The 109849-nt window shown below is 68.4% G+C and carries 109 protein-coding genes, 1 tRNA gene and 2 pseudogenes (1 of these 112 cut by a window edge); 72 read left to right on the forward strand and 40 right to left on the reverse strand.

The annotated features are described in order from the left end of the window. From AC1DYK_RS27595 to AC1DYK_RS27695, 21 genes and pseudogenes are all read left to right on the forward strand, one after another. Positions 1-869, forward strand: a pseudogene (locus AC1DYK_RS27595) (hypothetical protein); the annotation flags it as partial. A gap of 218 nt (positions 870-1087) precedes the next feature. Beyond that, positions 1088-4984 (forward strand): DUF3683 domain-containing protein, encoded by a 3897-nt coding sequence (locus tag AC1DYK_RS27600; protein ID WP_478169200.1) that lies wholly within the window; start codon positions 1088-1090, stop codon positions 4982-4984. Then, complete coding sequence (locus AC1DYK_RS27605) at positions 4981-5427, forward strand: HIT family protein (RefSeq protein ID WP_478169201.1); 447 nt, start codon at positions 4981-4983, stop codon at positions 5425-5427. Before AC1DYK_RS27600 ends, AC1DYK_RS27605 begins: the two co-directional genes overlap by 4 nt. Next, a complete protein-coding gene (locus AC1DYK_RS27610) occupies positions 5427-5858 on the forward strand; it encodes a gamma-butyrobetaine hydroxylase family protein (RefSeq protein WP_478169202.1) in 432 nt (143 codons plus the stop codon). The genes AC1DYK_RS27605 and AC1DYK_RS27610 overlap by 1 nt, the downstream gene beginning before the upstream one ends. A 70-nt stretch (positions 5859-5928) precedes the next feature. After that, positions 5929-6660 (forward strand): bifunctional demethylmenaquinone methyltransferase/2-methoxy-6-polyprenyl-1,4-benzoquinol methylase UbiE, encoded by a 732-nt coding sequence (ubiE, locus tag AC1DYK_RS27615; protein ID WP_478094740.1) that lies wholly within the window; start codon positions 5929-5931, stop codon positions 6658-6660. 28 nt (positions 6661-6688) lie between these two features. Beyond that, the gene (locus AC1DYK_RS27620) at positions 6689-7729 is read left to right on the forward strand and encodes a Tim44 domain-containing protein (protein WP_478169203.1); all 1041 of its coding nucleotides are present in this window, start codon (positions 6689-6691) and stop codon (positions 7727-7729) included. 278 nt (positions 7730-8007) lie between these two features. Continuing rightward, positions 8008-8562 (forward strand): ubiquinone biosynthesis accessory factor UbiJ, encoded by a 555-nt coding sequence (locus AC1DYK_RS27625; protein WP_478169204.1) that lies wholly within the window; start codon positions 8008-8010, stop codon positions 8560-8562. Positions 8563-8623: 61 nt separating this feature from the next. Beyond that, entirely contained in the window at positions 8624-10189 is a 1566-nt protein-coding gene (gene ubiB / locus AC1DYK_RS27630) for a ubiquinone biosynthesis regulatory protein kinase UbiB (RefSeq protein ID WP_478157666.1), read from the forward strand. Positions 10190-10224: 35 nt separating this feature from the next. Further along, positions 10225-11292 (forward strand): polyamine ABC transporter substrate-binding protein, encoded by a 1068-nt coding sequence (locus AC1DYK_RS27635; protein ID WP_478169205.1) that lies wholly within the window; start codon positions 10225-10227, stop codon positions 11290-11292. 13 nt (positions 11293-11305) lie between these two features. Continuing rightward, positions 11306-12406 (forward strand): ABC transporter ATP-binding protein, encoded by a 1101-nt coding sequence (locus AC1DYK_RS27640; protein WP_478169206.1) that lies wholly within the window; start codon positions 11306-11308, stop codon positions 12404-12406. Further along, entirely contained in the window at positions 12406-13353 is a 948-nt protein-coding gene (locus AC1DYK_RS27645; RefSeq protein WP_478169207.1) for an ABC transporter permease, read from the forward strand. Before AC1DYK_RS27640 ends, AC1DYK_RS27645 begins: the two co-directional genes overlap by 1 nt. Continuing rightward, on the forward strand, positions 13350-14207 hold the full coding sequence (locus AC1DYK_RS27650; RefSeq protein ID WP_478169208.1) for an ABC transporter permease subunit: 858 nt from the start codon (positions 13350-13352) through the stop codon (positions 14205-14207). Before AC1DYK_RS27645 ends, AC1DYK_RS27650 begins: the two co-directional genes overlap by 4 nt. A gap of 105 nt (positions 14208-14312) precedes the next feature. Next, positions 14313-14654, forward strand: a complete 342-nt coding sequence (locus AC1DYK_RS27655) for an FmdB family zinc ribbon protein (RefSeq protein ID WP_478169209.1) — start codon at positions 14313-14315, stop codon at positions 14652-14654. Positions 14655-14663: 9 nt separating this feature from the next. Beyond that, positions 14664-15284 carry a DUF502 domain-containing protein gene (locus tag AC1DYK_RS27660; RefSeq protein ID WP_478091583.1) on the forward strand — a complete coding sequence of 207 codons (621 nt, stop codon included), beginning with the start codon at positions 14664-14666 and terminating at the stop codon, positions 15282-15284. A gap of 37 nt (positions 15285-15321) precedes the next feature. Further along, a complete protein-coding gene (gene aspS / locus AC1DYK_RS27665) occupies positions 15322-17127 on the forward strand; it encodes an aspartate--tRNA ligase (RefSeq protein ID WP_478169210.1) in 1806 nt (601 codons plus the stop codon). An 18-nt stretch (positions 17128-17145) separates the two neighbouring features. Beyond that, on the forward strand, positions 17146-17616 hold the full coding sequence (gene nudB / locus AC1DYK_RS27670) for a dihydroneopterin triphosphate diphosphatase (protein WP_478169211.1): 471 nt from the start codon (positions 17146-17148) through the stop codon (positions 17614-17616). Beyond that, the gene (locus tag AC1DYK_RS27675) at positions 17613-18371 is read left to right on the forward strand and encodes an endonuclease/exonuclease/phosphatase family protein (RefSeq protein WP_478169212.1); all 759 of its coding nucleotides are present in this window, start codon (positions 17613-17615) and stop codon (positions 18369-18371) included. Before nudB ends, AC1DYK_RS27675 begins: the two co-directional genes overlap by 4 nt. A 69-nt stretch (positions 18372-18440) precedes the next feature. Then, positions 18441-19172, forward strand: coding sequence for a GTP cyclohydrolase I (gene folE, locus AC1DYK_RS27680; protein WP_442285478.1), 732 nt, complete (start codon positions 18441-18443; stop codon positions 19170-19172). A gap of 10 nt (positions 19173-19182) precedes the next feature. Beyond that, complete coding sequence (locus AC1DYK_RS27685) at positions 19183-19605, forward strand: BLUF domain-containing protein (protein ID WP_478169213.1); 423 nt, start codon at positions 19183-19185, stop codon at positions 19603-19605. Positions 19606-19628: 23 nt separating this feature from the next. Further along, positions 19629-20453, forward strand: coding sequence for a DUF429 domain-containing protein (locus AC1DYK_RS27690; protein WP_478169299.1), 825 nt, complete (start codon positions 19629-19631; stop codon positions 20451-20453). Between the two features lie 150 nt (positions 20454-20603). Then, positions 20604-21028 (forward strand): annotated as a pseudogene (locus AC1DYK_RS27695) (BON domain-containing protein). Positions 21029-21136: 108 nt separating this feature from the next. Here the strand turns inward: AC1DYK_RS27695 and AC1DYK_RS27700 are convergent. The 5 genes from AC1DYK_RS27700 to AC1DYK_RS27720 all read right to left on the reverse strand — a co-directional run bounded on the left by AC1DYK_RS27700 (position 21137) and on the right by AC1DYK_RS27720 (position 24119). Next, positions 21137-21577, reverse strand: coding sequence for a hypothetical protein (locus AC1DYK_RS27700; RefSeq protein WP_478169214.1), 441 nt, complete (start codon positions 21575-21577; stop codon positions 21137-21139). Next, positions 21567-21947, reverse strand: a complete 381-nt coding sequence (locus tag AC1DYK_RS27705; protein ID WP_478169215.1) for a hypothetical protein — start codon at positions 21945-21947, stop codon at positions 21567-21569. Before AC1DYK_RS27705 ends, AC1DYK_RS27700 begins: the two co-directional genes overlap by 11 nt. Positions 21948-22017: 70 nt before the next feature. Further along, positions 22018-22392 (reverse strand): hypothetical protein, encoded by a 375-nt coding sequence (locus AC1DYK_RS27710; protein ID WP_478169216.1) that lies wholly within the window; start codon positions 22390-22392, stop codon positions 22018-22020. Positions 22393-22443: 51 nt separating this feature from the next. Beyond that, positions 22444-22608, reverse strand: a complete 165-nt coding sequence (locus AC1DYK_RS27715) for a DUF1328 domain-containing protein (RefSeq protein WP_478169217.1) — start codon at positions 22606-22608, stop codon at positions 22444-22446. Between the two features lie 170 nt (positions 22609-22778). Beyond that, positions 22779-24119, reverse strand: a complete 1341-nt coding sequence (locus AC1DYK_RS27720; protein WP_478169218.1) for a sensor histidine kinase — start codon at positions 24117-24119, stop codon at positions 22779-22781. Positions 24120-24226: 107 nt separating this feature from the next. On the opposite strand from AC1DYK_RS27720, the gene AC1DYK_RS27725 reads away from it, so the two are divergent. Then, complete coding sequence (locus AC1DYK_RS27725) at positions 24227-24859, forward strand: response regulator (RefSeq protein ID WP_478094704.1); 633 nt, start codon at positions 24227-24229, stop codon at positions 24857-24859. A 271-nt stretch (positions 24860-25130) separates the two neighbouring features. On the opposite strand, the gene AC1DYK_RS27730 is transcribed toward AC1DYK_RS27725, so the two are convergent. Further along, a complete protein-coding gene (locus AC1DYK_RS27730) occupies positions 25131-25520 on the reverse strand; it encodes a response regulator (RefSeq protein WP_478090807.1) in 390 nt (129 codons plus the stop codon). A gap of 291 nt (positions 25521-25811) precedes the next feature. On the opposite strand from AC1DYK_RS27730, the gene AC1DYK_RS27735 reads away from it, so the two are divergent. Both AC1DYK_RS27735 and AC1DYK_RS27740 read left to right on the forward strand, forming a co-directional pair. Next, a complete protein-coding gene (locus AC1DYK_RS27735; RefSeq protein ID WP_478169219.1) occupies positions 25812-26018 on the forward strand; it encodes a hypothetical protein in 207 nt (68 codons plus the stop codon). A gap of 48 nt (positions 26019-26066) precedes the next feature. Then, a complete protein-coding gene (locus AC1DYK_RS27740; RefSeq protein WP_478169300.1) occupies positions 26067-28067 on the forward strand; it encodes an AsmA family protein in 2001 nt (666 codons plus the stop codon). Here the strand turns inward: AC1DYK_RS27740 and AC1DYK_RS27745 are convergent. The 3 genes from AC1DYK_RS27745 to gpmA all read right to left on the reverse strand — a co-directional run bounded on the left by AC1DYK_RS27745 (position 28064) and on the right by gpmA (position 31154). Continuing rightward, the gene (locus tag AC1DYK_RS27745) at positions 28064-28819 is read right to left on the reverse strand and encodes a HesA/MoeB/ThiF family protein (protein WP_478169220.1); all 756 of its coding nucleotides are present in this window, start codon (positions 28817-28819) and stop codon (positions 28064-28066) included. The two genes, AC1DYK_RS27740 and AC1DYK_RS27745, sit on opposite strands and share 4 nt — an antisense overlap. A 49-nt stretch (positions 28820-28868) precedes the next feature. Beyond that, positions 28869-30311 (reverse strand): S41 family peptidase, encoded by a 1443-nt coding sequence (locus AC1DYK_RS27750; protein ID WP_478169221.1) that lies wholly within the window; start codon positions 30309-30311, stop codon positions 28869-28871. Between the two features lie 99 nt (positions 30312-30410). Continuing rightward, entirely contained in the window at positions 30411-31154 is a 744-nt protein-coding gene (gpmA, locus tag AC1DYK_RS27755; protein ID WP_478169222.1) for a 2,3-diphosphoglycerate-dependent phosphoglycerate mutase, read from the reverse strand. Between the two features lie 72 nt (positions 31155-31226). On the opposite strand from gpmA, the gene AC1DYK_RS27760 reads away from it, so the two are divergent. The 4 genes from AC1DYK_RS27760 to AC1DYK_RS27775 all read left to right on the forward strand — a co-directional run bounded on the left by AC1DYK_RS27760 (position 31227) and on the right by AC1DYK_RS27775 (position 33501). Next, positions 31227-31634, forward strand: a complete 408-nt coding sequence (locus AC1DYK_RS27760; RefSeq protein ID WP_478090812.1) for a rhodanese-like domain-containing protein — start codon at positions 31227-31229, stop codon at positions 31632-31634. Positions 31635-31654: 20 nt separating this feature from the next. Continuing rightward, on the forward strand, positions 31655-31915 hold the full coding sequence (gene grxC / locus AC1DYK_RS27765; protein ID WP_478090813.1) for a glutaredoxin 3: 261 nt from the start codon (positions 31655-31657) through the stop codon (positions 31913-31915). Between the two features lie 96 nt (positions 31916-32011). After that, the gene (gene secB / locus AC1DYK_RS27770) at positions 32012-32476 is read left to right on the forward strand and encodes a protein-export chaperone SecB (RefSeq protein WP_478090814.1); all 465 of its coding nucleotides are present in this window, start codon (positions 32012-32014) and stop codon (positions 32474-32476) included. A gap of 23 nt (positions 32477-32499) precedes the next feature. Beyond that, entirely contained in the window at positions 32500-33501 is a 1002-nt protein-coding gene (locus AC1DYK_RS27775; RefSeq protein WP_478169223.1) for an NAD(P)H-dependent glycerol-3-phosphate dehydrogenase, read from the forward strand. Between the two features lie 21 nt (positions 33502-33522). On the opposite strand, the gene AC1DYK_RS27780 is transcribed toward AC1DYK_RS27775, so the two are convergent. Together AC1DYK_RS27780 and AC1DYK_RS27785 are read right to left on the reverse strand one after the other, a co-directional pair. After that, positions 33523-34320, reverse strand: coding sequence for a segregation and condensation protein A (locus tag AC1DYK_RS27780; protein WP_478169301.1), 798 nt, complete (start codon positions 34318-34320; stop codon positions 33523-33525). Positions 34321-34446: 126 nt separating this feature from the next. Continuing rightward, positions 34447-34653, reverse strand: a complete 207-nt coding sequence (locus AC1DYK_RS27785) for a DUF3460 family protein (protein WP_478169224.1) — start codon at positions 34651-34653, stop codon at positions 34447-34449. Positions 34654-34760: 107 nt separating this feature from the next. Here AC1DYK_RS27785 and AC1DYK_RS27790 point away from each other — a divergent pair, with 107 nt between their 5' ends. Together AC1DYK_RS27790 and AC1DYK_RS27795 are read left to right on the forward strand one after the other, a co-directional pair. Beyond that, positions 34761-35432: a hypothetical protein gene (locus AC1DYK_RS27790; protein WP_478169225.1), complete on the forward strand. Its 672-nt coding sequence runs from the start codon at positions 34761-34763 to the stop codon at positions 35430-35432. Between the two features lie 27 nt (positions 35433-35459). Then, positions 35460-35933, forward strand: coding sequence for an outer membrane protein assembly factor BamE (locus AC1DYK_RS27795; RefSeq protein ID WP_478169302.1), 474 nt, complete (start codon positions 35460-35462; stop codon positions 35931-35933). A gap of 4 nt (positions 35934-35937) precedes the next feature. Here the strand turns inward: AC1DYK_RS27795 and AC1DYK_RS27800 are convergent, their stop codons facing one another. Genes AC1DYK_RS27800 through AC1DYK_RS27820 form a run of 5 tightly spaced genes read right to left on the reverse strand, consistent with a single transcriptional unit; the run spans position 35938 to position 40818 of the window. After that, positions 35938-37602, reverse strand: a complete 1665-nt coding sequence (locus tag AC1DYK_RS27800; RefSeq protein ID WP_478169226.1) for a SulP family inorganic anion transporter — start codon at positions 37600-37602, stop codon at positions 35938-35940. Positions 37603-37631: 29 nt separating this feature from the next. Continuing rightward, positions 37632-37853 carry a hypothetical protein gene (locus AC1DYK_RS27805; RefSeq protein WP_478169227.1) on the reverse strand — a complete coding sequence of 74 codons (222 nt, stop codon included), beginning with the start codon at positions 37851-37853 and terminating at the stop codon, positions 37632-37634. A 41-nt stretch (positions 37854-37894) separates the two neighbouring features. Further along, positions 37895-39058: a CaiB/BaiF CoA transferase family protein gene (locus AC1DYK_RS27810; protein WP_478169228.1), complete on the reverse strand. Its 1164-nt coding sequence runs from the start codon at positions 39056-39058 to the stop codon at positions 37895-37897. Then, positions 39055-40032 carry a Bug family tripartite tricarboxylate transporter substrate binding protein gene (locus AC1DYK_RS27815; protein WP_478169229.1) on the reverse strand — a complete coding sequence of 326 codons (978 nt, stop codon included), beginning with the start codon at positions 40030-40032 and terminating at the stop codon, positions 39055-39057. The genes AC1DYK_RS27810 and AC1DYK_RS27815 overlap by 4 nt, the downstream gene beginning before the upstream one ends. A gap of 33 nt (positions 40033-40065) precedes the next feature. Continuing rightward, positions 40066-40818 carry an enoyl-CoA hydratase/isomerase family protein gene (locus AC1DYK_RS27820; protein WP_478169230.1) on the reverse strand — a complete coding sequence of 251 codons (753 nt, stop codon included), beginning with the start codon at positions 40816-40818 and terminating at the stop codon, positions 40066-40068. 58 nt (positions 40819-40876) lie between these two features. On the opposite strand from AC1DYK_RS27820, the gene AC1DYK_RS27825 reads away from it, so the two are divergent. Then, positions 40877-41548 carry a GntR family transcriptional regulator gene (locus tag AC1DYK_RS27825; protein WP_478169231.1) on the forward strand — a complete coding sequence of 224 codons (672 nt, stop codon included), beginning with the start codon at positions 40877-40879 and terminating at the stop codon, positions 41546-41548. On the opposite strand, the gene metG is transcribed toward AC1DYK_RS27825, so the two are convergent. Next, on the reverse strand, positions 41545-43629 hold the full coding sequence (gene metG / locus AC1DYK_RS27830; RefSeq protein WP_478169232.1) for a methionine--tRNA ligase: 2085 nt from the start codon (positions 43627-43629) through the stop codon (positions 41545-41547). The genes AC1DYK_RS27825 and metG overlap by 4 nt on opposite strands. A 125-nt stretch (positions 43630-43754) precedes the next feature. Here metG and AC1DYK_RS27835 point away from each other — a divergent pair, with 125 nt between their 5' ends. Next, positions 43755-44222, forward strand: coding sequence for a GNAT family N-acetyltransferase (locus AC1DYK_RS27835; protein ID WP_478169233.1), 468 nt, complete (start codon positions 43755-43757; stop codon positions 44220-44222). A gap of 52 nt (positions 44223-44274) precedes the next feature. On the opposite strand, the gene AC1DYK_RS27840 is transcribed toward AC1DYK_RS27835, so the two are convergent. Then, the gene (locus AC1DYK_RS27840) at positions 44275-45489 is read right to left on the reverse strand and encodes a patatin-like phospholipase family protein (RefSeq protein WP_478169234.1); all 1215 of its coding nucleotides are present in this window, start codon (positions 45487-45489) and stop codon (positions 44275-44277) included. Between the two features lie 125 nt (positions 45490-45614). Here AC1DYK_RS27840 and apbC point away from each other — a divergent pair, with 125 nt between their 5' ends. The 7 genes from apbC (at position 45615) to AC1DYK_RS27875 (ending at position 55299) form a co-directional block, all read left to right on the forward strand. Continuing rightward, complete coding sequence (apbC, locus tag AC1DYK_RS27845; RefSeq protein ID WP_478169235.1) at positions 45615-46706, forward strand: iron-sulfur cluster carrier protein ApbC; 1092 nt, start codon at positions 45615-45617, stop codon at positions 46704-46706. 16 nt (positions 46707-46722) lie between these two features. After that, complete coding sequence (locus AC1DYK_RS27850; RefSeq protein ID WP_478169236.1) at positions 46723-47667, forward strand: LysR substrate-binding domain-containing protein; 945 nt, start codon at positions 46723-46725, stop codon at positions 47665-47667. A 155-nt stretch (positions 47668-47822) separates the two neighbouring features. Then, positions 47823-49637, forward strand: a complete 1815-nt coding sequence (locus AC1DYK_RS27855) for an NADH-ubiquinone oxidoreductase-F iron-sulfur binding region domain-containing protein (protein WP_478169237.1) — start codon at positions 47823-47825, stop codon at positions 49635-49637. After that, positions 49634-52525: a formate dehydrogenase subunit alpha gene (gene fdhF, locus AC1DYK_RS27860; RefSeq protein WP_478169238.1), complete on the forward strand. Its 2892-nt coding sequence runs from the start codon at positions 49634-49636 to the stop codon at positions 52523-52525. The genes AC1DYK_RS27855 and fdhF overlap by 4 nt, the downstream gene beginning before the upstream one ends. Then, positions 52507-53409: a LysR family transcriptional regulator gene (locus AC1DYK_RS27865; protein WP_478169239.1), complete on the forward strand. Its 903-nt coding sequence runs from the start codon at positions 52507-52509 to the stop codon at positions 53407-53409. The genes fdhF and AC1DYK_RS27865 overlap by 19 nt, the downstream gene beginning before the upstream one ends. A gap of 95 nt (positions 53410-53504) precedes the next feature. Next, positions 53505-54692 (forward strand): YncE family protein, encoded by a 1188-nt coding sequence (locus tag AC1DYK_RS27870; protein ID WP_478169240.1) that lies wholly within the window; start codon positions 53505-53507, stop codon positions 54690-54692. Positions 54693-54888: 196 nt separating this feature from the next. Beyond that, positions 54889-55299: an FHA domain-containing protein gene (locus tag AC1DYK_RS27875; RefSeq protein WP_478169241.1), complete on the forward strand. Its 411-nt coding sequence runs from the start codon at positions 54889-54891 to the stop codon at positions 55297-55299. 2 nt (positions 55300-55301) lie between these two features. On the opposite strand, the gene AC1DYK_RS27880 is transcribed toward AC1DYK_RS27875, so the two are convergent. Beyond that, on the reverse strand, positions 55302-55823 hold the full coding sequence (locus AC1DYK_RS27880; protein WP_478169242.1) for a hypothetical protein: 522 nt from the start codon (positions 55821-55823) through the stop codon (positions 55302-55304). Between the two features lie 186 nt (positions 55824-56009). Here AC1DYK_RS27880 and AC1DYK_RS27885 point away from each other — a divergent pair, with 186 nt between their 5' ends. From AC1DYK_RS27885 to AC1DYK_RS27945, 13 genes are all read left to right on the forward strand, one after another. Further along, the gene (locus AC1DYK_RS27885) at positions 56010-56594 is read left to right on the forward strand and encodes a DUF3305 domain-containing protein (protein ID WP_478169243.1); all 585 of its coding nucleotides are present in this window, start codon (positions 56010-56012) and stop codon (positions 56592-56594) included. 121 nt (positions 56595-56715) lie between these two features. Continuing rightward, positions 56716-57351, forward strand: a complete 636-nt coding sequence (locus tag AC1DYK_RS27890) for a DUF3306 domain-containing protein (protein ID WP_478169303.1) — start codon at positions 56716-56718, stop codon at positions 57349-57351. Then, entirely contained in the window at positions 57311-59392 is a 2082-nt protein-coding gene (locus tag AC1DYK_RS27895) for a 4Fe-4S binding protein (protein WP_478169304.1), read from the forward strand. The genes AC1DYK_RS27890 and AC1DYK_RS27895 overlap by 41 nt, the downstream gene beginning before the upstream one ends. A gap of 2 nt (positions 59393-59394) precedes the next feature. After that, positions 59395-60012: a TorD/DmsD family molecular chaperone gene (locus AC1DYK_RS27900; RefSeq protein WP_478169244.1), complete on the forward strand. Its 618-nt coding sequence runs from the start codon at positions 59395-59397 to the stop codon at positions 60010-60012. A gap of 105 nt (positions 60013-60117) precedes the next feature. Next, on the forward strand, positions 60118-60345 hold the full coding sequence (locus AC1DYK_RS27905; protein WP_478169245.1) for a formate dehydrogenase: 228 nt from the start codon (positions 60118-60120) through the stop codon (positions 60343-60345). A gap of 15 nt (positions 60346-60360) precedes the next feature. Further along, positions 60361-63348, forward strand: a complete 2988-nt coding sequence (locus AC1DYK_RS27910) for a formate dehydrogenase subunit alpha (protein WP_478169246.1) — start codon at positions 60361-60363, stop codon at positions 63346-63348. 12 nt (positions 63349-63360) lie between these two features. Next, a complete protein-coding gene (gene fdh3B, locus AC1DYK_RS27915) occupies positions 63361-63981 on the forward strand; it encodes a formate dehydrogenase FDH3 subunit beta (protein WP_478088948.1) in 621 nt (206 codons plus the stop codon). After that, positions 63978-64229, forward strand: coding sequence for a hypothetical protein (locus AC1DYK_RS27920; RefSeq protein ID WP_478169247.1), 252 nt, complete (start codon positions 63978-63980; stop codon positions 64227-64229). The genes fdh3B and AC1DYK_RS27920 overlap by 4 nt, the downstream gene beginning before the upstream one ends. Further along, the gene (locus AC1DYK_RS27925) at positions 64166-65320 is read left to right on the forward strand and encodes a formate dehydrogenase subunit gamma (protein ID WP_478169305.1); all 1155 of its coding nucleotides are present in this window, start codon (positions 64166-64168) and stop codon (positions 65318-65320) included. Before AC1DYK_RS27920 ends, AC1DYK_RS27925 begins: the two co-directional genes overlap by 64 nt. Further along, positions 65317-65610 (forward strand): hypothetical protein, encoded by a 294-nt coding sequence (locus AC1DYK_RS27930; protein WP_478169248.1) that lies wholly within the window; start codon positions 65317-65319, stop codon positions 65608-65610. Before AC1DYK_RS27925 ends, AC1DYK_RS27930 begins: the two co-directional genes overlap by 4 nt. Next, entirely contained in the window at positions 65607-66467 is an 861-nt protein-coding gene (locus AC1DYK_RS27935) for a formate dehydrogenase accessory sulfurtransferase FdhD (protein WP_478169249.1), read from the forward strand. Before AC1DYK_RS27930 ends, AC1DYK_RS27935 begins: the two co-directional genes overlap by 4 nt. 46 nt (positions 66468-66513) lie before the next feature. Next, positions 66514-69030, forward strand: coding sequence for an ABC transporter permease (locus tag AC1DYK_RS27940; RefSeq protein ID WP_478169250.1), 2517 nt, complete (start codon positions 66514-66516; stop codon positions 69028-69030). 11 nt (positions 69031-69041) lie between these two features. Then, positions 69042-69605, forward strand: coding sequence for a GNAT family N-acetyltransferase (locus AC1DYK_RS27945; protein ID WP_478169251.1), 564 nt, complete (start codon positions 69042-69044; stop codon positions 69603-69605). Here the strand turns inward: AC1DYK_RS27945 and AC1DYK_RS27950 are convergent. Then, a complete protein-coding gene (locus AC1DYK_RS27950) occupies positions 69585-70607 on the reverse strand; it encodes an isopenicillin N synthase family dioxygenase (RefSeq protein WP_478169252.1) in 1023 nt (340 codons plus the stop codon). The genes AC1DYK_RS27945 and AC1DYK_RS27950 overlap by 21 nt on opposite strands. Positions 70608-70733: 126 nt before the next feature. Here AC1DYK_RS27950 and AC1DYK_RS27955 point away from each other — a divergent pair, with 126 nt between their 5' ends. Next, on the forward strand, positions 70734-71153 hold the full coding sequence (locus AC1DYK_RS27955; protein WP_478088940.1) for a group II truncated hemoglobin: 420 nt from the start codon (positions 70734-70736) through the stop codon (positions 71151-71153). 12 nt (positions 71154-71165) lie between these two features. Here AC1DYK_RS27955 and AC1DYK_RS27960 read toward each other — a convergent pair whose 3' ends face one another. The 4 genes from AC1DYK_RS27960 to radC all read right to left on the reverse strand — a co-directional run bounded on the left by AC1DYK_RS27960 (position 71166) and on the right by radC (position 75125). After that, positions 71166-71810 carry a Smr/MutS family protein gene (locus AC1DYK_RS27960; protein ID WP_478169253.1) on the reverse strand — a complete coding sequence of 215 codons (645 nt, stop codon included), beginning with the start codon at positions 71808-71810 and terminating at the stop codon, positions 71166-71168. A gap of 22 nt (positions 71811-71832) precedes the next feature. Beyond that, positions 71833-73773: a sensor histidine kinase gene (locus tag AC1DYK_RS27965; protein ID WP_478169254.1), complete on the reverse strand. Its 1941-nt coding sequence runs from the start codon at positions 73771-73773 to the stop codon at positions 71833-71835. Beyond that, positions 73683-74354: a response regulator transcription factor gene (locus tag AC1DYK_RS27970; RefSeq protein WP_478090604.1), complete on the reverse strand. Its 672-nt coding sequence runs from the start codon at positions 74352-74354 to the stop codon at positions 73683-73685. Before AC1DYK_RS27970 ends, AC1DYK_RS27965 begins: the two co-directional genes overlap by 91 nt. A 93-nt stretch (positions 74355-74447) precedes the next feature. Continuing rightward, positions 74448-75125, reverse strand: a complete 678-nt coding sequence (gene radC / locus AC1DYK_RS27975) for a RadC family protein (RefSeq protein WP_478169255.1) — start codon at positions 75123-75125, stop codon at positions 74448-74450. A gap of 63 nt (positions 75126-75188) precedes the next feature. Between radC and AC1DYK_RS27980 the strand changes: the two genes are divergently transcribed. The 3 genes from AC1DYK_RS27980 to AC1DYK_RS27990 are packed head-to-tail and all read left to right on the forward strand — an operon-like array spanning position 75189 to position 77571. Then, the gene (locus AC1DYK_RS27980) at positions 75189-75647 is read left to right on the forward strand and encodes an FKBP-type peptidyl-prolyl cis-trans isomerase (RefSeq protein WP_478169256.1); all 459 of its coding nucleotides are present in this window, start codon (positions 75189-75191) and stop codon (positions 75645-75647) included. Next, the gene (gene ispH, locus AC1DYK_RS27985) at positions 75644-76609 is read left to right on the forward strand and encodes a 4-hydroxy-3-methylbut-2-enyl diphosphate reductase (RefSeq protein WP_478158239.1); all 966 of its coding nucleotides are present in this window, start codon (positions 75644-75646) and stop codon (positions 76607-76609) included. Before AC1DYK_RS27980 ends, ispH begins: the two co-directional genes overlap by 4 nt. Continuing rightward, the gene (locus AC1DYK_RS27990; RefSeq protein ID WP_478169257.1) at positions 76606-77571 is read left to right on the forward strand and encodes a threonine/serine dehydratase; all 966 of its coding nucleotides are present in this window, start codon (positions 76606-76608) and stop codon (positions 77569-77571) included. The genes ispH and AC1DYK_RS27990 overlap by 4 nt, the downstream gene beginning before the upstream one ends. Before the next feature lie 162 nt (positions 77572-77733). Here AC1DYK_RS27990 and AC1DYK_RS27995 read toward each other — a convergent pair whose 3' ends face one another. Further along, positions 77734-78150, reverse strand: a complete 417-nt coding sequence (locus AC1DYK_RS27995) for a VOC family protein (RefSeq protein ID WP_478169258.1) — start codon at positions 78148-78150, stop codon at positions 77734-77736. 145 nt (positions 78151-78295) lie between these two features. Here AC1DYK_RS27995 and serS point away from each other — a divergent pair, with 145 nt between their 5' ends. Continuing rightward, a complete protein-coding gene (gene serS / locus AC1DYK_RS28000; protein ID WP_478169259.1) occupies positions 78296-79627 on the forward strand; it encodes a serine--tRNA ligase in 1332 nt (443 codons plus the stop codon). A gap of 47 nt (positions 79628-79674) precedes the next feature. After that, positions 79675-79764: transfer RNA gene (locus tag AC1DYK_RS28005), tRNA-Ser, on the forward strand. A 63-nt stretch (positions 79765-79827) separates the two neighbouring features. On the opposite strand, the gene AC1DYK_RS28010 is transcribed toward AC1DYK_RS28005, so the two are convergent. After that, positions 79828-80136 (reverse strand): plasmid stabilization protein, encoded by a 309-nt coding sequence (locus tag AC1DYK_RS28010; protein ID WP_478169260.1) that lies wholly within the window; start codon positions 80134-80136, stop codon positions 79828-79830. A 236-nt stretch (positions 80137-80372) separates the two neighbouring features. Here AC1DYK_RS28010 and AC1DYK_RS28015 point away from each other — a divergent pair, with 236 nt between their 5' ends. The 3 genes from AC1DYK_RS28015 to AC1DYK_RS28025 all read left to right on the forward strand — a co-directional run bounded on the left by AC1DYK_RS28015 (position 80373) and on the right by AC1DYK_RS28025 (position 81593). Next, entirely contained in the window at positions 80373-80549 is a 177-nt protein-coding gene (locus AC1DYK_RS28015; protein ID WP_478169261.1) for a DUF3606 domain-containing protein, read from the forward strand. A gap of 117 nt (positions 80550-80666) precedes the next feature. Next, a complete protein-coding gene (locus AC1DYK_RS28020; protein ID WP_478169262.1) occupies positions 80667-80906 on the forward strand; it encodes a hypothetical protein in 240 nt (79 codons plus the stop codon). Positions 80907-80987: 81 nt separating this feature from the next. Beyond that, a complete protein-coding gene (locus AC1DYK_RS28025; RefSeq protein WP_478169263.1) occupies positions 80988-81593 on the forward strand; it encodes a DUF4337 domain-containing protein in 606 nt (201 codons plus the stop codon). Positions 81594-81604: 11 nt separating this feature from the next. Here the strand turns inward: AC1DYK_RS28025 and AC1DYK_RS28030 are convergent, their stop codons facing one another. Beyond that, positions 81605-82126, reverse strand: coding sequence for an Lrp/AsnC family transcriptional regulator (locus tag AC1DYK_RS28030; protein WP_478169264.1), 522 nt, complete (start codon positions 82124-82126; stop codon positions 81605-81607). Between the two features lie 92 nt (positions 82127-82218). On the opposite strand from AC1DYK_RS28030, the gene AC1DYK_RS28035 reads away from it, so the two are divergent. Next, entirely contained in the window at positions 82219-85809 is a 3591-nt protein-coding gene (locus AC1DYK_RS28035) for an indolepyruvate ferredoxin oxidoreductase family protein (RefSeq protein WP_478169265.1), read from the forward strand. On the opposite strand, the gene AC1DYK_RS28040 is transcribed toward AC1DYK_RS28035, so the two are convergent. Next, positions 85806-87047, reverse strand: coding sequence for an MFS transporter (locus AC1DYK_RS28040; RefSeq protein WP_478169266.1), 1242 nt, complete (start codon positions 87045-87047; stop codon positions 85806-85808). The genes AC1DYK_RS28035 and AC1DYK_RS28040 overlap by 4 nt on opposite strands. 112 nt (positions 87048-87159) lie before the next feature. Here AC1DYK_RS28040 and gcvA point away from each other — a divergent pair, with 112 nt between their 5' ends. Together gcvA and shkS are read left to right on the forward strand one after the other, a co-directional pair. Next, positions 87160-88101: a transcriptional regulator GcvA gene (gene gcvA / locus AC1DYK_RS28045; RefSeq protein WP_478169267.1), complete on the forward strand. Its 942-nt coding sequence runs from the start codon at positions 87160-87162 to the stop codon at positions 88099-88101. A 181-nt stretch (positions 88102-88282) separates the two neighbouring features. After that, on the forward strand, positions 88283-89719 hold the full coding sequence (gene shkS / locus AC1DYK_RS28050) for a surface-behavior sensor histidine kinase ShkS (protein WP_478158251.1): 1437 nt from the start codon (positions 88283-88285) through the stop codon (positions 89717-89719). A 223-nt stretch (positions 89720-89942) separates the two neighbouring features. Here the strand turns inward: shkS and AC1DYK_RS28055 are convergent, their stop codons facing one another. Genes AC1DYK_RS28055 through AC1DYK_RS28085 form a run of 7 tightly spaced genes read right to left on the reverse strand, consistent with a single transcriptional unit; the run spans position 89943 to position 96156 of the window. Next, positions 89943-90539 (reverse strand): response regulator transcription factor, encoded by a 597-nt coding sequence (locus AC1DYK_RS28055; protein ID WP_442285411.1) that lies wholly within the window; start codon positions 90537-90539, stop codon positions 89943-89945. Positions 90540-90597: 58 nt separating this feature from the next. Beyond that, complete coding sequence (locus AC1DYK_RS28060; RefSeq protein WP_478169268.1) at positions 90598-91932, reverse strand: tryptophan--tRNA ligase; 1335 nt, start codon at positions 91930-91932, stop codon at positions 90598-90600. Between the two features lie 6 nt (positions 91933-91938). Beyond that, the gene (locus AC1DYK_RS28065) at positions 91939-92610 is read right to left on the reverse strand and encodes a site-2 protease family protein (RefSeq protein WP_478169269.1); all 672 of its coding nucleotides are present in this window, start codon (positions 92608-92610) and stop codon (positions 91939-91941) included. A 33-nt stretch (positions 92611-92643) separates the two neighbouring features. Next, positions 92644-93279, reverse strand: a complete 636-nt coding sequence (locus AC1DYK_RS28070) for an L-threonylcarbamoyladenylate synthase (protein ID WP_478086797.1) — start codon at positions 93277-93279, stop codon at positions 92644-92646. A 28-nt stretch (positions 93280-93307) separates the two neighbouring features. Beyond that, complete coding sequence (locus AC1DYK_RS28075) at positions 93308-94246, reverse strand: DMT family transporter (RefSeq protein WP_478169270.1); 939 nt, start codon at positions 94244-94246, stop codon at positions 93308-93310. Next, the gene (locus tag AC1DYK_RS28080; RefSeq protein ID WP_478169271.1) at positions 94243-95097 is read right to left on the reverse strand and encodes a 3',5'-nucleoside bisphosphate phosphatase; all 855 of its coding nucleotides are present in this window, start codon (positions 95095-95097) and stop codon (positions 94243-94245) included. Before AC1DYK_RS28080 ends, AC1DYK_RS28075 begins: the two co-directional genes overlap by 4 nt. Positions 95098-95142: 45 nt before the next feature. Then, positions 95143-96156 carry a transporter gene (locus AC1DYK_RS28085; RefSeq protein WP_478169272.1) on the reverse strand — a complete coding sequence of 338 codons (1014 nt, stop codon included), beginning with the start codon at positions 96154-96156 and terminating at the stop codon, positions 95143-95145. Between the two features lie 158 nt (positions 96157-96314). On the opposite strand from AC1DYK_RS28085, the gene ppk2 reads away from it, so the two are divergent. The 7 genes from ppk2 (at position 96315) to urtE (ending at position 104498) form a co-directional block, all read left to right on the forward strand. Beyond that, a complete protein-coding gene (gene ppk2 / locus AC1DYK_RS28090) occupies positions 96315-97232 on the forward strand; it encodes a polyphosphate kinase 2 (protein ID WP_478169273.1) in 918 nt (305 codons plus the stop codon). A 120-nt stretch (positions 97233-97352) separates the two neighbouring features. Then, the gene (locus AC1DYK_RS28095; protein WP_478169274.1) at positions 97353-98405 is read left to right on the forward strand and encodes an extracellular catalytic domain type 1 short-chain-length polyhydroxyalkanoate depolymerase; all 1053 of its coding nucleotides are present in this window, start codon (positions 97353-97355) and stop codon (positions 98403-98405) included. A 342-nt stretch (positions 98406-98747) separates the two neighbouring features. Next, entirely contained in the window at positions 98748-100016 is a 1269-nt protein-coding gene (urtA, locus tag AC1DYK_RS28100) for an urea ABC transporter substrate-binding protein (protein WP_478169275.1), read from the forward strand. A 123-nt stretch (positions 100017-100139) separates the two neighbouring features. Further along, positions 100140-101720: an urea ABC transporter permease subunit UrtB gene (urtB, locus tag AC1DYK_RS28105; RefSeq protein ID WP_478169276.1), complete on the forward strand. Its 1581-nt coding sequence runs from the start codon at positions 100140-100142 to the stop codon at positions 101718-101720. Further along, positions 101717-102928 (forward strand): urea ABC transporter permease subunit UrtC, encoded by a 1212-nt coding sequence (gene urtC / locus AC1DYK_RS28110; RefSeq protein ID WP_478169277.1) that lies wholly within the window; start codon positions 101717-101719, stop codon positions 102926-102928. The genes urtB and urtC overlap by 4 nt, the downstream gene beginning before the upstream one ends. Continuing rightward, entirely contained in the window at positions 102925-103803 is an 879-nt protein-coding gene (urtD, locus tag AC1DYK_RS28115; protein WP_478169278.1) for an urea ABC transporter ATP-binding protein UrtD, read from the forward strand. Before urtC ends, urtD begins: the two co-directional genes overlap by 4 nt. Before the next feature lie 14 nt (positions 103804-103817). After that, on the forward strand, positions 103818-104498 hold the full coding sequence (gene urtE, locus AC1DYK_RS28120) for an urea ABC transporter ATP-binding subunit UrtE (RefSeq protein WP_478169306.1): 681 nt from the start codon (positions 103818-103820) through the stop codon (positions 104496-104498). Here urtE and AC1DYK_RS28125 read toward each other — a convergent pair whose 3' ends face one another. Next, positions 104499-105176 (reverse strand): anti-sigma factor family protein, encoded by a 678-nt coding sequence (locus AC1DYK_RS28125; protein WP_478169279.1) that lies wholly within the window; start codon positions 105174-105176, stop codon positions 104499-104501. After that, entirely contained in the window at positions 105163-105720 is a 558-nt protein-coding gene (locus tag AC1DYK_RS28130; RefSeq protein WP_478169280.1) for a sigma-70 family RNA polymerase sigma factor, read from the reverse strand. Before AC1DYK_RS28130 ends, AC1DYK_RS28125 begins: the two co-directional genes overlap by 14 nt. Before the next feature lie 130 nt (positions 105721-105850). Between AC1DYK_RS28130 and AC1DYK_RS28135 the strand changes: the two genes are divergently transcribed. Then, the gene (locus tag AC1DYK_RS28135) at positions 105851-107062 is read left to right on the forward strand and encodes a YVTN family beta-propeller repeat protein (RefSeq protein ID WP_478169281.1); all 1212 of its coding nucleotides are present in this window, start codon (positions 105851-105853) and stop codon (positions 107060-107062) included. On the opposite strand, the gene AC1DYK_RS28140 is transcribed toward AC1DYK_RS28135, so the two are convergent. The 3 genes from AC1DYK_RS28140 to AC1DYK_RS28150 all read right to left on the reverse strand — a co-directional run. Next, a complete protein-coding gene (locus tag AC1DYK_RS28140; RefSeq protein ID WP_478169282.1) occupies positions 107043-108467 on the reverse strand; it encodes an MFS transporter in 1425 nt (474 codons plus the stop codon). The two genes, AC1DYK_RS28135 and AC1DYK_RS28140, sit on opposite strands and share 20 nt — an antisense overlap. 70 nt (positions 108468-108537) lie before the next feature. After that, entirely contained in the window at positions 108538-109368 is an 831-nt protein-coding gene (locus tag AC1DYK_RS28145; protein ID WP_478169283.1) for an urease accessory protein UreD, read from the reverse strand. A gap of 32 nt (positions 109369-109400) precedes the next feature. Further along, positions 109401-109849, reverse strand: the 3' portion of a protein-coding gene (locus AC1DYK_RS28150; RefSeq protein WP_478169284.1) for a nucleoside deaminase. It continues 73 nt past the right edge of the window; only the last 449 of its 522 coding nucleotides appear in the window; the start codon falls outside the window, past its right edge — the gene reads right to left on this strand; its stop codon occupies positions 109401-109403.

Below are 109849 nucleotides of genomic sequence, written 5' to 3' on the forward strand. Positions count from 1 at the left end.
AGAGTTTCCTGAGCGGCGGCAGCAACTACAGCAAGTACGCCAAGGGTGGCGTGGCCGTGGTGATCTCCAAGTCGGAGCAAAAGGCCGCCTTCATCGACCTGAAGCCACTGTTCACCTACGTCAACAGCGTCTACTTCGGGGGCGACCTGACGACCTTCACGTCGAGGATGGCGAGCCTGGGGCAGGCCGACAACCAATGGCCGTACACCTTCACGCAGCAGCCTTCGCAGGTTCCGACGGTGGTGAAGACGGTGTCGCTGTCGGCCAAGCCCACGGCGGTGAAGGCCAGCCTGTACGGCAACGCGATGCGCGCCTGGATCGCGACGCAGGACGGCACGATGCACATCTACAGCCTCGACGGCTATGCCCTGGGCGGTGCGGCCCCGGCGCCTTCGGCGAACGCCTTCGCGGAGGTCGGCACGGTCACGGGCCTCGGGCGCAATCCGACCTCGATCGCGACGTCCAAGGGCGAGCCGAGCAACACCAGCAGCAGCAGCGTCGATCCGCTGTCGCAGCAGGTGCTGGTGAGTTCGCGCGGCGACCGCAAGATCTCGTGGGTGCGCTTTGCGTCCAACGGCAACAGCGGCAGCATCGTGCGCACCTTGCAGGACACGCGCCTGATCGATCCGGTCTCGGTCGAGGACGCGGACAACTTCGCCACCGCGAACAACSTCCTGACCGTGGCCGACTACGCCGGCAAGGCCCTGAGAAACTACCGYTACGGGCCGGTGATCTACACCGACGGCAAGTCCTGCCCGGCGCCCAACGGGTGTCCCGTGACGCCCACGGGCTCCATCGGCATCGAGTACGGCGGCTCCATGGTCCTGCCCGGCAAGCCGTACCACGTCAAGACGGCCAACGTGCCTTGATCTTGATCTTGTAGAACGGCCGGGATGACACCGGCATGCATGGAACGGCCCGCTTCACGCGGGCCGTTTTTTTGTGCGTCCGGCATGGGCGATCCCGGTTCATCAAGCCGTGCCGGAAGGGTCAGGGTGCCCGGGCGCCGGCATGGCCATCGGGGCTGACTTAAAATCCATCCCCCCTGGTTCATGGGCGCGCAGCGCCCGACCGAGGCCACTCCCCGATGAATGCTCCGACCGCGTTGACGGCGTTGTTGTCGCAGGCCGCAGAGCCTGCGCGACTGCGTGAGATCCCCTACAACTACACCAGCTTTTCCGATCGAGAGATCGTGATCCGCCTTCTGGGCGGGCGCGGCTGGGAACTGCTGCAGACCCTTCGCTCGGAGCGCCGCACCGGCCGCTCGGCCCGCATGCTCTACGAAGTGCTGGGCGACATCTGGGTGGTGCAGCGCAACCCCTACCTGGTCGATGACCTGCTGGACAACCCGCGTCGCCGCGGCCAGCTGGTCGAGGCGCTCAACCACCGACTGGGCGAGGTGCAGAAGCGGCGCACGCCCGACACCGATGCCCAGCGCGACGCGTCCGTCGGCGAGCTGACCGGCCTGGTGGCGCAGGCGGTCGCGGCCTTCGACGGCATGTTCCGCGAGGTCGCGGCCCTGCGGCGCAAGGCCACGCGGGCACTGCGCCGGCTCACCGCCAAGGACAACATCAAGTTCGACGGCCTGTCGCGCGTGTCGCATGTGACCGACGCCACCGACTGGCGGGTCGAGTACCCCTTCGTGGTGCTGACGCCCGACACCGAGGCCGAGATGGCCGGCCTGGTCAAGGGCTGCATCGAGCTCGGCCTCACCATCGTTCCGCGCGGCGGCGGCACCGGCTACACCGGCGGCGCGATCCCGCTGACCTGGAACAGCGCGGTCATCAACACCGAGAAGCTCGAGGCCATGACCGAGGTCGAGTTGCGCGAGCTGCCCGGTCTCGAAGCGCCGGTGCCGACGATCTGGACCGAGGCCGGTGTGGTCACCCAGCGGGTCGCGGATGCGGCCGAGCGCGCGGGCTTCGTGTTCGCGGTCGATCCGACCTCCGCCGAGGCCTCCTGCGTGGGCGGCAACGTGGCGATGAACGCGGGCGGCAAGAAGGCCGTGCTGTGGGGCACGGCACTCGACAACCTGGCCTCGTGGCGGATGGTGACGCCGGACGCCGAGTGGCTGGAGGTCACCCGGGTCGGCCACAACCTCGGCAAGATCCATGACGCCGAGAGCGCGGCGTTCGAGCTCCAGTACTTCGCCGCCGATGGCAAGACCCCGCTGCGCGCCGAGCGGCTCGAGATTCCGGGCCGCACCTTCCGCAAGGAAGGCCTCGGCAAGGACGTCACCGACAAGTTCCTGTCGGGCCTGCCCGGCATCCAGAAGGAAGGCTGCGATGGCCTGATCACCAGCTGCCGCTGGATCGTGCATCGCATGCCGGCCCACACCCGCACGGTCTGCCTCGAGTTCTTCGGCAACGCGAAAGACGCGGTGCCGAGCATCGTCGAGATCAAGGACTTCATGTTCGCCGAGCAGAAGCGCTCGGGGGTGCTGCTGGCCGGGCTGGAGCATCTGGACGACCGCTATCTCAAGGCCGTCGGCTATGCGACCAAGTCGAAGCGCCATGGCGGACTGCCGAAGATGGCGCTGTTCGGCGACATCGCCGGCGACGACGCCGACACGGTGGCGCGCGTGACCTCCGAGGTGGTGCGCATCGCCAATTCGCGCAGCGGCGAGGGCTTCATCGCGATCAGTCCCGAGGCGCGCAAGAAATTCTGGCTCGACCGCAAGCGCACCGCCGCCATCAGCCGGCATACCAACGCCTTCAAGATCAACGAGGACGTGGTCATTCCGCTGCCGCGGATGGCCGAGTACACCGACGGCATCGAGCGCGTCAACATCGAGCTGTCGCTGCAGAACAAGATCGCGCTGGCCGATGCGCTGGAAGACTTCCTGGCGCGGGGCAACCTGCCACTGGGAAAGCGCGAGGACGCCAACGACATCCCGGCAGCCGAGCTGCTGGAAGACCGCGTGGCCCAGGCGGTGGCGCTGGTGGGCGAGGTCAGGGCCCTGTGGCAGGGCTGGCTCGACCAGGTCGGGACGCTGTTCCCGCAACTGCAGGACCATTCGTTGCGCGCCAGCTGGAAGACGCAGTTGCGCGCGCCCCTGGCGGAGATCTTCACCGGCGCCGAGTTCGCGCCGATCCTCGCCGAGTGCAGCGAGATCCACCGGAGCGTTCTCAAGGGCCGCGTCTGGATCGCGCTCCACATGCACGCCGGCGACGGCAACGTTCACACCAACATCCCGGTCAACAGCGACAACTACGAGATGCTGCAGACCGCCCATGCGGCCGTCGTGCGCATCATGGCGCTGGCGCGCAGCCTCGACGGCGTGATCTCGGGCGAGCACGGCATCGGCATCACCAAGCTCGAGTTCCTGAGCGATGAGGAACTGCAGCCCTTCACCGACTACAAGAAGAAGGTCGACCCCGAAGGCCGCTTCAACAAGGGCAAGCTGCTGCGCAGCGGGGAGCACCAGGCGGCCGACGGCAGCGCGCTGCATTCCAACCTGACCAATGCCTACACGCCGAGCTTCGGCCTGATGGGGCACGAGTCGATCATCATGCAGCAGAGCGACATCGGCGCCATCGCCGACAGCGTCAAGGACTGCCTGCGCTGCGGCAAGTGCAAGCCGGTGTGCGCCACCCACGTGCCGCGCGCCAACCTGCTCTATTCGCCGCGCAACAAGATCCTCGCGACCTCGCTGCTGGTGGAGGCCTTCCTGTACGAGGAGCAGACGCGGCGCGGCGTCAGCATCAAGCACTGGGAAGAGTTCGAGGACGTGGCCGACCACTGCACCGTGTGCCACAAGTGCCTCACGCCGTGCCCGGTCAACATCGATTTCGGCGACGTCTCGATGAACATGCGCAACCTGCTGCGCAAGATGGGCCAGAAGTCCTTCCGGCCGGGCAATGCGGCCGCGATGTTCTTCCTCAATGCGACCAATCCGCAGACCATCAAGATGATGCGCACCGGCATGGTCGACATCGGCTTCAAGGCCCAGCGCCTGGCCAATGACCTGCTGCGCGGCCTGGCCAGGAAGCAGACCGCCGCGCCGCCCGCCACGCTCGGTCCGGCGCCGATGAAGGAGCAGGTCATCCACTTCATCAACAAGAAGATGCCCGGTGGATTGCCCAAGAAGACCGCGCGCGCGCTGCTCGACATCGAGGATGCCGACTACGTGCCGATCATCCGCAACCCCGAGGCGACCACGCCCGAGACCGAGGCGGTGTTCTATTTCCCCGGCTGCGGCTCGGAGCGGCTGTTCTCGCAGGTGGGCCTCGCCACGCAGGCGATGCTGTGGCATGCGGGCGTGCAGACGGTGCTGCCGCCTGGCTATCTCTGCTGCGGCTACCCGCAGCGCGGCAGCGGCCAGTTCGACAAGGCGGAGAAGATGATCACCGACAACCGGGTGCTCTTCCACCGCGTCGCCAACACGCTCAACTACCTCGACATCAAGACCGTGGTGGTGAGCTGCGGCACCTGCTACGACCAGTTGCAGGGCTACCAGTTCGACAAGATCTTCCCGGGCTGCCGGATCATCGACATCCACGAATACTTGCTCGAGAAGGGCATCACGCTGGCGGACTCGGTGGGTGCGAGCGGTGGCAGCTACCTCTACCACGACCCCTGCCACACGCCCATGAAGCTGCAGGATCCCATGAAGACCGTGAAGGCGCTGGTCGGCGACAACGTGCTCAAGAACGACCGCTGCTGCGGCGAATCCGGCACCTTGGGCGTGACCCGTCCGGACATCTCGACCCAGATCCGCTTCCGCAAGGAAGAGGAGCTGAAGAAGGGCGAGGCGGCGCTGCGCGATGCGGGCAAGGTCGCGCCCGGCGCCAACGTCAAGATCCTCACCAGCTGCCCGAGCTGCCTGCAGGGCCTGAGCCGCTACGGCAACGACCTGAACAACGGCCTGCTCGAAGCCGACTACATCGTGGTCGAGATGGCCAACAAGATCCTCGGCGAGGACTGGATGCCCGCGTACGTGGCCGCCGCCAACCACGGCGGCATCGAACGCGTGCTGGTATGACGCCGAAACACGTGGCGGGCTGTCCGCTGTGCGACGAGCCCGGCGGGCGCCTGGTCTTCCAGGCCGCCAGGCTGCGCGTCATCCATGCGTCCGAAGCGGGCTTCCCGGCCTTCTACCGCGTCGTCTGGACCGACCACGTGGCCGAGTGGTCCGACCTGGACCCGGCGGACCGTGCCCTGTGCATGGAGGCCGTCGCCGTGGTGGAGCAGTGCCTGCGCGATGTCCTGGCGCCGGTCAAGATCAATCTTGCCGCCCTCGGCAACATGGTCCCGCACCTGCATTGGCACGTGATCGCACGCTTCGACTGGGACAGCCACTTTCCCTCGCCTGTGTGGGCCGCGCCGCAGCGCGCGTCCGACCCGCAGCGCGAACGGGAGATCGAGATTCAACGGCCGGCGCTGGAACGCGAGATGATCCAGCGTCTGGCGACAAGGAGTTTCTGATGGCAGGTTTGCAGGCGGGCGCACCGACGCCCCAGTCGATCACGGTGCACGGCCAGTCGCGCGTGCTGGAGGTGGGGTTTTCCGACGGCGCGACCTTCCGCATCCCGTTCGAGCTCATGCGTATCTATTCACCCTCGGCGGAGGTGCAGGGCCACGGGCCCGGCCAGGAGGTGCTGCAGACCGGCAAGCGCGAGGTCGACCTGGTCGACCTGCAGCCGGTCGGCAACTATGCAGTGCAGCCGACCTTCAGCGACGGCCATGACACCGGTATTTTCTCGTGGGATCTGCTCTACGACCTCGGCGCGCGCGAGGCCGAGCTGTGGGCCGAGTACGAGCGGCGCCTGGCCGCCGCGGGCGTCGACCGTGACGCGCCGATGGCCGACAAGGCGGCCGCGTCGGGCCACGGCGAACACGCCTGCGGCAGCCATTGAGCACAGAAAGTCCGGTGCCCCTGCGGGTTATCCGGCTTGATCTGAACGCTTCCGGCCTAACATCGGGTGCATGAGCACCACCCATTTCGGATTCGAATCGGTCGACGAAAGCGACAAGGCGAAGCGCGTGCGCGGCGTCTTCGATTCGGTCGCCTCGCGCTACGACCTGATGAACGACCTCATGTCGATGGGACTGCACCGCGCCTGGAAGGCCTACACGGTGATGGTCGCCAACGTCGGCGAAGGCTCCAAGGTGCTGGACATCGCCGGCGGCACCGGCGACCTTGCACTCGCTTTCGCCAAGAAGGTGGGGGCCAGCGGCGAGGTGGTCCACACCGACATCAACGAGGCCATGTTGCGCACCGGCCGCGATCGCCTGCTCGATGCCGGGGTCGCCTTGCCCACGCTGGTCTGCGATGCCGAGAAGCTGCCGTTTCCAGACAACCACTTCGATGTCGTGACCGTCGCCTTCGGCTTGCGCAACATGACCCACAAGGATGTTGCGCTGAAGGAAATGAACCGCGTGCTGAAGCCGCGCGGCAAGCTGCTGGTGCTGGAGTTTTCCAAGGTCGCCAAGCCGCTGCGCAAGGCCTACGACTGGTATTCGTTCAGCGTGCTGCCGCGCTTGGGCAAGGTGGTGGCCGGCGACGACGCCAGCTACCGCTACCTGGCCGAATCGATTCGCATGCATCCGGCCCAGGAAGACCTCAAGACCCTCATGAAGGAGGGCGGTTTCGGTCATGTGGACTATCACAATTTGACGGGCGGCGTGGTTGCCCTGCATGTTGGAATCAAGTGTTGAAGCTGTTTTTCGCCGAATTGGAGACGTCATGAAGAAAATTGGGTCCTTGTTGCTGGTGTGTGCGTTGGCCGTTGTGAGCATCGACGCCAGTGCCGCCCGCATGGGTGGCGGCAGGTCGGTCGGCAAGCAGTCCGGCAACGTGACGCAGCGTGAGGCCACGCCGTCCGCCACGCCGACGGCACCGGCACAAAACGTGAATAGCGCCGCCGCCAAGCCGGCCGCGGCGGCCCCTGCCGCAGCAGCGCCCAAGAAGCCCTGGGCCGGGATGCTCGGCGGCCTGGCCGCTGGCCTCGGCCTGGCCTGGCTCGCGCATTCGCTCGGCCTCGGCGCGGCCTTCGGCAATATTCTGCTGATCGGCCTGCTGGTGCTGGCGGCAGTGGTCGTGTGGCGGATCTTCGCGGCCCGCTCGCGTGCGGCCGCCTCGCCGCGCGCCGGCGCTTTCGCCTTCCAGGGCGCAGGCAGCCCGGCGGATGCCACGGCACCGCCCCAGTACAGCCCCCGCAATGTCGGCAACGACGCCTCGGCGCGCCCCTGGGAGAACAATGCCACGGCTTTCGACGCCAGCGCTTCGCAGCAGCCCGAGCATCCGGCGGATCGCACCAGCGGTTCGTCGATGGCCGGCGCGGCCGCCGCGGGCGGCAGCATGATCGGGTCGGCCCTGGCGGGCTCCCAGTCGTGGGGCATTCCCGCCGGCTTCGATGCCGACGGCTTCCTCACCGCGGCGAAGCGCAACTTCGTGACCCTGCAGGACGCCTGGGATCGCGCCGACATCGGCACCCTGCGCTCCATGATGACCGATGGCATGGTGGGTGAGATCCGCCAGCAACTGGCCGAGCGCGAGACCCACACCGGCGGCCAGGCGAACAAGACCGAGGTCGTGATGCTCGACGCCAAGCTGCTCGGCATCGAGGAACTGCCCGACGCCTACCTGGCGAGCGTGGAGTTCTCCGGCATGATCCGCGAGGACGTGTCGGCCGGCCCGAGCCCGTTCCGCGAGGTCTGGAACATGACCAAGGACACCAAGGGCGGCAGCGGCTGGCTGGTGGCCGGCGTGCAGGCGTTGCAGTAGGCTCCCCCCAGGTTGCCCGGCACTTCGTGTCCGGGCGCCCACCCCCTCCGGGGGCAACACCAGCGGCCTGGCAAAGCCAGTTCCGCGGTGTTTCACCAACGGGCCTGGCTTCGCCGGCCAAGCCATCGCGCTGTGGTTTTTCTACGGCTGCGCGCAGCGCGCCTGTTCGCGGGCAGCCGCGGAACCGGCTTCGCCGGGCCGCTGGCTGCGCCCCCGGTAGGGGGTGGGAGGGCTACACGCAGTGAGCCCGACCTGGGGGCGAGCGTGATAATACGGAGATGGTTACACCATCGTCCCCTTTTTCGTTTCTGGAAGACCTCGCCAATCGCGTCGGCAGCCGTCTGCAGCCGCCGGCCTGGGCTGTCCACGAGATCCAGCATCGCACCGTGCTTTTCCTCAACCATGTGCTCCAGCAGGAACCCGAGGCCCAGCAGCGCCTGCTGCGGCTGCAGGGGCGCGTGGTGCAGTTCGAGTGGCTCTTCGTGACGATGCAGTTCGTCGCGACGCCGGCGGGGCTGCTCGACCTCGCGCCCGAAGGCGCCACTGCCGAACTCACGCTGACGGTGACCGAGGCGTCGCCCTTCGGCTTCGCGCGGGCTGCCGTCCGCGGCGACAAGCCGGCCGTGCGCATCGAGGGTGACGTGCAGCTGGCCGCGGAGGTCAACTGGTTGATCGATCATGTGCGCTGGGACGTCGAAGACGATCTCGCACGTGCCATCGGCGACGTGCCGGCGCACACCATCGCGAGCGGCGCCCGCCGCGTGGTGGAGGCACTGCGGCAGTTCGTCGGCCAGCGTCCGGGCAGGGCCGACGGTTCTGCAGGCGCCGAATGAGCCGCCGGATCGTTACCAAGCCCAAGGCGAACACCGCAGCGCGCAACGCGCAGGTTTTCGAATGAGGCGGATCTACCGCGGCGCCTTCATCGTCTGGGTCGCGCTTCGCTACGGCCTCGACGAGCTTGTGCTCTCGAGCTTCCAGAAACCCTGGCTGCGCGCAGTGGCGCGCATCGTGTCGGTCGGCCGCAACCTCGATGCGCCGCGCGGCCAGCGGCTGCGCGAGGCGCTGGAGCGACTGGGACCGATCTTCGTCAAGTTCGGGCAGGTGCTGTCGACCCGGCGCGACCTGTTGCCGCCGGACATCGCCGACGAACTCGCCTGGCTCCAGGACCGGGTGCCGCCGTTTCCTTCCAAGGTGGCGATCGCGACCATCGAGCGCGCCTTCCGGCGACCGATCGGCGACATCTTCGTGCAGTTCGACGAGACGCCGGTCGCCAGCGCATCGATCGCCCAGGTGCATTTCGCGACGGTTCGCCTGGCCGACGGCTCGGTGCGCGAGGCGGCGGTCAAGGTGCTGCGCCCAGGCATGCGCGACGTGATCGAGAAGGATCTTGCGCTGATGGCCATGATGGCCGGCTGGGTCGAGGGCATGTCGGCCGACGGCAAGCGGCTGAAGCCGCGCGAGGTGGTCCGCGAATTCGACAAGTACCTGCACGACGAGCTCGACCTGGTGCGCGAGGCTGCCAATGCGGCCCAGCTGCGCCGGAACATGGAACAGCTCAAGCTGGTGCTGATCCCGGAGATGTACTGGGACTTCTGCCATCCCGAGGTCATGGTGATGGAGCGCATGAAGGGCGTGCCGATCGCCCAGCTCGACCGCCTGCGGGCAGCCGGCGTCGACATCCCGAAGCTGGCACGCGATGGCGTCACGATCTTCTTCACCCAGGTCTTTCGCGACGGCTTCTTCCATGCCGACATGCACCCGGGCAACATCCAGGTCAGCCTGGAGCCGGAAAGCTTCGGGCGCTATGTCTCGCTCGATTTCGGCATCATCGGGACGCTGACCGAATCGGACAAGGAGTACCTGGCGCAGAACTTCGTCGCCTTCTTCCGCCGCGACTACAAGCGCGTGGCCGAGCTTCACCTCGAGAGCGGCTGGGTGCCCCCCGGCACCCGCATCGACGAGCTCGAGGCGGCGATCCGAACGGTCTGCGAGCCTTACTTCGACCGGCCGCTCAAGGAGATCTCGCTCGGCATGGTGCTGATGCGGCTGTTCCAGACCTCGCGCCGCTTCCATGTCGAGATCCAGCCGCAGCTGGTGCTGCTGCAGAAGACCCTGCTCAACATCGAGGGCCTGGGCCGCCAGCTCGACCCCGAGCTCGATCTCTGGCACACCGCCAAGCCCTTCCTCGAGAAGTGGATGACCGACCAGATCGGCCCGCGCAAGCTGTTCGAGCAATTGCGCGCCGAGGCGCCGCGCTACGCGAAATTGCTGCCCCAGTTGCCTCGACTGATGCACGATTTCCTGGAAAATCGCCCCCCGGACCACCGCAGCGAATTGCTGGAACTGCTGGCCGCCCAGAAGCGCACCAACCGGCTCCTGCAGGCGATCATCTACGGTGGCATAGGTTTTGTATTGGGGTTGATCGCGATGCAGGTGCTGGTGCGCGTGCGTCTTTTCTAGGGGCCCGGGGGGGGGGGGGGGCCTGCGCCTTTGCGGTGCTGGCGTCGCCCGTCGCGCGGGCGGATGAGGAGAAGGTCCTCAACATCTACAACTGGGGGGACTACATCGCCGAGGACACGATCAAGAACTTCGAAAAGGAGACGGGGATCAAGGTCCGCTACGACCTGTTCGACAGCAACGAGGCCCTTCACGCCAAGCTGGTGGCGGGCATGAGCGGCTACGACATCGTGGTGCCCGGCTCCCATTTCGCCAAGATGCAGATCAAGGCCGGCCTGCTGCAGAAGCTGGACAAGTCCAAGATCCCCAACCTCGCGAATCTCGACCCGGCCATCCAGGCCCAGCTGGCCAAGATGGACCCCGGCAACGAGCACCTGGTCGACTGGCTCTGGGGCTACACGACGGTGGGAATCAACCGGGACAAGGTCAAGCAGGCGCTGGGCGGCAAGCCGCTGCCGGACAACGCATGGGATCTCGTCTTCAAGCCGGAGTACATGGCCAAGTTGAAGGGCTGCGGCGTGGCCTATCTGGACACGGCCTCCGAGATCGTGCCGATCGCCCTCAAGTACCTGGGCAAGGATCCGCGCAGCAAGGACCCCGAGGACTACAAGGCGGTCGGTGAAATGCTCAAGGGCGTGCGCCCTTACGTGACCCGCTTTTCCGGCTCCGGCTCCGACTACATCGACCAGATGGCCAAGGGCCAGCTGTGCGCCGTCATCGGCTGGTCCGGCGACATCATGATCGCCAAGGACAAGTCGACCAAGGCCAAGAACCCGCAGGACCTCGACGTGCTGTTGCCCAAGACCGGGGGGCTTCTCTTCTTCGACACCATGGCCATCCCCAAGGACGCCAAGCATCCGGAGAACGCCTACAAGTGGATCAACTACATCCTGCGGCCCGAAGTGCACGCCTCGCTGACCAACAAGGTGTTCTATGCGAACCCCAACAAGGCCGCGACGAAGTTCGTCAACCCCGTGCTGGCGAAGGACAAGGCCGTGTTCCCGGACGAAGCCGCGCTCGCGACGATGATCGCGCCTGATACGCCCGACCAGGCGACGCTCAGGCTCATCACGCGCACCTTCACCAATTTCAAGGCCAATCGCTGAGGGGCTTGCCGGCATGAATGTTCCCACCGGTGGCGGCGCCTTCCTGCGAATCGAGTCCGTCAGCAAGAACTTCGGCGAGTTCCGCGCCGTCGATCAGGTCAGCCTCGATGTCACGCGGGGCGAAATATTCGCGCTGCTCGGATCCTCGGGCTGCGGCAAGAGCACGCTGCTGCGGATGCTCGCGGGGTTCGAGCTGCCTTCGTCGGGGCGCGTCGTGCTGAACGGGGTGGATCTCGCGGGGCTTCCGCCCTATGAGCGCCCCGTCAACATGATGTTCCAGTCGTATGCGCTCTTTCCGCACCTGACGGTCTGGGACAACGTCGCCTTCGGTTTGCGGCGCGACAAGCTGCCCAGGGCCGAGATCGCATCCCGCGTGGACGAAATGCTGCGTCTGGTGCAGTTGACCCGGTTCGCCAAGCGCAAGCCCCACCAGCTGTCCGGCGGCCAGCAGCAGCGCGTGGCCCTCGCGCGCAGCCTGGCCAAGCGTCCCCAGCTGTTGCTGCTGGACGAGCCTTTGGGCGCGCTCGACCGCAAGCTGCGCGAGGACACCCAGATCGAGCTGGTCAACATCATCCAGCAGGTCGGCGTGACCTGCGTGATGGTGACCCACGACCAGGAGGAAGCCATGACCATGGCCTCGCGCATGGCCGTGATGAGCGAGGGTCGTTTCCTGCAGGTCGGCAGCCCGGCCGACATCTACGAAAGTCCCGCGACCCGCTTCGTCGCCGACTTCATCGGCAACGTCAACCTGATGGAAGGCAAGGTCGTGGTGGACGAGGCCGACCATGCCGAAATCGAATGCGCCGACGTCGTGCACCGGGTCGATCACGGCATCACCGGTTTCGAAGGCCAGCCGGTCGTGGTCGCCGTGCGGCCCGAGAAGATCCAACTGGGCACGGAGCCGCCGGACGATGACCGCAACAGGGTCCAAGGGGTCGTCAAGGCCCTTTCCTACTTCGGCGGCTACACCCTGTACCACCTCGAATTGCCAAGCGGCGCTGTGCTCAAGGTCAACGTCGAGAACGCCACCCGGCATCGGGAAGGCGCTCCGGTGCCGGGGGACAGGGTCTGGGCCCACTGGCTGCCGACCTCCCAGGTCGTCCTGAAAAACTGATGAAACACGCCCAAGCCGACCGCGGCGGCTTGCCCGGTTGGAAAACGCTCCTGCGAGGGCGGCGCCTTGTGATCGGCGTGCCTTATTTCTGGCTGCTGGCTTTCTTCCTGTTGCCGTTTCTCATTGTTCTGCGCATCAGCTTCGCCGAGATGGACGGCGCCACGATCAGCAGCCTGTTCGCGTACGCCGATCAGGAACTGGTCGTGAGGCTCAAGCTTCTGAACTACGCGACCATCTTCCAGGACAACCTCTACCTGGCGACCTATGGGCGGTCGCTGATGTACGCCGGCATCACGACCCTGATCTGCCTCGTGATCGGCTATCCCTTCGCGTACTTCATGGCGCGCGCCTCCACCGCCCTGCAGCCGTTGCTGCTGATGGCGGTGATGCTGCCGTTCTGGACCAGCTTCCTGTTGCGGGTCTACGCCTGGAAAGGGCTGCTGGATGCGCAGACCGGCTGGGTCGGAAGGCTGCTCGTCCACCTCCGTGCCGACCAGCTGCTTTACCCATTGGGGCTGATCCCGGCGCCGGGCGAGTTCATGTACAGCCCGTTTTCGCTCGTGCTGGGCATGGTCTACACCTACTTGCCCTTCATGCTGCTGCCGCTGTATGCCACGCTGTCCAAGCTGGACTTGCAGTTGCTCGAAGCCGCGCAAGACCTGGGGGCCACGCCCTGGCAGGCGTTCTGGCGGGTCACGGTCCCGCTGTCCAGGAGCGGCATCATCGCGGGCGCGATGCTGGTCTTCATTCCCTGCGTGGGCGAGTATGTGATCCCGGAACTCCTGGGCGGGCCGGAAACGCTGATGATCGGCCGCGTGCTCTGGGACGAGTTCTTCTCCAACAACGACTGGCCCCTGGCTTCGGGCGTCGCGGTCGTGATGGTGCTGCTCATCATCGTGCCGCTGGCGATCTTCAACAACAGCCAGGCGAAGGTGGCGCGTTCATGATCGTCACGTCCGCAGGCCGCTGGACCAGCCGCATCTGGCTGACGCTGGGGCTGGTCTTCCTCTACCTGCCGATCGCGGCGCTGGTCGTTTTCAGCTTCACCGATTCCCCGGTGCCGAACGTCTGGGCCGGCTTCAGCCTGCGCTGGTACGCCAAGCTCGCCGGCGACGAGGAAATTCGATCGGGGCTTTTTCTTTCGCTCAAGGTCGCCGCTGCCACCGCGAGCGCCGCCGTCGTGCTGGGGACCCTCGCTGCCTTTGCGCTGGAACGCTTTCCGCGGTTCAAGGGGCGCGCCTTCTTTTCCGGCATGGTCAGCGCCCCGCTGGTGATGCCGGAAGTGATCGTCGGGCTGTCGCTGCTGCTGATGCTCGTTTCGATCCAGCGCCTCTTCGGTTTTCCGGAGCGCGGCATGGTGACGATCTGGCTCGGCCATCTGCTCGTCGGACTGGCCTATGCAACCGTGGTGATCAGTGCCCGCCTGCGCGATCTGAATCCCCAGTTCGAGGAGGCCGCCCAGGATCTCGGTGCCCGGCCGCTGCAGGTCTTCATGCGCGTCACGCTGCCGATGATCGCGCAGTCGCTCGTGGCTGCCTGGCTGTTGACGTTCACGCTGTCGCTGGACGACGTCGTGATGTCGGCGTTCCTGTCCGGGCCCGGCTCGACCACGCTCCCCCTGGTGATCTTTTCGCGGGCCCGCCTGGGGCTCGATCCGACCGTCAATGCGCTGGCCACCGTGGTGATCTTCGTGGTGGCGGTGTTCGTCGTGGGTTCGAGCTACCTGATCGCGGCGCGGGAGCGCAGGCGCTACAGGCAGCAGCAGGCTGCACTCAAGGGGGGTACCGAATCGACGACGTAGCCGCGCGCAGGGCGGCCGCGCCGACGGCCTCGGTGGCGGGCGGGCGCCTATAATCGAGGGCTTTGCGAGCGGCCGCCGGCCGTTCCCTTCCGCCCCCCCAATTCCATGCCTATCTACGCCTACAAGTGCAGTGCCTGCGGCTTTGCCAAGGACGTGCTGCAGAAAATGTCCGACGCGCCGCTCTCGGAGTGCCCGTCCTGCGGCGCCAGCGCGTTCAGCAAGCAGCTCACCGCCGCGGGCTTCCAGCTCAAGGGCTCGGGCTGGTACGTGACCGATTTCCGGGACGGCGGCGGCAAGAAAGCCGCGGACAGCGGCGAGAAGGGCGCTGCCAGCCCTGCCGCGCCGGCGGAAGGCGCGGCAGCCAAGCCCGCCGACGCGCCCGCGAGCGCTGCGTCGCCTGCCCCGGCCCCGGCACCGGCTCCAGCACCCTCATCGGGCAGCGACTGAGGCCAAGCCATGCTTGCGCTGCGCAAATGGCTGCTTTCCGGCTTGCTGGTGATCGTGCCGCTGGCCATCACGCTCGGCGTGCTGAACTGGATCATCGGCACGCTCGACCAGACGCTGTGGCTGCTGCCGGAAACGTGGCAGAAGTACCTCAACGAGCACAAGGTGCGCGGCCTCGGCGTGCTGCTGACGCTGACCATCCTGCTGTCGGTCGGCGCGATCGCGAGCAACTTCGTCGGCAAGCGGCTGCTGGGCTGGGGCGATGCGGTGGTGCGCCGCATACCGGTGGTGCGCTCGATCTACTCCAGTGTCAAGCAGGTCTCCGACACGCTGTTCTCCGAGAACGGCAATGCCTTCCGTACCGCGGTGCTGATCGAGTGGCCGCGTGCGGGTTCCTGGACCATCGCCTTCGTGACCGGCACGCCCGGTCATGAGGTGGTCGGCCACCTGGGCGGCGGCGACTATCTCGGTGTCTATGTGCCGACCACGCCCAACCCGACTGGCGGCTATTTCGTGATGCTCAAGCGCAGCGACTGCATCGAACTCCGGATGAGCGTGGACGACGCGCTCAAGTACATCGTGTCGATGGGGGTGGTCGTTCCTGGCGGCCCCGCAACGATCGCGATCAAGTAAAGACAAAGACGCGCCTTCGCGGCGCCGGAATCCATCTATGGCCATGCGTTCAAACTATTGCGGTCTCGTGACCGAAGCCCTCCTCGGACAGACCGTCACCCTCTGCGGCTGGGTCAATCGCCGGCGTGACCACGGCGGCGTGATCTTCATCGACCTGCGCGACCGCGAAGGCTACGTCCAGGTGGTGTGCGACCCGGATCGCGCTTCCACCTTCGCCGCCGCCGAAGGGCTGCGCAACGAGTTCTGCGTCCAGGTCACCGGCCTGGTGCGCGCGCGCCCCGAGGGCACGGTCAACGACAGCCTCAAGAGCGGCAAGATCGAAGTGCTGTGCCACGAGATGAAGGTGCTCAATCCCTCGGTCACGCCGCCGTTCCTGCTCGACGACGACAACCTCTCGGAAACCACCCGTCTCACGCACCGCGTGCTCGACCTGCGCCGTCCGGCGATGCAGCGCAACATGATGCTGCGCTACAAGGTCACGATGGAGGCGCGCAAGTTCCTCGACGCCAACGGCTTCATCGACATCGAGACGCCGATGCTCGGCAAGTCGACGCCCGAAGGCGCGCGCGACTACCTGGTGCCGAGCCGGGTGCACGACGGCAGCTTCTTCGCGCTGCCGCAGTCGCCGCAGCTCTTCAAGCAGCTTCTGATGGTGGCCGGCTATGACCGCTACTACCAGATCGTCAAGTGCTTCCGCGACGAGGACCTGCGCGCCGACCGCCAGCCCGAGTTCACTCAGATCGACATCGAGACCTCGTTCCTCTCGGAGGAGGAAATCCGTGAGATGTTCGAGGGCATGATCCGCAACGTGTTCCGCAATGCCGCTGGCATCGAGCTGCCGGTGTTCCCGACCATGAGCTACGCCGACGCGATGTTCAAGTACGGCTCCGACAAGCCCGACCTGCGCGTGAAGCTCGAGTTCACCGAGCTCACCGAGCTCATGAAGCGCGTCGAGTTCAAGGTGTTCTCCAATGCCGCCACCATGACCGGCGGCCGCGTCGTGGCGCTGCGCGTGCCGGGTGGCGGTGCCGAAGGCGGCCTGTCGCGTGGCGAGATCGACGCCTACCAGGAGTTCGTCAAGATCTACGGCGCCAAGGGCCTCGCCTACATCAAGGTCAACGACGCGCAGGCCGGCCGCGAAGGTCTGCAGAGCCCGATCGTGAAGAATCTCGATGACGGCACGCTGGCCGAGATCATCGCGCGCACGGGCGCCCGCAACGGCGACATCCTGTTCTTCGGCGCCGACAAGGAAAAGGTCGTCAACGACGCCATCGGCGCGCTGCGCGTGAAGATCGGCCACAGCGCCTTCGGCAAGAAGAACGGCCTGTTCGACGACCGCTGGGCGCCGCTGTGGGTGGTCGACTTCCCGATGTTCGAGTTCGACGAGGAAGGCCAGCGCTGGTCGGCCGTGCACCACCCGTTCACCGCCCCCAAGGACGGCCATGAAGACCTGATGGACACGGCACCCGAGAAGTGCATCGCCAAGGCCTACGACATGGTGCTCAACGGCATCGAGATGGGCGGCGGCTCGGTCCGTATCCACCGCGAGGAAGTGCAGAGCAAGGTGTTCCGCGCGCTCAAGATCAGTGCCGAGGATGCGCAGAACAAGTTCGGCTTCCTGCTGGATGCGCTGCAGTACGGCGCGCCGCCGCACGGCGGCATCGCGATCGGCCTCGACCGCCTGGTGATGCTCATGACCGGCGCCGAATCGATCCGCGACGTGATCGCCTTCCCGAAGACGCAGCGTGCGCAGGACCTGCTGACGCAGGCGCCGAGCCCGGTGGACGAGAAGCAGCTGCGCGAGCTGCACATCAAGCTGCGCAACACGCCGCAGGCAGCCTGAGGCCGAAGGGTCGCCAGCATGAGCGAGCGGCGGCCCTGGAAGATTCCCGAGTCGGTGCTGGTCGTGGTCCACACGCCGGCGCTCGACGTGCTGTTGATCCGCCGTGCCGGCGCCGATGACCTCTGGCAGTCGGTGACGGGCAGCAAGGACTTCGAGGACGAGTCGCTGGCGCGCACCGCGGCGCGCGAGGTCGAGGAGGAGACCGGCATCCTCTGCGGTCCGGGCAGCGCGCTCGCGCTCCGGCTGGTCGACTGGCAGCGGCGCAACGTCTACGAGATCTGGCCCCGCTGGCGTGCGCGCTACGCGCCCGGCGTGACCCGCAACACCGAGCATGTGTTCGGCCTCTGCGTGCCCGAGCGGCTGACACCGCGGCTCGATCCTTGCGAGCACACGGCCTGGCGGTGGCTCCCCTACGAAGAAGCGGCGGAGGCCACTTTTTCTCCGACCAACGCCGCGGCCATCCTGCTGCTGCCACAATTTGTGCAATGAATCCCTCGGCGACCAGCTTCCGTGTAGCCACCTACAACATCCACAAGGGTGTACAGGGCATCGGCCCTGCCAGGCGCCTGGAGATCCACAACCTCGGCCATGCGATCGAACAGCTCGATGCCGACATCATCTGCCTGCAGGAGGTTCGCAAGATGAACCGCCAGGCGGCCGCGCGCTTCAATCGGTGGCCCGAGCTGCCGCAAGCGGATTTCCTGGCGCCTGAGGGCTACACGGCGGTCTACGAGACCAATGCCATCACCAAGCACGGCGAGCACGGCAACGCGCTGCTGACGCGCTGGCCGGTGCTGCGCAAGACCCACCAGGACATCTCGGACCACCGCTTCGAGCAGCGCGGCCTGCTGCACGTGGCGATCGACGTCGACGGCAGCACCGTGCACACCATCGTGGTGCATCTGGGCCTGATCAAGGGCAGCCGGATCCGCCAGATCGCACAGTTGCGCGATTTCATCGAGCGCGAGATTCCGCCCACCGAGGCGCTGGTGGTGGCCGGCGATTTCAACGACTGGGGTGCGCGGATGCGCTACGCGATGAATGCGATGGGCATGCGCGACTCGAGCGACCTGCGCGGGCCGCGCACGCTGACCTACCCCTCGCGGCTGCCGGTCGCCCAACTCGATTTCATCTACGGCCGGCAGCTCGAACCGGTCGCCTCCTCGGTGCCGCGCGGATCGATCTGGGCCCGCATGTCCGACCACCTGCCGCTCGTGACCGATTTTTCGCTATCAAAACAATAGCTGGGCGCGCAGGCGGGTAGGGCGCAGTAGGGCCATCGCGGGAATTCCATTCGCTGATACGATGCGCGGATGCTAAGGACCATCGACGCCGTACCGCGCCCCGCTGCAGGGGATGAAGACGAGGGCACGCCTGTGTCCGTGAAGATTCGAGAGCGCCTCGTCGCCGCCCGCCGCCGCTTCAACGCCAACGACAACATCGCGGAATTCATCCGGCCCGGTGAACTCGAGGGCCTGCTCGACGAGGTCGAGGGCAAGATGAAGCACGTGCTCGAGAGCCTGGTGATCGACATCGAGAATGACCACAACACCGACAACACGGCCCGCCGCGTGGCGAAGATGTACGTCAACGAGGTGTTCAAGGGCCGATACGTGCCGCCCCCCCCGCTGACCGAATTCCCCAATGCGGAGCATCTCAACGAGCTCATGATCGTCGGCCCGATCACGGTGCGCAGCGCCTGCTCGCACCACTTCTGCCCGATCATCGGCAAGCTCTGGATCGGCGTCATGCCGAACGAGAAGACCAACGTGATCGGGCTCTCGAAATACGCGCGCCTGGCTGAATGGGTGATGGGCCGGCCGCAGATCCAGGAGGAAGCAGTGGTGCAACTGGCCGACCTGATCCAGGAAAAGACCCAGCCCGACGGCCTGGCGCTGGTGGTCGAGGCCGAGCACTTCTGCATGCAGTGGCGCGGCGTCAAGGAGATGGACAGCAAGATGATCAACTCGGTCATGCGCGGCGTCTTCCTGAAGGACCCCAACCTGCGCCGAGAATTCCTTTCCCTTCTTCCGCGCAAGCGCTGAGCCGCACACCATGCTCGTACGCCTTCTCTACGCCAGTCGCGCCGTGGACACCAGTCCGGAGGCCATCGAGGCCATCCTCGCGCAATCGCGTCAGCACAACACCGCCTGCGGCATCACCGGCATCCTCTGCTATGGAGCGGGCGTGTTCCTGCAGGGCATCGAAGGCGGCCGGATGGCGATCAGCGAGCTCTATGGCCACATCCAGCGGGACCCGCGCCACAAGGACGTGGTGCTGCTGTACTACGAGGAGATCTCCGAGCGCCGGTTCGGTGGCTGGACGATGGGGCAGGTCAACCTGTCGAAGCTCAACGCCTCGACGCTGCTCAAGTATTCGGAGCGCGCCGAGCTCGATCCCTATTCGGTGTCGGGCGTGGTCTCGCTCGCGCTGCTGGAAGAACTGATGGCGACCGCGGCCATCGTCGGACGCCACTGAAGATCCTGCTCCCGATCCTGCCGCTGTTGCTCGGCTGCGATTTTTCCAGCGCGCCGAAGCCGCGCAAGCCGATCGTGGTCGCGCTCGGGACGGCGCGGGACGCGCGCGTGGAACTCGCCGGGTTCGAGTACTTCACCTCACTCGACGACTGGGGGCGCTGGCTCGGCGACCAGCCGGCGTGGGTGGGCGCCTTCGACCTTCCGTTCGGCCTGCCGCGCGAACTGGTCGAGCACCTGGGATGGCCCCTGCAATGGGAGCCGCTGATCGCCCACTATGCCGGCCTCGGCCGCGAGGAGATCCGCCGCACCTTCGCGGCCTTCTGTGCGAGTCGGCCCCAGGGCGGGAAGTTCGCGCACCGGAAGACCGACGGTCCCGCCGGATCCAGTCCTTCGATGAAATGGGTCAATCCGCCGGTCGCGTTCATGCTGCATGCCGGCGTGCCTCGGCTGGTGGCCGCCGGCGCTGCGTTGCCGGGCCTGCGCGTGCCGGCCGAAGGCAGTTCGCGCGTCGCGCTGGAAGCCTATCCGGGCCTGCTGGCACGCGAGCTGATCGGCCGGCGAAGCTACAAGAGCGACGCGGCCGCTGGCCAGAGCAACGAGCGCCGGCAGGCGCGCGGGGACTTGCTGGATGCGCTGGAAGCGGGCTCGGCTCGACTCGGGCTGCAACTCGCGCTCGACGGACGGTCACGGCGGCTGTTGCTGGACGATGCCAAGGGCGATCGCCTCGACGCGGCGCTCTGCCTGGTGCAGGCGGCCTGGGGGGCCGCGCGAAGCGGCAGCCGTCCGGGCCCGGGCTATGGTCTGCCCGCGGCGGTCGATCCGATCGAAGGCTGGATCGTGACGGCCTGACCTCCCGGCCTCCTGGCGTCCTACGGCAGGACAAGACGCTGCCCGCCGTGCCTCCCGCTCGGTCTCGCTAGATCGGAATCGGTGGTTCGGTGAGCCACCGGTGATCCAACTCACGGTGGCCCTTTCTCTCGAGACAGACAGGAGGTTCCCATGACCCATCCGAAACAAGTCAACCCGAATGTTCGCCGCTGGGTGGCGCTGATGCTGGCCGCAAGCGCGCTGGCCTTGGGCGCCTGCGACAAGGCGGGCGACGAGACCGTTGTTCAGAAGGTGGATTCGGCGATCGCCAGGACCGAGCAGGCCGGCGCTGGCGCCAAGGCCAGGACGGAATCCGCGGCGACGTCGGTGGCCGGGGCGGTGGACGACGCTTCGATCACGGCCGCGGTGTCGACGGGCTTGGCCAAGGATCCCCGGACCTGAGCGCCATCAAGATCGACGTCGACACCAAGGGCGGCCAGGTGACCCTTCGCGGTCCGGCTCCGGACGCCAACGCGAAGGCGCGAGCCGAGGAGATCGCCAAGTCCGTCAAGGGCGTCAACGGCGTCGACAACCAGCTCGAAGTGAAGGCGATGTAGGTGGCACCACCGTCGAGCCATCGTTGCCCCATGCAAAAAGCCCGGTCTCCCGGGCTTTTTGTCGTGCGGCGGGCCGCTCAGCGAACCAGCGCGATCATCTGGCGGTACTCATGGGAGGTCCTTGCGCGGGGTGGTGTCTCTCTGCATCAGCGTGGTGACCAGGTCGGCCACATCGGAGGTCTTCAGGACCGCGGCAATCACCGCGGCGGTCGAGAGCAGGCGCCAGGGCTTGACCAGCACGACCAGCGCGCCGGCCGCCGCCGCTGCGCCCATCAGCCTGGCCGGCTGCTCGCGCGCATAGCGCTCGAGGAGCGGGCGCGCGATCTGGCCGGCCGCGTTCGCGGGATGCCGGCGCCACCAGCGGCGCACCACGTGGCGTGCCACGGGCGCCCAGGCGAGGTCTTTGAACGCGCCTGGGCTGGCCGGTGGAGGCGCCACGGCGTAGAGTCCCTCCTCCTCGGGAAGGCTTCTCCGGAACTGGGCGACCAGCGCCCTGCGGGACATCGCGAGCCGCTGTTGCGGCGTGAGGGGTCGAGAGTCAACGGCCATGGCGCTCTCCGGCCGTGCGAAGCGCCTGCACATCGGCGTCGAGCTGGGCCTGAAGGTCCGCGAACGCGTGGAAGGGCGAGGGGCGTGCCGCGATCAGCGCCGATACCACGGCAATGAGGACCGCGACCCCCGGCACCGCGGCCAGCACCCAGTGGAAGCTGCCGTGCAGCACGCCGAGCATCACGGCGACGCCGATCAGCCCCAATGCCAGCATGGCGCTGACCGCCGCCAGGACGCTCGCCGCCATTCGGGCGACCAGACTGCGGCTGGCCTCCTGGGATTCCTGCCGTACCAGTGCGCCGTAGTTGGCGAGGTGTTCGGCGATCAGCTCCGGGTGGCCGAGCGCCGTCGAGACGATGGGATGGAGCATGGTGCTGCGCAGGCTCAAGCGGAGGGACGCGGCCGAAGCCGCGCTCCGCTCGAACAACGCCTGCGGCGGATCAGTAGTCGTTGCGGCGGCGGCTCGCCAGGACGATCAGCGCGGTGATGGCGGCACCGGCAGCGGCCGCCACGAGCACCGAGCGTACCGGCTGGTCGGCGATGTACTTCCCCGTGACGTCGGCGGCGGCTTCGAAGCGGCGCTGAGCCCGGGCGCTGGTGGTCGATGCGGCATCCAGGCCACGCTGGACCGCCTGCTGGACACGCGCCGCCAGTTGCTCCACGGCCGGCTCGGCATCGCGACGCAGGTCGCGAACCTTCTCCCCGGCGGCATTCACGGCATTCTGTGCGTAGGCGCGCGTGGTGTCGATGGCATCGCTGGCCGTCTGACGCGCCTCATCGGCGATTTGCGAAGGCGTCTTGGTGGTCGTGTTCATGAAATGGGTCCTTCCGGAAAATGATTGCGTTACCCGCCCATCGTAACGACGCTAGCGGCGTCGTATCAAGCCCGCGATGAAGCTGGCGAGCGCCAGAACGATGAAGACGACGAAGAGAATCTTCGCGATTCCCACTGCACTGGCGGCGATGCCGCCGAATCCGAACAGCGCGGCGATCAAGGCAATGACCAGGAACACGACGGCGTAGTACAACATGCTGTCTCCTTCGAGGGTGGCCCCGTTTGATGTGTAAACCAGTGCGCGTTCGCGACGGCTTGGGGTCCACGTTAGGAGATCGGCCGCGAAGACCCTGTCAGCAGCAGCGGCCTGGGGGCGTAGGAGAGAGCCGAAAGAGGCGGTGGCGGCCCGGGGCGAGGCCGCCGGGCTCAGGCCCGCTTGGCGGGCAGGATCGCGCTCAGGTGCGTGCCCTTGCCGGGCGTCGACGACACGGTGAGCTTGCCCTTGGCAGCCTGCACGCGATGGCGCATGCCCGCGAGGCCGTGGGTCGAAGGACGCGCGTGCTGGGTATCGAAGCCCTTGCCGTTGTCGACCACTTCGATGACCACATGGTTGCCGTAGTTCTTCATCACGATGCTGGCCTCGGTGGCCTGCGCGTACTTGCCGATGTTGGTCAGGCTCTCCTGCACCATGCGATAGGCCGTGAGTTGGTTGTCCTCGTCGAGCTCGACGGGTTCGAGCACCATCTCGATCTCCATGCCCGAGTGCTCGGCGAACTCGCGTCCGAGGATCTCCAGCGAGGCGACCAGGCCCAGATTGGACAGCGAGGAGGGGCGCAGGTCCTCGATGATGCGACGCTTGAGCGCAATGCCGCTGTTGAGCAGCTCGTTCAGGTGCTGCAGCCGCTGCGTCGCGTCCGGCGCGTCGTTGAGCCTGGATTTCAAGCGCGCGACATCGAGCTTGGCGGCCGTCAGCAGCGAGCCCAGCTCGTCGTGCAGTTCGCGCGCCAGGAACCCGCGCTCGGACTCCCGCACCTGCTGCAGGTGGGTGGCCAGTTCGGCCAGCGTCGCGGTACGCTCCCGCACCTCGCCTTCGAGCGCATTGCGTTCGCGCTGCAGCGCCTCCTGCTGGCGCTCGCCGGCCGAGCGCAACGCATGGGTCTGGCGCAGGTAGAGGTAGAACGCGGCCAGCCCCGCGAGCGCCACCAGCGCGATGCCGATGCGGCCGAAGCGCAGTGAACTTGCGATCTGGGCCTGCCCGCGCGCCAGCTCTTCGTTGCTGGTCGCAATCAGCGCCTGGGTCTGGCTGCGGATGGCCTCCATCTCCTCGCGGCCGACATCGGTCGTGATGACGAACTTCCAGGCGTCCTCGTTGCCGTTCTGGCGCAGGCGCACGCTCATTTCCATCTCTGCGAGCTTGCGCGCCACGTGCTTGGACAGCTCGCCCAGCTGCGCGAGTTCGTTCGGCCGTCCTGCATAGAGGGCCTGGAGCGTCGTCAGATGGCCGTCCACCTGCTTCAGCGCGAGGTCGTAGGGCTCCCGATAGCGGGCCTCGCCCGTCAGCAGGAAACCGCGCTGCCCGGTTTCGGCATCGAGGACGTTCTGCAGCATCTGGTTGAGCACGCTGCGTGCCTTCTGCGCGTCGCTGACATCCTGCAAGGCGCGGTACGACTGCTGGTAGCCGGCCTCGTTGATGCCCACCAGCGCCAGCGCCGCCAGTGCGGCGAGCGTGAGGCCGAGGGCCATCTTGGGGAAAGCTATCCAGCGCATGAGGTCTCCGGGCAATGCCTGCAGTTCAAATTCGGGAATAATCGGAGTCGTCCAGGGATCGGCATGTTGCGACGCAAAAGACGGCAATACAACGACGAAGGTAACAGATGATCAAGATCGGGATTGCGGACGACCACGCCATCGTGCGTTCCGGCTTGCGCCAGTTTTTCTCGGAGCACGTCGACCTTCGCGTGGTGGGTGAGGCGGCCAGCGGCCGCGAAGCGATCGAGCTTGTACGGACCACCGAACTCGATGTGCTGGTGATGGACCTCTCGATGCCGGGCCAGAGCGGCATCGACGCGCTGGCCATGATCCGTGCCAAGGCGCCGGACGTCGGCATCCTGATTCTGAGCGGCTATCCCGAGGAGCACTATGCGATGAACCTCATTCGCCAGGGCGCCAGCGGCTACCTCAACAAGGAGTGCGAGCCGATCGAGATCGTGAATGCGATCCGCACCATCTCGCTGGGCCGGCGCTACATCACGCCGGCGGTGGCCGAACTGCTGGCGCGCCAACTCGACCGCAAGGACAACGCGGCGCCCCATGAGCAGTTGTCGGAGCGCGAGTTCCAGGTTTTTCTCAAGCTGGCCAAGGGCGAAACCGCGGGCGACATCGCCAAGACGCTGTCGCTGTCGGTGAAGACCGTGAGCACCTACCGCACGCGCCTGATGGAGAAGATGAACCTGTCCTCCAACAGCGACCTGACCTACTACGCCCTCAAGAACAAACTGATCGATTGAGCTCGCCCCCAGGTTGGGCTCACTTCGTGTAGCCCGCCCACCCCCTACCGGGGGCAACACCAGCGGCCCGGCAAAGCCGGTTCCGCGGTGTTTCACCAACGGGCCTGGCTGCGCCGGCCGAACGAACAGGCGCAGTGGTCTTTCGATGGCTGCGCGCAGCGCGCCTGTTCGTGGGCAGTCGCGGAACCGGCTTCGCCGGGCCGCTGACTGCGCCCCCGGTAGGGGGTGGGCGCCCCGACACGAAGTGCGGGGCAACCTGGGGGCGAGCAACTCATGCCGTGCGGGCGGCGGCCTGCGCGATGCAGAAGTCGATCAGGCCGTCGATCTCGTTCGACTTGTCGAACACCGCATCGACGCCGAACTGTGCGCAGCGCTTGCGGATGTCGGGGGTGGCGTAGTTGCTGAGCACCACAACTTTCTGATTCGGCCGGCGCGCCAGACAGGTCTGCAGCACGCCAAGTCCGCTTCCCTGCTTCAGGAACAGATCGACGATGGCCAATTCCCACTCGTCGGCATGATCGACGAGCCATTGGCTGGCCTCCGCCTCGGTCTCGGCATAGCCGATGGCCGCGATGCACGTGAGCTCCTCCAAGGTGCCGACGAGATTCTCTCGGATCGTGACGTTGTCTTCGACGATGTAGGTTTTCAATCTTGGGTCCATGAGAACCGCTGCCCCTGGTGCGCCCTGCGGAGCCAGGCTTACCTCTAGGGAAGCGGGCCTTCGCGATGCTAGTGAAGATCTGCCTGCATCATGAAGGCTTGCGCGATCGGACGCTGTAGGCTGGTTCTTACGACCGAGTACGAAACCCCCGTAGGCCGCGCCCCACAGCGATATCGGCCGGTGGCCGACTCCGTCGGGCGGGCCGTTGTTCTAAGCTGTGGCACGGCTGCGGGGCACACGCCCGCGCGGTTCTTTTTTCGGTGGTTTGTCCGTCCATCCGCAAGGTGCAGCATGAACATCGTCTGGAGCTATGTCGCCGCATCGATCCTTGCCCTCGTCGCCGGATTCGTGGTCGCGGGCGGCGAGCCGGCTGTGGCCGAACTGCGGCTGGCCGAGGCTGCCACGACCGCGGCTGCCGCCGGCGTGTCCGTCGTCTGCCTGCTCGCCAAGCCGGCCGGGAACGGGGTGTCGGCGCGCGCAGCCGCTCCGATCGAGTGAAGGGCGCGGGTGCAGACTGCGACCGCCGCAATCTCGTCGCGCCGCCGGATGGGGTTCAAGCTCGGCGTCGTCGCGCTGGGCTTGCTCGCGGCGCTGTGGCTGGCGCTCACCTTTTTCCCGTGGGACCAGTTGCGCGAGCCTCTCAGTCGCTATGTCAGCGAGCGCACCGGGCGCAAGTTCGAGATCACTCGGCGGCTCGACGTCGACCTGGGCTGGCGGGTTGCGACGGTCAGGCTCGACGGCATCGAGTTCGCCAATCCCCTCTGGGCGCGCGACCCCTACCTGGTCCGTGCCGAGCGGGCTGAATTCGACATCCGCTTCTGGCAGCTCCTGGCAGGCCGTATCGTGCTGCCGCGGCTGGCGTTGAGCTCGCCATCGCTCGGACTGCAGGTGGAGGAGGACGGCCGCCGCACCTGGGCCCTGGGCAAGGACGGCTCGGACGCAGGCACGGTGCCGAGCATCGGACGGATCGAGGTCGATGGCGGCACGATCGATTTCCGCGCGACCTCGCTCGACCTGGATCTGCATGCCGCGTTCAGCTTCGACAGCCGCCGCGGCGAGATGCCGTTGAGCTATGAGCTCAAGGGTCGCTACCGGAGCGAGCCGCTCACCGCCTCGGGTCGCACCGGCAACGTCTTGCAGCTCGATGCCGAGGGGCGGCAGCCATTTCCGATCGAGATCGATCTGAAGACCGGCCAGACCCGGCTCCAGGCGCGTGGCACGGTGGTCGCGCTGGCCGACCTCGACGGTCTCGACGCCGAGGTCGAGATGAGAGGCCAGAACCTGGGCCGCCTCTACCCGGTCCTGGGCATCGCACTGCCCCAGACCCCGCCCTACGTGTTGAGCGGCAACTTGCGCAAGAAGGCTTCTCTTTGGGAGGTGCGCGGCCTGAAGGGCCGGCTGGGTCTCTCGGACATCCACGGGGACATGCAGTTCGACAAGTCACAGAAACGTCCTCACCTGAGCGGCACCCTGCGCTCGCGCGTGCTGGACATGGACGACCTCGGCCCGTTCATTGGTCTGCCGCCCACCGCGCGCTCGGCCAACGCGGTCGAAGGCGTGGCACCGCCGCCCGCGATCCTGCACGCCGGCAAGGGCAGGCAGGTCGACCCCGGACGCAAGGTGCTGCCGGACGCGACGCTGGACTTCGAGCGCCTTCAAGCCATGAATGCCGACGTCACGTACACCGCGGATCGGATCCAGAACGTGCGCGAGCTGCCGATGGACAAGGGCAGCGTGCAGGTGACACTCAAGGACGGCGTGCTGACGCTCGACCCGCTCGACCTCGGCGTGGCCAGCGGCAGGATCGCCGGGTCGATTCGCATCGACGCGACCCAGAACCCGGCCGACATCAGGGCGTCACTGGACATCCGCGCGATGCAGATCAACCGGCTGATCCCCAGGATCGAGACCCTGAAGACGAGCTTCGGCAGGCTCGATGGGCGAATCAATTTGTCCGGCCGCGGCAACTCGATGGCGCATTGGCTGGGCGGCGCCTCGGGCGACGTTGCGGCCATCACGGGGCGCGGCCAGTTCAGCAACCTGCTGCTGGAATTCCTCGGGCTCGACGGCGGCGAGATCATCAAGTTCATGCTCGAGGGCGATCGCGCCGTCGAACTGCGCTGTGGCGCCATGGCCTTCGATGTCGACAAGGGCGTGATGAACGGTCGCAGTCTGGTCCTCGACACGTCCGACACGGTGTTCCACGGCAGCGGCCACATCAACCTGGCGAGCGAAAGCATCGATCTCGTGGTGAAGCCGCAGCCCAAGGACAAGAGCATCCTGGCCGCGCGCTCGCCGCTGCGGATGCATGGCAGCTTCGCGGCGCCGAAGGCGGGTGTCCAGGTCGGTCCGCTGGCGGCGCGCGGTGCTGCGGCGATCGCACTGGCCGCGATCAATCCCCTGCTGGCGTTGGCCGCGACCGTGGAAACGGGGCCGGGAAAGGACGCGGACTGCACGCAGCTGCTGGCCGAGGCGAAGAAGCCGTCCTCGCGCGCTGCAGCGGCCGGCGCGGCCAGGGCCAGGCAGCGTCCTTCCGGCGGAGGCTAGGGCGGGCGGTGCCCGCACACGCCGCAGGCCGGATCGCGCGCGACACCGAGCGTGTCGAACGCGCTGCGGCGGCCATCGAACATCAGCAGGCGGCCGGCCAGCGAGGGCTCGATCCCGGCGAGCAGCTTCAGGGCTTCACTGGCCTGCAGCGTGCCGATGGTGCCGACCACCGGTGCGAAGACGCCGAGCACGGCGCAGCGCGTTTCCTCGAAATCGGCCTCCGGCGGAAAGAGGCAGGCGTAGCAGGGCGAGGCCGCATCGCGTGTGTCGTAGACGCTCAGCTGGCCGTCGAAGCGGATCGCCGCACCCGCCACCAGCGGCCTGGCATGGGCGACGCAGGCGCGGTTCACCGAATGGCGCGTCGCGAAGTTGTCGCTGCAGTCGAGCACCACGTCGGCGGTCGACACCAGCCTGTCGAGCAATTCGTCGTCGGCCCGCAGGCGGTGAGTCTCGATGGTGATGTCCGGGTTGATCGCCTGCATCGCGGCGGCCGCGGACTCGACCTTGGGCATGCCGACGCGCGCCGTGGTGTGGGCGATCTGGCGTTGGAGATTGGTGAGGTCGAGGTCGTCGTCATCGACCAGCGTGATGCGGCCGACGCCGGCCGCGGCCAGGTAGAGCAGGGCGGGCGAGCCGAGCCCGCCGGCGCCGATCACGAGAGCGTGCGCGGCACTCACGCGCGCCTGTCCATCGATGCCGAATTCCTCCAGCAGGATGTGGCGCGAGTAGCGCAGCAGGTCCTGGTCTTCCATGCGCCGCGCCTGTCGCCGGGGCGTGGCTCCCGCGGGAGCCGCCCGGGGATCAGTTGTCCTTTTTCTCTTCCTTGTTGTCGATGATGACCTGCGTCTTGCTCACGAGCACCGGCTGGCCCTTCAGGCTCTTGACGGCCTGCGCCAGAGCGAAGTCGTCGGTCGCGCCGAATTCGGGCACCTTGCGGTCCTGCGGCGGCTTCTTGGCTTCTTCCTCGAGGCGCTTGCGGGCTTCGTCGCGGGCCTTCTCGCGCTCGGGGTCCTTGCTTTCGGGGCCCTGACCGCTGGCCAGATGCTTCTCGAGGTCGGCCTCGCGCATGCGCAGCGCGGCGAAGGGGCTGCCTTCGGCGCTTTCGTCGACCAGCACGTTGGGCACGATGCCCTTGGCCTGGATCGACGTGCCGCTGGGCGTGTAGTAGCGCGCGGTCGTGATCTTGAGGCCGGTGTCGGGGCCGAGCGGGCGCACGGTCTGCACCGAGCCCTTGCCGAAGGTCTGGCTGCCCATGATGGTGGCGCGCTTGTGATCCTGCAGGGCGCCGGCGACGATTTCGCTGGCCGAGGCCGAGCCTTCGTTGACGAGCACCACCAGCGGCACGGTCTTGAGCGCCGCCGGGAGGTTGCGCAGCGGATCGCTGCCGGCACGGCGCTGGTAGAACTCGGGCGCGGCCTTGTAGATCGACTTGCTCTCGGCCAGCTGGCCGTCGGTCGACACCACCGTGACGTTCTCGGGCAGGAAGGCCGCCGAGATCGCCACCGCTGCGTCGAGCAGGCCGCCCGGATCGTTGCGCAGGTCGAGCACCAGGCCCTTGAGGTTGGGGTCCTGCTTGTAGATCTCTTCGACCTTCTTGACGAAGTCGTCGACGGTGCGCTCCTGGAACTGCGACAGGCGGATCCAGGCGTAGCCGGGCTCCATGACCTTGCCGCGGACCGACTGCGTGCGGATTTCCTCGCGCGTGATCGTGACCGGGAAAGTGCGGTTCTCGTCCTTGCGGAAGATCGTCAGCAGCACCTTGGTGTTGGCCTCGCCGCGCATGCGCTTGACGGCCTCGTTGAGCGACAGGCCGCGCACGGCCGTGTCGTCGATCTTGGTGATCAGGTCGTTCGGCTTGAGGCCAGCGCGAAACGCCGGCGAACCCTCGATCGGCGACACCACCTTGATCAGCCCGTCTTCCTGGGAGATCTCGATGCCGACGCCGACGAAGCGGCCGGTGGTGCCTTCGCGGAATTCCTTGAAGGACTTCTTGTCGAAGTACTGCGAGTGCGGATCGAGCCCGGCGACCATGCCCGAGATCGCATCGGAAATCAGCTTCTTTTCGTCGACCGACTCGACGTAATCGCTCTTGACCATGCCGAAAACCGCAGCCAGCTGCTGCAGTTCCTCGAGGGGCAGGGGGGCCAAGGAGCCTCGTGCAACGGTCTGCAACGAGACGGTGGTCAGTACGCCGGCGAAGGCGCCTGCGGCGACCCAGCCGGTGATCTTCATTTTCTGGCCCATGTAATAGTGTCCTTGTCGCCTGTCAAACCAATATACACAGCTTGGAAGCAAGTTGTCTGCCGGGGTTCCGCGACCCTTTGAACAAATTAAGAATTTTTGTTACGCCTTGCCTTGCGCGGCGACTGCGGCAAGGGCCTTCTCCGCCGCGTCGGCGTCACCGAGATAGTAGTGGCGCAGCGGCTTGAGCTCGTCGTCGAGTTCGTAGACCAGCGGGATTCCATTGGGAATGTTCAGGCTCACGATGGCGTCGTCGGAAATGCCGTCGAGGTACTTCACCAGCGCGCGGATCGAATTGCCGTGCGCCGACACCACCAGCCGGCGGCCGGCGCGGATCGCGGGCGCCATCGATTCGTTCCAGAACGGCAGCACGCGGGCCACGGTGTCCTTCAGGCATTCGGTCAAAGGCACCTGCTCGGGCGCCAGCTTGGCGTAGCGGACGTCGCCGCGCTCGCTGCGCGGGTCGTTCGGCTCCAGCGGCGGCGGCGGTGTGCCGTAGCTGCGGCGCCAGACCAGCACCTGCTCGTCGCCGTATTTCCTGGCCGTTTCGGCCTTGTTCAGGCCCTGCAGGCCCCCATAGTGGCGTTCGTTGAGGCGCCAGGAATGGACCACCGGCAGCCAGGTGCGGTCGAGTTCGTCGAGCGTGTGCCAGAGCGTGCGGGTGGCGCGCTTGAGCACGCTGGTGTAGGCGACGTCGAAGTCGTAGCCCTCGGCCTTCAGCAGCCGGCCGGCCTGCTTGGCTTGCTCGACGCCGGTCGGCGTCAGGTCGACATCGGTCCAGCCGGTGAAGCGGTTTTCGAGATTCCAGGTCGATTCGCCGTGGCGGATCAGTACCAGTTTGTGCATGGGAGAGGCCTTTGGGAACGCGTGCGGAAAGCCGACATTCTAAAATCCGAGGTTTGCCACTCAAGGAACACCGTGAAATTCATTGTCGACAACTGGATGCTGATCCTGATTGCGCTCAGCTCGGGCGGCATGCTGGCCTGGCCGATGGTGCGCGGCGCGAACACCGGCTCGCTCACGGCCCAGGGCGCGGTGCAGTTGATCAACCGCGAGCGCGCGGTGGTGGTCGATGTGCGCGAGCCGGAAGAATTCGCGACCGGCCATGTCACGGGTGCCAAGAACGTGCCGCTCAACCAGCTCGAGCAGAAACTGCCGACCGCGGTCAAGAACAAGTCGTTGCCATTGTTGCTGGTCTGTGCGAGCGGGTCGCGCGCTCAGCGCGCCGTGGCCACGGCCAAGAAGCTCGGGTATGAGCAAGCCCAAGCGGTCGCGGGCGGACTCAAGTCGTGGAAAGACGCTAATCTGCCGCTTGAAAAGGCCTGAACCTCCACGAAATACTCCCGATGCAAGCCGTCAAGATGTACACCACCGCCGTCTGCCCCTACTGCATTCGCGCGAAGCAAATCCTCAAGTCCAAGGGCGTCGAGCAGATCGAGGAGATCCGCATCGACAGCGACCCCCAGGCACGCGCCACGATGATGGACCTCACGCGCCGGCGCACCGTGCCGCAGATCTTCATCGGCGAGACCCATGTCGGCGGCTGCGACGACCTGGTCGCGCTCGATGGGCGCGGCGGCCTGATGCCGTTGCTGCAGGGCGCCTGAGTCCCCGTCCGGCGGGCGATAATCACCGGTTACTTCCAGCAGCCCGCTCCGGGAGACCCCGGGCGGGCATCGTTTTGATTCTCGAAAGTTAGAGCCATGGCCGACCAGCAAGCACAAGATCCCGTTTTCCAGATCCAGCGCGTCTACCTGAAAGACCTGTCGCTCGAGCAACCCAATTCGCCGGCCATCCTGCTCGAGCAGGAACAGCCCACCGTGGACATCCAGCTCGGCGTCGACGCCCAGCCCGTGACCGACGGCATCTTCGAGATCACCGTGTCGGCCACCGTGCAGACCAAGATCAACGACAAGACCGTGTTCCTGGTCGAGGCCAAGCAGGCCGGCATCTTCGAGATCCGCAACCTGCCCGAAGACCAGATGGGCCCGATCCTCGGCATCGCCTGCCCGCAGATCGTCTACCCCTACCTGCGCGGCAACGTGGCCGACGTGATCCAGCGCGGCGGCTTCCCGCCGGTGCACCTGGCCGAGATCAACTTCCAGGCGATGTTCGAGCAGCAGCAGGCCCAGGCCGCCGGCCAGGCTTCGCCGATCGTCACTCAGTAATCGCCGCCCAGCGCCTGCCGCCGATGAAGATCTGCGTGCTCGGCGCCGGCGCCTGGGGCACGGCGCTGGCGATCAATGCCTCCGGCCGGCACGCGGTCACGCTCTGGGCGCGCGATGCCGAGCAGGTCCGCGCGATGTCGCAGGCGCGCGAGAACGCGCGCTACCTGCCCGGCTTTGCCTTCCCTCCCTCGCTGACCCTCCAGGCCGGCGCGGCGCTGTCGGCATTGGCAGGCGCCGACCTGGCGATCGTGGCGACGCCGATGGCGGCGCTGCGCGGCCAGCTCGGCCAGCTGCGCGATGCGACCTGCCCGGTGGCCTGGCTCTCGAAGGGCGTCGAGCCGGCCGAGGCCGGCTCCGGCGAGCTCGGCCTGCTGGCCCACGAGATCCAGGCCCGGGTGGCGCCCGGGCTGCTGGCCGGCGTGCTCAGCGGCCCGAGCTTCGCGCAGGAGGTGGCGCAGGCCCGGCCCACCGCGCTGGTGGCAGCCAGTCCGCATGCCCGCGTGCGCGAGGCGCTGGTCGAGGCCTTCCACGGCCCGGCGCTGCGGGTCTATGCCAATGACGACATCGTCGGCGTCGAGGTCGGAGGTGCGGTCAAGAACGTGCTCGCGATCGCCACCGGTTTGGCCGACGGCCTCGACCTCGGGCTCAACGCGCGGGCCGCACTGATCACGCGCGGCCTGGCCGAAATGACCCGCTTCGGCGTCGCTCTCGGCGCCCGGGCCGACACCTTCATGGGGCTGTCCGGCCTCGGCGACCTGGTGCTCACGGCCACCGGCGACCTGTCGCGCAACCGCAAGGTCGGATTGCTGCTGGCGCAAGGCCGGTCGCTGTCGCAGGCGGTGGATTCGCTCGGCCACGTGGCCGAGGGCGTCTACTGTGCGCGCACCGTGGTGCAGCGGGCGCGGCACCTGGGGATCGAGATGCCGATCTCCGACAGCGTGGTGGCGGTGCTCGATGGGCGGGTCAGGCCGGCGGAGGCGGTGGCCGGGCTGATGGGGCGCGAGCCAGGCGTCGAATCCGCCTGAAGCAGCCCGAAAGGCAATGAATCAGGCCGGCGCGTAGGCCAGCCGCACGTAGATCGGCGCGAAGGCCTCGGCTTGCGTGATGTCGATCAGGGTCTCCTTCGCGAGCTCGAGCATCGCGATGAAGGTGACGATCAGCACCGGCGTGCCGCGCGTGACGTCGAACAGCTTCTCGAACTCGACGAACTGCCGCCCCTGCAGGTGCCGCAGCACGATGCTCATGTGCTCGCGCACGCTGAGCTCCTCGCGCGAGATCTTGTGGTGCTGCACGAGCTTGGCGCGCTTCAGGATGTCGGCCCAGGCGTCGCGCAGGTCGACGACGTTCATGTCCGGGAAGCGCGGCTTGAGAGACTGCTCGATGTAGACCTGCGCCTTCCAGAAGTCGCGTCCGGCGTGCGGCATGGCGCTCAGCGAGGCGGCCTGCAGCTTGGTCTGTTCGTACTCGAGCAGGCGGCGGACCAGCTCGGCGCGCGGGTCCTCGGCTTCCTCGCCCTCGGCCGACTTCTTTGGCGGCAGCAGCATGCGCGACTTGATCTCGATCAGCATCGCCGCCATCAGCAGGTACTCGGCGGCGAGCTCGAGGTTGGTCTGGCGGATCTCGTCGACGTAGCTCAGGTACTGCCGCGTCAGCCCGGCCATCGGGATGTCGAGGATGTTGAAGTTCTGCTTGCGGATCAGGTAGAGCAGCAGGTCGAGCGGGCCCTCGAAGGCCTCGAGGAAGACCTGCAGCGCCTCGGGCGGGATGTAGAGGTCGTTCGGCAGCGCGAACAGCGGCTCGCCATAGAGCCGCGCCAGCGCGACCTGGTCGATGACGTCGGGCATCGCGGCGACCACGACGGTGCCGTCCTCCGCGATGACCTCGTCCGGCGCCGAACGGACGCCTTTGCCCGACGCGCCGCCCTCGCCCTGGCGGCGGGCGCCGGAACCCGGAACGGCGCGGATGGTCACTTACTTGACGCGGGTCTGGTAGACGTAGGCCTGCTGCGGCACATTGGCCTCGCTGTACTCCTCGAGCAGGCCGCGGTCGAGGTGCTTGTCCCACAGCAGGGCACGGCCGGCGCGCTGTTCGGCCTCCAGCGTCGGCTTCCGCTCCTTCATCTGTTCGATGAAGTTGGTGATTTCGGACGTGTAGTGGGGGCGGGCGAAGATGGACATTGCAATAGGACCTTTGGCGCGGATTTTACCGGGTGGAATCCGCCTTGAAGCCGTCGTCGGCATGCGCTAGCGTGGCGGCTCCGATCCCAAACCCAGGAGAAACGCTTATGAAGCGCCGACATTCGATGGCTCTCGCCGCGACCGCAGCCGCCGCCTTGCTGGTGGGGGCCTGCAGCAGCAGCGGGCCCGCCACGCCGCAGGGCAGGATGGGTTTCTTCCTCACCAGCACCAACCCCGGCAAGGGCGCCGACTTCGGCGGCCTGGCCGGCGCCGACCGCTTCTGCCAGAGCCTGGCTTCGGCCGTCGGTGCCGGCGGGCGCACCTGGCGTGCCTACCTGAGCACCACCGCGGCGCCCGGAGCGCCGGCGGTCAATGCGCGCGACCGCGTCGGCACCGGGCCCTGGTACAACGTCAAGGGCCAACTGATCGCGAGCAACGTCGACGAGCTGCATGGCGCCAACAAGATCACCAAGCAGACCGCGCTGACCGAAAAGGGCGAGGTCGTCAGCGGGCGCGGCGACACCGTCACCATGCACGACATCCTGACCGGGTCGTCGCCCGACGGTCGCGCCGTGGCCGACGCCAAGGACACCACCTGCGGCAACTGGACCAAGAGCGGCGACGGCTCGGCCATCGTTGGACACCATGACCGCAGCGGCCTGGACGAGAGCGCGCCCGCGAAGTCCTGGAACTCCTCGCACGCCACGCAGGGCTGCAGCCTGGACGCATTGAAGAAGACAGGCGGCGGCGGCCTGCTGTTCTGCTTCGCGCAGAACTGAGCGGTGCGGCGACGAAACCGGGCGCGGATCGCAGTGGGCTGGCTGGCCGCGGTGCTGTCCCTCGTGGGCTGCGACCCGCAGCGCATCGCGGAGCTGGAGGAGGGCGTGGCGACCGAGGCCGACGTGCGCGCACGCTTTGGCCAGCCCGAGAACATCTGGGATGCGCCCGAGGGCCGGGTGTTCGAGTACAACCGCCAGCCGCAGGGGCAGAAGAACTACATGATCACGATCGGGCCCGAAGGCCGGATGACGGCCTTGCGCCAGGTGCTCACGCCCGCGAACTTCGCCAAGGTGAAGCCGGGCATGACGATGGAAGACCTGCGCAGGTTGCTGGGCAAGCCGGCCAGGCGCACACCCTATCCGCTCAAGAACGAGACCGCCTGGGAATGGCGCTGGATGCAGCCGCCGAATTCGCCGATGGTGTTCACCGCCACGCTGGATGACGACCAGCGTGTGACCAGCGCGGGCTCTTCGCCGGACCGCGGCACCGAAGTGCCTTGAGCGTTCAGTTGCCGGGCTGAGCCGCAAGTTCCGCCGCAAATCCCGAGCGCTCGAAGGCCTCGAGCGGCTGCGCATGCAGCGATTCGACCCGCAGCACCCCGCCGCGCTCGCGCACCGCTTTGTGCAATCGGCGCAGCGCGTCCATGCCGGTGGCGTCGATCAAGAACAGCTGCATCGCGTCGAGCACCACCGTCATGCCGCGCGGTGCGCGCTCGACCGCGGCCACGGCAGGATCGAGCTTGGCGGCGGCGCCGAAGAACAGCGCGCCCTGCAGCTTGAAGGTCAGCACGGGCGGCTCGAGCGCCACCAGTTCGACGCTGAAAAGCTGGCTCATGCGCGTCACGAACAGTGCGCACGCCAGCACGATGCCCGCCTGCACCGCGACCGTGAGGTCGAACACCACGGTGAGGAAGAAGGTGCCCAGCATCAGCAGCCGGTAGTGGCGGCTGAAGAGGCGCAGCCTGTGGGGGGAGAACTCGCGCCACTCGCCCATGTTCCAGGCCACGAAGACCAGGATGCCCGCCAGCACCGACAGCGGCACGTGCCGGGCCAGCGGCGCCCCCAGCAGCACCACGACCAGCAGCGTCAACGCATGCACGATGCCGGCGATCGGCGAGCTGGCGCCGGCGCGCAGGTTGGTCACGGTGCGGGCAATGGTGCCGGTGGCCGGCATGCCGCCGAAGAAGGGGGCGACCGCATTGGCGATGCCCTGCGCCATCAGCTCCTGGTTGGGATCGTGGCGCGGCAGCCCGCCGATCTGGTCGGCCACGCGGGCGCACAGCAGCGATTCGATGGCGCCCAGCGCGGCGATGGTGAAGGCCGGGGTCACGAGCTGCTTGACCGTTTCCCACGAGAACGCGGGCAGCGCGAAGGCGGGCAGGCCGCCGGGGATGCCGCCGAAGCGCGTGCCGATGGTCTCCACCGGCAGGCTGAAGCCCCAGGACACCAGCGTCAGCGTGACCAGCGCGACGATCGGCCCCGGCATGCGCGAGCCGGCCTGCGCGGCGCGCGCCCGCGCCGCGCGGCCCAGCACCCGATGCACCGCGCGCCCGACCCAGGTGCCGGCGAGCAGCAGCTGCGGCCAGGCGGCCAGGCCGAGCAGGCAGGCCAGGCCGAGTGCGAAGGCATGCGGATTGAAGCTGCCGAGGTGGGTGGCCAGCGTGTGGATCTGCGAGAACATGTCGGCCGGCATTTTGGCGATCGAGAGTCCCAGCCAGTCCTTCAGCTGCGAGACCAGGATCAGCGCCGCGATGCCGTTGGTGAAGCCCACCACGATCGACAGCGGCACGTAGCGCACCAGCGTGCCGAGGCGGAACAGTCCCATCAGGAACAGCAGCACGCCGGCGCAGGCGGTGGCGATCAGCAGGTTCGCCACGCCGTAGCGGTCGACGATGCCGTAGACGATCACGATGTAGGCGCCGGCCGGCCCGCCGATCTGCACCGCCGAGCCGCCGAGGGCCGAGATCAGGAAGCCGGCGATGATCGCGGTCCAGATGCCGGCCTCGGGCTTGAGGCCGGAGGCGATCGCGAAGGCCATCGCCAGCGGCAGCGCGACGATGCCCACCGTGACGCCGGCGCCGACGTCCTTGAGGAAGCGGTCCTTGTCGTAGCCCGCCAGCGCGTCGATCAGTCGGGGCCGGAAGGCCGCGAGCTTCAGGTGCGAAGTCATGGCGTCATTGTGGACGCCGGATCGGTCGGTCAGTCGGAGTCGCCGGGCAGCACCGCGTCGGCGGCGGCGCCGACTGCCTTGCCCGTGATGCGCACCGTGCCGATGGCGGCGTCGGCCGCGAGGCCCACGGCGCCGGCGCCGACGCTCACGGCGGTGCTCGCGACGCTCACCACCGCACAGCCCGGGAGCAAGGGGACGGCGGCCAGGACCAGGGCCGCGAGCCGGAGGCGAGAAAGGAAGGCGATCTGCATGCGCGCATTGTCCACTTGCGCGCAAGCAGGGCGACCTGGTCTCAGCGCGGCAACGCCGAGAGAATGGCGTCGCGGTCCTGATCCAGCCGCGGCGGCTGCCGGGTCAGCGGCGTGCGGTGCGCCCCGACGTGCACCGGATTGCCCGCCACGGTGATCGATCGTCCGCCTTGCGTGCGCAGCTGTACCAGCATCTCGCGCGCCAGGATCTGCGGATCGTTCACCACCGCCGCGACGTCGTTGTAGGCGCCGGTGGGGATGCTGTTGCGCATCAGCAGTTCCTGCCAGTGGGCGCAGGGGGCCGAGGCCAGCCTTTCCTCGAGCATCGTCTTGAGGCACTCGTGGTTCAGGCACCGATCGGGATTGGTGGCGAAGCGCGGGTCATCGCGCAGCGCGGGCAGGTCCAGGACCACGCAGAGCCGCTGGAACAGCGCGTCGTTGCCGGCGGCGATCACGAACCAGCCATCGGACGCGCGGAAGACATCGAAAGGCGTGATGGAGGGGTGGCGCGAGCCGATCGGCCCTGGGGCTCGGCCATCGGCGTCCAGCCGGGAGATCGCGTTTTCGAGCAGCGCCACCTGGCAGTCCAGCATCGCGACGTCCACGCGCTCGCCGCAGCCGGTGCGGGCGCGCTGCAGCAGGGCCGCCTGCGTGCCGATGGCCGCATAGAGCCCGGCGCCGAGGTCGCCGATCGAGACGCCCACGCGCGTGGGCGGCGAACCCGGATGACCGGTGAGACTCATGATGCCGCCCATGGCCTGCACCACCATGTCGTAGGCGGGACGCTTGCTGTACGGCCCCGTCTGTCCGAATCCGGAGATCGACGTGAACACCAGTCCGGGAAAGCGCGCATGAAGCGCCTCCCAGCCATAGCCCAGCTTTTCCATGGTGCCGGGCCTGAAGTTCTCGACCAGCACGTCGGCGCTCGCGAGCAGCGACTCGAAGACTGCGCGGTCGGCGCTCGCCTTCAGGTCCAGCGCGATCGATTCCTTGTTCCGGTTGACCGACATGAAGTAGGCGGATTCGCCTTCCACGAAGGGCCCGATCTGGCGCGCGTCGTCGCCGCTGCCGGGCTGCTCGACCTTGATCACGCGCGCGCCGAGGTCGGCGAGCAGCAGCGTGCAGTAGGGCCCCGCGAGCACGCGGGTCAGGTCGATCACGGTGAAGCCCTGGAGCGGGCCGCCGCTGGCGGGGGTGTCGTGCGTCATTCGTTGGTCGCGCCCGAGCGCTCCGTCAGTTCTTTCGATTTCGCGCCTTCGGCCAGGGCCCATTCACGGAACTCGGCGAGCGATCTGGAGGGCGCCGCTTCGTTGCCGGACTTTTCCATCCGCGCCTTGACCTCCGGGTCGCTCAGCACGGCCGTGCTGGCGTCGAACAGCCTCTTCGCCACTTCGGGCGGCAGGCCGGCCGGTCCGAACAGGCCGAACCAGAACGTGAAGTCATAGCCCTTGACGCCGGCCTCGGACATGCTCGGGATCTCCGGGAAGAGCGGCGAGCGCTGCGCCGAAGTGACCGCGAGCACGCGCAGCTTCCCCCCCTGGGCCATCGGCAGAACCGAGGGCGGGGTGCCGAAGGTCAACTGCACGTCGCCGCTGGCCACCGCCTGCAGCGAGGGCGCGCCGCCCTTGAACGGCACGTGCAGCATGTTCACCCCGGCCGCCTTCTCGAAAGACAGCGCGGCCAGATGCGTCACGACGCCGCTGCCCGAGGATGAATAGGCGAACTTGCCGGGGTTCTGCCGTGCCTCGGCGATCAGTTCCTGCACGGTCCTGGCGCTCACATCCTTGTGGACCGCCAGCAGCATCGGTGCCGAACTCCAGCGGGAGACCGGCGTGAAGCTTCGGCCACCGTCGTACTTCACGCCCTTGTAGAGCAGCTTGTCGCTGCCATAGAGATTGCTGCTGCCGAGCAGCAGCGTGTAGCCGTCCGGTGCCGCGCGCGCCACGAAGTCCGAAGCGATCGTCGTGCCCGCACCGGGCTTGTTGTCGATGATGACGGCCTGGCCGAGGACCTTGCCGAGCTTGTCGGACACGATGCGCGCCACCGTGTCGGCGCCGCCCCCCGCGGGAAAGCCCACCACCAAGGTGATCGGTCTGGCCGGATAGTCCGCGGCATGGGCGGCGGACAGGGGGACCGCCAGCCATGCGGCGGCGGCCATCGAGATAAGACGGCGTCGGTTCATGGGATGTCTCCAGTCTTTTTGCGAGTTTTCGGGTCAGCGGCCGTTGAAGGCCGGCTGGCGCTTTTCTTTCCAGGCGCGGCCGCCTTCGGCGAGGTCTTCCGATGCGACCGAGCGCTGCACCTCGTCGCGGATCGAGGCCGCGTCGGCGCGGCCCCGGGCAATCCGGTTCAGGTGCTTCTTCATGCCGAGCAGCGGAATCGGTGCCATCGCGGTCAGCGTGGCGCGCAGCCGGTCGACCTCCGCGGCGATGGACTCGCCCTCGGCCCAGTGCGTCAGGAAGCCGCAGTCGCGCATGGCCTCGCCATCCAGCTTCTCGGCGGTCAGGAAGAGCCGCTTGGCGGTGTCCAGTCCCAGCCGCGAGACGTAGCGCTCGAGGCCGCTCTGGTAGTAGTGAAGGCCCAGGCGGGCCGCCGGCATGAACATTTCCGATCGCTTGCCGCCGACGCGGAAGTCGCAGGCCAGGGCCAGGTCGGTGGCGCCCCCGAACACGCCGCCGTGGATGGCGGCGATGGTGATGGCGCGGCAGTTTTCCAGTGCGTCCACCATGGCACCGAAACTGCTGCCCTCGGTCTGGCTGCTGGCGGCCACCTCTGATATATCGTAGCCACTGCAAAAATGCTTTCCTTCGGCGCGAAGAATCAGCACCAACACCTGTTCGCTGCGGTTGACGGTGTCAAAGTGACGCAGAAGTTCAGGCAAATCGGGTGGAGTGAGCTTGTTTGCGACCTCCGGACGGCGCAGCGTCAGAGTGGCGACCGGGCCGTCGATGTCGAGGGAGGGCAGCATTGATGTATGAAATAGACTTGTTGATATATCTGTTAGGTTAACTAATATTGTGATTGCCATGCAACCCTCGAAAACCCTCGAAAGCGGCAGCCTCCAGGACCAGATCCGGAGTCGACTCGAGCGGGATATCCATGAAGGAACGCTCTCGCCGGGCATGTCCATCGATGAAAAGGCGCTCGCCCTGAGCTTCAACACCTCGCGCACGCCGGTTCGCGAGGCCTTGCTGTTGCTGAGTGCCCGCGGCCTGGTCGACATCGTTCCGCGGTCCGGCATCTACGTGCATCAACTGCGAGCGAGCGAGCTGGTCGCGATGATGGAAGCGCTCGGCGAACTGGAAGGGGTGCTGGCGCGGCTGGCCGCGCTGCGCATCGGGCCGGCGCTAAGGGAAGAACTGCAGGGGGCGCTGGAAGGCACGGCCGCGGCCGCGGCCGCGCAGGACGCAGGCGCCTACCAGGCGGCCAACGCCGTGCTGCACGACGTGATCTACCGGGCCAGCGGCAACCCCTTCATCGTCGAGCAGGCACGGACGGTTCGATTGCGGATCGCCGCCTACCGGGGGCGCCTGTTCGAGAAGCCGGGACGCCTGGCCACCTCGCAACGGGAGCACGAGCGGGTCGTGGAATGGATCCTTCAGGGCCATGCGGACCAGGCCGCGGAAGCCATGCGGGAGCACATCTCGGTCGGCGGCAAGGTGTTCGCCGACCTGGTGCTGGTCAACAACCTGCGCTAGCGCACCCGCATCCCGGGCGTCGCGCCCGGCCACGGTTCCAGCACGTGGATGCCCGGGTTCGCCTTCTCGTCGGCGTGGCTGGCGGCCAGCACCATGCCCTCGGAGATGCCGAACTTCATCTTGCGCGGCGCCAGGTTGGCGACCAGCACCGTGAGCTTGCCGACCAACTGCTCGGGCTGGTAGACCGAGGCGATGCCGGAGAACACGTTGCGGGTGCGGCCTTCGCCGGCGTCCAGCGTCAGGTGCAGCAGCTTGGTCGAGCCCTCGACCTTCTGGCAGGCCACGATCTTCGCGATCCGCAGGTCGATCTTCGCGAAGTCGTCGATGGTGATGGTGGGCGCGATGCCTTCGCCACCGGGCAGCAGGGGAGCAGCTTCGGGCGCGGCCGCCACCTCGGACACAGGCGGCTCGAAGAGCTGGTCGAGCTGCTTGACGTCGACCCGCTGCATCAGGTGCTTGTAGTCCCTGATCGCATGGCCGGCGCCGAGCAGCCGGCCGGCATCGGCGAACAGCAGCGGCTCGCTGGCAAGGAAGGCCTCGACTTCGGCGGCGAGCGCCGGCAGCACCGGCTTGAGGTAGATGGTCAGCAGCCGGAAGGCCTCGATGCAGGCCGTGCAGACATCGTGCAGGCGGGCCTCCATGCCTTCCTTCTTGGCGAGTTCCCAGGGCTTGTTCTGGTCGACGTACTCGTTGACCTTGTCGGCCAGGAGCATGATCTCGCGCAGCGCGCGCGCGAAGTCGCGGCTGTCGTAGAGCGCCTGCATCGGCGCCGCGGCGGCCTGCAGCGTGGCCAGCAGGGCGGCGCCGTCGGCCGACACCGTGCCCAGTTGGCCAGCGAAGCGCTTGGCGACGAAGCCCGCGGCGCGGCTCGCGATGTTGATGTACTTGCCGATCAGGTCGGCGTTCACGCGGGCCATGAAGTCCTCGGCCGTGAAATCGACATCCTCCACCTTGGCGTTGAGCTTGGCCGCGATGTAGTAGCGCAGCCATTCGGGGTTCATGCCGATCGACAGGTACTTCAGCGGGTCGATGCCGGTGCCGCGGCTCTTGCTCATCTTCTCGCCCGAGACCGTGATGAAGCCGTGCACGTTGACCTGGCTCGGCGTCTTGCGGCCGCTGAACTGCAGCATCGCGGGCCAGAACAGCGTGTGGAAGTAGACGATGTCCTTGCCGATGAAGTGCACCTGCTCCACCGCCGGGTCGGCGACGAAGTCGTCGAAGCTCTGCGCGGTGCGCGACGCCTCGTGCCAGTGGTTCGCCGCCTGGCCCTTGTCGAAGTGGTTCTTCAGGCTCGCCAGGTAGCCCACGGGCGCGTCGAGCCAGACGTAGAAGTACTTGCCCGGCGCGTCGGGAATCTCGATGCCGAAATACGGCGCTTCCCGCGAGATGTCCCAGTCGGCCATGCCGGCCTCGAACCACTCGCTGGCCTTCTTCGCCATCTCGGGCTGCAGCTTGCCGTCCTGGGTCCAGGACTTGAGGAAGTCGACCACCTTCGGGTCGGACAGCTTGAAGAAGAAATGCTCGGAGCTGCGCAGCTCGGGCGTGGCGCCGGTGAGCGTCGAGTAGGGGTTGATCAGCTCGGTCGGCGAATAGACGCTGCTGCACACCTCGCAGGCGTCGCCGTACTGGTCCTTCGCGTGGCACACCGCGCACTCGCCCTTGATGTAGCGGTCGGGCAGGAACATGCCCTTGACGGGGTCGTAGAACTGCTCGATGGTGCGCGTGGCGACCATGCCGCCGGCCCTCAGCTTGCGGTAGATGCCTTGCGCGAGTTCGGTGTTCTCGCTGCTGTCGGTGGAGTGCCAGTTGTCGAAGCGGATGTGGAAGCCGTCGAGGTATTCCTTGCGGCCGGCGGCGATCTCGCCGACGAACTCCTGCGGCGTCTTGCCGGCCTTTTCGGCCGCGATCATGATCGGCGCCCCGTGCGCGTCGTCGGCACCCACGAAGTGCACCATGTGGCCCTGCATGCGCTGGAAGCGCACCCAGATGTCGGCCTGGATGTACTCCATGATGTGGCCGACGTGGAACTTGCCGTTGGCGTAGGGCAGGGCGGTGGTGACGAACAGTTTGCGCTGGGACATCGCGGGGGCGCTTTCGGGACGAGGGAGAAACGGGCTGGAACGGACTGCGGCCGGCGGCTGGGCCAGCGGGGGACCCGGCATTTTAGGTGGCGGGGCTATAGTCGTCCCGCCAACCCGAGTTCCCCGTGATCGCCGCCTATGAAATCTCCCTGGCCCGGGCGTCCGACGCGCCGGCGATCGCGGCGTTGTCGCGGGACGCCATCGAGCGCGGCCTCTCGTGGCGCTGGACCGAGCGGCGCGTGCTGCGCGCCATCCGGGATCCGGCCACCAACGTGGCGGTGGCCCGGCGCGAAGGCGTGCTCATCGGCTTCGCGATCATGCAGTACGGGGACGACGAGGCCCACATCGTGCTCTTCGCGGTCGACGCCTCGCAACGCCGGGCCGGCCTGGGCGCCGCCCTGCTGGCATGGCTCGAAGCCACCGCCGTCGTCGCCGGCATGCGCGCCATACGGCTCGAGGCCAGGGCCGGGAATGCCCCGGCGAAATCCTTCTATCGCCGGCACGGCTTCGTGGAGTACGGATCGAGCCCCGGCTACTACGAAGACGTGGAGGACGCGGTTCGCTTGGTGAAGCGGCTGGACGATGCAGCCTGAGCCGAGCGCAGGCCTGCGGCATGACGGCGAAGCGTCGAGGTCGTCCCTGCCTTCAGGCGGCGTGGCGCCAGCCCAGGAAGCTGCACACCGCGTCGCGCTGATTGAAGGTGTCATGCCGCCCCAGTGCCATCAGCTCGCGCGTGAAGGCCGACTCGAACAGCAGGTAGCTGGCGAGCGCCGAACCCTTCAGGGCGGCCGTTTCGGCCGGCACCGCCGGTTGGCCCAGCAGGCCGCGGACGGCGGCCGGCAGCGCCTGGGCGTGGCGCGCGGCGATCATGTCGATGCGCTGCGACGGCGCGATCAGAAGCAGGTCCACATGCTTCAGCGAGGTGGCGCCGCGCGCTTCGGGCGGGACCAGCGCCAGCGTCTGGTTGATGCGGCGCAGGCGCTCGACGTCGGCGGTCAGCGAGTCGAGGAAGATGCTCGACAGCGCGTGGCCGGCGATCTGCGCCAGCGACGGGTAGCCGCTCAGCGCATTGGGTGCCAGCGCGTAGGCCGGTTCCTGCATGCGGCCGGCGCCGACAGCGAGGATGCGCCTGGCGCCCAGGTGGATGGCGGCGGCCAGCGGCGCGGATTGGCGCATGGAGCCGTCGCCGAAGTATTCGACGTGGCCGTCGACGTCCAGCGGCGTGGCCGGAAAGACGAACGGAATCGCCGACGACGCCAGCAGATGCTCGTGCGCGATGCGCACGGGCGCGGCGCGTCGATGGGACCGGACCCACGGCTGCTGCTGCGGACCTGCCTGATAGAAGGTCACGTGCTCGCCCGAACCGTAGCTCGACGCCGTGACCGCCAGCGCATCGAGGTGGCCCTGCGACATCAGTCCGGCGAGACGGTCCAGCGGCACCATCTGCGCGAGCAGCGCGCGCAGCGGTTCGTTGTCGAGAAATGAACGCAGGCCGCTGCGCCGCCAGCGGGCGACCAGCCAGCCGGCCGACAGCAGCCGCGCCCACGGCGCATCGCTGCGCAGCGCCGTCAAGGCGTCGGCGCGGTAGACCCGCCCGGGCTCGATCCCGGACCACGCCTGCGCGATCCTGCGCACCGTGGCATCGAAGTCGTCGGTGCCGCAGGCCAGAGCGGCCGCGTTGATCGCGCCGGCCGAAGTGCCGGTGATGATCCGGAACGGATTGCCCTTGGCCCGGGCCCCGGCCGCGCGGCGCAGCCTGGCCAGGGCCTGGAGCACGCCGACCTGGTAGGCGGCACGCGCGCCGCCGCCGGTCAGCACCAGGCCGGTGGCGGGGATGGGAGCGGGACGGGGCGACGGCATGGCCGTCGAGCGTACCCGTCCTGCCGCGGCGGGGTGCCGAACCGGTCGCGCTGGAGGGGTCAAGGGCGTGCGGCCTTCGGATTTCCCGGCGTCGCACTAGACTACCCGCCATTCAGGAGTGATCAATGGCAGTTACGAAAGAGGCGCTCGCGGAGGCCCTCAAGGCCGTCCTCGACCCCAACACCGGCAAGGATTTCATCAGCACCCGGGCGCTGAAGAACCTGCAGATCCACGAGGGCGAGGTCTCGTTCGACATCGAGCTGGGCTATCCGGCCAAGAGCCAGATGCCGGCCATGCGCCGCGCACTGGTGGCCGCCGCCAAGACGGTGCCGGGGGTGGAGAACGTCTCGGTCAACATCGCGACCAAGGTCATCAGCCACGCGGTGCAGCGCGGCGTGCAGCTGATGCCCAACGTCAAGAACATCATCGCGGTGGCCTCGGGCAAGGGCGGCGTCGGCAAGAGCACGACCGCGGCCAACCTGGCGCTGGCGCTGGCCGCCGAGGGCGCCAGCGTCGGCCTGCTCGACGCCGACATCTACGGCCCGAGCCAGCCCATGATGCTGGGCATCCAGGGCCGTCCCGAGAGCGACGACGGCAAGACCATGGAGCCGCTTTCGAACCACGGCGTGCAGGTGATGTCGATCGGCTTCCTGGTCGACCCCGACGAGGCCATGATCTGGCGCGGCCCGATGGCGACCCAGGCGCTGGAGCAGCTGCTGCGCCAGACCAACTGGAAGGACCTGGACTACCTGATCGTCGACATGCCGCCGGGCACCGGCGACATCCAGCTGACCTTGTCGCAGCGGGTGCCGATGACCGGCGCCGTGATCGTCACCACGCCGCAGGACATCGCGCTGCTCGATGCCCGCAAGGGCATCAAGATGTTCGAGAAGGTCGGCGTGCCGATCCTCGGCATCGTCGAGAACATGGCGGTGCACGTGTGTTCGAACTGCGGCCACGTGGAGCACATCTTCGGCGCCGATGGCGGCCGCAAGATGGCCGAGCAGTACCAGATGGAGTACCTCGGCGCGCTGCCGCTGGACATCAACATCCGGCTCCAGGCCGACAGCGGCAAGCCGACCGTGGTGGCCGACCCCGACGGCGAGGTGGCCGGTATCTACAAGGCGGTGGCGCGCCGGGTGGCGGTGGGCATCGCCGAGAAGGCCAAGGACTTCTCGGCCAAGTTCCCGACCATCACCGTCAGCAAGAACACCTGAAGCGGTTCCAGAACAAATGAACTTGCTGGCCTCGATGCGCTACCTGGTCGCGCTCGAGGAGCACCGTCATTTCGGGCGCGCGGCCCAGGCCTGTCACATCACGCAGCCGGCGCTGTCCAACGCGCTGCGTGCGCTCGAGGCGGAGTTCGGCGTCGTGGTGGTCAAGCGCGGCCGCACCTACGCCGGGCTCACGCACGAGGGTGAGGCGGTGCTGGCGGCGGCGCACCGGATGCTGCACGAGAACGAGGTCCTGCAGCAACTGCTGAAGAGCGAAGAAGGTTTTCCCCGCGGCAGCCTGCGAATGGCGGCCGTGCCCACCGCCATCCCGCTGCTGGCCCGTTTCGCGGCCCAGCTGCAGGCGCGCCATCCCGGCATCGTGCCGACCGTCCTGTCGATGAGCTCGCTCGAGCTCGAGACGGGGCTGGAGAACCTGTCGCTCGACATCGCGCTGGGCTACACCGAGCGCATGCATCCGCGCGAAGTCAAGCTCACGGCCTGGCCGCAGAGCGTCGAGCACTACTTCCTGTTGCGCCGCGCCGAGCGCAGCGGCGCCGAGGCGCTGCAGATCGGCGAACCGATCGGGTGGGCCCGGGCGGCCGAGCTGCCGCTGTGCCTGCTGACGCCGGAAATGCACAACCGCTCGATCGTCGACCAGGCCTTCAAGGCGGCCGGCGCGGCCGTGTCGCCCGCCATCGAGACCAACTCGGTGCTGACCCTGGCGCTCAGTGTCCTGTCCGGCCGGGTCTGCGCCGTGCTGCCGGGCGCGATGGTGGATGCGGTCCGGGGCCAGGGCCATTTCGAGGCGCTGCCGCTGGTGGCGCCCGAGGTGCTGACGCCGATCGGCTTCATGACGCAGACGGCAGTACGGCCCTCGCGCGCGCTGGAGGCGGCGCTGGCGCTGCTCCAGAGCCCGGACTGGCAGCGCGAAGTCGGGGCCCACAGCGGCGCCTTGCGCGGCTGATCCCGGGGGGAGGGGCGACGGACCGCCCGGCGTTTCATTTCTTTATTGAATCACTCCATGTGCGGATTCAATTTGCCAAGCGCGCCCGGGCGGCCGACAGTCGGAGAGGCCGCCGATTCGCGCGGCAGGACACACCGCATGAGACGGCCGAGGCAATGAATCACCCAGGCACCCAGCACAAGATCGAGGCCATCCCGCTCGCCACGCCCGACCAGTTGCGCGAGCGCATTCGCCGCAAGAGCAAGCTCAAGGGGCGTCAGCCCGAGGAGAGCGCGCTGGCCGAGGTGCGCGCGCTGATCGGCCCGCGCCCGCTGGCCGGCTACCGGCGCGACCTGCTGATCGAGCAGTTGCACCTGCTCAATGATGCCCACGGCTGCCTGCACGACCGGCACCTGGTGGCCCTCGCCTCGCTGACCGGGATCCCGATGGCCGAGGTGTACGAGGTCGCGACCTTCTACCACCACTTCGAGGTCGTGCGCGACGACGCGCAGGCGCCCGGTCTTACCGTGCGCGTGTGCGACGGCCTGGCCTGCGAGCTGGCCGGCGCGCAATCGCTGATCGAGCGCCTGCCCGCCTTGCTCGGCGCCGCCGGCCGCGACGACGTCCGCGTGATCGCAGCGCCCTGCATCGGCCGCTGCGAACAGGCGCCGGCAGTGGCGGTGCACCAGCAGGCGGTGCCGCTGGCGAGCGTCGAGAAGGTGCTGCAGGCGGTGGCCTCCGGGCCTGGGCCCGCAACTGCGCGCCACACCCATTTTGTCCCCGCCGACCTGGCGGGGAAGAGCATCACTGCGCCGTCCGAGGCGGTCGAGGCCCGGCCGCCCTTCACCGACTACCGGACCTACCGGGCGCACGGAGGCTATGCGCTGGCGGCCGCGCTGGTCAACGGCGAGCAAGACGCCGAAGCGGTGCTCCAGGCGCTCGAGGCTTCGGGCCTGCGCGGCCTCGGCGGCGCCGGCTTCCCGGCCGGACGCAAATGGCGCATCGTGCGCGACCAGCCGGCCCCCCGGCTCATGGCGGTGAATCTCGACGAGGGCGAGCCCGGCACTTTCAAGGACCGCTGCTATCTCGAACGCGATCCGCACCGCTTCCTCGAAGGCCTATTGGTGGCGGCACAGATCACCGGCGTCGAGGCCTGCTACATCTACCTGCGGGACGAATACCACGACTGCCGCGCGCTGCTCCAGGCCGAGCTGGCCGCGCTGCGCGCCGATCCGCCCTGCGAGCTGCCGAGCATCGAACTGCGGCGCGGCGCCGGCGCCTACATCTGCGGCGAGGAGTCAGCGATGATCGAGAGCATCGAGGGCAAGCGCGGCGAACCGCGCATGCGGCCGCCGTATATCGCGCAGGTCGGCCTGTTCGGCCGTCCGACGCTGGAACACAACTTCGAGACCCTCTACTGGGTGCGCGACATCGTCGAGCGCGGTCCGCAATGGTGGACCGGCTTCGGCCGCCACGGGCGCAAGGGACTGCGCAGCTTCAGCGTCAGCGGGCGCGTAAAGCACCCGGGCGTCAAGCTCGCGCCCGCGGGCATCACGGTGCGCGAGCTGATCGACGAATTCTGCGGCGGCATGCTGGACGGCCATACGCTGCACGCCTACCTGCCGGGCGGCGCATCGGGCGGCATCCTGCCGGCGCGCATGGACGACATTCCGCTCGACTTCGACACCCTCCAGCCGCACGGCTGCTTCATCGGCTCGGCGGCCGTGATGGTGCTGAGCCAGCACGACCGCGCCCGCGACGCGGCGCTCAACGTGATGCGCTTCTTCAAGCACGAGAGCTGCGGCCAGTGCACGCCCTGCCGCGTGGGCACCGCCAAGGCGGCGGCGCTGATGCAGGCGCCGGCCTGGGACAACGCCACCCTCGAAGACCTGGCGCAGGTGATGGGGGATGCGTCGATCTGCGGGCTGGGCCAGGCGGCGCCGAATCCGATCCGCAGCATCCAGAAGTACTTCCCGCAGGAGATCGCATGAACGCGCCGTCTAAGCTCGCCGAACTGATGCCGCAGACGGTGGCGTTCACGCTCGACGGCCGCGCCATCGAGGCCTTCGAGGGCGAGACCATCTTCAAGGCCGCCGAACGTCACGGCGTCGAGATTCCGCATCTGTGCTACACCGACGGCCTGCGCCCCGACGGCAACTGCCGCGCCTGCGTGGTCGAGGTCGAGGGCGAGCGCACGCTGGCGCCGAGCTGCTGCCGCAGCGTGACCGCCGGCATGAAGGTGCAGGCCACCAGCGAGCGGGCGCTGAAGAGTCAGAAGATGGTGGTCGAGATGCTGCTGTCCGACATGCCCGACGAAGGCTACAAGTGGATCGGCGACGACGCCACCCGCCCGCACGGCGAGCTGAGCGAATGGGCGGCCCGGCTCGATATCGCCGTGCGCCCCGAGCTCAAGGCCCTGCGCCGCGAACAGCCCGCGACCGACGTCTCGCACCCCGCGATGGCGGTCAACCTCGACGCCTGCATCCAGTGCAACCGCTGCGTGCGCGCCTGCCGCGAGGAGCAGGTCAACGACGTCATCGGCTACGCGATGCGCGGCGAGCATTCGAAGATCGTCTTCGACCTCGACGATCCGATGGGCGACAGCACCTGCGTGGCCTGCGGCGAATGCGTTCAAGCCTGCCCGACCGGCGCCCTGATGCCCAAGAGCCACATCGGCTCGCAGCAGGTCGACCGCAAGGTCGATTCGGTGTGCCCGTTCTGCGGCGTCGGCTGCCTGCTCACCTACAACGTCAAGGACGAGAAGATCGTCAGCGTCGACGGCCGCGATGGCCCCGCCAACCATGGCCGCCTGTGCGTCAAGGGCCGTTTCGGCTTCGACTACGCGCACCATCCGCAGCGCCTGACGAAGCCGCTGATCCGCAAGCCCGGCGTGCCCAAGCACTTCGACGAGGCACCGCGGCCCGGCGACTGGAGCGAGGCCTTCCGCGAGGCCAGCTGGGAAGAAGCGCTTGCCTTCACGGCCGGAAAGCTCAAGAGCCTGCGCGACACGCACGGCAAGAAGGCGCTGGCCGGTTTCGGCTCCGCCAAGGGCAGCAACGAGGAGGCCTACCTGTTCCAGAAGCTGGTGCGAACCGGATTCGGCAGCAACAACGTCGACCACTGCACGCGGCTGTGCCATGCATCGAGCGTGGCGGCGCTGCTGGAAGGCGTGGGCTCCGGTGCGGTGAGCAACCCTGTCTACGACGTCGAGCATGCGGAGCTGATCTTCGTCATCGGCTCGAACCCGACCGCGAACCATCCGGTGGCAGCGACCTGGATGAAGAATGCCGCCAAGCGCGGGGCGAAGATCGTGCTGGCCGACCCGCGCCGCACCGACCTCGGCAAGCATGCCTGGCGCACGCTGCAGTTCAAGGCCGACACCGATGTCGCGATGCTCAATGCGCTGATCCATGCGGTGATCGACGAAGGCCTGGTGGACCAGGAATTCATCCGTACCCGCGTCAGCAATTTCGAGGCCCTGCGCGAGAACGTCAAGGGCTACAGCCCGGAGGCGATGGCGCCGATCTGCGGCGTGCCGGCCGAGACGCTGCGCGAAGTCGCGCGCGCCTTCGCCAGCGCCAAGGGCGCGATGGTGCTGTGGGGCATGGGGGTCAGCCAGCACGTGCACGGCACCGACAATGCGCGCTGCCTGATCGCGCTGGTCAGCGTCACCGGCCAGATCGGCAAGCCCGGCTCCGGCCTGCATCCACTGCGCGGCCAGAACAATGTGCAGGGCGCGAGCGACGCGGGGCTGATCCCGATGATGTTCCCCAACTACCAGCGGGTCGACAACGCGGCCGCGCATGCGTGGTTCGAGGACTTCTGGGGCCAGCCGCTCGATGCGGCACCGGGCTACACGGTGGTCGAGATCATGCACAAGGCGCTGGCGCCCGACGACGATCCGCACAAGATTCGCGGCATGTACATCATGGGCGAGAACCCGGCCATGAGCGACCCCGACCTGAACCACGCGCGGCATGCGCTCGCGAGCCTGGAACACCTGGTGGTGCAGGACATCTTCATGACCGAGACCGCCTGGCTGGCCGACGTCGTGCTGCCGGCCAGTGCCTGGCCCGAGAAGACCGGCACCGTGAGCAACACCGACCGCATGGTCCAGCTCGGCCAGCGGGCGCTGAGCCCGCCCGGCGATGCGATGCCCGACCTCTGGATCATCCAGCAGATCGCAAAGCGCATGGGCCTTGACTGGCACTACGAGGGCGACGAATCAGGCGTTGCCGCCGTCTACGAGGAAATGCGCCAGGCCATGCACGCCGCCATCAGCGGCATCAGCTGGGAGCGGCTGCAGCGCGAGTCGAGCGTGACCTATCCCTGCCTCGACGCCGACGATCCGGGCCAGCCGATCGTGTTTGTCGACAGCTTCCCGACCGCGGACGGCCGGGTCAAGCTGGTGCCGGCCGACATCATTCCGGCCGCCGAGCGGCCCGATGCCGACTATCCCTTCGTGTTGATCACCGGGCGCCAGCTGGAGCACTGGCACACCGGCAGCATGACCCGCCGCGCCAGCGTGCTCGACGCGCTGGAGCCGATGGCCACGGCCTCGATGAACCAGGGCGACCTGGAGGCGCTGGGCCTGGCCGCGGGTGACGTGGTGACGATCCGCTCGCGCCGCGGCGAGGTCGCGATCCACGTGCGGCGCGACGACGGCACGCCGAGCGGCGCGGTGTTCGTGCCCTTCGCCTACTACGAGGCGGCGGCCAACCTGATGACCAACGCGGCGCTCGATCCGTTCGGGAAGATCCCGGAGTTCAAGTATTGCGCGGTGCAGATCCGGCGCGGCGGCGCACCGATGGCGGCGGCCGGCTACGGCACCGGCGCGACAGGCGACAATGCTCGCCTGCCATGGACAGCCTCGACCTGATCAAGACCTTCCGCGAGGTCGCCTCGCACGGCAGCTTCTCGCGCGCCGCGATCAAGCTCGACGTGTCGAAGGCCACGGTGAGCAAGTACATCGCCGAACTCGAGACGCGGCTCGGCGTGCGGCTGCTCAACCGCTCCACGCGCGCGGTCAGCCTCACCGATGCCGGCGCGCTGCTGCTCGAACGCAGCAAGCCGATGATGGAGATGTTCGAGCTCACCCAGGCCGAGGTCCAGGAGCACGCGAACCATCCGACCGGACGTCTGCGCATCTCGGCGCCGCTGGGCTCCGGCCAGGGCGACCTGCCGAAGCTGCTGGGCCAGTTCATGGGCTACTACCCCGACGTCAGCATCAGCCTGCAGCTGACCAACCGCGCCCTCGACATGGCCGAGGATGCGATCGATGTGGCACTGCACTTCGGGCCGATCGAGGACGAGAACCTGATCGTGCGCAAGCTGACGCGCGGCCGTCTGGTGGTGTGCGCCTCGCCGGTCTACTGGAAGAAGCACGGCAAGCCGAGCCATCCGCGCGAACTCGCCGACCACGATGCGCTGACCCAGTCGCGGCTGGGCGCCCACCCGGAATGGCGCTTCGAGGTGGACGGCAAGCCCTTCGATGTCGCGCTCAAGAGCCGGATGGACGCCACCGAGAGCGCGCCGCTGATCCAGATCGCGCTGCAGGGATTCGGCGTGATCTACATGCCCAACATGCTGGTACAGCCGCACGTCGAGCAGGGCGAGCTGGTGCCGGTGCTGCAGGACTACGTGCGCAGCGACATGTGGCTGTCGGCCGCCTACCTGCAGCGGCGCCACAACAGCGCCGCGCTGCGCGCCTTGCTCGACTTCCTCGAATCGCGCTTCAGCGCACGGAGCAAGGCCAGGGGCTGAACGATCGGCGTCGCGGCGCTTTTCCCCCTGCCGCGCGTGGCATTCGCCCGCTAGGATGTCCGGCCCGGTGCACAGACACCCCTTGGAGACATCCCATGCGCCTTCTTTCCCTGGTCCCGGTCATCCTCACGGCCGCCGCCCTGTCGGGCTGCACCGGCATGCCGCCCGCGGCATCGCAGCGCCAGCTGATGCTGGTCGGCAATGACGAGAAGCAGTCCTGGAACGACGCCGGCGCGGTGCAGCTCGGCGCGCCGGGGCGCGACAGCGTGCAGGTGATCGACATCGGCACCGATCCGCTCGCGCCGCGCTCGGTGGGCACGCTGGCGCTGAACAACACGATCGCGGGCCCGCCGACCAACCTCGCGATCACGGCCGACGAGAAGCTCGCGCTGGTCGCCAATTCGCTCAACGTGGTCGAGGAGGGCGGGGTTCGCAAGCAAGTCCCGGACAACCGCCTGTTCGTGATCGACCTCACGGCCACGCCGCCCAGGTTGATCGACACCCTCACGGTCGGCAAGCAGCCCTCCGGGCTGTCGATCAACCGCGCCGGCACGCTGGCGCTGGTCGCCAACCGCGCCGACAACTCGATCAGCGTGCTGCGCATCGCGGGGCAGAAGGTCACGCTGGTCGACACCGTGGCGATGGGCGAGTCGGTCGCGCACGTGCGCTTCACGCCCGACGGCCGCCGGGCGCTCGCGGCCAAGTTCCCGAACCACAAGATCGCGCTGCTCGAGGTCGACGGCGAGAAGGTCCGCTACGACAAGGTCGATCTCGCGGCGGGCCTGTGGCCCTACAACGTCGACGTGACGCCCGACGGCAAGCTCGCGCTCACGTCCGACAACGGCAACTCGGGCGCGTCCGACGGCCAGGTCGATACCGTCAGCGTGATCGACCTCGAAGCGTCGCCGCCGCGCGTCATCGACAAGGTGGTGGTCGGCGACGGGCCCGAGGGGCTGGCCGTGAGCCCGACCGGCAAGCTCGCCGTCGCGGTGATCCTGCGCGGCAGCAACTCGGCGAAGAACGCGTACTTCCACAACCGCAACGGCTCGGTGGTGGCGCTGCGGATCGACGGCAAGAAGGTCACGCGAAGCAACGAGGTCGTGGTGCGCGGCCTGCCCGAAGGCGCGGTCTTCAGTGCCGACGGCAAGTACCTCTACGTGGGCAACTTCATCGACCAGGACGTCTCGATCCTGCGGGTCGACGGCGACACGCTGGTCGACACCGGCAAGACCTTCGGCCTGGCGGGACATCCGGCGTCGATGCGGGGCCGCGTCACGCATTGAACGGCACGGCCGTGCAGGCCCTGTGCCGCGCGCCCCGCGGCGAGCTCTATGCCGCCGGTAGCGAAACGGGACCGGGGTGCCAAGAATTGAAGCCTGCGAAACGAACAAGAATGGATTAACCCTTCTGTTTCGTTCTTTTCAGATCGACCTGTGGTCCTAAGCTTCAACCCAGTTCAATGAACCACAGGAACGGGGTATGGCAAGACTGATCATCCTGGCGCGGCACAGCAGCGTGCGGCAGGTCAACATCGCGGGCCCGATCACCACCATCGGGCGGTCCGGCAGCAACAGCGTGTGCATCGACAGCGAGCGGGTGAGCCGGCATCATGCCGCCATCGAGTGGACCGGCGACCGCTTCATGCTCACCGACATGGGCAGCCGCAACGGCACCTACGTCAACAACGAGAAGGTGAGGGCGCACGCGCTGTCCAACGGCGACGCGATCGTGGTCGGCGACTGCCAGCTGCGCTTTCTCTACAGCCAGCCTCTGCCGCCGGCCGATGCGCTGCGGCTCATGACCCTGCCGGACCATCTCATGGCGATCGATGCGCAGATGGCGCGCAACGCCAGCCGGCGCGTGCCTGAGCGCCGCGTGTTAGCGCGCTGATCTCAGGCGTACCGCGCTTCCATGGGCCGGCCGCGCGGCGGAACCGGCATCGCCGGCATCGCGCTCTGCTGGCTGCGCTCGGCGATCAGCCGGGCGGCCAGCTGCGCGGCCATCTCGAGCTTCTTCAAGTCGCGTGCCTCCAGCGACGGATCGGGCGTGAAGCTGAAGGAATACAGGGTGCCGTAGATCGTGCCGTTGCCGAGCACGACCGGCGCACTGAGGTAGCAGCCCGCGGGCACCTTGGCGCTCAGCACCTGCTTGCAGAAGGCGAGTTCGAGCGGCTCGGCCTGCTCGTCGACGAACTGCGCGCGCCCGGAGGGCTGCCGCCGGTGGGACACCTGCTGGCCGTCGACGAACTCGCAGGCGAAGGCGGCCTCCATGCCGTGCTGTTCGCGCAGCAGCTTGAGAACCTGGTGCACCGAGGGGTCCAGCAGCGGATCGCTCATGTCCGGCGTCGCCATCAGGAGTTCGGACACGGTCACCTCGACGGCTGCGAGTGCGGGATCGTGTGCGTAGTAGCTCATGGTGGGGTCTCCGGTGGAATGGGTCCATTGGAGCGCACAAACCCCCTGATTTCAAAAAACGAGAACTAAGGTTTCCTTTTGTGGCGACCTTTGTCACAGAAATGCAATCGAAATGCTTCAAAACGTGAGCGGCGCCATACACCCGACATCGCCGTGGGCGTTCCGGCATCGGCTATCGTCGGCCCCATGGCGAACCCTGAAACCTCTACTGCCGCACCCCGCCCGACGCTCGACGTCGCCGTGGTGATGCGGCGCGAACGGCTTCACGGCCCGTCCAGCCACTGGCAGCCCTGGCGCTGGACGCTCGATGCGGTCGTGCCCGACGAGCCCGGTTTCGGCACCGGGCCCCGGCTGCTGCGCGACGACCAGGGCGAGCAGTCCTGGCTGCATCCCGGCTTCAAGGTCGAGCTGTTCCGCGACGAGGCCGAGGGCTATCACCTCAACGCGACCACGCCGGCGCCTTGCTGGTTCGTGCTCTGGCGCATGGACGAGGAAGCGACCCTGGGCCCGGAGCCGATTCCCCGCCCGGTGGTCGTGACCCTGAGCTACTACGAGGCGGGCCGCTGGCTGGACGCGCAGGAAACCGTCGAGCAGGTGCCGGCCCCGCCCGAGGTGCTGGAATGGCTGCGCACCTTCGTGCAGGAGCACTACGTGGCCGAGCCCAAGAAGCGCAAGCGGCCCGAGAGCTTCCGGCCGCTGGTGGACCGCTTCGGCAACGCGGCGAGCGTGTCGACCGAGAAGAAGCGGGGCAGGGGAGCCGGCGATGTCTGAACGGCCCCCGCGCTCCCCCACTTCGTGTGGGTCGCTGCCCCCCGAGGGGGCCGCAGGCCGCCTTGGGGCGGCCCGGTGCCGGCCTGAAGGGCCCCCACGCGCCCCCACTTCGTCTGGGTCGCTGCCCCCCGATGGGGCCGCAGGCCGCCTTGGGGCGGCCCCGCGCGAGCCTGAAGGCTTCTTCGATCGCTGGTCGCGGCGCAAGCAGCAGGTGCGCGCGGGCGAAGTGCCCGAGGAGCCGGCGGTCGAGGCCGAAGACGAGGCGAGTGAAGCCGCCGCCCCGCCCGGGCCGGCGCCTTCGGTGCTGCCGGCCGCGGAGGCCCCGCCGCCTCTCACGCTGGCCGATGTGCAGGCGCTGGACATCGATTCGGACTTCAAGCCCTTCGTCGCCGAGGGCGTGGCGCCGGAGGTCAAGAACGCCGCCTTCAGGAAGCTCTTTGCCGATCCGCACTTCAATGTGATGGACGGGCTCGACACCTACATCGACGACTACGCCAAGCCCTCGCCCTTGCCCGACAGCGTGCTGCGCCAGATGGCGAGCGCCAAGTTCCTGAAGCTCTTCGAGGAAGAGCCCGAAGAAACTCCCGGGAACGATGGATTGCCCGACGTGGCACAGTCCGATTCGGGAGACTCCCCCAGCCCGCCGGTTGCCGTTGCGCAACCAGCCAGCCAACCGACCGATGACCACCACGCTGATCTGCGACTGCAACCAGACGATGCCCCTCGAGCCGAAGATGCTCGGGACGGCACTGGCTGAAACCCTGCCCCTCCATTCCTCGCTGTGCCGCCGCGAAGCGGCGTCCTTCCAGCGCGCCATCCAGTCCGGTGACGAGGTGGTGGTCGCCTGCACGCAGGAGAAGCGTCTTTTCGGCGAACTGGCCGGGCAGACGCCCGATGCCACCTCGCCGATCCGTTTCGTCAACATCCGCGAGACCGGCGGCTGGAGCCGCGATGCCCGCAGCGCGATGCCGAAGATCGCCGCGTTGCTGGCCGCCGCCAGCCTGCCCGAGCCGGACCCGGTGGCGACCGTGAGCTATGCAAGCCAGGGCCGGCTGCTGGTCATCGGCGCCCTCGACGAAGCGGAACAGGCCGCGGCGCTGCTCGGCGACAGCCTCGAGGTCACGATCCTCTCTCAGGGCCCCGGCCTGCTCGGCGGAGCCCAGGAGCGGCGCTGGCCGGTGCTCGCGGGCCGGCTCGAATCGCTGGCCGGCTGGCTCGGCGCCTTCCAGCTGCAATGGACGCGCGACAACCCGATCGACCTCGACCTGTGCACTCGCTGCAATGCCTGCGTGGCGGCCTGTCCCGAGCAGGCCATCGGGCTGGACTACCAGATCGACCTGGGCAAGTGCACCTCGCACCGCGATTGCGAGCGCGCCTGCAGCGTCGCCGGCGCGATCCGTTTCGATCGTGCGCCCGAGCGCCTGGACGGCGCCTTCGACCTGGTGCTCGACCTCGGCGCCTCGCCGGTCATCGACTGGCACGCGCCGCCGCAGGGCTACTTCCATCTGCCCGGCGGCGTGGCGCATGCGCGCGGCCTGCAGACGCTGCTGCGCCTGCGCGAACTCGTCGGCGAGTTCGAGAAGCCGAAGTTCTTCGACTACAAGCAGAAGCTCTGCGCCCACAGCCGCAACGAGGTCGTCGGCTGCAACGCCTGCATCGAGGTCTGCTCGGCGCACGCGGTCAGCAGCGACAAGGAGCGCCAGCGCATCGTCGTCAATCCGAACCTCTGCGTCGGCTGCGGCGCCTGCACCACCGTGTGCCCGACAGGCGCACTGGGCTACACCTACCCGCGCACGCCCCATCAGGGCCTGAAACTGCGCACGCTGCTCGCCACCTATGCGGGCGCGGGCGGCCGCGATGCCGCGCTGCTGCTGCACAGCCAGGAAGGCGGCCAGGCCCTGGTCGAGCAACTGGGTCGCCAGGCCCAGCTCGGCCGCGCCCACGGCGTGCCGGCGAACGTGATTCCGGTCGGGCTCTTCCATGCGGCGAGCACCGGCATCGACCTGTGGCTGGCCGCCGTGGCCTTCGGCGCCTCGCAGGTGCTGGTGCTGGCGACCGGCGAGGAGGCGCCGACCTACCTGGCCGCGCTCGGCAAGCAGATGGACATCGCGCAATCGCTGCTGCGCGGGCTGGGCTACACGGGCACGCATTTCCGGCTGATCGAGGCCGCGACACCCGAGGCGCTCGACGCCGCGCTCGCGGGCCTGGGCGCGAGCCGCCGGCAGCTGCCGGCCAAGCCGGCCCGCTTCGCGGTCGGCGCCGAGAAGCGTAGCACGCTCGAGCTGGCGCTCGATCACCTGATGGACGAATCGCCGGCGCTGCGCAGCCCGGCCGCCGACGCGCCGCTCGCGATTGCGCTGCCCGCGGGCGCGCCCTTCGGCGGCATCGCGGTGAACAAGGACGCCTGCACCCTGTGCCTGGCCTGCGTCAGCGCCTGCCCCGCCGGCGCGCTGCAGGACAACCCGAACGCGCCACAACTGCGCTTCATCGAGAAGAACTGCGTGCAGTGCGGCCTGTGCGAGACCACCTGCCCCGAGCACGCGATCTCGCTGGTGCCGCGACTGCTCGCGGCGCCGGAACGCAAGCAGCCGGTGGTGCTGAACGAGGCCAGGCCGTGGGCCTGCATCCGCTGCAGCAAGCCCTTCGGAACGCAGAAGGCGATCGAGGCCATGCTGGGCAAGCTGGCCGGTCATGCGATGTTCCAGGGCGAGGCGCTGGAGCGCCTCAAGATGTGCAGCGACTGCCGCGTCATCGACCTCTACAGCGCGCAGAACGAAATGAAGATCACGCCGCTATGAACATGAACGAGCGAATTCCCGTCACTTCCGCGCTCGACGAAGAGGTCGCGCGTGCCGAGCTCTACGGCCTGCTGGCGCGCCTCTGGTATGCGGCACCCGATGCCGAACTGCTCGAGGCCTTCCAGGTGGCGCCGACCGAGGCACCCGCCGCCGGCGCCTTTCTGGAGGAACCGTGGCGCCAGCTGGTCGGCATGGCGCGAGGCACCGGCCTGGCCGACATGCGCGCCGAATACGACGCGCTGTTCGGCGGCATCGGCAAGCCCGAGGTCTACCTGTTCGGCTCGCACTACCTGAGCGGCTTCCTGAACGACAAGCCGCTGGCCCAGTTGCGCAACGACCTCGACCGCCTGGGCCTGGCGCGTGAGGAGTCGGTGTCCGAGTCCGAGGACCACGTCGCCTGCCTGTTCGAGGTCATGCGCTACCTGATCGCGGGCGACGACGTGGAAGTTGCCAATTTAAAGCAACAAAAAGTATTCTTTTCTACTCATTTGCAACCTTGGCTGCCGGCGATGTGCGAGGCGGTCTCGGTGCACCCCCGGGCCTGCTTCTATGCCGCGCTGGCCGGTCTGACCCGCGCGTTTTCGGAGGTGGAGTCCCAGGGCTTCGACATGTCGCACTGAGACCGAGGGATATCTCCGATCTCGGTCCTCAGGGTCTGGACTAGTATTCCAAGATATGTAACTCGTTTCATATCTCGTTCAGTCAGCCACTCCTGGAGACGTTATATGCAGGACAGCCCATCCGCCGGACTCCGACCGGCCTCCCGCCGGGGATTCTTTTTCGGCGCCGCCACTGTCGGCGCAGCCGCAGCCGCCGTCACCGTGCTGCCCAAGGTCGTCGAGGCGCCTGGCGCCGCGGCCGCTGTTTCCGCGCTCCCACCCGCGCCCGAGAAGGGCGGCGGCTATTCGCTGAGCGAGCACGTCAAGCGCTACTACAAGACCGCGTCTGCCTGAGCACGAAAGCCCACGATGCTATTGACCAAGAAAACGCCCGCCGCCGCGCGTGACGGCGTCGACGACCGTTCATCCGTCTCCTCGCCCTTCGTCCACAGCCTGCGGCGCGGCTTGTCGAACGCGCTGCCGACCATGGACCGTCGCGCCTTCCTGCGCCGCTCCGGCCTCGGCGTGGGCGTCGGCCTCGCGGCCGGCCAGCTCACGCTGATCAAGAAGGCCGATGCCATGCAGGGCCAGGCGACCGCCATCGGCGCCGGCAAGATCGAAGTCCGGCGAACCGTCTGTTCCCATTGCTCGGTCGGCTGCGCCTCCGATGCGGTGGTCGAGAACGGCGTCTGGGTGCGCCAGGAGCCGGTGTTCGATTCGCCGATCAACCTCGGCGCGCACTGCGCCAAGGGCGCTGCGCTGCGCGAGCACGGCCATGGCGAATACCGGCTGCGCTACCCGATGAAGCTGGTCAACGGCAAGTACGAGCGCATCAGCTGGGACACGGCGCTGACCGAGATCACGGCCAGGCTGGTGGAACTGCGCAAGGCCAGCGGACCCGATTCGATCTACTGGATCGGTTCCAGCAAGCACAGCAACGAGCAGGCCTACCTGATGCGCAAGTTCGTGAGCTTCTTCGGCAGCAACAACTGCGACCACCAGGCGCGCATCTGCCACTCGACCACGGTCGCGGGCGTGGCGAACACATGGGGCTACGGCGCCATGACGAATTCGTACAACGACATGCGCAACGCCAAGGTCGCGATGTACATCGGCTCGAACGCGGCGGAGGCGCATCCGGTGAGCATGCTGCACATGCTGCATGCGAAGGAAAACGGCTGCAAGATGATCGTGGTCGATCCGCGATTCACCCGCACCGCGGCCAAGGCCGACGAGTACGTGCGCATCCGCTCGGGCTCCGACATTCCCTTCCTGTTCGGCCTGCTCTATCACATCTTCAAGAACGGCTGGGAAGACAAGAAGTACCTCAACGACCGCGTCTTCGGCATGGAGGACGTGCGCGCCGAGGTGATGGCCAAGTGGACGCCCGACAAGGTCGAGGAGGCCTGCGGCGTGAAGGAGGCGCAGGTCCTGAAGGTCGCGACTTGGCTCAACGAGAACCGGCCCGGCACCGTCGTCTGGTGCATGGGCCAGACGCAGCACACGATCGGCAACGCGATCGTGCGCGCCTCGTGCATCCTGCAGCTGGCGCTGGGCAACGTGGGCACCTCGGGCGGCGGCACCAACATCTTCCGTGGCCACGACAACGTGCAGGGCGCCACCGACGTCGGCCCGAACCCCGACTCGCTGCCGGGCTACTACGGGCTGGTCGAGGGCTCCTGGAGGCATTTCGCGGCGACCTGGGGCGTCGATTTCGACTGGATCAAGGGCCGCTTCGCCTCGCCCGCGATGATGACCAAGCCCGGCATCACGGTGTCGCGCTGGATCGACGGCGTGCTCGAGAAGAACGAGCTGATCGACCAGGACTCGAACCTGCGCGGCGTCTTCTACTGGGGCCATGCGCCGAACTCCCAGACCCGCGGCCTCGAGATGAAGCGGGCCATGGACAAGCTCGACCTGCTGGTGGTGGTGGACCCGTACCCGTCGGCGACCGCGGCGATGGCCGCGATGCCGGGCCGCCCGGAAGACCAGAACCCCAACCGCGCGGTCTACCTGCTGCCGGCCTGCACGCAGTTCGAGACCAGCGGCTCCGTCACGGCGTCGAACCGCTCGCTCCAGTGGCGCGAGAAGGTCATCGAGCCGCTCTGGGAGAGCCGCAGCGACCACATGATCATGCAGCAGTTCGCCGACCGGCTCGGCTTCGGCAAGGAGCTCAGCAAGAACTTCAAGATGCAGAAAGTCAAGGGCATGGACGAGCCCGTGCCCGACGACATCCTGCGCGAGATCAACAAGTGCTGCTGGGCCGTCGGCTACACCGGCCAGAGCCCCGAACGGCTGCAGGCCCACATGCGCAACATGGCCGCCTTCGATGTCCGCACGCTGCGGGCCAAGGGCTTGGTCAAGGACAAGGTCAACGGCTACGACATCGCCGGCGACTACTTCGGCCTGCCGTGGCCCTGCTACGGCACGCCCGAGCTCAAGCACCCGGGCTCGCCGAACCTGTACGACACCTCGAAGCACGTGATGGACGGCGGCGGCAACTTCCGCGCCAATTTCGGCGTCGAGCGCAACGGCAAGAACCTGCTGGCCGAGGACGGATCGCATTCGCTGGGCGCGGCGATCACCACGGGCTACCCGGAACTCGACCACCTGCTGCTCAAGAAGCTGGGCTGGTGGGACGAGCTCAGCGAGGCCGAGAAGACCAAGGCCGAGGGCAAGAACTGGAAGACCGACAGCTCGGGCGGCATGATCCGCGTGTTCATGAAGAACCATGGCTGCCATCCCTTCGGCAATGCCAAGGCGCGCGCCGTGGTGTGGAACTTCCCGGATGCGATCCCGCAGCACCGCGAGCCGCTGTACGGCAACCGGCCCGACCTGATGGTGAAGTACCCGACGCACGACGACAAGATGGCGTTCTGGCGTCTGCCCACGCTCTACAAGACGATCCAGCAGAAGAACATCGCCGACAAGATCGCCGAGAAGTTCCCCTACGTGATGACTTCCGGCCGCCTGGTCGAGTACGAGGGCGGCGGCGAGGAGACCCGCTCCAACCCCTGGCTGGCCGAGCTGCAGCAGCAGATGTTCATCGAGATCAACCCGAAGGTGGCGGCCGAGAAGGGCATCCGCAACGGCGAGCGGGCCTGGGTCCACACGCCGACCGGCGCCCGGCTCAATGTCCAGGCCCTGGTGACCGAGCGGGTCGGGCCCGACACGGTGTTCATGCCCTTCCACTTCTCGGGCCACTGGCAGGGCAAGGACATGCTCGCCTACTACCCGGCGGGCGCGCACCCGATCGTGCGCGGGGAGGCGATCAACACCGCCACCACTTACGGCTACGACAGCGTCACGATGATGCAAGAGACCAAGACGACCGTCTGCAACGTCGAAAAGGCATAAGAAGGAGTCCCCATGGCAAGAATGAAGTTCGTCTGCGATTCCGAGCGCTGCATCGAGTGCAACGGCTGCGTCACGGCCTGCAAGAACGAGAACGAGGTGCCGTGGGGCGTGAACCGCCGCCGCGTGGTCACGCTCAATGACGGCGTGCCGGGCGAGCGCTCGATCTCGGTGGCCTGCATGCATTGCTCCGATGCGCCCTGCATGGCGGTGTGCCCGGTGCAGTGCTTCTACCGCACCGAAGAAGGCGTGGTGCTGCACGACAAGGACGTCTGCATCGGCTGCGGCTACTGCTCCTACGCCTGCCCTTTCGGCGCGCCGCAGTTCCCGGCCCAGGGCACCTTCGGTGCCCGCGGCAAGATGGACAAGTGCACCTTCTGCGCCGGCGGCCCCGAGGCCAACGGCTCCGAGGCCGAGTTCGAGAAGTACGGCCGCAACCGCCTGGCCGAAGGGAAGCTGCCGGCCTGCGCCGAGATGTGCTCGACCAAGGCCCTGCTGGCCGGCGACGGCGACGTCGTGGCCGACATCTTCCGCACCCGCGTGGTGGCACGCGGCAAGGGCGCCGAAGTCTGGGGCTGGGGCACCGCCTACGGCTCGCAGCAAGCCGGCACGCCGGGCAACGGAGGCACGAAATGAAGCGCCTGTGGACCTCCGCGGCGCTGCTCGCCGCCGCGCTGCTGCTGGGCGCCTGCTCCGAGAAGCCGCAGACCAATGCGCATGGTGTCCGGCTCGACGCCGCGCCCTGGACCGGCACCGGCGTGCAGACCAACACCGGCACCGCCTTCACCTCGCCGGGCTGGCAGGTCGGTGATCGCGCCTCCTGGCAGGAGCACCTGAAGCAACGCGCGATCAACGGCCAGAACGAATACACGCGGATCAACTGAAGCGGAGGCCGCATGAGACAAGTCCTTCACGCCCTCGTCCTCGCCGCAGTGCTCGGTGGCGGCGCCGCGGCGATGGCCCAGGGCGCCAATCCGGTCGCGGCCGGCGCGGTCGCCGAGGCGCCGGCGCGCCGATGTGGCGTCAGGTGAGCGGCGGCGTGACCGGCTTCAGCAGCCTGCCGGCCAGCGAGGCGCCCGAGGCGGGCAACCTGATCCAGGGCTTCGTCAAGTACCCGGGATCGGTCTACACCAACGCCGGCGAAGCCTGGCGCCAGGTGCGCAACAACTGGATCATTCCGTACGGCGCTGCGCTGCTCTTCGTGACGCTGCTGGCGCTGGCGATCTTCTATTTCACGCGCGGGCCGATCGGCCTGCACGGCCAGGAGACCGGCCGCAAGATCGAGCGCTTCACGCCCTTCGAGCGCGCCACGCACTGGTCGAACGCGATCGCCTTCGTGACGCTGGCGATCTCGGGCCTCGTGATGGCCTTCGGCAAGTTCTTCCTGCTGCCGGTGCTGGGCGGTTCGCTGTTCGGCTATCTGACCTACGCGCTGAAGACCGTCCACAACTTCGTCGGTCCGCTGTTCGTGGTCACGATCCTGTGCATGATCTTCACCTTCATCCGCAGCAATTGGCCGCGCAGGAACGACCTGGACTGGCTCCGGAAAGGCGGCGGCCTGTTCGGTGGCTCGGAGCCGGCTTCGGACCGCTTCAACGCCGGCGAGAAAGTGGTGTTCTGGGGTGGCGTGCTGTTCCTCGGCAGCATCGTGATCGGCTCGGGCCTGTTCCTCGACAAGCTGCTGCCCGGTTTCGTCTACACACGCGGCGAGATGCAGATCGCGCACATGATCCATGCGGTCGCCACGCTGTGCATGATGGCGCTGATCATGGGCCACATCTACATCGGCACGCTGGGCATGAAGGGCGCCTACAAGGCGATGCGCACCGGCTACGTCGACGAGACCTGGGCCAGGGAGCACCATGCGCTCTGGTACAACGACATCGCCGCCGGCAAGATTCCGGCCGAGCGCAGCGCCGAGGCGCGTGCCGCCGCGCCGGCGTCCGGCATCCGGATCGAAGGACATCCCTCATGAAGAAGCTGCTGACCCATGGCGCCCTGGCCGTCGGCCTGGCGACCGGCCTGGCCGCTGCGCCGGCCGCTTTCGCCAAGCTGCCCGCCCCGACCCTGACACCGGAAGCCAAGGCCAAGGCGGCCGAAGCCGCGGCCAAGACGGCGTGGAGCGCCAAGGTCGACACCTTCCAGCTGTGCCAGGCGCAGACCCGCGTGGCGACCCGCTACCGCGAGGCGGCGGCCGTGGCCGGCCTGCAGCCGCCGAGCTCGAACCAGACCTCGGCCGAGATCAATCCCGCGCCCAAGAAGTGACGCTGCCGCGGCTGACCCAGGCCCGGGCACCGCTCACGCGCGAGGTCGAGGTCGTCGACGAGCATGGCGAGTCGGGCCGGGTCTCGATCCCCGCCGAACGCGACCTCACGATCTACGTCGATCGCCGCGAACTGGTCACGCTGATGACCCTGGGCGCGCAGCCCGAGCTGCTGGTGCTGGGCTACCTGCTGAACCAGCGGCTGATCGAATCGGCGACGGACGTCGAATCGATCACGGTCGACTGGGAGGTCGGCGCCGCGGCGGTCCGCACCCATGCCGGCATCGATCGCATCGAAGAGCGCACCGCCAAGAAGGTGGTCACCACCGGCTGCGGCCAGGGCAGCGTGTTCGGCGAACTGATGGCCGGCATCGATCGCCTGCAGTTGCCCGACACCCGCATGACGCAGGCGCAGCTCTATGCCCTGGTCAACGCGATCCGCCTGCAGGAGAGCACCTACAAGTCGGCCGGCTCGGTGCACGGCTGCGCGCTGTTCACGCTCGAGGCCGACGACGAGGTCCGCATGCAGTGCTTCGTCGAGGACGTGGGCCGCCACAACGCGATCGACACCATCGCCGGCTGGATCGCGATGCAGTCGCCGTCGCAGCTCGGCGGTGCGCGGGTGTTCTACACCACCGGCCGCCTGACCAGCGAGATGGTGATCAAGTCGGCCCAGATTGGCGTGGCGATCGTGGTCTCGCGCAGCGGCATCACGCAGATGGGGCACGAGGTCGCGGCGCGGGTCGGGCTGTGTGCGATCGGCCGGGCGACGAACCGTCGCTTTCTCTGCTTCGCCGGGGCCGGGCGGCTGGTGCTGCAGCCGGAGCTGGCCGGCGCCAAGGTCGCAGGCACGGTCTAAATCCTTCGATTTCGCGGGAGCCGGCGGCTCGGCTATCGTCGGCCCCATGAATGCTTTTCTTCGCCTCGGCTGGCGCACGCTCTGGCGCGACCTTCGCGCCGGCGAACTCCGTCTCCTGATCGTTGCCGTGCTGCTGGCGGTGGCCGCCCTGACCGCGGTCGGCTTCTTCGCCGACCGTCTCAACGGCGGGCTGCAGCGCGATGCGCGCCAGCTGCTGGGCGGTGACGCGGTGCTGGCCAGCGACAACCCGACGCCACTGGCCTTCGTCGAGCGCGCGCGGGCCCTGGGCCTGCAGGGCGCCAGCACCTACGGCTTCCCGACCATGGCGCGTGCCAGCGAGGCGCAGGGCGGCGCCACCAAGCTGGTGGCGCTGAAGGCGGTCGCGCCCGGCTACCCGCTGCGCGGCAGCGTGCAGGTGGCGCTCGGCACCGAAGGCCCCGGCCAGGCGACGCGCGAGGTGCCGGCGCCCGGAGAGGCCTGGGTCGACGGGTCGCTGCTGGAATCGCTCGCGCTCAAGGTCGGCGACACCCTGCTGCTCGGGGACGCCGGCCTGCGCATCGCGCGCGTGATCACCCTGGAGCCCGATCGCGGCGCCGGCTTCATGAGCTTCGCGCCGCGCGTGATGCTGAACCAGGGCGACATCGCCCGCACCGGGCTCGTGCAGCCGGCCAGCCGCGTGAGCTACCGTTTCGCCGTGGCGGGCGAGGCCGCCGCCGTGAAGCGCTTCAGCGACGCCGCCGATGCGGCGATCAAGAAGGGCGAGCTGCGCGGCGCCCGGCTCGAATCCTTCGAGAGCGGCCGCCCCGAGATGCGCCAGACACTCGACCGGGCCGAGAAATTCCTGAACCTGGTGGCGCTGCTGGCCGCGCTGCTGTCGGCCGTGGCCGTGGCCCTGGCGGCGCGCGGCTTCGCGGCCAGCCACCTCGACGACTGCGCCATGCTGCGCGTGCTGGGCCAGAGCCAGCGCACCATCGCCGCCGCCTACGCCTTCGAGTTCGCCGCGATCGGCCTGCTTGCCAGCGCGATCGGCGTGGCGATCGGCTATGGCGTGCACTACATCTTCGTGCTGCTGCTGGCCGGCCTGGTCGAGAGTGCGCTGCCGGCGCCGACCCTGTGGCCGGTCGCCTTCGGGCTGGGCGTGGGGCTCACGCTGCTGTTCGCCTTCGGGCTGCCGCCGGTGCTGCAGCTGGCCCGGGTGCCGCCCTTGCGCGTGATCCGGCGCGACGTCGGCAACCTGAAGCCGGCCTCGATCGCGGTGCTCGGACTCGGCGTGGCCGGCTTCGCGGCGCTGCTGGTCGCGGCCAGCAGCGACCTCAAGCTCGGGCTGATCGCGGTCGGCGGCTTCGCCGCGGCGGTGGCGGTGTTCGCGCTCCTCAGCTGGGTGGCGGTGTGGGTGCTGCGCCGCAGCGTCAACGAGACCACCGCGCCGCGCTGGCTGGTGCTGGCGACGCGGCAGATTTCGGCGCGGCCCGCGTACGCGGTGGTCCAGGTGAGTGCGCTGGCGGTCGGCCTGCTGGCGCTGATCCTGCTGGTGCTGCTGCGCACCGACCTGGTGGCGAGTTGGCGCAAGGCCACGCCGCCCGATGCGCCGAACCGCTTCGTGATCAACGTGATGCCCGACCAGAGCGAAGCCTTCCAGAAGAGCCTGCGCGCGAGCGGCGTCCAGAAGTTCGACTGGTACCCGATGATTCGCGGCCGGCTGGTGGCGGTCAACGGCAAGCCGGTCTCGCCCGACGACTACAGCGAGGACCGCGCCAAGCGGCTGGTCGACCGCGAATTCAACCTCAGCAACAGCGCCAAGGCGCCGCAGCACAACCAGATCACCGCGGGGGCCTGGAAGCCGGATGCCGCGGGCGAACTCAGCGTCGAGGCGGGGCTGGCCGAGACGCTGGGACTGAAGCTCGGCGACCGCCTGCGCTTCGACATCGGCGGCCAGCAGAACGAGGCCCGCATCACCTCGCTGCGCAAGGTCGACTGGGGCTCGATGCACGCCAACTTCTTCGTCATGTACACGGTCGCGGCGCTGGCCGACGTGCCCGTCACCTACATGGGCGCCTTCCGCGCGCCCGAGGTGAAGGGTTTCGACAACGCGCTGGTGCGCAGCTACCCGAATGTCACCAACGTCGACATGAGCGCCACCATCGGGCAGGTGCAGCGCGTGCTCGACCAGGTGATCCGGGCGGTCGAGTTCCTGTTCGGCTTCACGCTGGCGGCCGGGCTGGTGGTGCTGTTCGCGGCCGTGACCGCGACGCGCGAGGAGCGCGCGCGCGAGTTCGCGGTGATGCGCGCCGTGGGTGCGCGCGCCAGCCTGCTGCGGCAGGTGCAGCGCGCCGAACTCGTGGGCGTGGGGCTGCTGGCCGGCTTCCTGGCCAGCATCGTCGCCTCCGTGATCGGCTGGGCGCTGGCGCGCTTCGTGTTCGACTTCACCTGGACCGCCTCGCCCCTGGTGCCGATCGCCGGCGCGCTCGCGGGCGCGGTGCTGGCGCTCGCGGCCGGCTGGTGGGGATTGCGCGAGGTGCTGCGGCGGCCGGTGGTGGCCACGCTGCGGCAGGCGGCGGAATAGGGCACCCCGGCATGGCGGAATGCATCGAGTTCGACACCGAGCGGCTTCGCCTGCGACAGTGGCGGGCGGCCGATCGCGAAGCCTTCGCGGCACTCAACGCGGATCCGCGGGTGATGCGGTTCTTTCCGGCGCCGCTCGCGCGCGAGGAAAGCGACGCGATGGCCGAGCGCTGTGCCGAGGGCATCGCCCAAAGAGGCTGGGGCTTCTGGGCGGCCGAAGAGCGCGCCAGCCGGACGCTGGTCGGCTTCGTCGGCCTCAACGTGCCGAGGCCGGACCTGCCGTTCTCGCCCTGTGTCGAGATCGGCTGGCGGCTCGCGCATGCCTTCTGGGGCCGGGGCTATGCGAGCGAGGCGGCGCGCGCGGCATTGCGCGTGGGTTTCGAGCGCCTCGACCTGCCCGGGATCGTGGCTTTCACCGCCGTGCCGAACCTGCCCTCGGAGGCGGTCATGCAGCGGCTCGGCATGCGGCCCGACGGCGTCTTCGAGCATCCGGCGCTGCCGCTGGGCCACGCGCTGCGTCCGCACAAGCTCTACCGGCTGCAGCGCGCCGCCTGGCTACAGGACCTCGTTGCGTAGCTGGGGAAAGACCTTCGACACCTTGGCCAGCAGGTAGTCGCCATAGCGGCCGTTGAAGGCGTGCACGTTGGCGCGGTCCCAGCGCCGGGCGCTGTCGTCCTCGGCGGCGGCGCCCGCCAGGCCCTCGATGCGCTGCACCCGGGCCTCGAAGTTCGGGTCGAAGAAGAGCGGGAACGACAGCCGGTCGCGGCCCGAGGTGTTGCGCGTCACGCGGTGCGGGGTCGACTTGTAGAGTCCGCCCGTCATGCGGTCGAGCATGTCGCCGATGTTGCAGACGAACGACTGCGCGATCGGCGGTGCCTCGATCCAGCCGTCCGGCGTGCGCACCTGCAGGCCGCCCACCGTGTCCTGGCGCAGGATCGTGAGCAGCCCGTAGTCGGTGTGCTCGCCGACGCCCCACGGCACGTCCATGCCCTCGGGCACCGCCTGGGTCGGGTAGTTGAAGATGCGAAACAGGATCAGCGGGTCGGCCGTGTAGCGTTCGGCGAAGTAGCCGGCGGGCAGGCCCAGGCTCAGCGCGATGCCTTCCATCAGCCGGTGGCCGAGCTGCGTGACCGCATCGATATAGGCCAGCACGGTGTCGCGCAGGCCCTCGATATCCGGGAAAAGGTTGGGGCCGTGCACCGGCGTGCCGGCGCGCACCCGCGGATGGTCGGCGGACAGCTCGGTGCCCAGGTAGAGGCCTTCCTTCCAGTCGGGCCGGCCCGAGGTCAGTTCGCCGGCGAGCGGAAAGTAGCCGCGCCAGGCGCGGCCGCCAAGGGCCATGCGCCAGCGCATCTTGGTCGGCTCGTCCTGGGCGAAGAAGCGGCGGCTCAGGTCCTCGAGCCGCTGCACGAGCGCCTCGTCGACGCCGTGGCCCGTGATGTAGAAGAAGCCGTGGACCCGGCAGGCGGCGCCGATTCGTGCGGCCACGCGCTCGCGTCCCGGGCCGCCGGCGATCAGGGCCGACACATCGATGACCGGCAGCGCGCCGGCGGCGGCAGGGGAGGGCGAATCACGCATGCCCCGATGGTGCCGCAAGTCTTGGCCCGGCGCTGGGCCGCCCCAAGCCGGCCTGCGGCCCCCTCGGGGGGCAGCGACCCACACGAAGTGGGGGAGCGTGGGGGCCAGCGAGGGACAATGGAGCCCATGCAAATCCAGGACAAACCGCCTTTCGACACCCCGTTCGAATGGATCGGCGGAGAACCCGCGGTCCACGCGCTGGTCGAACGCTTCTACGATCTCATGGACCTCGAGCCGGCCTACGCGCAGCTGCGTGCGGTGCACGGCAGCTCGCTCGACAACGCACGCCAGCGCCTGTTCTGGTTCCTCTGCGGCTGGCTCGGCGGCCCGCAACACTACACCGACCGCTTCGGCCATCCGATGCTGCGCGCGCGCCACCTGCCGCAGAGCATCGGCGGCCACAGCATCGGCATCCGCGAGCGCGACGAGTGGCTGGCCTGCATGGACCAGGCGATGGGCGAGACCGGGGTGCCCGAGGCTCTGCGCGAGCGCCTGCGCGGGTCGTTCTTCCAGACTGCCGACTGGATGCGGAACAAGGGCGGATAGTCCGCCCCCGCATCAGCGCCGCGACGGCGCCAGCAGCACCACCAGCGCGCCGCCGCCGCCCTCGGACGGCTTGGCTTGCACGAAGGCCAGCGTTTCGTTCTTCTGGATCAGCCAGCGCTGCACCTTGGCCTTGAGCACGGGTTGCTTGCCCGGCGAGCCCAGGCCCTTGCCGTGCACCACGCGCACGCAGCGCACGCCCTGTTTCCAGGCCTCGCGGATGAAGCCGCCGAGCGCCTCGCGGGCCTCGTCGCTGCGCATGCCGTGGAGGTCGATCTCGCGCTGGATCGACCATTCGCCGGCGCGCAGCTTGCGCGTGACGTCGGTGTGGATGCCCGGCCGCCGGAAGCTCATCGCATCGTCGGCGTCGAGCAGGGTGCTGACGTCGAACTCGTCGGACAGCGATTCGCGCAGCACGCGCTGATCGTCGAGTTGCTGCTGGATCGGAATCGGCGCGGGCGGCTCGGGCGCCAGGGGCACCGCGGCGGCCTTGCGCAGCGGCTGGGTGGCTCCGATGGCGCGCGCGAACAGGTCCTGCTCGGCCAGCCGCCGTTTCCGCGCGGCGGCTTCGGCGGCCGCGCGCTCGCGCTGCTCGGCGAGCGTGCGCTGCACCTGCTTGAGGTCGGCGAGGCTCTTGAGGCTGTGGGGTTTGGCGGGCATGGGGTGGTCGACGGAATCGGGCTCAGGCGGTGACCGCGGAATCGATGGGGCAGCGCAACGCCAGCGTGGTTCCCGAGGCGCCGGAACGGATCTCGAGGCTGCCATCCAGGCGTGCGGCGCGCGTTCGCATGTTCTGCAGGCCCATGCTGCCGGCCGGGTGCGATGCGGCATCGGCTGCGAAGCCCTTGCCATTGTCGTGGATCGCGAGCCGCAGCTGCCCGTCGGCGGTTTCGATGCGCACGTCGACCCGGCTGGCGTCGCTGTGCTTGAGCACGTTGGCAAGGCCTTCCTGCAGCACGCGCAGGAAATCCAGGTTGCGCTTGCCGCCGAGGCGGCAGCTTTGGAGGCGCTCGAGCTGCCAGCTGCATTCGATACCGGCGGCCTCCAGCAAGCGGGTGCTGCGGTGGCGCAGCGGCACCAGCCGCTCGGCCAGCTCGTCGGTGTCGTCGAAGGCCGAGCTCTCGATGATCAGGCGCAGATCGTCATTGACTTCCCTGAGCGCCCACAGTGCGATGCCGTCGTCGGCGGCGTCCCGGTTTCCCAGCGTATGGATGTGGCTGCTGAGGGTCATGCCGAGGCCGTCGTGCAGGTCGCGCACGAGGCTCAGGCGTTCGGTCAGCCGGGTCTGGACCAGTTCGGCCGCATGCTGGCGGCTGAGGCCGTCGGCCAGACGCTGCGTGGCCTCGTCCACGCGCTGCCGCAGCTCGGCGTTGAAGTGCTCCACCAGCTGCATGCCCTTGACCATGCGCCAGGTCAGGGCGAACGAGATGCCCAGCAGGGTCGCACTCGACGACAGTGCGGCGTAGTAGCGGGTGCCCGGCAGCCATTCGAGGAACACCAGCGTGTCGTGGACGCCGGCCGCCACCGGCAGCAGCAGGCAGACCGCCAGCACCGCGACCTCGAGTCGCCGCGAGGCGAAGGCGTGCCTGACGATGATCGCGCAGCCGGCGAAATAGGCGCCCAGCACGGCCAGCACGGTGATGTCGCGCACGGGCTCGAGCATCGCCGAGGGCGCCAGCAGCTGCGTCGCCAGACCGGCGCCGGCAACCAGCAGGACCGCCCGTCGCCGCCGCGGCCGCGCGAGTTCGCAGAAATGCAGCGCGAACATGACGAAGCAGGCGATGCTGGCCAGCAGCGCGATGTGGTTGGCGCGCTGGAAAGCCTCGGTGCTGGCGAAGGGCCAGGTCGTGAGCGCCACGTAGTTGTACGCGTAGGGCACCCACAGCAGCGAGAAGAGGCTGAACCAGCCGTAGGAGCGCTCGCTGCGGCGCAGCAGCCAGAGCATGCCGTAGAACACGCCCATCACCAGCGTGAGCCCGAGGCCCAGCATCGGCAGCGTGCGCCGCGTCAGGGTCGATTCGCGGAAGGCGGCCTTGAGCGGCCCCGGCGCGTCGAGCGTCACGGTGCCCAGGCCCGGCTGATAGGCGGCCAGGCCCGACACGCGCACCAGCAGCTCGTTGGGACCCGGCCGCAGCAGCGGGGCGTCGAGCATCCAGTAGCGCGGCAGGTTCCAGGAACGGGACAGGGGTTCGACGAGCTGGGTGTCGCCGCCGATCAGGCTGCCGTTGAGGTAGACCGCGCCGGCCATGTTGACGTACTCGATCAGCAGGCCGAGCGGGCGCAGCGCGGGCGGATCGGCGGCTTCGGACCAGCGCAGGCGATACCAGACGACGCCGTCGAACGCCGGCCAGCGCGCCGACCAGCTGTCAGGCAGGCTCACCGGGGTCCAGCCGTCGACGGGCGGCGACTTGGCGTTCCAGTCGGTCCGCACGGCCTCGATGCCTTCGAAGCCGCGTGCCGCAACGCCGGTGCCATCGGCATGGGCGGTGCTGGCGAACCAGAGGCAGGCCAGCAGCAGCGCCGCTGCGCGGATCAGGGCAGCAAGCCCTGCACCCGCGCGTGGTAGACCGCGCCAGCGCGTGACCGCACCGCGAGCTTGCGGTAGATGTTCTTGGCGTGGCATTCGACCGTGTTGATGGACAGGGAGAGGCTGCGGGCGATCTCGCGATTGCTGTGGCCCTGCGCCACCAGCTGCAGCACTTCCATCTCGCGCGCGCTCAGCTCGGCAGGGGCCGAGGTCGCCGGCGCCGTGTGCATGTTAGCAAGTGGAGGCGCATCGGTTTGCGGCGCGGCCATCAGCTGCAGGATGCGCCGCGCGATCACCGGGTCGATGGGCGCGCCGCCTCGCTGCATGCTGCCCAGCGACAGCTCAAGCTCGACGTCGCTGCCGTTCTTCAGCAGGTAGCCCACGGCGCCGCCGCGGATCGCCTGCAGCACGGTGGCATCGTCGCCGAGGCTGGAGACCACCACGGCGTCGACCGCCGGCGCATGGGCCTGCATCCAGGGCAACAGGTCGAGGCCGCTGCCGTCGGGCAGCCCGATGTCGAGCAGGGCCAGGTCGAAGCTGCCCTGCGCCAGCTGCTCTCGCGCCTCGGCCAGCGAGCCCGCCATGGCACAACGAGCCTGGGGGGCGGCTTGGACGGCCACGCGTTCCAGGCGTTTTCGGACGGACGGGTCGTCGTCGACGATCAATATGTCTTCCACGGGCACCTTTGCATCTTTCGGTCTCGGCATTGTCGGTGGAACAGGAGATTTTTACATTTCGTTTCCGAGTCGCGGTTGATGCAGAAGTTGTGCTCAGACCAGGCCGCGTTCCGCCATCGAGAGGGTGCTGCCCCGGGCCACGATCACGTGGTCGAGCACGCGCACGTCGACCAGCGCGAGCGCGGCCTTGAGCGTCTGGGTGAGCGACTGATCGGCGCGCGAGGGTTCTACCGAGCCGCTCGGGTGGTTGTGCGCCAGCACCACGGCGGCGGCGTGGTGGTGCAGCGCCCGCGTGACCACCTCGCGCGGATAGACGCTGGTTTGCGTCAGGGTGCCGCGAAACAACTCCTCCATCGCGATCAGGCGGTGCTGGGCGTCGAGGAAGAGGGCGGCGAAGACCTCGTGCGGCCGGGCCGCCAGGTGGAGCTGCAGGTAGCGCCCCACCGCGCCGGGGGAATCGAAGACAGTGCCGGCCTTGAGCTGCTCCGCCAGGGCGCGGCGCGCCAGTTCGAGCACCGCCGCCAGTTCGGCGCGCTTGGCGCTGCCGCCCAGGCCCTTGATGGTCTTCAGGGCATCGAGGTCGGCCTCGAGCAGGCCGGCCAGCCCTCCGAAGCGGTCCAGCAGCTCCTGCGAGAGCTGCAGGACGTTCTTGCCGGGCATGCCGGTGCGCAGCAGCAGGGCCAGCAGTTCGGAGTCGGCCAGCGCAGCGGGGCCGAGCGCCATGAGCTTCTCGCGCGGCCGCGCGCCGGCCGGCAGGTCCTTGAAAGACATGGCGCACCAGGGGCTCTGCCCCCACTCCCTAAAATAAGGGCCCCAGTCTATCGGGCTCTCACCTTGTCATCGACCTCCACCGCCGCTGCCGTCGCTGCCGGCTCCTTTCTCACGCTGCACTACCGGCTGGCCGGCCCCGCGGGCGACATCATCAACACCTTCCAGGACAAGCCCGCCACCCTGTCGCTGGGCACCGGCGAACTCTCGCCCGCAGTGGAACTGCGCCTGATCGGCCTGGAGGAGGGCGCGCACGCCACCTTCGAGCTGCCGCCGGGAGAAGCCTTCGGCGAACGCAACCCCGAGATGCAGCAATGGGTCGCGCGCAAGCTGCTGATCCAGATCGGCGACCCCGACGAACAGTACGCGGTCGGCGATGTCGTGCAGTTCCCCACGCCCGACGGCACCGGCAGCTACGCGGGCGCGGTCGTCGAGTCGAACGAGACCGCGGTGCGCTTCGACTTCAACCATCCGCTCGCAGGTCAGCCCGTGACCTTCGAGGTGAAGCTGATCGGCGTGCTGTGAGCGCGATCGAAGAGGTCATCCTGGCCGAGCCGCGCGGCTTCTGTGCCGGCGTCGACCGCGCGATCGAGATCGTCGAGCGCGCCATCGCCAAGTTCGGCGCGCCGATCTACGTGCGCCACGAGATCGTGCACAACACCTACGTGGTCAACGAGCTCAAGTCCAAGGGTGCGGTCTTCATCGAGGACCTCGCCGACGTGCCGCCGGGCGCCACGCTGGTGTTCAGCGCCCATGGCGTCAGCAAGGCCGTGCAGGCCGAGGCGCGGGAACGCGGCTTCGAGGTGTTCGACGCCACCTGCCCGCTGGTGACGAAGGTCCACGTCGAGGTGGCGAAGCTCGCCAAGGAAGGCTACGAGTTCATCATGATCGGCCACAAGGGGCATCCCGAGGTCGAAGGCACGATGGGGCAGCTGTCGAGCGGCATCCATCTCGTGGAAGACGTGGCGGACGTGGCGCAGGTCGCGCCGGCGCAGACCGAGAAGCTCGCGGTGGTCACGCAGACCACGCTCTCGGTGGACGATGCGGCCGAGATCTCGGCCGCGGTGCGCGCGCGCTTCCCGAGCGTGCGCGAGCCCAAGCAGCAGGACATCTGCTATGCGACGCAGAACCGGCAGGACGCCGTGAAGCTGCTGAGCCCGCAGGTCGACCTGGTCATCGTGGTCGGCAGCCCGACCAGTTCCAACAGCAACCGGCTGCGCGAGCTCGCGCAGCGTCTGGACACCGAAAGTTATATGGTCGATTCCGCCGCCGAACTCCGGCCCGAATGGTTCGAGGGCAAGAGCCGCGTCGGCCTCACGGCGGGCGCGTCGGCGCCCGAGGTGCTGGTGCGCGAGGTGATCGACCGCATCAAGGCGCTGGGCGCGGTCTCGGTGCGCAAGATGGACGGCATCCAGGAGACGCTCAAGTTCCCGCTCCCCAAGGGACTGAAGCTCGACGACATCCCCGCACCGGGGCATATCTCGTGAGCGGCGCCGTTCAGCACGATTGGCGCGGGGACGTCGAGGCGGCCGCGCGCCGGATCCATCAACGCGCGCCGCATTTCCTGCGCGAGACGCCGCTGTGGAAGCTCTCGGGCCGGGCGCTGGGCGTGCAGACGCCGGGCGTCGAGGTCTGGCTCAAGCTCGAGCATCTGCAAGCCAGCGGCAGCTTCAAGGCGCGCGGCATGATGAACCGGCTGCTGGCCCACGAGATTCCGGCCAGCGGCGCGATCATCGCGTCCGGCGGCAACGCCGGCATCGCCACCGCCGCGGCCGCGCAGGCGCTGGGCGTGCCCTGCGAGGTCTTCCTGCCCAACATGTCGCCCGAGGCCAAGCGGGCCCGGCTGCGCGCGCTCGGCGCCAAGGTGGTGGTCGGCGGCGAGGCCTATTCCGACGCTTTGGCTGCCTGTCTCGAGCGCCAGCGCGAAACCGGCGCCTTGCTGACGCATGCCTACGACCAGCCCGAGGTGGTGGCCGGCGCCGGCACCCTCGGCCGCGAGATCGAGCACCAGGGCGGCCTGCCCGATGCGGTGCTCGTGAGCGTCGGCGGCGGCGGCCTGATCGGCGGCCTGGCGGCCTGGTTCGAACGCCGCAGCCGGGTGGTGGCGCTCGAACCCGAGCGCGCGCCGACCCTGGCACGCGCGCGCGAGGCCGGCGAGCCGGTGGATGTCGAGGTCGGCGGCGTCGCGGCCGATTCGCTCGGCGCGCGGCGCATCGGCGCGATCGCCTGGGACATCACGCAGCGCCATGTGGGCGATGCGCTGCTGCTGTCGGACGAGGCGATACGCGCCGCCCAGCTCTGGCTGTGGAAGGAGCTGAAGCTGGCGGTCGAGCCGGCCGCGGCGCTGCCGCTGGCGGCCCTGCAGAGCGGCGCCTATGTGCCGCGCGACGGCGAGAAGGTCTGCTTGATCATCTGCGGCGCCAATGTGGACCCCGCGACGCTAGCGTAGAGCTTGCCCCCAGGTTGGCTCACTTCGTGTAGCCGCCCACCCCCTGCCGGGGGCAACACCAGCGGCCCGGCGGAGCCGGTTCCGCGGTGTTTCACGAAGGGGCCAGGCTTCGCCGGCCGGTGTGTTCGTGCACCGTGGATCGCACGCGACGCGGGGAAGCTCTCAGGCCTGGGCCGGCTGCTGCTCGCAGTTGACCATCCAGGGCACGCCGAACTTGTCTTCGAGCATGCCGAAGCCGGTCGACCAGAAGGTCGGCGCGTAGGGCATCGTGACCTTGCCGCCGGCGCCCAGCGCGTTGAAGAGCGTCTCGCCTTCCTTCACGTCCTTGGCCTGGACCGACAGCGAGAAGCCCTGGTAGCCCTTGAAGGGGTAGCCGGGCGGCGCATCGGACGCCATCAGCTGGTGGCCGCGCGCCTCCAGCGTGGCGTGCATGATCTTGCCCTTGTGCTCGGCCGGCGTTTCGGCGCCCATCGGGCTCTCGCCGAAGGTCATGCTGAAGAGGATCTTGCCGCCCAGGGCCTGGGCATAGAACGCGAGCGCCTCGGCCGCGTTGCCATTGAAGGTCAGATAGGCTTGCATCGCAACTCCTTGGTGGAACGGTGGGGAGGGTGAACGATCCTACGCCCACCCCAATGCCCCCACGCTCCTCACTTCGTGTGTCGCTGCCCCCCGAGGGGGCCGCAGGTCGGCTTGGGGCGGCCCGGCGCCCACCTAAAATCACGCGATGCTCGATATCACACTGTTACGCAAGGACCTGGCTTCGGTCGTTGCCCGCCTCGAAACCCGCAAGAAGGATCAGACCTTCCTCGACGTCGGAACGTTCAGCGCCCTCGAAGCCGAGCGCAAGACCCTGCAGACCCGCACCGAGGAACTGCAGGCCCGCCGCAATGTGCTCAACAAGCAGATCGGACCGCTGAAGGCCAAGGGCGAATCGGTCGAGGCGCTGATGGCCGAGGTCAATGCGCTGAAGGCCGAGCAGGAATCCTCGGCCGTCCGCCTGGAGGCGATCCAGCCCGAGCTGCAGGCCTTGCTGCTGGCCGTGCCGAACCTGCCGCACGCGAGCGTGCCGGTCGGCGACGACGAAGACGCCAACGTCGAAGTGCGGCGCTGGAGCCCGCAGGGCGGCGAGGGCGCCGCGGCGACCGCGCTCGGCTTCGCGCCCCGCGATCACGTCGACCTCGGTGCGCCGCTGGGCCTGGATTTCGAGATGGGCGCCAAGCTGGCGGGCTCGCGCTTCACCGTGATGAAGGGCCCGATCGCGCGGCTGCATCGCGCGCTCGCGCAGTTCATGCTCGACATGCAGACCGAGGACCACGGCTACACCGAGTGCTACGTGCCGTACGTCGTCAACGCCGATTCGATGCGCGGCACCGGCCAGCTGCCCAAGTTCGAGGGCGACCTGTTCGCCGCCAAGAAGGGCGGCCAGGACGGCGAGCCCGCGCCGGATCATGCGGCGCTCTACCTGATCCCGACCAGCGAAGTGCCGCTCACGAACTTCGTGCGCGACGAGGTCGTGGCCGAGGCACAGCTGCCGATCCGCCTGACCGCGCACACGCCGTGCTTCCGCTCGGAAGCCGGCAGCGCCGGGCGCGACACGCGCGGCATGATCCGACAGCACCAGTTCGACAAGGTCGAGATGGTGCAGATCACGCACCCCGACAAGAGCTACGAGGCGCTGGAAGCCATGACCGGCCACGCCGAGGCGGTGCTGAAGGCGCTCGAGCTGCCGTACCGCGTGGTGCTGCTGTGCACCGGCGACATGGGTTTCGGCTCCACCAAGACCTACGACCTCGAGGTCTGGCTGCCGGCGCAGGACACCTACCGCGAGATCAGCTCGGTCTCCAACTGCGAGGCCTTCCAGGCCCGCCGTCTGCAGGCCCGCTTCAAGAACGCGCAGGGCAAGAACGAACTCGTCCACACGCTCAACGGATCCGGCCTGGCGGTCGGACGGGCACTGGTCGCGGTCCTCGAGAACCACCAGAACGAGGACGGCTCGATCGCGGTGCCGAAAGCGCTCCGGCGCTACCTGGGCGGCATCGAGGTGCTGCGGGCCTGAAAAAAGCGCGCGCGAGTTCTGCTATCATCAGCGGCTCGACAGACACCGGAGAGGTGGCAGAGTGGTCGAATGTACCTGACTCGAAATCAGGCGTACGTGCGAACGTACCGAGGGTTCGAATCCCTCCCTCTCCTCCAAGAAGTCAGCAACGACGGGCCCTCTGGGCCCGTTTTGCTTTTCTGCCCGCATCAGCTGCAGGCTCAGGCAGCCGCTTTCCTGCGTTTGCGTGTGGCAGCGGCCTTTCTTGCCGAGGCGGAGCGCTCGGCCGGGCTCCTCGCCGCGCTGGCCGCACCGCCCAGGCGCCCGCCCTTGCGCGACGGCGCATGATCCTCGGGGTGACCTCGGCCGGAGCCGCTCTTCTTGCCGCCGCCCGTCTCCTTGTTGACCGTCGCCCAGGCGCGGCGTTCAGCTTCGTCGCGGGGCGTGCCTCGACGCTCATAGCCCTCTTCAATGTGCTCCGCTTGGCGCTTTTGCTTGTCTGAGTAAGCTGATTTGTCGCCTCTTGGCATGGACCGCTCCTTTCCACACTGGGGTTGAAACGGCTCGGAGTTTGAGCGCCGCACGAGGGCTGCGCGTAGGAAGCCGCCGAATCACGGCGTGCGCGCTTTCTTGGCGGACCCTAGGCTCGTTCGACCGCCGGGATCTCGGGCGCGCGATGCCCTCCGGCAGACAGATGCAGCGTTGTCTTACCCGACACGGCCTGCCGAAGCCGCAGGCTGCGCTTTCACGAAAAAAGGAGAGACGCATGGCCGACGACCTGAGCAAGCGCGGCCCTCGAGACCGGGCCCAGATCAATGTGAACGAAGACCACGAGGTGCGGTACTGGACCGCGGCCTACGACGTGACCGAGATCGAACTCCGCCTTGCGGTGGCAGCGGTGGGGACGTCGTCCGAGGCGGTACGGGAGTACCTCGGCAGGTAACTGCCAGCGCGAACAGGGGGCGCCGGCACTGCAGCGCAGCCTGCCTCGAAACGCGCAGGCAGTCCTCGATGCCGGAGGGCGTCCGCCAAACGTTCAGCAGAATCGGGGAGGTCTGTCATGCCGATGGAACTGCTCCAGGCGCTCGCCGATGCGGAGTTGCCTCTTGACTTCACCAACCCGACGGTTCAGCTGGAACTTCGGGTTCTTCACGACGCCGGGCACATCATCTGCAGCTTTCCACTCGCCAGGCCGGGCGAACCTCAGCCCGCGCGCGTCGAAATGGTCACGGCGCTGGGTCACAAGGCGCTGAGGCACTTCGGTCCGAACTCTGCGTTCGGGCGGCTCGGCGCGCCATGAGTGGGAGCTCCACGGGGGCGAAGGGCGAACGGCTCGGCCGGTTCGTCATACTTCGCAGCCTCAACCCAATCGGAGACCCTTATGTCAGGACACGGCTTTCACGTGCACGGCCCGCATGACCACGAACTCGAACACGCCGCGCAGGGGGGGCATCAGCCCACCTCCACCCACGACGGGGGCCGTATCAGCCTGACCAGTCAGATCGCGGTGTGCACCGCCGTCATCGCCACGGTCGGGGCGATCTTCGCGTACATGGGAGGACTCACCCAGGCCAACGCCGGCCTCTACAAGAACAACGCGGGCATCAAGAAGACCGAGGCCTCGAACCAGTGGAACTTCTTCCAGGCCAAGAGCACGAAGCAGTCCCTCGCCGAGTTCGCGCTCGACATGTCTTCGAGCGAGCGCAAGCCGGCCTGGCAGGCGAAGGTTGCCCGCTACGAAGCAGAAAAAGGAGAAATCCTGCTCGTCGCCCAAAAGCTCGAGAAAGAGGCCGCGGATTGGGACCTGAAGTCCGAAGCGCAGATGCACCAGCATCATCGCTGGGCCCAGGCCACCACCGCGCTTCAAGTGTCCATCGCGCTGGCCGCGATGGCCTTGCTGACGAGGAAGAAGTGGTTGGAGTGGGGCATGCTGGCTGTCGCAGGCATTGGGGTGGTCGTGGGCGCACTGGCCGCGTTGCACATCTGAGCGCCGCCGCCTCAGCGCCGTCGGCCGCGGGTCGCCCCGGCCGACGACTGCGGCACCTGCTCGATCGGTAGCGCCACCTCCGACTTGACCTGCCGCAGCACGATGCTGGATCGCACATGCGTCACGCCGGGCAGGCTGAACAGGGTCTCGTGCAGGAAGCGCTCGTAGTGCTTCATGTCCTGCACCAGCACCGTGAGGATGTAGTCCGCCGGGCCGGTCGCCGACACGCAACTGGTGATCTGCGGGCTCGCTGCGACCGCGTCCTCAAAGCGCTGCACCTGCGATTCGCTGTGCCGATCGAGGTTGACTTCCGCCACCGCGGCGACATGCAGGCCGACCTTCTCGCGGTCGATCACCGCGGTGTAGCCGCGGATCACGCCGGCGGCCTCCATGTCCTTGATGCGTTTCCAGCACGGCGTGGGCGACAGCCCGACGGCCTCCGAGATCTGCTGCACGGTCTGGCGCGCATCGCGCTGCAGCTCGAAAAGAATCTTCAGGCTATGGGCGTCAAGAAGAATGGGATCGACATTCATGGCGGTTTTCGAGAATCAAATTCTCAAATTAGGGTGTTTTGCTAGTGTATTGAAGAAGCCTTTCCTCGCCTCGCGATGGAACAATTTCGGCCATGCAAAGCACCCCCCGCGATCCGTCCGTCCTGCGTTCCGACTACCGACTGGCCGACAGCCTGTGGGCGACATCGGGTGCCGTCTTCCTCACCGGCACGCAGGCGCTCGTGCGGGTGCTGCTGATGCAGCGCCAGCGCGATCTCGCCCGCGGCCTGGGCACCCAGGGCTTCGTCAGCGGCTACCGCGGCTCGCCGCTGGGCATGGTGGACCAGGCGATCTGGAAGGCTGGCAAGGGCTTCAAGGAGGCCGGCATCCGCTTCGTGCCGGCCATCAACGAGGAGCTCGCCGCCACCCAGGTGCTCGGCACCCAGCGCGTCGAGTCCGACCCCGAGCGCACGGTCGAGGGCGTGTTCGCGATGTGGTACGGCAAGGGGCCGGGCGTGGACCGCGCCGGCGATGCGCTCAAGCACGGCAACGCCTACGGCTCCTCGCCGCATGGCGGGGTGCTGGTGGTGGCGGGCGACGACCATGGCTGCGTTTCGTCGTCGATGCCGCACCAGAGCGACCATGCCTTCGTCGCCTGGAGCATGCCGGTCGTGCAGCCGGCCTGCGTCGCCGAGTACCTCGAGTTCGGCCTCTACGGCTACGAGCTGTCGCGCTACTCGGGCGCGTGGGTCGGCATGGCGGCGCTGTCGGAAGTGGTCGAGAGCGCCAGCACGGTCGATCTGGACCGGGTCGCCGCCCGCGTCGCCGGCTGGGCCGATGCCGACACCGTGCGCGCCGCGACCGGCCACCGCGCGCCTGTCGATGGTCTGCACTACCGCTGGCCCGACCTGCCATCGCTGCGCATCGAGTCGCGGCTGGCCGACAAGCTGGAGGCGGTCGCCGCCTTCGCCCGCGTCAACAGCATCGATCGCCATGTGATCGAGAGCCCGCAGGCCAGGGTCGGCATCGTGACCTGTGGCAAGGCCCACTACGACCTGATGGAAGTGCTGCGCCGCCTCGAGGTGACGCCGGAGAGCCTGGCCCGCATCGGGCTGCGGCTCTACAAGGTGGGCCTGAGCTTTCCGATCGAGCAGACCCGCATCAAGGCCTTCGCGGAGGGCCTGGAAGAGATCCTGATCGTCGAGGAGAAGGGCGCGATCGTCGAGAGCCAGCTGCGCGACCTGTTCTACAACGCGCCGCCCGGTGCCCGCCCGGTGCTGGTCGGCAAGCAGGATCGCGAGGGCCGGCCGCTGGTGTCGGCGCTCGGCGAGCTGCGGCCGTCACGGCTGATCGAGCTGGTGGCGCACTGGCTCGCGGTCCATTTCCCCGGCAACAGCGAGCTTGGCGACCACCTGCAGCACGTGCGCGACTTCACGCCGCCCGAACTGCTGAGCAATGACGGCGACACGGTCAAGCGGCTGCCTTACTTCTGCGCCGGCTGCCCGCACAACACGAGCACCAAGGTGCCGGAGGGCTCGACCGCGCGCGCCGGCATCGGCTGCCACTTCATGGCCAACTGGATGGACCGCAGCACGGCCGGGCTGATCCAGATGGGCGGCGAGGGCGTCGACTGGGTCTCGCACGCGATGTTCACGCGCACGCCGCACGTGTTCCAGAACCTCGGCGACGGCACCTACTACCACTCGGGTTATCTCGCGATCCGGCAGGCGGTGGCGGCCAACGCGACGCTGACCTACAAGATCCTGTTCAACGACGCGGTGGCGATGACCGGCGGCCAGCCGGTCGACGGCATCATCAGCGTCGATGCGATCGCGCGCCAGGTGGAGTCCGAAGGCGTGAAGCAGGTGGTGGTGGTCAGCGACGCGATCGAGAAGTACGACGCCATCAAGGGCAAGTTCCCGGCCGGCACCGAGTTCCAGGACCGCAGCGAGCTCGACGCGGTGCAGCGGCGACTGCGCGAAGTGCCCGGCGTCACGGTGCTGATCTACGAGCAGACCTGCGCCGCCGAGAAGCGCCGCCGCCGCAAGAAGGGCGAGCTGGCCGACCCGGCCAAGCGGCTGTTCATCAACGAGGCGGTGTGCGAGGGCTGCGGCGATTGCGGCGTGCAGAGCAACTGCGTCGCCGTGCTGCCGCACGAGACCGAGTTCGGCCGCAAGCGCAAGATCGACCAGACCAGCTGCAACAAGGACTACTCCTGCGCCCAGGGCTTCTGCCCCAGCTTCGTCGGCGTGAGCGGCGGCGCGCTGCGCAAGAAGAGCGGCGCGCTGGCTGCGGGCCAGGATGCCTTCCTGCGCCACGTGGCCGCGCTGCCGAGGCCCGAGCCGCACGGATGGACGGCGCCCTACGACCTGCTGGTCACGGGTGTCGGCGGCACCGGCGTGGTGACCGTGGGCGCGGTCATCGCGATGGCCGCGCACCTGGAGGGCAAGTCGGCCAGCGTGCTGGACTTCATGGGCTTTGCGCAGAAGGGCGGCGCGGTGCTGAGCTTCGTGCGCCTGGCCGACACGCCCGAGCGGCTGAACCAGGTGCGCATCGACACCCAGCAGGCCGATGCGATCCTGGCCTGCGACGTGGTGGTCGGTGCCTCGCCCGAGGCGCTGCAGACCGTGCGCCACGGCCGCACGCGCATCCTGGCGAACCTGCACGAGATCCCGGTGGCCGAGTCGCTGCGCAACCCGGATGCGGACCTCAAGGTCGAGCTGCTGCTCGAGAAGATGCGCTTCGTGGCCGGCCGCGAACAGGTCCGGACCTTCGATGCCCAGACGCTGGCGGAGGAGTTCCTGGGCGACACGCTGGCATCGAACATCCTCGCGGCCGGCTATGCGTGGCAGTGCGGCCTGATTCCCCTGAGCCTGGAGGCCTTGACCCGGGCGATCGAACTCAACGGCGTCGCCGTGGCGGCCAACCAGTTGGCGTTCTCGCTCGGCCGCCTGGCGGCGGGCGATCCGCAGGCCATCGATGCCGTGCGCGGTGCGCCGGCCGCGCGGGCCGAGGACGAGTCGCTGGAGGCGCTGGTCGCCAGGGCTGTGCGGCATCTGGCCGGGTATCAGAACGCGGCCTGGGCCCGGCGCTTCGAGGCCCGGGTGCTGGCGGTGCGACAACGCGAGGCAGCGCTGGCCGGGGGCGACCCTTCGCTGCCCGTCACGCGCAATGCGGCCCAGAGCCTGCTCAAGCTCATGAGCTACAAGGACGAGTACGAAGTGGCGCGCCTCTACAGCGACGGCGGCTTCCGCGCAAAGCTTGCCGAGCAGTTCGAAGGCGATCTCAAGCTCGAGTTCCACATGGCGCCGCCGTTCCTCGCACGGCCGAAGAACGGTCAGCCGCCGGTCAAGATCCGTCTCGGCGGCTGGATGCTGCCGGCGATGAAGTGGCTGGCGCGCGGCAAGGTGCTGCGCGGCACGGCCCTCGACCTGTTCGGCCACACCGCGGAGCGTCGGCTGGAGCGCGAGCTGATCGGGCGCTTCGATGCGCGGCTCGACGAGTTGATGGCCGGGCTGTCGCCGTCCAACCAGCGGTTGGCGGCGCAGATTGCCGCCGTGCCGCTGGCGATCCGCGGTTACGGCCACGTGAAGCTAGCCAACCTCGCGCTGGCGCGCGGCCGCGAGGCCGAGTTGCTGCATCGCTTCGCGCCGGAGCGCTATCCGCGGCCGGCGGTCGAGGCGAAGGCGGGGCAGATCCGCGGCATCGCGGTGGTGGCGCACTAGGACTGGCTGCGAAGCGCGCCCCGCGGCATCGCCAGCACGATGCCCGCGGCCAGCAGGTTGGCGGCCACGCTCGCCAGGATCGGCATCGTGTAGCTGCCGCTGATGTCGAAGGCGAACCCGGCGGCGCTCGGCCCGATCAGCGTCCCGAAGGCTACGCTGGTATAGAGCACGCCGATGATGCCGCTGACATGTCGCCCGCCGAATCGGTCCATCACCACGGCCGGCAGCACCGCCACCCAGCCGCCGTAGAAGACGCCGTAGACGAAGGCGAAGGTCGCCAGCGGCCACCAGCCCGTCGCCATCGCCCAGATCGCGAGGGACAGCGCCATGCCGGCGAACATGGCGACCAGGGCCCGGTCGCGGCCCATCCGGTCCATCAGCCCGCCCAGGAAGAAGCGGCCAGCCGTGCTGCCGATGCCGATGACGCCGAGCAGCAGCACCGCCGATGACGGCGCCACGCCCTGGTCCATCGCAGAGGGCACCAGGTGCACGAAAGGCACGAAGACACCCAGCGAGCAGAGCAGGCAGGCGCCATAGAGCACCGCGAACTGCCGCGATCCGAGCGCTTCGCGCACCGACATCCCTGCCGCGCGCTGCGCCCAATCGGCGGGGCCCGCGGGGTCGCCGTCCGGGAACAGCCCGCGAGCGTGCGGGTCGTTCTCGATCAAGAGCGCCATGCCCGCGCCCACCACCATGGCCAGGACCCCGAGGACGGCATAGGCGCCGCGCCAGCCCAACTGCGCGATCAGCAGCGCGGCCAGCGCCGGCATCACGAGCGTGCCGACGCCGATGCCGCTGACGGCCAGCCCGGACGCCAGCCCGCGGCGCCGGGAGAACCAGCGCTGCACGGCCCCGACCGCGGGGACGTAGGCGCAGCCGACGCCCAGGCCCACCCCCAGCCCGTAGGCCAGGTAGACCTCGGTGAGGCTGCGCGCGAGGCTGGCCGCGACCAGGCCGGCGCCGGTCAGCAGCATCCCGGCGAGCGCCAGGCGCCGCGAGCCCCAGCGGTCGGCCAGCGGTCCGCTGACGCAGCCGAGCGCGAAGTACAGGAAGCCGGCGAGCGAGAACACCACCGAGGTCGAGCCGCGCGAGGCCGCGAATTCCTGCTGCAGCGATGCCGCGAAGGCGCCGAAGGTGTAGGCGCTGCCGAAGCCGACGAAGGTCACGGCGAAGGCGCCCGCGACCACCCACCAGCCGTGGAACAGGCGTCGAGGGCGCAGCACCGTGGCATCAGTCATCGCGCGTTTTCCTTTGCTTCGATTCGGATCAGAATTGCTAAGCTGGATGTTCACCAATCGGCATTGGAAAAGCAAACCATGAATTGATGCCGATTCAAGTGAGTAAAACTAAATGATCCTGAAGCATCTCCCGCCGCTGGGCGCACTTCGCGCCTTCGAGGCTTCGGCGCGCCACCTCTCGGTCAAGAAGGCGGCCGAGGAGTTGTGCGTGACGCCCGGCGCGGTCAGCCAGATGCTCAAGGCGCTCGAAGAGAAGCTGGGCGTCGCGCTGTTCGAGCGCGTGAATCGCGGCATCGTGCTGACCGGCGCCGGGCGCGACTACCTGCCGCCGATCCGCAATGCCTTGCGGCAGATCGCCGAGGCGTCCGGGCGCATCGCGGCAGCGGCCGAGTCCGGCCTGCTGACCGTCAGCGTCACGCCCTTCTTCGCCGCGGCCTGGCTGGTCCCGAGGCTGCAGGGCTTCCAGGATGCCCATCCGGACATCGATCTGCAGGTGGTCGCCAGCACCGCGCTCGTGAACTGGTCGCGCGATGGCGTGGACGTCGCGATCCGTCACGGTCTCGGGCGCTATCCGGGCCTGCACAGCGACAAGCTGGTCGCCGTGGAGGTGGTGCCGGTGGCGGCGCCGGCGCTGGCCGCCCGGCKGGGGCGGCCAGCCTCCGCGGCGGCGCTGCTGCGCTGGCCGCAGGTGCACGAGGCCGAGCGCAGCGGCTGGCATCGGTGGTTCCAGGCGCAGGGCATCGACGAGATCGGCCCGGCCCGTGGCCCCGCCTACGACGACGCCGGCCTGCTGCTGAGGGCCGTGCTGGCGGGGCAGGGCGCGGGCCTGCTGCCGGCGGCGATGGTGGCGCCCGATCTCGCCGAAGGGCGCCTGCTGAGACTCGCGGACGACGCGCTGCTCGAAGACCTGGCGTACTACCTGCTCGTTCCCGAGGGAAGCCAGTTGCGGGCCAAGGTGGCCGCGTTCCGGGCGTGGATCCTGGGCGAGGCTGCGGTCGAAGCAGACGCCGGAACCCCGAAAGGCGTTGTGCGCACGCTACGAATCAGGGAATGATGGGACGGAAGTCGCGCCGGCGGCCAATTAAGATCAGGCGTTAGCGCCTGGCGCCCTGGGGCGCGTGGCACAGGGCGGCATCGGGTCGCAGAGTTCTTCAATTGCGGTGCGCAGTGCCGCAGGCAGGGGCCCCTCGCGAGGGGCCTTTTTTTGTGGCGTGGATGACAGGGGCGTGAAGGCCATGATGGGTAATTCGTCGTTCGCAGGGCTGGGCAACTCGTCCTTTGCAAGCCTCACACCGGCGCCTGCGTCTGCCGACGAGGCCGAGCCGTGGGTGCGCGGTGAACTGATCCGCAGCCTGATGCGGGCCTCCCGCGGCTCCTACCTGCTGGCGGCGGCGCTGATGCCGGCCATGGTGGGCCTGAGCTGGGGCCACGTGCCGCCCTGGCAGCTGATGGCCTGGCTCGCGATCGGCATCGTCGCTACCGGTTGCCGGATCTGGGGCGAGCAGCTCTATGCCAGGGACTACGCCGACCGCGACTCGGCCGCGCAGCAGTACTTCGTCGAGCGCTATCGCTATCTCTGGAGTGCCAGCGGCTTCGCCTGGGGCCTGTCGATCCTGATCTTCTTCGAGCGCACGCCGCTCGTGAACCAGTTCATGAGCTGGCTGATCGTCGCCGGCGTCGCGACCTTCCCGCTCAACGGCCTGGCCCTGCATCCGCCGCTGCTCAAGCGCTACGTCAACACGCTGTTCTTCACGATGCTGGCGGCGATCGCCTGGCGCATGATCGAACTCAAGTTCGAACGGCCGCATTTCCACTACGGCTTCCTGCTGCTGCCGGGCCTGCACTGGTGGCTGCTGCTGCGGGCCGGCCGGCGCATCCACGAGACCGCGCGCAACAGCTTCGAGCTGCTGTTCCACAACCACATCCTGATCAATTCGCTGACCCAGCAGCGGCAGGCGGCGGTGTCGGCCGTGGCGATGAAGAACCGCTTCCTGGCCAGCGCGGCGCACGACATGCGCCAGCCCGTGCTGGCGCTCTCGCTCTATGCCGACTGGCTGCGCAACGAGCCCGAGCTGGTGGCCGAGATCGCGCCGAAGATCGTGCGGGCCACGCATGCGGTGAATGCGCTGTTCGATTCGCTGTTCGATCTCGCCCGCATCGATTCGGGACAGGTGCGGCTGCACATCGAACGGGTCGAAGTGGCGCAGCTGCTGCACGACCTCGAACTGCAGTACCGGCCGGTGGCCGAGGCCAAGGGGCTGGGCTTTCGCATGCACGTGACGCCCGGCACCGTCTTGACCGACCCGATCCGGGTGCGCCGCATGATCGGCAACCTGCTGGCCAACGCGATCAAGTACACGGCCGAGGGCGGCATCCTGCTGGCCTCGCGGCAGACCCGTGACGGCCTGCGGGTCGAGGTCTGGGACACGGGCATCGGCATCGCGCGCGAGCACCTGCGCGACGTCTTCCTGGAGTTCTACAAGGTGGCCGACCATGCTGGCACCTCGGACGGCTTCGGCCTCGGCCTGGCGATCGTGGCGCGGCTGTCGCACGCGCTGGGGCATCCGGTCAGCGTGCGCTCGCGCCTGGGCCGAGGCAGCGTCTTCCGCGTCGCCTTGCACGACGCCGACGAAACGCAAGCCCAGACCCGAATCTCGGGCGCTGTCGGCTGACGTGATCGGCCGGCGCAGCCCGGCCTGCTGGTGAAACACCGCGGAACCGGCTTTGCCGGGCCGCTGGTGTTGCCCCCGGCAGGGGGTGGGCGCCCGACACGAAGTGCGGGCAACCTGGGGGCGAGCCACAGTGCCACCGCGGAACCGGCTTTGCCGGGCCGCTGGTGTTGCCCCCCGGAGAGGGGGTGGGCGCCCGGACACGAAGTGCCGGGCAACCTGGGGGTCAGCCCGACAACAATCCGTTGGTGCGGGCGTGGTGGAGGGCCTGGGTCCGGCTCTTCACCCCGAGGCGACGGAACAGCCGCCACAGGTGCACCTTGACCGTGTGCTCGCTGATGTCGAGCTCGGTCGCGATGTCGCGGTTGCTCATGCCCTGGTCGAGCATGGCGATCAGCTGGGTCTGGCGCTTCGACAGCTTGCTGTTGGCCGCGGCCACCGGCTCCTCGGCATCGGTGTCGGCCATCAGCAGGCCCCGCAGCGCGGCGGTCAGCTCGGCCGAGCTGGCCGATTTCTCGATGTAGGTGTCGGCGCCGGCCTCGATGCAGGCCTCTTCCATGTCGGCCGACGGCGAGGCCGAATAGACCGCGATCGGCACGTCCGGATAGGCCAGCTTGACGGCCACGACGCCCGAGACGCCCGTGGTGTCCGGCAGCTTGAGGTCGAGGCAGAAAAGGCCCGGCGCCCCATGTTGCTTGACCGCTGCGGTCAGCTTGTCGAGCCGTTCGAGCTCGACGATGTTCTCGGCCGGTCGCAGGCGCCTCAGCACCATCACGATGGCGTCGCGCATCAGGGGGTGGTCGTCGATGACATAGATACTCATGATTTACTCGCTGTGTCCGCAGGTCGGGCGGCTGCCCTTCGCTGCGGGTGATTGACCCTTAGCCTTCGCTCGCCGCATCGGCTGCCGCAAGCGCCTCCAGTGCGGCAGAAGCCGCACGCATACCCTCATCGTCCATCGGCTCGAGCTGCGCCGCGAGCAGCGCCAGGGCCGCCGCCCGCTGCTGGCGCAGCGTGCCGATGGCACGCCCGGCCTCTTGCGGCGAAGCGAACCCCCGGCTTTGTACCAGCTGCACCCCGTGGGCGTCGAGCAACTTGAAATAGAACTGCCCGTCGCGCTCGCGATATTGCTTGAAGCTCGGACCCGCGACCTTGGCCACCTTGGCCGCCTTGCGCGCCGCCGCCTTGTCCTGGCTGGCGAGGTTGCGCAGGCCGACCGCGTGGCGCAGGTCGGCCACGAAGGGCCGCGACAGCGCGCGCGCCTTCTCGGCGCCGGCGCGCAGGATCGACTCGATCCGGGCCGGGTCGTTCAGGAGCGCGTCGTAGTGCTCCCGCATCGGCGCCACTTCGCGGTCGATGCGCTCGAACAGCAGCTGCTTGGCGTCGCCCCAGCCGATGCCGTCGGCGAAGGCCTTGCGCAGGGTCTCGGTCTCCTGGTCGTCGGCGAAGGCCTGGTAGATCTGGAACAGCGCCGAACCCTCGGTGTCCTTGGGCTCGCCCGGGGCGCGCGAATCGGTCACGATGCCGTTGATCAGCTTCTGCAGCTGGGCGCGCGGCGTGAAGAGCGGGATCGTGTTGTCGTAGCTCTTGCTCATCTTGCGGCCGTCGAGGCCCGGCAGCGTCGCCACGGAGTCGTCGATCTCGGCCTCGGGCAGCGTGAAGTGCTCGCCGTAGAGATGGTTGAAGTGCTGCGCCATGTCGCGCGCCATCTCGATGTGCTGCACCTGGTCGCGGCCCACCGGCACCTTGTGGGCGTTGAACATCAGGATGTCGGCGCCCATCAGCACCGGGTACATGAAGAGGCCGGCGCTGACGTCGGCGTCCGGGTCCTCGCCCTTGGCCGTGTTCTTGTCGACCTGCGCCTTGTAGGCATGGGCGCGGTTGAGCAGGCCCTTGCCGGTGACGCAGGTCAGGAACCAGGTCAGCTCGGGGATCTCGGGGATGTCCGACTGGCGGTAGAACGTGACCCGCTCCGGGTCGAGGCCGCAGGCCAGCCAGGTGGCGGCGATCTCGAGCGTCGAGCGCTGGATGCGGGCCGGCTCGTCGACCTTGATCAGCGCGTGGTAGTCGGCCAGGAAGTAGAAGCTCTGGACATCGTCGCGGCGGCTGAAGCGCACCGAATGCCGCACCGAGCCGACGTAGTTGCCGAGGTGCGGCGTGCCGCTGGTGGTGATGCCGGTGAGGAAGCGGGTGGGCGTGTCGGGAGGAATGGCCATGGGAGTTCAGCGAATGAGGGCGGTGAGCGGGCTCAGCAGCAGGGAGATGGCCTGGTAGCCGAAGGCCATCAACGGGCTCAGCCACCAGGTGCTGACGACGCCGGCGATGACCAGGCCCATCACGATGAAGAAGCCGTAGGGCTCAATGCGGGCCAGGAATTCCTGGGCCGCGCCGCGCGGCAGCAGGCCAGCCAGCACCCGGCCGCCATCGAGCGGGGGCAGCGGAAACAGGTTGAAGGCCCACATCACGAGGTTGACCAGCACGCCGCCCTGGGCCATCTTGATGAAAAAGGGTTCATTGATGCCGGCGGCGACCAGGCCGACCAGGAACAGCGCCCACAAGATGGCCTGGATGAAATTCGAGGCCGGGCCGGCCAGGGCGACCCAGATCATGTCGCGCTTGGGGTGGCGCAGGCGGCCGAAATTGACCGGCACCGGCTTGGCATAGCCGAACAGGAAGGCCCCCGAGGTGGCGAAATACAGCAGCAGCGGCATCAGGATGGTGCCGATCGGGTCGATGTGCTTGATCGGGTTGAGCGTCACGCGGCCCATCACGTAGGCCGTGTTGTCGCCGAAGTACCGTGCCACGTAGCCATGCGCGGCTTCATGGATGGTGATCGCGAAGATCACCGGCAGGGCGTAGATCAGGACGGTTTGTATGAGATTTGAAATATCCACCGCCAGGATTGTCTCAGACCGCCCGGGGCCGGCTCAGAGACCCAGAACGGCCAGCGGGCCGCGTCCCTGCCGCACCAGCAGCGGCTCGCCGCCGGCACCCATCGGCGTCAGGTCGACCACGGTGGTCGGCTCCGAGGCGCAGGCGCCGGCGTCGATCACCGCGCCGATCTGCTTCTCGAAGCGCTCGCGGATCAAGGTGGCGTCGTTCAGCGCCTCGGTCTCGCCGGGCGGGATCAGCGTGGTGGCCAGCAGCGGCTCGCCGTGCAGCGTCAGCAGTTCCAGCAGCACCCGGTGATCGGGCACGCGCAGGCCGATGGTCTTGCGCTGCGGATGGCTGACCCGCCGCGGCACTTCCTTGGTGGCTTCGAGCAGGAAGGTATACGGGCCGGGCGTGGCCGCCTTCAGCAGCCGGTACTGCTTGTTGTCGACCCGCGCATAGTTCGAGAGCTCGCTCAAGTCGCGGCACAGCAGCGTCAGGTGGTGCTTGTCGTCGACCTGGCGGATCCGGCGCAGCTGGTCGACCGCGTCCTTGTCGTCGAGATGGCAGGCCAGCGCGTAGCTGGAATCGGTCGGCACGGCGACGATCTCGCCGCGCGCGAGCAGCGCCACGGCCTGCTTCAGCAGGCGTTGCTGGGGGTTGTCGGGGTGGACTTCGAAGAACTGGGCCATGGGGCTGATTCTGCCCCGAGACGGCCAGTCATGACTCGGCGGGTTCGATAGGGACCCGGCGTTCGCGCACCGTGAGCCAGGCGCCGGCCGCGCCGCAGACCGCGATCAGCCCCATGCCGATCAGTGAAATCCGGTCCGGCACATGGGAGAACATGATCCAGCCGCCCAGCATCGCGAAGGCGATCTGCGCATAGAGGTAAGGCGTGAGCGTGGAGGCCGGCGCGCGCTGGTAGGCCAGGATCAGGAAGAAATGGCCCACCGTGCCCATGAATCCCATCAAGCACAGCAGCGCCCACCAGTGCCAGGAGGGCAGCGCCGTCCAGACGAAGGGCAGCGCGAAGGATGCCAGCAGCGTGCCCACCCAGCCGGTGTAGAAGTGCATCGTGAGCGGGTCCTCGGTCCGCGCGAGCTTGCTGGTCAGCACCTGGAACCAGGCGTTGGTCAGCACCAGCCCGATCGGCAGGAACATGGCCCAGCTGAAGGCGTCGCCGCCCGGGCGCAGGATCACCAGCGTGCCCGCGAAGCCGCCCGCCACCAGCGCCCAGCGCAGCGGCGACACATGCTCCTTGAGCGTGGTGGCCGCCAGCAGCGTGATCACCAGCGGCGCGATCAGCACGATCGAGGTGAACTCCGCCAGCGGCATGTAGCGCAGGCTGAAGAAAGCCAGCGTGCTGGAGGCGAGCAGCAGGGCGCCGCGCAGCAGTTGGTAGCGCGGATGGCGGGTGCGCAGCAGCGCCGTGCCGTGCCGGGGCAGCAGCACCAGCGTGGTCGCCACCGCCTGAAAGGCATAGCGGACCCAGACGCCCATCAGGATCGGAACCGCCGCGGTCGACAGCTTGGTGGCGGTGTCCAGCGTGGCGAAGCAGGCCACCGCGAGCAGCACCAGTCCGATGCCGGCCAGGATGCGCTCCGACGCGAGGTCGCGGGTGCTGGTTCTCGCGGCCGCGTCGCTCGCCGTGCCCGTCACTGGATGCGGTGCTCGAGCAGTTCCCACACCGGCGTGAGCTTGCCGGGCAGCGGAGGCAGCTTGCCGAGGTCGCAGTGGCTTTCGTCGGGGCTATGGAAATCGCTGCCGCGCGAGGCGGCGAAGTCGAATTCGAGCGCCTTGTCGGCGTACTCGACGTACTCGGCCGGCGTGTGGCTGCCGGTCACGACCTCGATCGCCTGGCCGCCGTGGGCCTTGAACTCGACGAAGAGCGCGTACTCCTCGTTGGCCGTGAACTTGTAGCGGCCGGGGTGGGCGATCACGGCCAGACCCTTGGCGGCGGTGATCCAGTGGACCGCGTCCTTCAGGCTGGCCCAGCGATGCGGCACGTAGCCGGGCTTGCCTTCAGTCAGGAACTTGCGGAACACCTCGGGGGTGTCGCGGCAATGACCGGCCTCGACCAGGAAGCGCGCGAAGTGGGTGCGCGAGATCAGTTCGGGATTGCCGACGAACCTGAGCGCGCCTTCATATGCGCCGTGGATGCCGACCTTGGCCAGGCCCTCGGACATCTCCTGGGCGCGCTTGCCGCGGCCGCCTCGGGTGTCGTGGAGGCCTTCGCGCATCGCGGCGTCGTCGGGGTCGAAGCCCAGCCCCACGATGTGCACGGTCTCGCCGGCGAAGGTGACCGAGATCTCGGTGCCCGTGAGGTACTTCATGCCGTGTTCGCGGGCGGCGGCGGCAGCCCGGTGCTGGCCGCCGACTTCGTCGTGGTCGGTCAGGGCCCACAGCTCGACGCCGTTGGCGGCGGCGCGGGCCGCGAGCGCCTCGGGCGTCAGCGTGCCATCCGAAACCACGGAGTGGCAATGCAGGTCGGCGTTGAGGATGGAGGACACCGCACGATCTTATTCTTTCTCGGAATGGCCTGCGGCGGGCCCGTTTCAGCGCTTGTTTCGGAAGGCGACCCAGGCCGCGACCGCGGTGAAGCTCACCACGATGGCCACCACGATCCAGAAGCCGTGCCGGTGATCGGCCAGCGGAATTCCGCCCACGTTCATCCCGAACAGCCCGGCCAGGATGTTGATCGGCAGCGCCAGCACGGTCACCACGGTCAGCACGAACAGGCTGCGGTTGTTGTCCTCATTGACATCGGCGGCGATCTCTTCCTGCAGCAGCTTGATGCGCTCCTGCAGTGCGCCCATGTCGCGCAGCACCACCGAGAACTCCTCGGTCGAGCCGCGCAACTCCTGGACGTCGGGCTCGGCCATCCAGGCGGGCGGGCTCTGCAGCAGCCGGAACAGCGCCGCCGGTTCGGGCGCCAGGAGGCGCTGCAAGCGCACCAGCACCCGGCGCAGCACGCCGAGCCGGGCCCGCTTGTGGTCCAGCCGGCCGGCCAGCAGCGCGTCCTCGATGTCGTCGATGCGCGCAGTCACGCCGCGCACGATGTTCACCAGCACGTCGGCCTGCACGCGCAGCAGGTGCTCGAGCAGTTCGGTACTGGAGCGCGGCGCATCGCCGGCCTTGACCGAGGTGCGCAGCGCATCGACCGAGCGCAGCGGCTGGGTGCGCGCGGTCACCACCAGCCGCGGGCCGACGCTGATCCACAGGGTCGAGATGTCGGAGGGCTCGAAGCTGAACTCGAAGTGCACGTCGTTGATGACGGCGATCAGCGAATCGTCGGCGCGCTCGATCCGGGTCGAGTGCAGCCCGTCCTTCAGCGTCTCGAAGAAGAGGTCGGACAGGCCTGCGTGGCGCAGCAGCCAGCGCTCGGCCTGGGCATGGCTCAGGTTGAAATGCAGCCACAGGAAGGCGCCGGGCGGAGCGCCGGCGGCCAGCCAGTCGGCCGCCTGCGCGGAGTCGACCGCGCGGGTCGGCTCCGGGGCGGCGGCATCGAACAGATAGCCGCAGATCAGCCCGGCTTCGTCGCTCCCGTAGGCGCCAGCGATCGAATTCATCGTGCGAGGGGCATGGTGGCGTGTCGGGGGATCATGTGGCAGTCATGTGTCAGCCGCGTGACGACGCCGCCCCTGCGCACATTTTGCGTACTTTCTGTCACATGACCGTCACCCGGCGGGCTCAGCATGGTGCAATCCCCCGCCATCCGAGAAGAACCATGACGCTGCCGAGCACCTTGAGCGACCCCGACGACCTGATGGCGCGCATCGCGCGCGACCTGGCCGACAGCTACGACGAAGAGATCGAACTCGAACTCGAGGACCGCAACCTCGACGAAATGGCGTCGGGGACCGTCGCCGACAAGGCTGCACGCCAGGCCTACTTCAAGGAGCTGTTCCGGCTCCAGGGCGAGCTCGTGAAGCTGCAGGACTGGGTGCAGCACAGCCGCCAGAAGGTCGTGATCCTGTTCGAAGGCCGCGACGCCGCGGGCAAGGGTGGCGTGATCAAGCGCATCACGCAGCGGCTCAATCCGCGCGTGGTGCGGGTGGCGGCGCTGCCGGCGCCCAACGACCGCGAGCGCACGCAGTGGTACTTCCAGCGCTACGTGGCGCATCTTCCGGCGGCCGGCGAAATGGTGCTGTTCGATCGCAGCTGGTACAACCGCGCCGGCGTCGAGCGCGTGATGGGCTTCTGCTCCGACGAGGAATACGAGGAGTTCTTCCGCACCGTGCCCGACTTCGAGCGCATGCTGGTGCGCTCCGGCATCAAGCTGATCAAGTACTGGTTCTCGATCACCGACGAGGAGCAGCACATGCGTTTCCTGGGCCGCATCCACGACCCGCTGAAGCAATGGAAGCTGAGCCCCATGGACCTCGAATCCCGCCGCCGCTGGGAGGAATACACCAAGGCCAAGGAGACGATGCTGGATCGCACCCACATCCCCGAGGCGCCCTGGTGGGTGGTGCAGGCGGTCGACAAGAAGAAGGCCCGCCTGAACTGCATCAACCACCTGCTGGGCCAGCTGCCCTACCACGAGGTGCCGCATCCGGCGGTGGCGCTGCCGGCGCGGGTGCGCAACGAGGATTACCTGCGGCACCCGGTCCCTGCGAGCATGTACGTGCCGGAAAGATACTGACCCGACGCGCTCCGGTGCCGGCCAGGCCTTGCGCGAGTTGGCCGATCGTCCGGTAGCTGGTCGGAGGCGAAGCTGCTACCGTGTTCCCAACGATATGCACGCCCACCCCGTCCCGCCCCCATGTCCCGCCGTTCGCTCTCTCCGCTGACACGTGCCTACGCGCGCAACCTGAAAGCGCTCACCAAGGCCACCAAGGCCACGCTGGGCAGCGGCAAGCGGATCGCCAGCCGGGTCCGGAGCGCGGCGGCCAGTCAACTCAAGCCGCCGCCGGGACGCGGTGACTGGATCGCGGGGGCGGCGCTGGGCCCGGGCGGGGCGCGGCGCTATCACCTCTACCGTCCGCCGGCTCTCGCGCTTGAGCCCGGCGAGAAACTGCCGCTCATGGTCATGCTGCACGGCTGCGGCCAGACCGGGCGCGATTTCGCGGTCAGCACGCGCATGAACCGCATCGCCGACCGCGAGCGCTTCCTGGTGCTCTACCCCGAGCAGGATCGGCTGGCCAATGCGCAGGGCTGCTGGAACTGGTACGACCGCCGCTCGGGCAAGGCCGATGCCGAGGCCGCCACGCTGATGGCCGCGGTCGACCAGGTGCTGCTGCTCTATCCGGCCGACCGCGAGCGCGTGGCGGTCGCCGGGCTGTCCGCCGGCGCCAGCATGGCGGCCTTGCTGGGCACGCGCTATCCGGCGCGCTTCAAGGCGATCGCGATGCACTCGGGCGTGGCGCCCGGAGCGGCCAGATCGCCCGCCACGGCGCTTGGCGCCATGCGCGGCCAGCACGTGCCGCCGATGCCGGCGACCGCGGTCGGCAAGGCGATGGGTGCCGCGGCGGTCTTCACCACGCTGCCGCCGCTGCTCGTGCTGCACGGCGACGCCGACAGCGTGGTGTCGGCGAGCAACGCCGGCAGCACCGCGACGGTCTGGGCGGTCGCCACCGGAGCCAAGCCCGGTGCCGCCCGCCTGCTGCAGAGAGGCAAGCGCCATCCGATGCGCATCACCGACTACACGCGACGCGGCCGCACGGCGGTCACGCTGTGCGAGATCGCGGGCCTGGGGCATGCCTGGAGCGGCGGCGCGGCCAGCATGCATTTCAGCGACGCGGCCGGGCCTGACGCGTCGAAGCTGGTGTGGGCCTTCGCGGCGCGCCAGTTCCGGGAGACCGCGCCGCGGTCATAGCGTCGACCTGAGCTGGTCGCACAGCCGAAGAACAAGCCCAGCGCCTGTGCCTGGCCGGCGCAGCCAGGCCCGTCGGTGAAACAGCGCGGAACCGGCTCCGCCGGGCCGCAGGTGTTGCCCCCGGTAGGGGGCTGAGGAGCCGCGGCTCCAAGCCTGCCTGCGCAGGCTTGGACGGCTCCGAAGAGCCGCTGCCTCTGGCAGCGACTCGAGGCGGGCGACACGAAGTGCGGGGCAACCTGGGGGCGAGCAACAACCTGTACGCCACCCGGCGTATTTCCGCGGCGTTCCCCAATCCGCAGACTCCTCTCCATCGTCCAACCACACCAGGAGAAGGTAGTCACCATGCAACGTCGTTTCACACTCAAGGCGCTCAGCGCCGCCGTCGCTTTTGCGAGCCTCGGCGCTGCGCCTGCGTTCGCGCAGGACACCATCAAGGTCGGCGTGCTGCATTCGCTGTCCGGCACCATGGCGATCTCGGAGACCGTGTTGAAGGACACGGTGCTGATGGCCATCGACGACATCAACGCCAAGGGCGGCGTGCTCGGCAAGAAGCTCGAGCCCGTGGTGGTCGACCCGGCCTCCAATTGGCCGCTGTTCGCCGAGAAGACCAAGCAGCTGCTGGGCCAGGACAAGGTTTCCGTGATCTTCGGTTGCTGGACCTCGGTCTCGCGCAAGTCGGTGCTGCCGGTGGTCGAGGAAATGAACGGCCTGCTGTTCTATCCCGTGCAGTACGAGGGCGAAGAGCTCAGCAAGAATGTCTTCTACACCGGCGCGGCGCCCAACCAGCAAGCCATCCCGGCGGTCGACTACCTGATGAGCAAGGAGGGCGGCGGCGCCAAGCGCTGGGTCCTGCTGGGCACCGACTACGTCTATCCGCGCACCACCAACAAGATCCTGCGCGCCTACCTGAAGAGCAAGGGCGTGAAGGATGCCGACATCGACGAGAAGTACACCCCCTTCGGCCACAGCGACTACCAGACCATCGTCGCCGACATCAAGAAGTTCTCGGCCGGCGGCAAGACCGCGGTGGTCTCGACCATCAACGGCGACTCCAACGTGCCCTTCTACAAGGAACTCGGCAACGCCGGCCTGAAGGCCAAGGACGTGCCCGTGGTGGCCTTCTCGGTGGGCGAGGAAGAACTGCGCGGCGTCGACACCAAGCCGCTGGTCGGCCACCTGGCCGCCTGGAACTACTTCATGAGCCTGAAGAACCCGACCAACACGGCCTTCATCAAGCAGTGGAGCGACTACGCCAAGGCCAAGAACATCCCGGGCCACAAGGACAAGCCGCTGACCAACGACCCGATGGAAGCCACCTGGATCGGCATCCACATGTGGAAGCAGGCGGTCGAGAAGGCCAAGAGCACCGACACCGACAAGGTGATCGCGGCGATGGCTGGCCAGACCTTCAACGCACCCTCGGGCATCGTCTCGAAGATGGACGAGAAGAACCACCACCTGCACAAGAGCGTGTTCATCGGCGAGATCAAGGCCGACGGGCAGTTCAACGTGGTCTGGAAGACGCCGGGTCCGGTCAAGGCCAAGCCGTGGAGCCCGTTCATCGAAGGCAACGACAAGAAGCCCGATCAGCCTGCCGGAAAGTCGATGTAACTGGACCACCCTCGAATCGCTCACTTCGTGTAGCGAGTCCCCCCTCAAGGGGGCAACACCAGCGGCCCGGCGGAGCCGGTTCCGCGGTGTTTCTGGAACAGAGAGAACGCCGTCTTCACACTTATGCGCTTCATTCCATCTTGCGCGGCGGCGTTCATGCTGCTGGCGGCTGCTCCCGGCTACGCGCTGACCGCTGACGAGGCGAAGGCCATCGCATCGGGCGAGTCGGAGGCCCGCATCGCGGCGCTCAACCAGGCCGTCCTCACGGCCGACGACAAGACCGCCGCCTTCATCCAGGCGATGTCGGATGACGCGGTGAAGTACACGGCCGACAAGGTCTTCGTCCTCAGGGACGAGAAGGCCTACGACCCGGTCACCGGCGCCGAGCAGAAGCTGCCCGACGACGCCGAGGACGTGGTCAACAACAACCTGATGCGCGGCGCGCTGGATGCCGCGCAGGCCGCGCTCAAGCTCACGAGCAAGGACGACGCGGTGCGCGCCGAGGCCGCGCAGGCGCTGTTCAAGGAGCCCGACGAGTCGCGCCTGCCGATGGTCGAGAAGGCGCTGGCCGCCGAAACCAATCCCGGGATCAAGGCACAGCTCGAACTGGTGCGTGCCGCCAGCATGCTCACGAGCACCGACAAGGGCAAGCGCCTGGCCGCCGCCAGCGACCTCGGCGCCAGCCGCAGCCCCGACACGAAGCTGCTGCTGAACCAGCGGCTCGCCGACGAGACCGAGGCCGACGTCAAGGCCGCCATCCTGGCCTCGATCCGCAGCATCGACGGCTCGCTGGTCTGGGGCGACCGCATCAACGCGATCTTCAGCGGCATCAGCCTGGGCTCGGTGCTGCTGCTGGCCGCGCTCGGCCTGGCGATCACCTACGGCCTGATGGGCGTGATCAACATGGCGCACGGCGAGCTGATGATGATCGGCGCCTACGCCACCTACGTGATGCAGGGCCTGTTCCAGCGCTACCTGCCCGAGTCGGCCTTCGGCTGGTACCTGGTGGCGGCGATTCCGGTCGCCTTCCTGGCCTCGGCGCTGGTGGGCGCGGTGCTGGAGCGCGGCGTCATCCGCTTCCTGTATGGCCGGCCGCTCGAGACGCTGCTGGCCACCTGGGGCATCTCGCTGATGCTGCAGCAGCTGGTGCGTTCGATCTTCGGCGCCCAGAACGTCGGCGTCGAGAACCCGTCCTGGATGAGCGGCGGCCTGACCATGCTGAGCAACGTCACGCTGCCCTGGAACCGCATCTGCATCATCGTCTTCGCGGGCCTGGTGCTGCTCGCGATGGGCTGGCTGATCGGCCGCACGCGGCTCGGGCTGTTCGTGCGCGGCGTCACCCAGAACCGTCCGATCGCCTCCTGCATGGGCGTCAACACCGCGCGCATCGACACCTACGCCTTCGCGCTCGGCTCGGGCATCGCGGGGCTGGCGGGCTGTGCGCTGTCGCAGATTGGCAATGTCGGCCCGGACCTGGGCCAGAGCTACATCGTCGACTCGTTCATGGTGGTCGTGATGGGCGGCGTCGGCCAGCTCGCGGGCACGGTGTACGCGGCGATGGGCCTCGGCATCCTGAACAAGTTCATCGAAGGCTGGGCCGGCGCGGTGCTCGCGAAGATCGCGGTGCTGGTCTTCATCATCATCTTCATCCAGAAGCGGCCGCAAGGGATCTTCGCAATGAAAGGCCGGAGCGCCGAGGCATGAGCAAAGCTGTACTACCTTCCAAGGGACCGTTGCTCAGCGGCAAGGGCTGGACCGTCTTCTTCGTCGCGCTGATCGTGGTCTGCGCCTTGGCGCCGGTGCTCAACATCGTGGTGCCCGCGGGCAGCGCGCTGCACCTGAGCGACTACGCGGTGGCGCTGGTCGGCAAGATCATGTGCTACGCCATCTGTGCACTGGCGATGGACCTGATCTGGGGCTACACCGGCATCCTGTCGCTGGGCCATGGCCTGTTCTTCGCGCTCGGCGGCTACATGATGGGCATGTACCTCATGCGCCAGATCGGCCGCGACGGCAACTACAAGAGCGACCTGCCGGACTTCATGGTGTTCCTCGACTGGAAGACGCTGCCCTGGCACTGGACCTTCAGCGACAGCTTCATCGCCACGCTGATCCTGATCGTCGCCGTACCGGGCCTGATCGCCTTCGTGTTCGGCTTCTTCGCCTTCCGCTCGCGCATCAAGGGCGTGTATTTCTCGATCATCACGCAGGCCATGACCTTTGCGGCGATGCTGCTGTTCTTCCGCAACGAGACCGGCTTCGGCGGCAACAACGGCTTCACCGACTTCAAGCGCATCCTGGGCATTCCGATCCAGACCCAGGAGATGCGCATGACCCTGTTCGCGCTGACCGGCCTCACGCTGCTGGGCTGCTTCCTGTTCTCGAAGTGGCTGATCGCGAGCAAGTTCGGCCGCGTGCTGCAGGCCATCCGCGATGCCGAGACGCGCGTGATGTTCTCGGGCTACAACCCGCTGGGCTACAAGCTCACGATCTGGGTCATCTCGGCCATCATGTGCGGCGTGGCGGGCGCGCTCTACGTGCCGCAGGTCGGCATCATCAACCCGGGCGAGATGAGCGCCGCCAACTCGATCGAGATCGCGATCTGGGCCGCGGTCGGCGGCCGGGCCACGCTGATCGGACCGATCATCGGCGCGTTCATCGTCAACGGTGCGAAGAGCTGGCTCACGGTGGCCTACCCCGAGTACTGGCTCTACTTCCTCGGTGCGCTGTTCATCGCGGTCACCTTGTTCCTGCCGAACGGCATCGTCGGACTGGTGAACAACTGGAGGTCCAGGGCCAAGGCGCCGCGCGAAGGCCGCCGCGAGGCGCAGCGCGCCGTGGCGGTCGAGCAGGGCGTCGAGCCCGTGGCATTGCCGCCGCTGGCGGTCGAAGCGAAGGGGGCCCGCGCATGACGCCCGACCTGATGGACGCCGGTGCCGAGCGCATTGCCCGCCACGTAGGCGCGGCCGATCACGCCTTGCAGACCGAATCCGGCGGCCGCGCCGCGGGCTATGGACGACACGCCACCGCGGGCGAGGTCGACACGACGCACGGCCGCATCCTCTACCTCGAAGATGTCAGCGTCAGCTTCGACGGCTTCAAGGCGATCAACAAGCTCTCGCTCGACATCGCGCCGGGCGAGCTGCGCTGCATCATCGGGCCGAACGGCGCCGGCAAGACCACGATGATGGACATCATCACCGGCAAGACGCGGCCCGACGAGGGCACGGTGTTCTTCGGCAGCACCATCGACCTGCTGCGCCACAAGGAGGCCGAGATCGCGCAGCTCGGCATCGGACGCAAGTTCCAGAAGCCGACGGTGTTCGAGCACCTGACCGTGTTCGAGAACCTCGAGCTGGCGCTCAAGACCGACAAGGGCGTCAAGGCGTCGATGCTGTTCAGGCTGGATTCGGCGCAGGCGGATCGGCTCGCGGAGGTGCTGCACACGATCCACCTGGAAGGCAGCGTGCTGCGCCTGGCCGGCAACCTGAGCCACGGCCAGAAGCAGTGGCTGGAGATCGGCATGCTGCTGATGCAGGACCCGAAGCTGCTGCTGCTCGACGAACCGGTGGCGGGCATGACCGACGAGGAGACCGCGCGCACGGCCGAGCTGTTCCTGAGCCTGAAGGGCAAGCATTCGCTGATGGTCGTGGAGCACGACATGAGCTTCATCCGGACTATCTCGGAGATCGTCACGGTGCTGTGCGACGGGTCGGTGCTGGCGCAAGGCACGCTCGACGAGGTGCAGGCCGACGAGCGGGTGATCGAGGTCTATCTTGGGCGGTGAGTCGATCACTTTCCTTGCTGGAGGCGGGGGCCGGGTCTCGCCCCGGCGGGCGAGACAAAGAAAAGTGCGAAGCTCGCCTGGGCAAGGTCACGGTGCTGCTGGGCCGCAACGGCGTCGGCAAGACCACGCTGCTCAAGTCGCTGATGGGCCTGGTGCCGATCAAGAGCGGCAGCATCGAGTTCGACGGCGCGCCGATCCAGAAGAAGACGCCCTACGAGCGCGCCCGCGCCGGCATGGGCTTCGTTCCGCAGGGCCGCGAGATCTTCGCGCGCCTGACGGTCGAGGAGAACCTGCGCATGGGCCTGGCCTACAAGCCGGGCTCGACGCCGGTTCCGCCGGAGCTGTACGAGCTGTTCCCGGTGCTCAAGCAGATGCTGAACCGGCGCGGCGGCGACCTGTCCGGCGGCCAGCAGCAACAGCTCGCGATTGCCCGCGCGCTGGCGCCTAGCCCCAAGCTGCTCATCCTCGACGAGCCCACCGAGGGCATCCAGCCGAGCATCATCAAGGACATCGGCCGCGTGATCCGCATGCTGGCCGACCGCGGCGACATGGCGATCGTGCTGTGCGAGCAGTACTACGACTTCGCGCAGGAACTGGCCGACGACTACCTCGTGATGGAACGCGGCGAAGTCATCGCGCGCGGCCTCGGCAAGGACATGGAAGCCAACGGCGTGCGTCAGCTGGTCGCGATCTGATCAGCGCGCGGCAGGTGCGGCCGCCGCCATCCTTTCGCTGGCGAGCGCGGCGAAGGCCCGCAGCTCCGAGGCGTTGAGGTCCGAGACGGCCCAGGCCTGCATCCCGCCCTGGGCCCAGTGCACGAGGTTGTAGCCGCGCCGTGCCAGCAGCCGAGGCGCGCTCGATGTCCCCTGTGCTGCCGGCCAGACGAACAGGTTGATCACGTGCGGACCCGACCGGTAGACCAATGCGGCAACCGGATGGCCGTCGACGACATCGAGGCGGCCGCCGGCCAGCGGCATGCCCTCGGCCGCGAGATCGATCACCGGCGGTGAGAAATCCAGCTTGCCGGCGAACCAGGGCTTGACGGTGTGCTGGTCGGTGGAGGCCACGTCGGCGAGGTGCGAGGCCATCAAGGAGCGGACATGGCTGTCGGTGACGGCCTCGCTCGTCGCATCCTGCACAGGCACCACCAGCAGCGCGAGCGCCAGGCCCCAGGCGGTCGCCGCGCCGGCGCCGAACAGCGCGAAGGCCTGGAGCCAGCGGCCCGACACGGGCGCGCGCCGGGGACGAGCGGGGGGCGCCTGCCCGCCTTGCAGATCGGCACGGATGCGCTCGGCCAGCGCCGCGGGCGGCGCATGCCGCGTGCCCTCGCGCCGGATCATCGCGCCCAGATCGTCGTCTTCAACTGCTTGCATCACGCCTTCCTTCCCGTTGTCCGTGCGGCGCTTCCGCCTGCAGCGCGGTGCGCAGCAAGGCCCGTGCGCGCGACAGCCGCGACATCACCGTGCCGATCGGAACGCCGGCGATGCGTGCGATGTCTTCGTACGACATCTCCTCCAGTTCGCGCAGCACGATGACTTCGCGGAACGACGGCGCCAGCGCCTCGATCGCGGCGTTGATCCGTTGGCCGCGCGTGCGCTGTTCCCAGACCACCGCGGGATCGCCGAGGTTCCCGGGCGCGTCGCCGCCGCTGTCGCGCAGCTCGTCGAACTCGACCTGGTCGGCCAGGTGCCGGTGCTGGCGCATGCAGTCGTAGCAGGCGTTGCGCACGATGCCCAGCAGCCAGGGCCGGGCCTGCTCGCCGCGCAGGTCGTCGTAGAAGCGGAAAGCGCGCAAGTAGGCGTCCTGCACTGCGTCCTCCGCCTGGCGCTCGTCGCGCAGCAGCCAGCGCGCGAGGTTGTACGCGGCAGGCAGATGCGGCAGGGCCGCGGCCTCGAATCGACGGGTGCGATCGGTCACCGGATTCCTTCCCCTGCTTGACGGGCCGAAGCCGCTCTTTATTCCGGGGGTCGGGAATAGCCAGGGCGCCGGGGCCGTCATGCCTGGTGTCGATTCTGTTCCTTTCCCCCCCTTGTTCAGGAGTCCCACCATGAAGCTGAAGCCGATACTTGCCGCCGCGCTGGCTGCCCTGCTGCTGGCCAACCCCGCCTTTGCCGCCGGCGCCAAGGCCTATGTGGGCAATTTCAAGGACGACACGGTCAGCGTGATCGACACCGCCGCCCAGCGCCTCGTCGCGACGGTGCCGGTGGCCGCGGGTCCCGACGGCATCGTGGTCGCCCGCAATGATCGCCAGGTCTTCGTCAGCGGCGCCAGCGGGTCCAGTCTCAGCGTGATCGACACCGCGAGCGATCGCATCAGCGGCACCGTGGAGGTCGGCAAGGGGCCCCAGGGCCTGGCCATCACGCCCGACGGACGGTGGCTGCTGGTGGCCGTGAATGGCGAGGACCGGGTGGCCTTCGTCGATGTGGCGACGCATGCGGTGGCGGCGACCGTGCCGGTGGCCAAGCCGCACACGCTCGCGGTCGGACCCGACGGCAGGAAGGCCTACGTCTCCTCGCAGGCACCGGGCAGCTTCGCGCTGGTGGTGATCGATCTGGCGACGCGCAAGGTCGCCGCGAGCGTGCCGGTCGAGAAGACGCCGCGCGACCTCGAATTCAGCCCCGACGGCAAGATGCTCTACGTGACGCTGGCCGGCGTCAGCGCGGTGCAGGTGTTCGACGCCGCGTCGAACAAGCCGGTGGCGCAGATCCCCACCGGCGTCTCGCCCCATGTGGCGCATCTGTTCGCGGGCGCCCGGGCCGGCGTCGTGGTGGTCCAGGGGCCGGGCGAGCTGATGCTGTTCGACCCGGCAACCCAGGCACCCAGCGGCAGCATCGCGGTCGGCAAGCAGCCGCACTGGGTCGACGTCCTGCCCGGCGGCAAGAAGGTGCTCGTGACCAACGAAGGGTCCAACGACGTCAGCCTGGTCGACCTCGCGGGCGGCCCGGTGGTCACCATCGCGGTGGGCAACGCACCGCGCAAGGTGGCGGTGCAGCACCGGGCCGGGAGCGGCGCCCGGGTCTCGATCGAGAACTTCGCCTTCGGGCCTGCGCTGCTCGCGATCCACGCCGGCGACAGCGTGACCTGGACCAACGACGACGGCGCGCCGCACGGCCTCGCGTTCGCCGACGGCGCGCCGGGCATGGCGCTGATGCTGCCGGGCCAGAGCTTCAGCCGGGCCTTCCCGATGCCGGGGGCCTACGACTATGTCTGCGCGGTGCATCCGTACATGACGGCGCGGGTCACGGTGGGGGCGCAGTGAGCGGCGGCGCGACCTCCTCGAGCGGCTTGCGTTCCGCGTCGACCGCGAAGCGCAGCGCCAGCAGCCCGGCGATGATGACGAGCCCGGCGCCGATCGCGTAGCCGATGGCGACCGCGCCGCGGCTGCCGGTCTCGATCAGGGCGCCGAACAGCCACGGCGCCACGAAGCCGCCGGCACCGGTGCCCACCGCATAGAAGATCGAGATCGCGACCGCGCGCATTTCGAGCGGAAACACCTCGCTGACCGTGAGGTAGGCCGAGCTGGCCGCGGCGGAGGCGAGGAAGAACACCGCCGACCAGCACAGGGCCTGGCTGCGGGCGTCGAGCCAGCCCTGCATGAAGGCCCAGCCGGTCAGCGCCAGGCCGACACCCGAGAGCCCATAGGTCAGTGCGATCATCCGGCGCCGGCCGACGTGGTCGAACAGCGGGCCCAGCAGCAGCGGCCCCAGCACGTTGCCGAGCGCGAACGGAAAGATGTAGAGCGCCACCCGGCCTTCGGGCACGCCGTGGAAGCGCGTCAGCACCAGCGCGTAGGTGAAGAAGATCGCGTTGTAGAGGAAGGCCTGCGAGATCATCAGGGCCAGCGCCACCATGCTGCGCCGCGGGTAGCGCCGCAGCAGCACCTGCGCCACCTCGCGCCAGCCGGGGCCGGCCCGGCCGCCGAAGCTCACATGGCCGATTGCGGGAGGCAGTGCCCCATGCTGCGCCGTCACTTCGGCCTCGATGCCTTGCATGATGCGCTCGGCCTCGTCGGCACGGCCGTGCGCGATCAGCCAGCGCGGGCTCTCGGGAACGTTGCGGCGCACCAGCAGGATCGCCACGGCGAGCAGGGCGCCCAGCGCGAAGCCGGCGCGCCAGCCCCACACCGGCCCCAGCACCCGGGCGTCGAGCAGCCAGAGGCTGAGCCCGGCCCCCAGCCCCGCACCGATCCAGAAGCTGCCGTTGATGGCGAGGTTCACGCGACCGCGCACCCGCGCCGGGATCAGTTCGTCGATGGCCGAGTTGATCGCCGCATACTCGCCGCCGATGCCGAGCCCGGTGGCGAAGCGACACAGCGCGAAGAAGGCGAAATCGGGCGAGAAGGCGGTGGCCAGCGTCGCCGCCGCATAGAGCGCGAGCGTGACCAGGAACAGCTTCTTGCGGCCGAGGCGGTCCGCCAGGCGACCGAACGCCAATGCGCCGATGACCGCGCCGCCGACGTAGAGCGAGCCCGAGCCGCCGATCTGCGCGGCGCTCAGCCCCAGCGTGTCGGGCCGTTCGAGAACGCCGCCGATCGAGCCGACCAGCGTGACCTCGAGTCCGTCCAGCACCCAGGCCACGCCGAGCGCAATCACCACGCGCCAGTGCCAGCGCGACCAGGGCAGGCGGTCGAGACGGGCGGGGATGTCGGTGCGGGTCGCGCTCATTGGAGTACCTTCGCGCAACAGCGCTTCGGTATTCGCCTTGGGAGCGGCCCTGCGGCTCATCCCCGTTCGCCTACATCGACCAGATCCGCGGCGGCTGGCCGGACAGGCCCCAGAGCTCGGCGCGCCAGGCCTGCCAGACCTGCCGCAGCAGGTGCATCGCGGGTTCGACCACCGGCGCCAGGGTGCGCAGCACGATGATTCCGGGATGCGGGCTGGTGGCGCCCGCGCTTTCGCTCAGCGCGTGGGCCTCGATCAGCGACCGGGCGGCCTCCAGCGCGGCATCGCGTCGGGCGCGCTCCATCGGCGAGCCGGCGACGAAGAAGATCGAGGCCAGGCAGCGGTGGCCGGCCAGGCCCAGCGGACTCTGCAGCAGGCGCTGGTCGCGGGCATCGATGCGTCCGCGCTCCAGCCACACGCCGGGCGCCTCGATGTGCTGCTGCAGCGTGCCGAGCTCGAAGGGCTTGCCGGCATTCGGCAGGCCCAGCGCCGTGACGTCCCAGCCGATCAGCTCGGCGCCCGGGTCGACGCGCAAGCTCAGGCGGTTCTCGGCCCGGCAGCCGCTGTAGCAGATCGCCTCGAGCGGCAGCCATTCGAGCCGGGCGCCGGCCTCGACCACCAGCTCGGAGCGCTGCAGCGCGAGCTCGCCGTCCGAGCGATAGAAGCGCGAAGCGCCCGGCGTGGTGATCAGTCCGTGGCTGCCCGCCGCGGCACGCACGCGGAGGTCCAGCGTGTCGCCGCCGACCAGCCCGCCGGGCGGATGCACCAGCACGTTGTGGCAGACCGCATCGCCTTCGGGGTAGAGGCTCTGCAGGATGCGCAGCGGCCCGTCGTGGCGAAAGCGCGCCACGCTGCGCCGGGCTTCCAGCTGGTAGTCGAGGTCAAGTCGCGCGTGCCATGGCATGACGTGAAGTGTAGGGATCCCGGCGCCGGGCGTCAGGATTTCCAGGCGCCGACGTGGGCCGCCGCGGCCTCGTCGATCAACGCCGGACCGATGCATTCGATCGCATGGGCAGAGGCCCGGAAGACGTCGCGGCAGGACAGCTCGGCGTCGCGCTGGTCGGCGCGCTCGCCGCGGAACACGCGCAGCCGCTCGGCGTCGATGCCGAACACCACGCGGCCGATGTTGGCCCAGAAGATCGCGCCCGCGCACATCACGCAGGGCTCGCCCGACGAATAGATCGTGGCGCCGGCCAGCTCCTCGCGCGACAGCTTGCGTGCCCCGAGCAGGCGCACGGCATTGGTCTCGGCATGGCCGGTGACGTCGCCGGTCTCGGCGGTGTTGCAGTAGGCCTCGGCCAGCACCTCGCCGGCGGCCGAGACCACCACCGCACCGAAGGGCCGGTTGCCGCGCCGGCGCGCGGCGTGTGACCAGACGATGGCCT

Source organism: Variovorax sp. P2_H12 (assembly GCF_056403395.1).

Excerpts from the sequence above, each read along its gene's own strand:
- AC1DYK_RS27600 (WP_478169200.1), top strand. The coding sequence starts at position 1,088 with ATGAATGCTCCGACCGCGTTGACGGCGTTGTTGTCGCAGGCCGCAGAG.
- AC1DYK_RS27605 (WP_478169201.1), top strand. The coding sequence starts at position 4,981 with ATGACGCCGAAACACGTGGCGGGCTGTCCGCTGTGCGACGAGCCCGGC.
- AC1DYK_RS27610 (WP_478169202.1), top strand. The coding sequence starts at position 5,427 with ATGGCAGGTTTGCAGGCGGGCGCACCGACGCCCCAGTCGATCACGGTG.
- ubiE (WP_478094740.1), top strand. The coding sequence starts at position 5,929 with ATGAGCACCACCCATTTCGGATTCGAATCGGTCGACGAAAGCGACAAG.
- AC1DYK_RS27620 (WP_478169203.1), top strand. The coding sequence starts at position 6,689 with ATGAAGAAAATTGGGTCCTTGTTGCTGGTGTGTGCGTTGGCCGTTGTG.
- AC1DYK_RS27625 (WP_478169204.1), top strand. The coding sequence starts at position 8,008 with ATGGTTACACCATCGTCCCCTTTTTCGTTTCTGGAAGACCTCGCCAAT.
- ubiB (WP_478157666.1), top strand. The coding sequence starts at position 8,624 with ATGAGGCGGATCTACCGCGGCGCCTTCATCGTCTGGGTCGCGCTTCGC.
- AC1DYK_RS27640 (WP_478169206.1), top strand. The coding sequence starts at position 11,306 with ATGAATGTTCCCACCGGTGGCGGCGCCTTCCTGCGAATCGAGTCCGTC.
- AC1DYK_RS27645 (WP_478169207.1), top strand. The coding sequence starts at position 12,406 with ATGAAACACGCCCAAGCCGACCGCGGCGGCTTGCCCGGTTGGAAAACG.
- AC1DYK_RS27650 (WP_478169208.1), top strand. The coding sequence starts at position 13,350 with ATGATCGTCACGTCCGCAGGCCGCTGGACCAGCCGCATCTGGCTGACG.
- AC1DYK_RS27655 (WP_478169209.1), top strand. The coding sequence starts at position 14,313 with ATGCCTATCTACGCCTACAAGTGCAGTGCCTGCGGCTTTGCCAAGGAC.
- AC1DYK_RS27660 (WP_478091583.1), top strand. The coding sequence starts at position 14,664 with ATGCTTGCGCTGCGCAAATGGCTGCTTTCCGGCTTGCTGGTGATCGTG.
- aspS (WP_478169210.1), top strand. The coding sequence starts at position 15,322 with ATGGCCATGCGTTCAAACTATTGCGGTCTCGTGACCGAAGCCCTCCTC.
- nudB (WP_478169211.1), top strand. The coding sequence starts at position 17,146 with ATGAGCGAGCGGCGGCCCTGGAAGATTCCCGAGTCGGTGCTGGTCGTG.
- AC1DYK_RS27675 (WP_478169212.1), top strand. The coding sequence starts at position 17,613 with ATGAATCCCTCGGCGACCAGCTTCCGTGTAGCCACCTACAACATCCAC.
- folE (WP_442285478.1), top strand. The coding sequence starts at position 18,441 with ATGCTAAGGACCATCGACGCCGTACCGCGCCCCGCTGCAGGGGATGAA.
- AC1DYK_RS27685 (WP_478169213.1), top strand. The coding sequence starts at position 19,183 with ATGCTCGTACGCCTTCTCTACGCCAGTCGCGCCGTGGACACCAGTCCG.
- AC1DYK_RS27700 (WP_478169214.1), bottom strand. The coding sequence starts at position 21,577 with ATGGCCGTTGACTCTCGACCCCTCACGCCGCAACAGCGGCTCGCGATG.
- AC1DYK_RS27705 (WP_478169215.1), bottom strand. The coding sequence starts at position 21,947 with ATGCTCCATCCCATCGTCTCGACGGCGCTCGGCCACCCGGAGCTGATC.
- AC1DYK_RS27710 (WP_478169216.1), bottom strand. The coding sequence starts at position 22,392 with ATGAACACGACCACCAAGACGCCTTCGCAAATCGCCGATGAGGCGCGT.
- AC1DYK_RS27715 (WP_478169217.1), bottom strand. The coding sequence starts at position 22,608 with ATGTTGTACTACGCCGTCGTGTTCCTGGTCATTGCCTTGATCGCCGCG.
- AC1DYK_RS27720 (WP_478169218.1), bottom strand. The coding sequence starts at position 24,119 with ATGCGCTGGATAGCTTTCCCCAAGATGGCCCTCGGCCTCACGCTCGCC.
- AC1DYK_RS27725 (WP_478094704.1), top strand. The coding sequence starts at position 24,227 with ATGATCAAGATCGGGATTGCGGACGACCACGCCATCGTGCGTTCCGGC.
- AC1DYK_RS27730 (WP_478090807.1), bottom strand. The coding sequence starts at position 25,520 with ATGGACCCAAGATTGAAAACCTACATCGTCGAAGACAACGTCACGATC.
- AC1DYK_RS27735 (WP_478169219.1), top strand. The coding sequence starts at position 25,812 with ATGAACATCGTCTGGAGCTATGTCGCCGCATCGATCCTTGCCCTCGTC.
- AC1DYK_RS27740 (WP_478169300.1), top strand. The coding sequence starts at position 26,067 with ATGGGGTTCAAGCTCGGCGTCGTCGCGCTGGGCTTGCTCGCGGCGCTG.
- AC1DYK_RS27745 (WP_478169220.1), bottom strand. The coding sequence starts at position 28,819 with ATGGAAGACCAGGACCTGCTGCGCTACTCGCGCCACATCCTGCTGGAG.
- AC1DYK_RS27750 (WP_478169221.1), bottom strand. The coding sequence starts at position 30,311 with ATGGGCCAGAAAATGAAGATCACCGGCTGGGTCGCCGCAGGCGCCTTC.
- gpmA (WP_478169222.1), bottom strand. The coding sequence starts at position 31,154 with ATGCACAAACTGGTACTGATCCGCCACGGCGAATCGACCTGGAATCTC.
- grxC (WP_478090813.1), top strand. The coding sequence starts at position 31,655 with ATGCAAGCCGTCAAGATGTACACCACCGCCGTCTGCCCCTACTGCATT.
- secB (WP_478090814.1), top strand. The coding sequence starts at position 32,012 with ATGGCCGACCAGCAAGCACAAGATCCCGTTTTCCAGATCCAGCGCGTC.
- AC1DYK_RS27775 (WP_478169223.1), top strand. The coding sequence starts at position 32,500 with ATGAAGATCTGCGTGCTCGGCGCCGGCGCCTGGGGCACGGCGCTGGCG.
- AC1DYK_RS27780 (WP_478169301.1), bottom strand. The coding sequence starts at position 34,320 with ATGCCCGACGTCATCGACCAGGTCGCGCTGGCGCGGCTCTATGGCGAG.
- AC1DYK_RS27785 (WP_478169224.1), bottom strand. The coding sequence starts at position 34,653 with ATGTCCATCTTCGCCCGCCCCCACTACACGTCCGAAATCACCAACTTC.
- AC1DYK_RS27790 (WP_478169225.1), top strand. The coding sequence starts at position 34,761 with ATGAAGCGCCGACATTCGATGGCTCTCGCCGCGACCGCAGCCGCCGCC.
- AC1DYK_RS27800 (WP_478169226.1), bottom strand. The coding sequence starts at position 37,602 with ATGACTTCGCACCTGAAGCTCGCGGCCTTCCGGCCCCGACTGATCGAC.
- AC1DYK_RS27805 (WP_478169227.1), bottom strand. The coding sequence starts at position 37,853 with ATGCAGATCGCCTTCCTTTCTCGCCTCCGGCTCGCGGCCCTGGTCCTG.
- AC1DYK_RS27810 (WP_478169228.1), bottom strand. The coding sequence starts at position 39,058 with ATGACGCACGACACCCCCGCCAGCGGCGGCCCGCTCCAGGGCTTCACC.
- AC1DYK_RS27815 (WP_478169229.1), bottom strand. The coding sequence starts at position 40,032 with ATGAACCGACGCCGTCTTATCTCGATGGCCGCCGCCGCATGGCTGGCG.
- AC1DYK_RS27820 (WP_478169230.1), bottom strand. The coding sequence starts at position 40,818 with ATGCTGCCCTCCCTCGACATCGACGGCCCGGTCGCCACTCTGACGCTG.
- AC1DYK_RS27825 (WP_478169231.1), top strand. The coding sequence starts at position 40,877 with ATGCAACCCTCGAAAACCCTCGAAAGCGGCAGCCTCCAGGACCAGATC.
- metG (WP_478169232.1), bottom strand. The coding sequence starts at position 43,629 with ATGTCCCAGCGCAAACTGTTCGTCACCACCGCCCTGCCCTACGCCAAC.
- AC1DYK_RS27840 (WP_478169234.1), bottom strand. The coding sequence starts at position 45,489 with ATGCCGTCGCCCCGTCCCGCTCCCATCCCCGCCACCGGCCTGGTGCTG.
- apbC (WP_478169235.1), top strand. The coding sequence starts at position 45,615 with ATGGCAGTTACGAAAGAGGCGCTCGCGGAGGCCCTCAAGGCCGTCCTC.
- AC1DYK_RS27850 (WP_478169236.1), top strand. The coding sequence starts at position 46,723 with ATGAACTTGCTGGCCTCGATGCGCTACCTGGTCGCGCTCGAGGAGCAC.
- AC1DYK_RS27855 (WP_478169237.1), top strand. The coding sequence starts at position 47,823 with ATGAATCACCCAGGCACCCAGCACAAGATCGAGGCCATCCCGCTCGCC.
- fdhF (WP_478169238.1), top strand. The coding sequence starts at position 49,634 with ATGAACGCGCCGTCTAAGCTCGCCGAACTGATGCCGCAGACGGTGGCG.
- AC1DYK_RS27865 (WP_478169239.1), top strand. The coding sequence starts at position 52,507 with ATGGACAGCCTCGACCTGATCAAGACCTTCCGCGAGGTCGCCTCGCAC.
- AC1DYK_RS27870 (WP_478169240.1), top strand. The coding sequence starts at position 53,505 with ATGCGCCTTCTTTCCCTGGTCCCGGTCATCCTCACGGCCGCCGCCCTG.
- AC1DYK_RS27875 (WP_478169241.1), top strand. The coding sequence starts at position 54,889 with ATGGCAAGACTGATCATCCTGGCGCGGCACAGCAGCGTGCGGCAGGTC.
- AC1DYK_RS27880 (WP_478169242.1), bottom strand. The coding sequence starts at position 55,823 with ATGAGCTACTACGCACACGATCCCGCACTCGCAGCCGTCGAGGTGACC.
- AC1DYK_RS27885 (WP_478169243.1), top strand. The coding sequence starts at position 56,010 with ATGGCGAACCCTGAAACCTCTACTGCCGCACCCCGCCCGACGCTCGAC.
- AC1DYK_RS27895 (WP_478169304.1), top strand. The coding sequence starts at position 57,311 with ATGCCCCTCGAGCCGAAGATGCTCGGGACGGCACTGGCTGAAACCCTG.
- AC1DYK_RS27900 (WP_478169244.1), top strand. The coding sequence starts at position 59,395 with ATGAACGAGCGAATTCCCGTCACTTCCGCGCTCGACGAAGAGGTCGCG.
- AC1DYK_RS27905 (WP_478169245.1), top strand. The coding sequence starts at position 60,118 with ATGCAGGACAGCCCATCCGCCGGACTCCGACCGGCCTCCCGCCGGGGA.
- AC1DYK_RS27910 (WP_478169246.1), top strand. The coding sequence starts at position 60,361 with ATGCTATTGACCAAGAAAACGCCCGCCGCCGCGCGTGACGGCGTCGAC.
- fdh3B (WP_478088948.1), top strand. The coding sequence starts at position 63,361 with ATGGCAAGAATGAAGTTCGTCTGCGATTCCGAGCGCTGCATCGAGTGC.
- AC1DYK_RS27920 (WP_478169247.1), top strand. The coding sequence starts at position 63,978 with ATGAAGCGCCTGTGGACCTCCGCGGCGCTGCTCGCCGCCGCGCTGCTG.
- AC1DYK_RS27930 (WP_478169248.1), top strand. The coding sequence starts at position 65,317 with ATGAAGAAGCTGCTGACCCATGGCGCCCTGGCCGTCGGCCTGGCGACC.
- AC1DYK_RS27940 (WP_478169250.1), top strand. The coding sequence starts at position 66,514 with ATGAATGCTTTTCTTCGCCTCGGCTGGCGCACGCTCTGGCGCGACCTT.
- AC1DYK_RS27945 (WP_478169251.1), top strand. The coding sequence starts at position 69,042 with ATGGCGGAATGCATCGAGTTCGACACCGAGCGGCTTCGCCTGCGACAG.
- AC1DYK_RS27950 (WP_478169252.1), bottom strand. The coding sequence starts at position 70,607 with ATGCGTGATTCGCCCTCCCCTGCCGCCGCCGGCGCGCTGCCGGTCATC.
- AC1DYK_RS27955 (WP_478088940.1), top strand. The coding sequence starts at position 70,734 with ATGCAAATCCAGGACAAACCGCCTTTCGACACCCCGTTCGAATGGATC.
- AC1DYK_RS27960 (WP_478169253.1), bottom strand. The coding sequence starts at position 71,810 with ATGCCCGCCAAACCCCACAGCCTCAAGAGCCTCGCCGACCTCAAGCAG.
- AC1DYK_RS27965 (WP_478169254.1), bottom strand. The coding sequence starts at position 73,773 with ATGCCACGCCAAGAACATCTACCGCAAGCTCGCGGTGCGGTCACGCGC.
- radC (WP_478169255.1), bottom strand. The coding sequence starts at position 75,125 with ATGTCTTTCAAGGACCTGCCGGCCGGCGCGCGGCCGCGCGAGAAGCTC.
- AC1DYK_RS27995 (WP_478169258.1), bottom strand. The coding sequence starts at position 78,150 with ATGCAAGCCTATCTGACCTTCAATGGCAACGCGGCCGAGGCGCTCGCG.
- serS (WP_478169259.1), top strand. The coding sequence starts at position 78,296 with ATGCTCGATATCACACTGTTACGCAAGGACCTGGCTTCGGTCGTTGCC.
- AC1DYK_RS28010 (WP_478169260.1), bottom strand. The coding sequence starts at position 80,136 with ATGCCAAGAGGCGACAAATCAGCTTACTCAGACAAGCAAAAGCGCCAA.
- AC1DYK_RS28015 (WP_478169261.1), top strand. The coding sequence starts at position 80,373 with ATGGCCGACGACCTGAGCAAGCGCGGCCCTCGAGACCGGGCCCAGATC.
- AC1DYK_RS28020 (WP_478169262.1), top strand. The coding sequence starts at position 80,667 with ATGCCGATGGAACTGCTCCAGGCGCTCGCCGATGCGGAGTTGCCTCTT.
- AC1DYK_RS28025 (WP_478169263.1), top strand. The coding sequence starts at position 80,988 with ATGTCAGGACACGGCTTTCACGTGCACGGCCCGCATGACCACGAACTC.
- AC1DYK_RS28030 (WP_478169264.1), bottom strand. The coding sequence starts at position 82,126 with ATGAATGTCGATCCCATTCTTCTTGACGCCCATAGCCTGAAGATTCTT.
- AC1DYK_RS28035 (WP_478169265.1), top strand. The coding sequence starts at position 82,219 with ATGCAAAGCACCCCCCGCGATCCGTCCGTCCTGCGTTCCGACTACCGA.
- AC1DYK_RS28040 (WP_478169266.1), bottom strand. The coding sequence starts at position 87,047 with ATGACTGATGCCACGGTGCTGCGCCCTCGACGCCTGTTCCACGGCTGG.
- shkS (WP_478158251.1), top strand. The coding sequence starts at position 88,283 with ATGATGGGTAATTCGTCGTTCGCAGGGCTGGGCAACTCGTCCTTTGCA.
- AC1DYK_RS28055 (WP_442285411.1), bottom strand. The coding sequence starts at position 90,539 with ATGAGTATCTATGTCATCGACGACCACCCCCTGATGCGCGACGCCATC.
- AC1DYK_RS28060 (WP_478169268.1), bottom strand. The coding sequence starts at position 91,932 with ATGGCCATTCCTCCCGACACGCCCACCCGCTTCCTCACCGGCATCACC.
- AC1DYK_RS28070 (WP_478086797.1), bottom strand. The coding sequence starts at position 93,279 with ATGGCCCAGTTCTTCGAAGTCCACCCCGACAACCCCCAGCAACGCCTG.
- AC1DYK_RS28085 (WP_478169272.1), bottom strand. The coding sequence starts at position 96,156 with ATGAATTCGATCGCTGGCGCCTACGGGAGCGACGAAGCCGGGCTGATC.
- ppk2 (WP_478169273.1), top strand. The coding sequence starts at position 96,315 with ATGACGCTGCCGAGCACCTTGAGCGACCCCGACGACCTGATGGCGCGC.
- AC1DYK_RS28095 (WP_478169274.1), top strand. The coding sequence starts at position 97,353 with ATGTCCCGCCGTTCGCTCTCTCCGCTGACACGTGCCTACGCGCGCAAC.
- urtA (WP_478169275.1), top strand. The coding sequence starts at position 98,748 with ATGCAACGTCGTTTCACACTCAAGGCGCTCAGCGCCGCCGTCGCTTTT.
- urtB (WP_478169276.1), top strand. The coding sequence starts at position 100,140 with ATGCGCTTCATTCCATCTTGCGCGGCGGCGTTCATGCTGCTGGCGGCT.
- urtC (WP_478169277.1), top strand. The coding sequence starts at position 101,717 with ATGAGCAAAGCTGTACTACCTTCCAAGGGACCGTTGCTCAGCGGCAAG.
- urtD (WP_478169278.1), top strand. The coding sequence starts at position 102,925 with ATGACGCCCGACCTGATGGACGCCGGTGCCGAGCGCATTGCCCGCCAC.
- AC1DYK_RS28125 (WP_478169279.1), bottom strand. The coding sequence starts at position 105,176 with ATGCAAGCAGTTGAAGACGACGATCTGGGCGCGATGATCCGGCGCGAG.
- AC1DYK_RS28135 (WP_478169281.1), top strand. The coding sequence starts at position 105,851 with ATGAAGCTGAAGCCGATACTTGCCGCCGCGCTGGCTGCCCTGCTGCTG.
- AC1DYK_RS28140 (WP_478169282.1), bottom strand. The coding sequence starts at position 108,467 with ATGAGCGCGACCCGCACCGACATCCCCGCCCGTCTCGACCGCCTGCCC.
- AC1DYK_RS28145 (WP_478169283.1), bottom strand. The coding sequence starts at position 109,368 with ATGCCATGGCACGCGCGACTTGACCTCGACTACCAGCTGGAAGCCCGG.